Here is a 115,343-nt window from a genome sequence, read left to right as displayed (position 1 = left end):
TAACGGATATAGCGGGAATTACGGGTGAGCTAGACGATAACGTCTGGGTTGAATTCACTTCAGATGGAACCGTAGGCGTAGACTCAGTTGATTATAGGTACTCAACTGATGGTGGGGTATCTTGGGAAACAGGAACTCTTGATGGAACAACCGTGCCCCCTGATACAACTCTTGAGCTTGGAGATGTCTCTGTTGAAATGAATTCCGGGACTGTTCTGACTGCTGTAGATGACGACGGTGGTAGCCAGTTTATAGTTCGAACAGCACTTTCATACAATGGATCAGATGAAGCAATGTCCGTTGCTATCTCAGCGAGTACTGACGTTGATGTAAATACCGTAGGATATGAAGCTTTCGGAGGTGTAGACTCTGATACGGGCTCGCTCTACGGAGATCCCAATTTGTTTGAAACTATTAATGATGCAATCGCATATTTGGAAATAGGGGATAACGATGGGGTTGCAAACTGTCTTGAAAAACTCCGTGACGGGCATGAATCTATAACAACTGTTTCTGCTGACATAGGGTCAAGTGAAGAGAAAACATCCTTTATACTTAGTAGTCTGTCACTAGCACGGGAGCGGGTCGCTTCAGCCATAAGCTCTGAAGAAGACGCAAACACTGCTCAGTTATCAATTGAATTGAGTCAGGCAGAATATGTTTATCAGGCGGTTCTTGAATCCTCAGCTAAAATAATAAGTTTCAGCATAATGGACTACATATAGGAGCGCTGCATGACTATATCGTCACTCTCATCAGATGTTCTGGCATATTCTTCGACATCTACTTCAGGGTCAGTCAGTTTTCAGGGACTTGGTAACGGCACAGACTTCGAGGAAATTATCGACGTCACCATCGAAGCCGAATCATATAAAAAAGAGCAATATGAGGAAGATCTTGAATACTCCGAAAATGCAGTTGAGATTCTAACCACTCTTGATGAGGAACTTATTGCTCTTTCGGTAACTATGCAGGAAATGGACGAAGTTGAGGAGTTTTATTGCTATACTGGTACTATTTCGGGAGATGAGTTGAGTGCTATAGTCGAAGATGGAGCGGAGCCTAGTACTCACACTGTAGTTATCGAACAGCTTGCCAAAAGGGATACATGGGTTGCAGAAAATTATGATATCAGCTCTTATGATACAGAGGTTTGCTCCGCAGATTCATCAATAACTTTGGCTTATGCAGGTGAGGATATCACCTTGGATCTTTCGGCTGGAACTACAGCTGAAGAGTTGGTTTCACAGATTAATAGCAGTAGTAAATTTGATGATAAAATTGATGCATCACTTGTGTTCGACGGTAATAACTACCATTTAAGTCTTTCAGGCGCAGATACAGGGCTTGATAACATGATCGAGATAAAAGATCTCAGCGCTCTTGATTCAGTAACTGCTGCAGATTTTACCAATACTCAACAAGCTCAGAATGCATACCTAAAAATCGATGGCTATCCGTCTGGCGCGGATGAGTGGCTTGAAAGAGACTCAAATACTGTAGACGATCTCATCAATGATGTGACCCTCACTTTAACCAGCACGACGGATGAGGATGGTATAGAAGTCTCTATCAGCTATGATACGGATTCTATGATGGAAAATGTTGAAACTTTTGTGTCAGAAATAAATCAAATTCTTTATGATATTCAGAGTGTTACGGGTAGGCTTGATAGTTACGATGAGGATGACGATGATGATGATACTTCATTCAGAATGAACGATAGCACGTTGGATTTGGTTTATAATCAGATCAAATCTATATTATCATCAATAGGGCAAGGCTTTCAACGTTATGACAGTGATACCGGAACCGGGGATATGTATTCATCGCTTGCAATGGTGGGGATATCCACTGATTCGGAACAAGGGTCCGATACTTTCGGGCAACTTGTTCTCGACTATGATGAACTGGAGGAAGCCCTTACTGAATCTCCGGAAACTGTTGCAGCGCTTTTTGCTGCATCTGGCGAAGCTACTACAAGTAATTCCTCGTTAGACATAATATCAAGTATCAGCGGACTTACAAATGCTGGTGAATATGATGTTGAATATGAAGTTTCAGGCGGAGCGATTATTTCGGCAACAATTAACGGTGTCGATATGTTGATAGACGGGGATACCATGCTTGCTGGATCAGACAGTGATGCAAATGGACTGTATCTGGACGGAACAGAAACAGCGGATGGCGTTTACTCGTCAACAATTTTGATTAAGCAGGGCAAGGCTGGTGAACTCGCGGATCTTTGCTCAACGCTTACGGACGTTGAAACCGGAGCTATTCCGTTACTTTTGAGTAGTTATGAGACTTCTTGTACCAATTATGAAAATGAAATTTACGATGAAAGTGAACGGCTCGATTTGCTTGAAACAAGTCTAACCCGTAAATACGCTGCGTTAGATGAGATGCTATCATATTATGAAAATATTGAAAGTCAGCTTGAAACTTCACTTGATACTTCAGATTAAGCATATTTTAAGGCTCCTTAAATGAAAGGGTTTTCTATGCTTTTTAATGTATATTAATATGATCAAATTCTGATTATGAAAAATAGAGACCCTCTTACATTCGTGTAAGGGGGTATTTTTGTAGGTAGCAGAATAAAGGTGTTTATGGATTTGAGGCAGGAGAAGTGTTTTTTAGAATAGCTAATCCAATATTGATTATTGTATCTTTTTAAAGAAATTGACATTGTATTTCATATAACATAGCAGTTGTTCTTTGTTAAAGAGTGACCATAGTGTAATTTTAAGTAAAATTTAAATGTAAAAATAACTAGGAATTATGTATGCAAATAACAGGGATAGGAGTGTCCTTGCCCAGTAGGCGTGTTTGTAATGATGAAATTATAGATTTGATTAAATTCTATAGCAGGCAGTTAAGTAAAAAAGAGCTATCTGAAGTAACTGATGAAGCTCAAAATTTATTAAATCAAGCAGGGTCACAAACAAGAAGTTGGCGACTTGATTATGAAAATCCAGAAATTTTAATTGCCGAAGCTTTTACTAAAGCTTCGGAACAATCACATATAGCTAAAAATGAGATAGATGGAGTTATCTACGCGTCTATTCATAGACTATTTCTTGAACCAGCTTCGGCATCTTCCGTCTGTGATAGATTGGGAATTAAGCCTAAACACAGCTTTGACATTCTTGATGCCTGTATGGGGTGGTGCAGTGCAATTGAAGTAGCAAAGCAGTTTCTTTTTAATGGGATATGGAAAAACGCATTAATAATTACTTCTGAATTTCCCATAGAGAAAAACGGGGTCATAATCCCCGGATGCTTTTCAATTAAATCTCCAGATGAATTGGAAACTAAATTTGCGGGCTTAACTATGGGAGAAGGGGCAACAGCAACATTTCTTTCAGCAAGTGAAAAAGATTGGTCTTTTACCCGTTGTGAAGAACCCGGACTTTCAAGTCTCTGCACGGTACCACTAAGGAATATGAACTCCTATCAGGCTGAATTGGATAAACTTGCGTTAAATGGGCCTGACGTTTTTAGTGCAAAGGCTCTGGATATGGCAAAACGTGGATTTAGACCTGGAGTTCAAGTTTTTAAAGAATATATAGCACAACACGGTATTCCAGATGTTATTATTCCACATTCAGTGTCAACACTGGTTCCATTAAGGGCTGCACAACGATTCGGTTTAGGAGAGCGAGTATTCAATACATTTTCAGAACTCGGTAACCTGTCAACGAGTTCTGTTCCAACCTCGATCTGTGCAGCAATTCATCGCAATAGAATTACACAGAATGATCATCTCGCAGGATGGATCGCAAGTGCAGGGATGAAATTTTGTGCTATGAATATACATCTACATCCTCAATTACTCATGTCAGCAACGGACCAAGTAGAGAGACAAAAATTGGTAAAAAAACTGATAACGAATACTGAAAGTTTTGTTTAAGTATAGCGGACATAGAACAACATAGCTCAAACTTTGTCGCGGTATTTATATCATAAGTATGCACATCCCTCCTGACGCATTCCAACACTTTACAGTAACACCTATGAGGCCAAATCAGAATAGCTACCAGTGTTAATGTAAATAATGCCCCCCAAAATATGGACATTGATTTTGCATACGAAAAATATGCATGATTAAAGTCCGTTCCGGCTTCCACAGGAATAAGAAAATACAAAGAAGTGGCAATTGAGCTTGTAGCTAATAATATAATATGTTTAAGAAAACATCCCTTAAAATCATTGAATATCATCTCAAAGGAATTATTCCATTGTTCCAAATTTTTAATCTTCATTAATCTCGAAGTGTGTATAGCTAATTCATAAGTGGTAAACCCAACAGCCAAAAGGCCAAAGCAAATCAAGGTGACAGGTAAAAGAGAAAAACATCTAAAAGAAAAGAGAGTGTTTTCAAAGATGATTTTGTGAAATAAAAAGCCAAATTCTGGGATGTTTTCCAATTGTGTGTATACAATTTGATGAGAAAGGTACTCAATATTACTGCTAAAAAAAGAAATAACCACACAAAATAGAAGACAAACAAATACAGATGAAAAAGTAGCGTTACATTTAATTAAAAGCTGCTTCTCTTTTGTTACAGTGCTATAACATCTTTTAATTGATGAAATTATTATAACCGTACATGCTATAAGATGGGTAAATGAAAATGTTAAATAATTAATTACATTTCCAGATTCCCCATATTGAGAAGGGAGGTGTGACAACGTGGTTAGTCCGTTACGGTCTAAAACTATTTGTGCACCAATGGAAAAAAAAATAATAGGAGTAAGTGCCAGAAGCCAGATTGCATACCCATGCTGTATCTCTTTGAATCCAAAACCGACCAAATGCTTAATTGAATGTATATTCATATCTTCAACTATTATACATAATTCCTAGTTATCGATAAGTCACCACTAGCAAATATTCTTCCTTGGATGCTTTAAAGTAAGAATGCTACGTTGGGATGAAAGGCTCACGTGAGTATATATTTCTGTGACAGAAAGTGAGCTATGTCCTAATAATGTTTGAATATTCCTTATATCCACTCCATTTTCTAGAAGCATTGTCGCAATGGTGTGTCTAAACATATGTGGAGTAATATGTTCTGACACTCCTGCAATTGTGCAATATTTATTTATGATTCTTCGGACCGATTGGTCGGAAAGGGGATGGCAGTCTCTATTTAGAAAAAATGATGTAGAATGAGGCAAGTATTCATCATAAAGGTGAGCATACTCTCTTAAAATAGCTAATGATTTTTTTTCACAAAGTGGTATTATTCTTTCTTTCTTACCTTTTCCATGTATCTTGAGTACTTTGTTTTTCAAATCTATCTCATTAAATGTAATATTGCATAGTTCAGAGACTCTTATCCCTGTTGAAAATAAAAGTTCTATTACAGCTATGTCTCGTGTTGTTTCTCTATATCCTCTACTTTCTGATAAATACTTATTTTTTTCTAAATATGCATACTTAATAATTCTATTTAATGATGATTTGCGTATTATTTTAGGCAATTCTTTTGATCTATTTAATTTTAAGTGTATTTTTCTAAATGGAGTTGTATTTATAATATCTTCACGCTCAAGGAAAGTAAAAAGAGATTTTAGTGTTGCAATCTTTCTTTTAATGCTTCTAGGTTTATACTCTGATGAAAGATACTTAATAAAAGTACGAATAAATTCTTTATGTATACCTTGTACGTGTATATTACGGTTTGATATCCTGATTATAAATTGATCTAGGTCTTTTCTATATGCTTTTAAAGTAAGTTCAGAAAGATTTCTCTCTACTTGGCAGTGCTGCAAGAATATTTCTATAGCATAATTAAGTTCCATATATAGTATCTCCTTTTATTTTAAGTAATGTATGCGGCAAAAATAAGGAGTATACAATTCGTATATACTTAATAACTTTGAAATTTTTGAGTTATTTTAACTAGGATTTGATTCTTAGTAAGATGTTCTTTTCGTGGCTAACGTTCTGACATGCAGGCAGGGGATGATATAATTAATGCCCTCTTGCAAATTATAACTGAACACGTACGATCGTAACAAAATAACTGAAATAGCGCATGGCGCAAGGAATATGCATGAAAAGTATAATGTCAAAATGCGGCCAGACCGCAGATAATCCAACTACATTTACGCTTAAAGATCAGTCTGTTCCAGAGCCTGAAGCTCATGATATTCTTGTTCGGATATTAGCTATCGGAATGAATCCGGTGGATACAAAGGTTCGGATGGGTATGGACGGTGAAAAAGTTTTAGGCTGGGATGCATGCGGCGTTGTTGAGGGTGTTGGAGCTGATGTTGAAAATTTCTCCAAGAGGGACCGCGTGTTCTACGCAGGAGATCTTACCCGTCCCGGTACTAACAGCGAATATCATCTTGTGGATGAGCGCATTGCCGCCATCGCTCCCGCATCTCTCAGTGATGCTGACGTCGCAGCCATGCCGCTCACATCTATTACTGCATGGGAAGCTCTTTTTGAACGTTTGCAGTTTAAGCCAGACGAAGGGGCTAATAAGGGTAAAAGTGTCATGATTATCGGCGGAGCTGGCGGGGTTGGATCTATTGCAACGCAGCTTGCACACTGGGCCGGGCTCACAGTCTATTCTACAGCCTCCCGTCCAGATACAGAGACGTGGTGTAAAAGTCTCGGGGCCGATTTTGTCATCAATCACCGCAACAATATTTTGGAAGAACTTGTCGCGTCCGGCGCAAAAGATGTGGATGCAATTTTGTGCACAACCCATCTGGAAAGCCATTGGCAGGCCATGTCGGAATGTATCCGTCCTCAAGGTCGAGTCGCCTTTATTGACGATCCTGAAAATAATTTGGATATAACTTTATTCAAAAGGAAAAGCGTCTCCCTCACTTGGGAGTTCATGTATACGCGCTCAATGTTTCAGACTGACGATATGGCAGAGCAGGGCAAGCTGCTTGCCCGTGTATCCGAACTACTTGAATGTGGCACAATCAAGTCAACATGCAGTGAAACTTTGACTGGATTGACTGCGGAAAATATTCAGAAGATGCACATCCGACAGGAAACCGGAACCATGATTGGCAAACAGGTTCTGGTGTTCTAAGCAATTACGAGGCAGGTGACTCCGGTAGGGGGTCCAAAAGAATAAAGGGGTTACATCTTTATTGGATGTAACCCCTTTATTGCCCTTCCGTCCGAAAACTTAAAAAACGAACGGTTGGACTGCGTTTATTGGTGAAAATCTATAAAACGTTACATAGTTTCAATTTTTAGTGCATTTTTAGCTAACTTAATCTTTTCGAGCTTTTCCATTTCGAGCAAGCTTTGGAATACTTCGCGGACATCGTCAGCGATGTCATTTTGGAGCAGTCCTTCATAGGTGTCCAAAAGGCATTTATCGAGGTCAACGGCAACTTTAATTACCTGCTGGGCAGTCATGTCCGGGCCGATATTAGCATCGAAAAATGGACTCAGATCACATTCTTTATGAACAAACATGAACCATGTGCTCAGGATATTTTCAGCGGCACTGGACTCGTATTCATCAATAATTATAGCGATATGGTCATGGTGGCGACTCATATACTCAAGAAGGATTTTGACCCTCTCTTTTTCGACCTTGTCGGCCAGATTCTGGTAAAAATCACCTAACTTCTTATGGAAAGCTTTGGTTTGTTCAATTACATCTTTGGCAGTCTGGACATTTGTCATATCGTTTCTCCTGCTCGTTTATATTAGCGGCTTTAATTTATCATTTTTGTTCGTACTTTTTTTGTCAAAGTCGTATTTGCCGCATTTGCAGCCGCCCCCATCTTCAGTTTGGAGAGCGCCACGACAGGAACCTCGGAGGCAGTTACGTTTGAAGATAACTCCGATAGCCAATCCGATGAAGGCTACGCCGAAAATAAAGGCAGTCAGCATGATTGTTTCCATGATATATCTCCTTAGTTCAGTTTTTCGTGTTGGGGGAAATTTCCGATTGCGGTCTCTACGAATCCATCTGCGGTTTTCACTATGAAAAATGCGGATAGATTTTCTTTTCTGGCTACTTCGAAACCTTGCTCCGGTCCAAGCACCATCAACCCTGTGGCTAATGCGTCAGCGCGAGTGCAAGTATCGTCCATGACGCTTACCGATACGAGCGTATGGGTAATTGGACGCCCTGTGGTCGGGGCGAGAATGTGTGAGTAGCGTTTACCGTCCACTTCAAAATAGTTTCGGTAATCACCGGATGTGGCCATAGCCTTGTCTGTAAAGGTGATCACGGCTTGTAAAGAGCGTTCCACGCTGACCGGTTTTTCTACAGCAATACGCCAAGGCATATTGCCCGGCTTTGTTCCCTTGGCCCGGATTTCTCCACCAATTTCCACCATGAAGTTATTTACTTTTTGGCTTTCGAGCCAATTGCTTACAGCGTCAACGCAGTAACCTTTGGCTATGGCAGCCAGATCAAGAGTTATGCCCGGTTTAAGCTTTTTCAGTGCTGGCGGATCTAAACGTACTTCTACAAGGTTAGATCCTACATCACTCATAGCTTTTTTGATATCGTTATCATCAGGTACAACATCGTTCTGCTTATCAGGGCCAAATCCCCACAGATTAACCAGTGGAGCTATAGTTATGTCGAACGCCCCGTGCGTTATCCGGTTGATTTCCTTAGCCGTCTTAACGACACCGGCCAACTCTTTGGATACGGGGAACCAATCAAGATTCTGCTGAGTATTGAAACGAGACAATTCGGAATCGGGTTTGAACAGGGACATTGCAGAGTTAATATCACCTACAATCAGTTCGACGCCTTTGTTCAAGTTATCAACTGGCAAGCTGTCTGGCAGTCCGTAAATCACGATGGAATACATCGTGCCAATGGCTTTGCCCTTAAGTTGTACAGGGGTGGGGTCGCCGCTGCATCCGCCTAATATGAGCATTAGAACGAGTAACACGGCTATTTTTTTCAACGATCCTGAAAACAACTTCATACCCATCATCCTTATTGTAGTTTTTTTGGAAGTGCCCGGGACCGGAAAAGCATGACTTTTCCGGTCCGAGCATTCTCGTTGCACGTCACTTCAGCTGGATTAGCCGCCGAAGTCGTCGTACATTATGTTTTCTTTTTCAACGCCCTGAGCCATGAGCATATTCTCCACGGCGGAAGCCATCATTGGCGGTCCACACATGTAGTATTCACAGTCTTCTGGAGCCTGGTGGTCTTTGATGTAATTATCGTAAAGTACATTGTGGATAAAGCCGGTGTACCCGGTCCAATTGTCTTCTGGTAATGGATCAGACAAAGCCACATGCCAAGTGAAGTTCGGACATTCTTCAGCGAGCTTATCGAATTCTTCTACATAGAACATCTCACGCAAACTACGAGCGCCGTACCAGTAACTGATTTTGCGTGTTGCGCTGAGACGTTTAAGCTGGTCGAAGATGTGCGAACGCATTGGAGCCATTCCTGCACCACCACCGATGAAGATCATTTCCGCATCTGTCTCACGGGCAAAGAATTCGCCGTAAGGGCCGGAAATTGTGACCTTGTCACCGGGCTGCAGGCTATAGATGTACGAAGACATCTGTCCGGGAGGGGAGTCCGGCGCAAAAGGAGGCGGCGGACAAACTCGTACGTTAAGCATTATGATGCCTTCTTCTTCAGGGTAGTTGGCCATAGAGTACGCACGTACAATTGGTTCTTTGACCACTGAAGTGTAACGCCATATATCGAATTTATCCCAGTCTTCCTTGAACCTATCGCCTACTTCAAAATCCTTGTAGTGGACGGTATGAGCCGGAGCTTCTATCTGAATGTAACCACCGGCGCGGAAATCAACATTTTCGCCTTCCGGAAGTTTTATTGTGAATTCTTTAATAAATGTAGCACGCGGGGTATTGGATTGAACCGTGCACTCCCATTTCTTGATATCAAAGATTTCGGCTGGAACCTCAATCTTCATATCTTGTTTTACGTTCACCTGACAGGCTAGACGAGTACCTTCACGAGCTTCACGCTTGCTGACGAATGAAGTTTCCGTGGGCAGAATGTCTCCGCCGCCTTCGTGAACTTTACATTTACACTGACCACAAGATCCACCCCCACCGCAAGCGGAGGGAATGTATATTTCTTTGTCGGCCAATACGTTAAGGAGTTTTGCACCGGGTCTGACCTCAAGGGTCTTTTCCGGATCTCCGTTGATTTCAATGTTAACCTCTCCGCTCGGGACAAGTTTGGCCCGGGCGAGCAGAATGAACACACACAGCGTAAGAACTACGCCGGTAAACATCACTACTCCGAGTATTATTTCAACCATGGTTCTTCACTTCCCATAGTTTGATGGTTCGTAAACAAGAGGACGCAATATGCGACCTCAGCAACTACATTTGGATGCCGGAAAACGACAGGAATCCGAAAGACATAAGACCAACCACAATAAACGTGATGCCCAGTCCTTCGAGTTCAGCCGGAACGTTGGAGTATTTCATCTTTTCGCGAATACCAGCCAGAATAACAATGGCTAGTGCCCAACCTATGCCGGAACCGAAACCGAAAGTAACGGATTCAACGAAGTTGTAATCACGCTCTACCATAAAGAGGGAAGCCCCCAAAATGGCACAGTTAACTGTGATTAGCGGCAAAAAGATTCCCAAGGCGTTGTATAACGATGGGAAATACTTATCGAGAGTCATTTCCATAATTTGGACGATAGCTGCGATAACTCCGATGTAGGAGATAAGCCCAACAAAGGTCAGATCGGTATTATCGAATCCGGCCCACGCCAATGCGCCTTCACGCAGGAAGTAGTTGTAAAGCAAGTTATTGACCGGAACCGTGATTGTCATGACAACGACAACGGCTACGCCGAGTCCCATGGATGTGGCGACCTTTTTGGACACTGCCAAATAGGTACACATGCCAAGGAAGAAGGCCAGGGCCATATTTTCGATAAAAATCGATTTGATGAATATATTAATCAGATGTTCCACGGCTCACTCCTTTAGCGCTTAGCACTGTTCTTCCGCTTTTCATAAGAATTCACGGACCAAATAAGCAGTCCAATGATGAAGAAGGCGCTGGGTGGCAGAAGCATTAGGCCATTAGGCTCGTACCAGCCACCTTCGGAGGTCAGCTTGAACACACTTAATCCGAACACTTTGCCCGAGCCGAAAAACTCGCGCATAAAGGCTACGATAATAAGAATAAGCCCGTAACCTAGGCCATTACCGATACCATCGGCAAGACTAAGGCTTGGTTCATTCTTCATCGCAAAAGCTTCAGCCCGGCCCATGACGATACAGTTGGTAATAATCAACCCGACGAACACAGACAGCTGCTTACTGATCCCGTAGGCGAACGCTTTAAGAAACTGATCGACGATGATGACCAATGTAGCAATGATGGTCATCATAACGATAATGCGTATGCTTGATGGAATGTGTTTCCGGATAGCACTGATTGAGACGTTTGAAGCAGCCGTAACAAAAATAACGGCCAAGCTCATTACAAACGCTGTTTCCAGCTTGGTGGTAACGGCCAGAGCTGAACAGACCCCGAGGATCTGGACTGCAATGGGGTTGTCCTCCAGAAGCGGCTTGAACAAAACTTCTCTGAACTTACCCATTTTGATCACCCTCCTCGGTAGCTAGCTGCTTGAGGTAGAGTTCGAATCCACCTTGGCCCAGCCAGTACTGTACTAGGTTGGCGACACCGCGTGCTGTCAGCGTAGCGCCGGCCAATCCGTCTACTTTATAAGCAGCCATAGGATCAGAGGGGCTGACAGTTCCCTTGATGACGTCTAGGACAGGTTCGCCCTTATCATTATAGACCTTCTTGCCAATCCACACGCTTTTCCAGTTTGGATTGTCGACTTCTCCGCCCAATCCAGGAGTTTCAGCATGTTCGTAGAAACCGAAGTTCTTTACAGTATTGAAATCGGGAGCAAGAGCGATGAAACCATACATGGTCGACCACAACCCTTTACCATGGATCGGCAGAACAATGCGTTTGAGAACATCACCTTCTTTAAGTAGATAGACGCTGGCGTACTTGGATCTGTGTCCAATTTTGGCCTTGTCATCTTCAGATGCAATGTTGACACTGGATGCCGGATCTTTAGCAGCTTTGCGCTGATCAAAGGCGATCGCGTCTGTGTCCACATATTTACCTGTGGATAAATCAACGACCTTGGTTTCGATTTGTTTATAAAGCTCGGTGATAGATTCATCTTCATTAAAGATGCCCGCAGCTTTTAGAATATTTTCTTTGCGCGCTAAGACTTTGTTTTCTTCCTGAATGGACTTAAGGCCCACTGCAGCGGTAGACACAAGCAGCGAACAAACCAGACACAGGGAAAACGCCACAATGAATACTTTTTGGGTGGAATCGTTAGACACTGCGTACCTTCCTTCGCTTGATATTAGCCCGCATAACAAAATTATCAATTAGCGGAGCAAACACGTTACCGAAGAGAATCGCCAGCATGACACCCTCGGGGTAGGCCGGATTGACCGTACGTATCAGGATGATCATAGCCCCGATAAGTCCCCCGTAATAGAATTGTCCTTTTGGTGTCATGGCCGATGATACTGGATCAGTCGCCATGTAAACCATACCGAAGGCTAGACCACCCATAACGAGATGCCACAGAGGGCTGACGGTCATCATAGGATTGGTAGCACTTCCCACAGTATTGAACACAATCGCTACGGTAAAAGCACCGACGAGTATGGACACCATGATACGCCATGAGGCTATACCAGTTATGGTGAGAATTACCGCGCCGATAAGGCAGGCTAGAGTCGAAGTTTCACCTAGTGAACCTGGAATGGTTCCGATAAAACAATCCCACCAGGAATATTTTGCCATAACAGCAGAAATACCGCCGCCGGAGGCTAATGCGAGTGGAGTTGCTCCGGAGAAACCGTCAACTGCAACCCAAACTCCATTACCGGAGATTTGTCCCGGATAAGCAAAGAATAGGAAAGCACGAGCCAAGAGAGCCGGATTAAGAATATTCTTACCGGTACCCCCGAATATTTCCTTCCCGATCACTACTCCGAAACTTGTGGCCAGAGCCAATTGCCATAACGGAAGATGGGGAGGAACTATAAGTGGAATAAGGGATCCTGTGACCAGAAATCCTTCGTTTATTTCATGTTTACGAACAACGGCAAATAGGGTTTCCCAAAAGCCACCCACAATATTACAGACAATATAAATTGGAAAGAAGTAGAGTGAGCCTAATACTACATTTGCTCCAAAACTTTCCGGATTTGCCGCAATACCGAGAATCTTCATTATGCTCCAGCGCCATCCCGTTCCTGCATCGAGGCCAAGAGCTGCTAGCGCAGTATTGGCCTGATATCCTGTGTTCCACATAGCCATGTAGAAACAAGGAATAAGGGCAAAGACTACGGTAATCATGACCCGTTTAAGGTCGATGGCATCGCGGACGTGAGTAGCGCCGGTAGCAGTCTCGCGTGGCGAGAGTATAAAGGTGTCAACCATCTCGTAGAGTGGATAGTACTTTTTGTACTTCCCATCTCCAGTGACAGCATCGTGTATTTTATTTAGCAAAGTTCCCATAATATCTTATCCTTCCTTCTCGATAAGAGTGAGGACTTCGCGCAGCATTAGCCCGAAATCGTTCTTGCCGCAGTCCACAAAGGACATTAGGGCGAGGTCTTCCTCATCGAGTTCCAGACAACCAAGCGCCTGGGCTTCATCCGTGTCCATAACAGCCAACGCACGTACAAGATACGTAGGCAGGATATCCAGCGGCATGACCTCATCAAACGCTCCTGTCGGAAAAATCGCACGATTACTTCCGCCTAAAAGCGTATTAAGGGCAAATTTCCTGCCTTTCTTATAGAATGCTGACAAAAACACGGCTTTGGACGAAAACTTGTCATTGCCTAGTCTCATCCATCCCAAAACTTCACGCTCACCGCCTTCGGTTATTGCTGAAACTTGGTTGTGGAAGCGACCAAGAAAGGCCAAGGCTCCGTCTGCTTTAGTACCGGAAAGAACAGATCCGGAAATAACACGGATATCGCCATCCATGAGTTTTCCGGCAAGCATTTCGTTTAGGCTCGCGCCGACGCGAGTCTTGATCATACAGGGCTTTTTGATCATAGGGCCGGCTAAGGAAATGAAACGCTCTGTCGCAAGTTTTCCGGTAGTGAAAAGCTTGCCGATGGCGATGACATCCTGATAGCCTAGATGCCAAATTGTTTTTTCAGGTCCAACAGGATCAATAAAGTGAACGTGGGTTCCAACCAGACCAGCAGGGTGCGGGCCGGAAAAGGAATGAACCTTCACTTCCTGAATAAGCGGCATGGAGATGTCGTCTGCGTTGCAAACATTAACATCGCCTTCAGTCAGCCGGGTTAGAATCCGAAGCCCGTTTTGCCAAGCTTCAGAATCTTTCCATATTATGGGTGCGGGGTCTCCAGCCAGTGGATTGGTATCCATGGCCGTGACAAAAATGGAATGGGGAACAGAGTCGATAGCCGGAGTTTTGCTGAAGGGACGCGTACGAAACGCGGTCCACATTCCAGATTCTACTAAATTATCGACAACAGTACGGCGGTTAAGGTTCAGTAGATTTTCCGAATCATATATCGGAAATTCTACAGCTCCCGCTGTTTCGTCCAGTTCGATGACTACAGACTGTAAAACACGGCGTTCTCCGCGATTGATGGCAACGATTTTGCCTGCACCTGGAGCCGCGAAAACTACGCCTTCGATCTTTTTATCTTTAAAGAGTGTTTGGCCGAGCTTGACCGTATCGCCGACAGCAACGAACATACTCGGCTTCATGCCGATATAGTCGCCACCGAGCACCGCAACGGTCTGCGGGGGGCTTCCCTCGAATAAATCCAACTCAGGTTCGCCCGAGATAGGAATGTCGAGTCCTTTCTTGAGTTTTATCATAAAGAATGCACCTTATCCCTGTAAGGTTTAACTGACTATAAATTGGATGCAACAAAACAACACGCTTTGGCTTTCGTGCCGGAGCGTATCCTGAGTGGGGTGGATTGAGATTTCATCAATCTCCTGTGTGTTCCGAATTTAGGGGTTCGGATGAGTGGGATATACACAAGGAGATTTATTGCGTTGGAATTGCAAATTATCGAAAATAATATGATCCGTCAAGAGCTTGTGAAAATTTTCTCCTGAGAAGTCCTGTGGTCATCTAAATCATTCAACATAAAGTCTTTTGCTCATGATCAAAAATGTGGGCAACAGGCACAACCCGCTTAAAAGGGCGGTTAGTTCAAAAGCATCGGCCATGCTTCCATATTCTGCGGCGAATCCAGCTAGGCTCGGTCCAATAACAAAGCCCAGATTAGCTGCCCCGATAAAAACTCCCATTATACTGCCTTTAGCAGATCCTATGTCTACAGCAAGGGACATGGAGGATGGAAGAGACAGCGCCGATCCTAGCCCCATGGCAATAGACAGACAAGCGAATGTCCATAGCGGAAGGGGTTGACCAAAGCCGAACAAACACGCCGCACACAGCCCCATTCCTAGAAAGGTTAAACCTGTTCTGTCACGTATGTCGGCCCACTTGCTTGTAATGGGCATGCCTAAAATGATGACAATATTGGACAGAGCGAAGAGTACTCCTGCAAGAATGCCGCTTAATCCGAAACGTTCATTAATGAGTCGCGGCAAAAATGTTATGATAACAGCTGATCCCATTGTACGGCCAATAACCGCTAAAAGCAGGGCTATAAAGGCCATGTTTCGCCACGGCGGGCCTTCTTTTTTCGTTCTGCTTGTTGCTTCATGGGTAGGTGATACTGCTTTAGCGCGAAGAAAAAATAAGAATGTCAGGCCCATGCCTATGCTGGGACAAGTAAGAATCAAAGGCCCGATTCCTCCTTGAATATTGATGGCCAATCCTCCAACTAATGGGCTGATAACAAGGGCTGCATAAAGACATGTATTGTAAGCTCCGAATAAACGTCCTCGTTTATTCGGAGGCACACATTCTCCCAAAAGGGACATGGTCACGGGTTTAACTATGCCTGCACAAAAACCTAGAGAAATCTGAATTATTCCAAGGACTTCGGTTGAGGGGTAAATGTAATATAGAACGGGGATAATGGCGCCTGCACCTGTTGCAGCAAGAAGAAGAGGTATGGCTCCGATAAAATCTGCACCATAGCCTGCTAGAGGCGCAAGGACTAGCCGTGCAAGAAAATATCCTGAAAAAGCAAGCCCGAGCCAGGACGGGGACAGCCCGGACGACTGGGCATTGACTGATAGGGCGAACGTGAATGCGCCGACTCCGAAAGTGGAAAAAAAAGCGGCTCCAAGAACTCCTTGAACTGTTCGCCTTTGTGCCGTGGAGCATTCATTTAGGCTGTTTCGCCATAAAAAATTGAATTGTCTTCTCACGCCGAAACCTCCTGCAACCACTGTTTACCGCCCTTACGAGCCTTTCTTATAGATACTTAAGTTGGATATTGTCAGTCTTTATATATGTCTGAAATCTCATATATACAAAATGCTGTCTACATAGAGATTTTAGAATTAATGTGTGTCGTTTTGATCCAATTATCTTTCTTCGTGGGTTAAAATGTTCCAAGCCTATAAGATGCTGAAATATATGATTATTTGTAGTTGTTATAATTGTTAAGGAAGAACTTAGGGTTGTGTCATTTTAAACCTATAATATTATGCCCCATTATTATTTGCTCGCAAATCTATAGATGCTTGATATTGTTGAAAAAAATACTTGGATCGCATTTTGCTAAGAACAGGAAAGCCCGCGTTGGGTGGATTGCTGTATGTAAAGCATCGAGTGGGGATGCTCTTTTGCTTAATAACATTAATTATTGGAGTGTGTGGTTTCAATAGATTAAAAATTATTGTTTTTAATATTCCAGACTTATTTTTTGATAAGTCCGCAAGTATTTTTAAATAAATTTAGAAAATGTTTGTGTTGCTCCTTCCGTACAGAGCTTAGGACTCTTATGGCAGGATGAATTGGGATCTTTTTCAGAAAGATGCTTTTTTCGGGATATCACTATTGAAAACCGTCTATGGCATTACTTTCACGAAAATATACAGAAAGAAAAGGGTTTACACTAAATAGAGTGTAAGCCCTTTTTCTGTTGTCTTTGCACATAGCTGCAAAATAAAGATTAGCTTTTTCTCCAGTATTGTTCAATTTTTTCAAGGGGCAACCCTTTGGTTTCAGGTAGGTATTTCCAGCAAAGAACTCCTCCTGCAACTCCTGTTAAGGCGAACATCCAGAAAGTCATTGGATATCCTATAGCGTTGAGCATTGTGGGAAATCCCAGAGCGAAGACAAATGTGAACAGGCTGTTTGCTGCGTATACAATTCCCAGCGTTATACCACGTATGTTTTGGGGATATATTTCCGATACGATTACTCCGGTTACCGGCCCCAGACTTACTGCGAAGGCTCCGACAAACACACATAAACATCCTATCAACAGCCAACCAGCCCAGCTTCCGAGTAAGCCCGTCAGAGCTAAACACAGTCCGGCCAGACCTAAAGATAAGGCCATGACAGCCATTCCCCATAAAAGAAGAGACCTTCTTCCCATGCTGTCAACAACTCCCATGGAAACAGCAGTCATGATCAGATTCACTGCGCCGAGGCCGAATGTTGCCATGAATGATGCTGTATTGGATGTAAAACCCGCGCCTTTGAAGATTGAAGGAGCGTAAAAAATCATGGCGTCAAATCCGGTAAAGACACTCAAATACATTAGCAGCAAGCCCAGTAATACAGGCTTCAAAAGCCAAGGTTTTATCAAGTCTGCCCATTGCCCATTAGGTGGAGCTTCGTCTTCACCTTTTAATTTTTGCATGGCAGCTTTAGTATCTTCCACGCCCATCCTCCGCATCATTCTTGCGCAAGCTCCCACTGAGCCACGGCTAAGCAGCCATCTGGGTGATTCTGGAAGGAAAAGCATGCAACATCCATAAACTGCAGCAGGTATAGCCATCACGCCAAACATATATTTCCAACCATTGTCAGACGATTCAAAATATATCGCAGCGAGGAATGACAGCATTAATCCTAGACATAGGCAAAGTTGGTTTAGAGTCAGCAATTTTCCCCGAATCTTTGAAGGCGCAATTTCGGAAAGGTACATAGAACTAGCTACGGCAGTGACCCCCATCGTCAGACCGATCAGAAGTCTTCCGATGATGAGCTCTGTTAGAGATTCTGAGAGGGCACAGCCGAATGATCCAGCAACATACAGAGCTGCTGTGGACAGAAGCAAGTAACGACGTCCGAAGATATCCGTCGCCTTGCCTGCAATCAGTTGGCCGATCAGAAGACCGGCGCTGACCGAACTGACGAGCATTCCTTGCTCTAAGGCAGAAAGATTCCACTCAGGGGTGATAAGCACTAGAGCACCGGATATGACTCCAATGTTTAGCCCGATCAGTAACCCTCCAGTAGCCGCTACTGTGGCGATGACATAATAGATAAAGTTTTTTTTCTGTATGGGTATTGTCCGCGTGAGCAGCCGTTTCTGGATCACTTCCAGAGATGAGCTTATTGTTTCAAAATAATCCCCGCGTAAGAACAGCAACCCAAGTAGGGCCATAACAAAGAATATCCAGTACAAAGTTGAACCGTGCAGCATATTTACGGCAATAACACCTGCGGAGGTGGCAATGATTGCGAAAAGCCAATGTGCTGCTACAGGAATACTCATGGCCAGACCACGAATCTTTAAAGGATATATTTCAGAGATTATGACCCACACAAGCGGTCCCCAAGTGCAGGAAAAAATGGCAATATAAGTAAGTAAGGTGATGGCGATTAATTGATCTGTCCATGGAGCGAAAGCATTCCAGTGAGACGCTACGGCAAGAACTATTAGGCAGCAGGCCATTCCGAATAACCCTGCTTGAAGTATTCGCTTACGCGTTATCCGCTTAACGAGGAATATGGCAACAAAGGTCATGGCTAGATTGACCAGCCCTAGAGTAAGCGTAAAATTAAGTGTTGCTCCCGGAGGAAACATAGTGTTGACAGCTTTACCCGTCGGAGCAGTGAAGAGAATGGTGTTAATTCCAATGAATTGCTGAAAAAAGAAAAGACTAACACCGAGCAGCAAGGCAAATCTAACCGGAGTTGTAAAAAGCTGGCTCCATAAATCTCCCGTCGGTTCAGCTAAAGATTTATGTATCTCCTTTATGGTTGCATCAATGTTCTTATGACCAAGTATGTGGAAGGATTTACGGGCCTCTTCTTCATCCCCCTGAAGCATTAGCCAGCGCGGAGATTCGACCAGCATTAGGGAAGCCAGACTCAGAAAAAATCCCGGAACAGCACCAATGAGAAGCATCCCACGCCATCCATGTAGGACGTCTTGAAAGAATGCGGATGCTATATAGGCCGCCAGTAGGCCTGAAGTGATTCCCACCTGATAGCAGATAACATGTTGGGCGCGTTTGCCTGTTGGTGAAATTTCCGAAATATACAAAGGGGCTGCAAGTGATACCGCGCCGAGAGCTACGCCAACGAGCACTCGGCATATGACAAACATTTCTGGAGAATTGGTTAGTGCGCTGGAAAAACTACCCATAACAAACAGACCGGCTGTTGCCATGATCGTGTCACGCCGACCAATGTAATCAGCTATTTTACCAGCTAGAGCCGCACCTATCACTGCTCCGGCCAGAATCGCCACCATGACACCTAGTTCCTGTCCGGGAGAGAGGTTCCAGATCTGTTTAAGTTTTGGCATCACACCGGCGATAATGCCGGTATCAATCCCGAAAAGAAACCCTCCGATAGAGGCTATTGCCGTGGCGATGTATAACATCATTGCTCCTAGGTTCCACTATAAGTAATTACTTAGCCATTTTATTACATGAAATCTTGTGATAAACCGAGAAAATCGTGAACACCTTTTATTACCTGATCCTGTTCCGAAATGGTCATCCCGTTGAACAGGGGAAGCGCTAGCTTGCGGCTTTGCAGGTCCTCCGTTACGGGCAGATGCACATTTTTAAAAAGTGTCTGGCGTAAAGCATTATCTTGCTGGTGCGACAAGCAGGGGTAGACTATTTTGGAAGGGACACCTTGAGAGTCCAGAAAAGAAATTAAATCATTACGGGAATCTTCAGTCTTTAGCAGAATTGTGTAGAGGTGCCATCCATTATTTGGCCCAGGTTTAGGCAATGTTAGCATGGCTTTGTTTTCTAGCTTTTGAAAAGACCGATTGTAGCGCATCGCCAGAAACATTCGGCGGAAGTTAATGATGGCAAGGTAAGGTAAGCGGGCCAGAAGAACTGCTGCCTGTAAGTTATCTATGAGTGCATTAAATCCCATTGGCAGTTTTTTGTGCATCTTATGGTTCGGCGTGAAACCGTGGTAGGCAATCATTCTCGCTTTTTTAGCAAGCTCCGCATTATTTGTTATCAAGGCTCCGGCCTTGCCGCAGCCTGAAAAATTTTTGAACGTATTGAAACTGAGCGTTGCAAACTCGGCACTAGTGCCGACACCGCTAACTCCTATGGCCTGGCAAGCATCTTCAATCAAGGCCACACTATGTTTTTGTGTTATCTGTTTTAAGTCATCCATACCTGCCAGTCCTCCATAAAGGTCAACAGGCAGAATAACTCGAGTGCGGGATGTAACTAAGCTCTCCACGCTTTCGGGATCGAGATTGTGGCTCTGCTCACATACATCAGCCAGAACAGGGCGAGCACCCACTGCCAGTATCGCATTTTCTGTTGCCGCAAAGCTGTTGGCAGGAAGAATGACTTCGTCGTCTGGCTTAACATCAAGAGCCAGTAAGGCGATTGTTAGAGCGGCAGTTCCGCTGGACGTGAGGATCACATGTTGGCTGCCCAAAAAATCCTGTAGATGCGTTGTTAGTTCGTCAATCTCAGGGCCATATATGCATGTACCATTTCTAATGCATCGCGATGCTGCTTCAACACATAGATTTTTTTCTTCTTCGCTTAACATGCGCTGCACAGGCTCGAATTCGAAACAATCTGTTTTTTCACTGCCAGAAAACAGGTTGGGGACCCATACATTTGGTTCATGGCCCTTGCTGTCAGCTATAAATTCTGAAATTTTCTGGTTGGCCAGACAATCGCGAAAAACAAATGGTTCAGTTTTCGATATGGCCTCATTTTTAAATAGCCGTAGATATAAAGCGTACAAGCTTGAGCTAAGGCCATCAATAGTAATAGCAGACATTAGCGGTCCTCCTTTTTCCAACTAAAATATTCCAAAATTGCATCAGGCTTGAGGTTTTCCTGCTTACATAAATTTATAATCTTAGTCAGATCCGAGCCTCCTGCTTGAGTAGCTGCAACTCCGCTTGTAATTAAGATAGCTGGGAGTCCTGCATTTTTTGCCCCTCGGATATCTGTGGATAAGCTGTCTCCCACAACTGCGAGGGCAATTTTTTGCTTTTCTGGAAAGCAAGACAGGGCTCGTTCAAAAATCATTGGATATGGTTTTCCAAATTTATGCACGACTCCACCTAACTCTTCGTAGGCCAAAGCAAGACTTCCGGCGCACGGAGTCTGCGAGCCGTCAATATGGCTGATGCTCAGATCCGGGTTGGCGCAGTACATAGGGAGAGAGTTGCGGGCTGCACATGCCAGCTGTTCTGTATAAGAGGCGATATTTTGTTGTTCATCATTTAGACCAGTAACCAGCAAAAAATGCGCTTCGTTTAATAAGTCTACTCGTTTAAAACCGAGTCCGTCGATCAGCCCGGCCCGTATCTCAGGACCAATGTGCATATAGTTTTTACCTATATCCTCTCCATCTTTTACAGCCTCACGGGTCAAGGTTCCGGAGGTAAACAAGCTGTCATAAAGATCAGGGCTGAATCCAATATTCTGGAGTTCTTGCGCCAATACAGACTCAGTAGAAGGCGTATTGGATATAAGTGTAACAGGGCAGTTCAAGTTCCGCATGCGGCGCAGTCCGTCCACAGCTCCCGGATAGGGATTAAAACCGTCGTGCAAGACTCCCCATACATCGAGTATAAATGCCTGATAATCGTCAACCATTTCCGCAATTCCAGAATATGTTTTCATAGTTGTATTTTGCTATTTAGGTTTAAATATTCTTTGGACTTGTAATCCAGATATCCCGGGATGCGTTCAGCTATGAGTTGCCAGTTAGGGTTGGAATTTTTGTCAAATCGGTTTTGTGTGCTTGATGATTCGCTGTCCTGATGTAGGCATTCAATACCGGGAAGATAACACGGTAGTGCATTTGTTTGGGTGATCATGCGATGGGCAAAGTCTATATCTTCATATCCCCAACATCCATCGAATATCTCGTCAAACCCACCTACGGCATTTGCTGAGTCTTTGCGGTAAATCAGGTTGCAGGAATGAAAATAGGCCCAAGGGTGCTCTAAATCCTGTAACTTATCGAGGTAAGGTACCCGCCGGTCCACAATCTGAGAATAGTTGGCTTCACTCGCCACTAGCGGCAGAGCATCATAGCTTACTTTGTCAGCGAGGATGTCATTGTCGGTAATATTGTTCATATCTACGAAACGTCGCAGCCCTACAATAATGGGATTTTCATGATGGCTGTTCTGAACCCATTCCGTGAGCCTTTTCAAATAACTGGGCGTGATCACACAGTCAGAATCCAGATTCACAATCCAATCATAGCGGCTTAGACGCAGGCCCAGATTGCGCGCGCGGCTGACAGCCATGGGATGAGGGAGTTTTGGTTGGCGCAGAAGGTAGAGGTCCAGAAAATCAATATATTTAGTATATGCTTTATCGATATCTTCATCGAAAGAGTTGTTATCTACTAATATGACTTCGAAAGGCACAACACCCGTGTTCATACTGAGTCCAGCCAAAGTTTTTTTTAGTAGTTCAATGTTGTTATGGCATGGAATAACGAAAGAAAACATGAGAAGCCTCCTGAAGCATGCAGATAATTATTTGAGAAATGTGGTTTTAGCCAAATGTCGGCCCAAGCGGTGGGCAAGTGCCATCAGGGTTAATGTGAGGTGCTTTTCCGGTAAAAATGGCACAACACTACCGTCGCATATATAAAGATTCGGGTGATCATGGCAGCGTAAGTTTTCATCTACGACCCCTTGATTTGAATTCAGATCCATGCGCGCTGTTCCTGCATAGTGAATCCCTAGGCCGGCCCCTGCTTTTTCTTTGACCAGCAGGGTGGCGGATGCTTTTTTAAGAATTGTTCCAGCCAGCTCCAGCATAGCTTGCTGCATGTCCTGCTCATGTGAAGATTCATTGTAAACAACCTTAACTTGCGGGATTCCGAAGGAGTCTTTCTGGCTGGAGGGTAAGATACGATTTTCTCTTCTTCGATCGGCCGGGCCAAAAAAGGCAAGAGTCACATAGCTTCGGAACAGCTGTCGGGCCAGCCAGGGCTTAATCTTTGCGGGGCACCATTTCATCTTTGAAAGATACAGCGGTACTTCCGGTAGTTGGTGCACCAGTTGTCCTATGCAACGAAAAGATTTTCCTTCAGCTGTTTTGGGTCGCGCCAATAGCAGGAGGTGGTCTCCGAATCCCTGCAGATACCTTTTCTGTGATCCCCACAATTTCCATAGAGAGGTAGTAAGCAGGACTTTCGGGTTATCCTGTAGCCCTGTACCGAGTAGTTGTGATGAATTGGCAAGTCCCTCGGGGTGTTTTGCTGTGGCGGAATTAAATAAAATACGAGGCGTTTCCAGAGCTCCGGTGGCCAATACATAAGTTTTGGCTGAAATGGTCTCTTTTACACCTGTTTTTGTGTTTAGAATTTCCAATCCATTAACGGCGCCATTGTCAGAACAATTAAGCCGCACGGCCTTGCTGTGCAGTTTAATCTCAAAATTATCCGACTTTTGTATTTCGGGCAGCAACCGGGTGGAAAATTTATACACGGAGTTATGCGGACAGCCTGAAAGACAACTGCCTGTGTTTTTGCAGCAGTCAAGGCGATCTGGACGGGTTTCAACTGCTTTGCGATTGGCTATGGCACGCAGGTTAGGATTTTTCATGTTCCGGCAGGCATCTCTAACTAGTATATCCGGTGGGCGGAGATCCTTTGCAGGAATAAAATCACCGTCCGGCAATTCTTCTAATCCTTCGCAGGTTCCGCAAACTCGAATAAGTTTTTCAACAGCGTCGTAGTGTGGGCTGAGATCTTCGTACGAAATGGGCCAATCACGAAAATCTTCATCGGAGAAACGAACGGCCACTCCATTCCAGAGGTTGGTGAGGCCATCCATGGCAAAAATTTGAAATTGGCGAAAGCTATTCGGCATGTCGGGATACGAAGAGAGCTGTTCTCGAGTCGCGTATAGTTTATTGTGAAAAGCGAAGGCATGGGGATCAATTGGGAAGCTAGCTTCTGGGTGTATATCGAAATTTCTGTCCACAGAGTTGTCGGGCTTAGCAAAGTACCCTTCTGGCAGAGCTCCTCCCTGCTCGATTGAAATCACTCTCAATCCGCTATCTACCAGCGTCTTGACCAGAATTCCCCCACTGGCTCCAGTGCCGATCACGCAGACATCATAAGAATTATTCCCCACCGGAAATTCTCCTGTATGTTTCAGGAGTAGAGAAAAAAATATATTCCAAAAATTCGTTAATAATTTTTAAGGAAGGGCGGGTGCTTGTCTCTTGGCGAAATCCTGACGATCTACCAAGCTGTAATTCATGCAGAGTGTCGAGGGTCTGAATTATCTGGCCATGGCTTTCCGCCACTCTGATAATATCTTCCTGATAACACTCTAAACCCTTATGATATGGGCTTTCAATGATAAGTCTATGTAGAAGCGCAGCTCTAGTTTGGCGGGCTGTGGCTTCTTTTCCTAGCTTTTCACTCTGTTGCATATACATTTCTCGCTCAAATCCGTGAAAATTACTAAACATTAATTACCGGTACATAATTAGCTTAACTAATAACATGGAAGACTGTTATATGAAAAAAGAAAGAATAAACGTTAATACCCTTAATATAATATAAAGAGGTTTTCATTATTATTAATAATGGTTACTATGTTTATGATTGTCAACTAAAGACCTTATCTGATTCAAAATAGTACAGCTACATATACATAATGGAGTGGGAGAGATGCATAGCTTAGAGACAATGCCTATTTCCGTTCGGCAGAAGACCAGATATGTTCTTACAGACATAGATGACACTCTTACGGACAACGGAAGCTTAGAGGCTAAAACGTTCGCAGCGCTCGCAGCGCTACGCGATAGTGGCAGAAAAGTTGTTCCAGTCACAGGGCGTTCTGCTGGTTGGTGTGATCACATGGCCCGCATGTGGCCTGTAGAAGGTATTATCGGTGAAAACGGGGCGTTTTACTTCCGCTATGACCATGGAGAAAAGCGTATGATCCGAAGATATGTGCGCGAAAAAGGTACACGTTTAAAAGATAGGATGCGGCTAGATTCTTTGTGTCAGAAAGCTCTAGATGCCGTCCCGGGCTGTGCTTTAGCCGCAGACCAGCCATACCGTGATACTGACCTTGCTATAGATTTCCGTGAAGACGTGCCTCCACTGCCTGAAGCAGATGCTGAAAAGGTCCTTAAGATATTCACTGAGGCCGGTTTTCAAGGTAATATCAGTTCAATCCATGTTAACGTCTGGTGTGGAGATTATAGCAAACTTACAACCACACACCTGATGTTTAAAGAGATATTTGATGAAGATTTGAAATCAATTATTGATGAAGTCGTATATATTGGTGATTCTCCTAATGACGAATCTATGTTTACATATTTTCCTAATTCGATTGGGGTGGCTAATATACTGGACTTTAAAAATTTTACAAAACACCCGACATACATGACTGACAATCGGGGAGGAAAAGGTTTTGCGGAGTTTAGCAAATTACTCATTTCTTCTAATGGTAGTTAAGTTTACTGAGGGCAGATAAACTCCTGTTTAGTAGTGTATTTATGGATTAATCCTAATATCTTCAAATCGTCCCATAGCTGGAATATTTCCGCTACCATCATTCGCAATTGTCAGGGATTCAAACCCTGCTTCCGAATTTGGTGAACAAGCGGAGCTGAACGTTTTCCCGTCCAATGTCATAGATATACCAGCCTTGCTCCATGAGATGGAAATCTTATGGGGTTCGTTTTGTTTCCAGTCAGGTATTTCCTGCCCAACCACGCATGTAGGGATTCCTTTTTCCCATCTAATAAGTTGCAGAAAATCTTTTGATGTTTTCTCTAAAAACATTGATCCCATGTTCCATGCTTTCCCGTAAAAACCTAAGAGCATCCTTTGCTTATTGTCGCCAGCGGACCAATCTGGAGTGAAGGTGAAAGACGCACTTCCTTCCGCGTTTTTATTATCTATGCTTTTCGGTGTTACGGAAGTGAAGAACTGATCTTCTCCCGAGCTGAATCCTTTACCCATTTCCGTGCTGCTTCTTCTTCCTTGCAAATCAAGATCATACCAGTATGCCGGACGGCCTGAACCAGAAGTATACAATTTATGTGCATCCTCCGCGGATAGAGGTGTGTCGAATATCATCAGGTCGTCATATTCACCGAGAGCGGGGAACTGGTTCTGATGGTCTGCACCTAGGTGCAGCGTTTTGAAGTCAGATTGAAATGGAACAGGAAGGTCGGCTTTTGCGTAAATATTGCCATCAACATAAATAGAAGCGAACGCTCTGTTCCAGTCTATCGTAATATTGTGCCACTGATTTTTTGACAATTCGATAGGCTGGCCTTCCACCATACCTGTGAATCCATCTTTGAAAAAGAGGGCCCTGAGTGTCTTTTCTGGAGACATTTCCAGAAAAACAGATCCTTTGTCCCATTTAGGACCTTTTGCCATTAACAGCATGTACTTTTCATTCTCGACTTTCCATTGCGGTAGAATTCTGAACGATATAGCACCTTCTCCAATTTTTACGGGAGAATCGAATCTGTAGCGTAGCCGTGTGTCTGATCCAGATTTTATTACAGTGGAGTTGTTTTTGTTTGCAATATTAAAGCCTGACTGTTCGATAATCAGACTATCCGGTAGCCATGTTACCAACATGCTTTCTTGTTCAGAAGAAGCAAGATTTTCTACCGCATTTCCTTTTCTAAGGTAATCCTGCATCCTTCCTGCGTCATATTTGGTTACTCGGATTGACTGGAAGTGAACTAATATCGGGTTGGTTTTAATTCCTTCTTTAAAGTCTTTATGCTTCTTTATTAACCGTCTTTCTGAAAGAAAAGCAGGCACTTGTCCATCGGGGTCTGAAAAGAATTCATGGGCCTGAATGAGCCATATATTATCAAAATTTTGGGTTTCTTTTTTTAAATCTACATGACTGAAAGCAGGGATTATTTTAGGATCTCCGTCATCTCCGAAGTAATACACGAAAGGTTCATATATCCATGGAGCGCTGAGGACCAAAGCTTCACCGGGCTTTACATTTTCTTTGACGTATTGTGCAACTTCCCGCCACTGCTCTTTGTCATATGATGAGTAGTAGAGCCACAATCCATGCGTTGTGGCCGTGAGAAAAAGGCATAGGGCAGCTACTTTGAGTGCTGGTGGAGCTATACGAGTTATGACAAGTCCTACAAACAGGCAGAATCCGGGTAAGAATTGGATCGCATAACGTTCTACATAAATTGGCGAGAGAATTAGAGAAAATACGAAGGGAGTGGCAACCGCGCAGGTAAACCATAATCCTAGGAAAAGTCCGGTCATGGAATTGTTTGTCTGGTTTTGGATGGAGTCTTTTACCATACGTCGAAGTGACGGGATTATGATGGAGATCAGGCAGAGAATTAGAGCGAATGCTACTGCTGCAAGTGGTGCGGTTCCACCTGCTAGCTGTACGAATGTTCGCCATGCTGTGAATAGATCAGGGGCAGGAACCCATGATCCCGGGCCTTCCCCACCCAGCTTGGCTAAAACCTGTTTGACTAGAAAGTACAGCCACGGACTGAAAATTATGAGTGCCGCAACATTTACACTTATCCAACCGACCAGTCGTTTAATTCGCTGACCCGGGGTGATTGTAAACTTAGTTATGAAGTATAATTGATGAAATAAAATTATAAAGGCTGTGAAAGTATGGATGTAAAGCATCAGGGCGATGCTTGCAGCGTAGTATAAAAAGTTTTTGCGACTTGGATTATCTATAAAAAGAAGCAGTCCGTGGCAGGCAAGTAAAATTGCACTAAGTAGTATGGTGTAGCTGCGAGCTTCTTGCGAGAAATTTATACCCATATATGAGACTGCAAGGAAAAGAGCTCCAAGCAGTGCGGCGTTTCTACTCATGAGTTTTTCGCCGACCTTGAAAGTCAAGAAGACGGCAATAACTCCGAAGATTGCGGAGGGTAGTCGTAGAGCTGTTTCAGATATTCCGAAAAGCTCGGTCCATATGTGCATGATGAAAAGGTAGAGCGGAGGGTGAACGTCTCGAGCGCAGTATTCAATGATACCGCTGAAGGATTTTGTTGCATAAGCAACGGTCTGTCCTTCGTCTATCCAAAGACTTTCATCACCGATGGAGTAAAGCCTCAGGATCGTGGCAAGTAACATTATTGCCCATAATGCAAGGTCTATGTGTTTGGCTTTGTCATTCATGACAGCTCCTTATTTATTTGCAAGACCATTCTCGATCTGTATCATTCTTTCAGCTACGGATTCAGGTGCAATGTCTTTAGCTAGAGACTCTTTTAAAAGTTCAAGAGTTGCGCTGGCTGCTCCGTACCATCCGGGAGTAGATTGATTGACTTTGACTATTTCCGGAGCCTGTTCGCCTTGTTCATACATGGCTTGTGCCGGTTTAGGGCTCATGGCTGGAAGATTTGCTCCGTATACGGCGGCGGATTTGCGGGCAGGGAGTATGTATTTGTTTTTTAGGCGGTAGAAGTCAGAGCGTTGAGAAGTAAGGAACTTCAATAGCTGTAGTGCCTGTTCTGGGTGCTTGGTTCTATTGTTAACGGCATACCCTCTGGTCCAGATATAGTTCTGTTTACGGTCTGATTCGTTAGCAACGGGCAGAAAGTCTACAAGCACATCTTTCGGGTGAACTGGAAAGCCCACTTCAGCGCTTTGGCTTAAAAGGAACCATACATAGTTACCGTTTATAGATAATCCTGCGCGTCCTGAGCGAAATTCTCCCTCAGCAGTGGTATGGTCATATTTATCGTAGTCGGGCTGATTTTCCCTCACCAGTATAGTAAAATTTTTGTAAGCTGATGTGTGAGCTTCAAGCCTGTTTGCCGATTTTTGTCCATGTAGCTCAATTTGAAGTAGAGTGTAGTAAAATTTATAAAGGTTAAGACCTTTAGATGGGAATATAATGCCTTGAATCCCGAACTTCTCTTTTATAAATCTAGAAGTAGCGATCAGTTCATCAAGTGTGTGTGGTACTCCTGATTCAGGGAGGAGGTCCTTGCGGGCGTATAGATATTGTAATCCGACTAGAGCCGGAAGACCGTAAAGTTCATCGTCTTTGGAGTATCCGGCAATAAGTGGTTTCAGATAGTCAGAACGATCAGTGGGTGAGAGCTTGTTGAACCATGATCCGATTGGTAGAAGAAGATTGTCATGTGTAAAATCCGCAACCCAGCTACCCGGCATTTCTATTATGTCTGGTTGTTCTGCCGCAGGATCTTTCATTATTTTCATAGATTTTTCATGGATTTGCCATTCATCATATTCGGGGATAACTTTAACTTTAATTTCAGGATGGATAGACATAAAGTCATTCAATGTTCCAAGGTCTTTGCTGTTCTCGCTAAAGACGCGGTTAACGTCGCCAAAAATTGTAAGTAATGCCGGATTTTCGGGGGTAGGGGTTTTCGCGCAGGCCGCGGCTAGGCTTAAAATAGCTGCAAGGATTAGAATTTTAATGAATTTCATGGCAGTTCTCCCTATTTCCGATTTTTAATTGGCGTAGGCGTGATAGTTCCGGACATTTTTCTGTACATGGCGGCTTCAAGAATTAGAGCATTGGTCTCGAGTGTGATGGCTTTGTTTGCACCTGCTGTGTCATACTTCCCAGAATAAAAACCCTTACCTTGCTCACTAAGAGGGGATAGGTTTTCGATTAGCATGCGTGTGTAGGCCGTGTTGTATAGAGCGTCCCATCCGAAAGCCATGGCGGTCGATGACCAGAATAGATTAATAGGTTTATCGGAATACGGGCTAATACATTGCCACGTTTTTTTACCGTTTTTTGCTATTATTGCACTGGTAGCAAACCACGGAGCGCGGTCCAGCCTTCCATCGCTTACACAGGTAATTGTTTTTGTTTTATTGTAGCGAGCTTTCTGTACTTCATAGATGCGCCTTATAAGTTTATCTTGTTCGTTTCCTGTTTTTCCAAATTCCATAAGGGTTAACACAAAGGGTTTTGAAGAAAGGAGAGATTTTACAGATTTATCATATGGAACCTTTACTCCCAGCATGTTTTTGTAACCTAGAGTTTTGCGGTAATCACTTGAAGACCATGCGTTGAGGCCCCAAACTTTTAAGCTTTCAGCTGCATAAGAGCCATGACCGAACCCATTTACAACCGTTGTAATTTCCTTTCCTGCATAAACATTCATGCTGTAGATCAACCCGTTTGTGACGAGCCTCTCTGTGCGCATTCTATTAAAAATATTTTCTATGGCAGGTTTAAATTCTGGATGTAGTATTGCTGTTTTTTTGAGCCATAACAATAATCTTGCTACATCTGGGCCGACCCACCCAATGCCAGATGAAGTTGGCTTTTGATCTTCACCAATCATTCTTGCTGACTCGGCAAAATACAGCTTATTCGGCAATTCGTCGTTATACAGATCCATGGATGATAGCGTTTGAAGCATTAATCCTGCACGCTGCTTAAATTCATCACCACTTATAAGTTCTAATTCATAGGCGGCGTTAAGTGCGGCAAGTGAAGATCCAATTTCCCAGACTGTGGTAACTGAGTATAGATCCAGCCCGTTGTATAATCCTGTTGAAGATTGGTAATTTCGCTGGAAATAGCTCCATGCGAGTCTAGCTGCATCACGGTAGGTCTCATTTAATTCGGGTTTCGAGTTTGTTGAATCGTTGGCCGCCGCTATTGTCGCGGCTGCTGCGGCTGAGCTGTGATTTCTGGGCACTGCGGTCTTTTTTACAATTGGCAGATTGGTTCTGCCGGATATGTTTAGATTCGGTTGTGGACTGTTAGTCGAAGCTTGTCCCCATACTCCTTCAGAATAAGGAATAACTGTAACAGGGCCTTGTCCTGCATCACCCATGTTGTTCCATATTTGATCGGCTGTTTTTTCTCTGCGCAGTCCGGTGGAGGGTCTAATGTAGTTTTTTAGACCGAACAATTCCCACGCTGTAGCCATACGTCCTGCTTCTGGCGGAAGACTTACTGCCGGGCCAGCAAATCCGGGCGATTGTCCTGCTCCTACCGCCGCAGGTCCGGCGGCCCCGAGTCTAGCCATTTCAAGTTGTTGATCTAGGTTTTTTCGGACTTCATTCCACGACATTCCGGCTCTCGCAAAGCGAGCTGTGGCCATCCCCCAAGATTCGTAGGCTCTTGCGTTTCCGGAGTTTTCTGCTGCGCGGCTGGCCATTACGAAGACTATTCCGCTAACTTCCGGCGAGAGTCCTCTCATATTTTCAGCAAGATCTTGTAAAATCATGGCTGATGGCTCAAATTTTCCATTTTTATAGAGGGCAACCGCTTCAGCAAATGTCGGGCTGGAAACTAGCTGGCCCAGTCCGTCGAAAGCTGCCATTGCTGAAATTGCACTCATCAAGCATATAGCGAAGGTTATTGTCAGAATGCGGAAAGATTTCATGTTATGAATCCTCTCTTTCTCTGCCCGGTAAACATCTAGGATAATCACTCATTGGTAGTTCCTTGCGGATGTAAAAATCAATGAAACTTGGTTCTTTAGTAACCCTCACTAGCGGACCTGTAAGCTTATGAAGCAAAGATTCCAGAACCATGGCATTTGTTTCAAGCACAATGACCCTATTGATTCTCCAATTTTTTTCATATCGTCCTTCAAGCCATCCTCGTCCTTCCTCAAAGAAACAGCAGGCTGCCGCAGCCATGATGAAGTTTGTGTATTCTGTGTCCCACAGCGACCACATCCCGAAAATTGCACGGGTCGAAAAAACAGCCAGATCATAATTCATTTCTCCTGATCGTGAAATGGTCGGCCAGAGCTTTCCTTCTGCCGTGATGGTTCCGATGACTGCGTATGGTGGTTTATCTACGCCGTTTTCACTTCTGGCAGTCATTATGCCCTCGCGGCGATAGCGTTCTTCTTGGATTTTATAAACGCCATTAGCTATTTCCGATCTTTCAAGAGAGTCATCTCCTGTTGGGTGACCTTCCGGCATTCCAGTATCAGAGAATCCGAACTCCATACCTTCAAGTAAAAAAGGTGTGGATGTTAGATATACTGGTACTCCCGTGGAGATAGAACTCCGGGGATCATATGGCATTTTGTATCCGTAAATTTCTATATAGCGAAGTGGAGACGGCACAGAAGAGCGGACATTAAGTCCCCATAATTCATATCCTCTTGCGGCGTATGCTTCCCAGCCAAGCCTGCCTTCGTAAATAAATTCTGTTTTTCCGTTTACAGTGCGCCCGCTTCGAAGTGTGTCATCACTTGATATGGCAAGACAAAAATTCCAACGCAATACTGCGCGGTCTATACCTTCCGCAAAAAGTGGGTATTCTGATTTTAAAACTTTTAGCCATGTGAGTAACCGTCCTATGTCCAGTGCGGAAAATCCGGCTGAACCCGGTTTCATGTCAAACCCGACCATGCGTCCTGTATTGGTATTGTAAATCAGGTTGGGTAATTCTCCGGCATAAAGCTCCATGGCATTAAGCCATTCAATCAGTTTAGTTACCCGTTGGCAGAAAGATCTTTCATCCAGAATATTCATGCGATGCGCTGAAATCATGGCGGAAAGATAGGCCGCAATTTCTCCAACGGAAGTGTAAGGATAGTTTTCGGCCGCGTTTACCAGCCCGGTTCCAGTATTGTAGTTTTTTTCAAAATATGTCCACGCTACTTCCGCAAAGAGCTGTCCTCTATCGGACAGTATATTACATTGCGTCAGCACGAGTTCGTTTTCATCATAAGGAGAAGAAAACCCACATTTTATATTTTCATAAATAGCGCCGCACCCTGCCTGCATTGGAAGCAGAAAGAGCATAATTAGAAATATTGCGGCTTTACGATGAATCATGAAATCTCCATCAAGGGTCATATTTGTGTATGGTTATGTAAGGTTGATATTTCCACGGTGGCAGTGCTTTAGATGGCAGAGAGTTACTTTTAAAGAATTTATCCCAGTAACTTTTGCTATCACTATATTTCAGCAACTTTCCTTGAGTTTTGTAGAGTAATATTTCGAGGATTACACCATTTCCGTTCAGGGTAATGGCATGATTAAGTTTTCCTGTTTTTTCATAACGTCCTACGTAGAAACCTTTACCCGGTTCGTACATGGTGGAGGCAACCTCTGCCAAAAGGTCAGTATAATCAGATTTGAATAGAACCCATAATCCAAGAGCTGCTTTAGTGTTTAGGCTGGAGAGTTCCGGCATTGGGGTTCCTTCGTGGCTTAAAGTTGCCCACGGGATTCCTTGTCCGAGAATTGTGTCGTAGATAAAGTAGGGTGCCTTATCTACCGCGTCCTCAGTTTTGGCAGTAAGTATTCCAGTATTTAGAAAACGTGATTCTTGAGCTTTATATACATTCCAAGCAAATTTAGCCTGCATGGGATCGCTGTGGCGGTTCACATTGGTATTACGATCGCCGGGTAGGTCCCAGTTATGTTCAATCCCGTCAAGAACGTAATTTTCTGTCACTACAAAGTTCGGTGCATGTTCATTTTCAGGGTCCCGAGCATCGAAAGGAACTGGAACTCCGTAGATGGTTATGGTGGAGTAAGGATCAATTTTGGAAGCAGTCTTTGTGTTTGCTCCCCAAAGTCCGAATCCTCTGGCCGCATATTCTTCATATCCAAGCCGCCCTTCAGCGTAGTGGATCAGGTTGTTTGCGTCCCTTTGATAGTAACTTGCCCCGAACATAATACCTTGACGGTCCATAAGCTTGGACCAGTTCCAGCGCATAACCGATTTATCAATTTGTTCTGCATATTCAGGGTAGCGTTCTTTTAGAATTTTCAGCCACGTAAGCAGTCTGCCTAAATCTAGAGCTGACCATCCCAGTGCGCCAGGTTGATTCGACCAGTCTACCATTGCGCCGTTGTCCGCACTGTAAAATTGGTTGGGCAGGTCGCCTCTGAAAAGTTCCATGACATTCAGCCATGAAACAATTTTTCTAATGCGCGAATCAAAATCTTTGCTGTCAATAATTCCAAGCTCTTTGGCTGCAACAACTGCGGCTATATGTGCTGAAAGATCCCACATTGTGAAAGGGGAGTAGTTCGGCTGTGCTCCCGCGAGTCCGGTTTGCTGGTTAACATTGTTTTTAAAGTAATCCCATGCGGTTTCTGCCCATTTTTGCTCTCTAGGTGTGAGCGGACCTTGCCTTGGAACCTGCTTAACCGCTGGCTTGAAATCAGCTTCTGAATTTGCGGGAAACATGGCTGAAAAACCAGAAATTACAAGTGCGAGAAGCATAACCGTTGAAATTAATTTTATGAATTTTATTCTCATGGCATCGGCTCCGCTTTTGCCAAAGGTAGCAGTGGTTGAAATTCAATTTGGAATTTCGACGGTGGAAGTCCCTGTGATTCAAAGGATTCGTTTTTAAGAGTAAGCTCCCAATAGCCGGGTGTGGTTGAATCTCTATAAAGTATGCCTGAATGGACGAAAGCAAGTGCTTCCAGGATGGCGGCATTGTCATTTAATGAAATGGATTTGTTCGCTATTCCACTGTCTTCGTAATAACCAGCATACCATCCGCCGTAACTGTCAAACATATCAGGAACTGCGTTCATGAGCAGGTCGGTATATGGAGTATTGAACATGGCCCAAAGTAGGAATGTGGCTCCAGTGGAAACACACGCTTGTTCGGGGTGGCTCTTTCCTGATTTATCTATGGTGGCAAAAGGTTCCCCGAGAGCAAATACTGAATCTATTACAAAATATGGAGGGTGATCAAGATTGTGATCTGTTCGTGCTGTCAGTAGTCCTTCTACTTCGTATCGGGATTGTTGAACTTCAAAAGATGCCGATGCAAGTTGGCGGGAAGTATCATCTTCAGGCCATAGATTGTTTTCCATTTCGTAGACTGGGGATGTCCATCCCATTTCCATTCCGCCAAGCAAGCTACTGCCAGTTACAACTGCTCCAATCTGAAAGGGTTCACCTTGTGAGCGGGGGAGTCCGGCTTCTTTGATAGGACGGTTATCAAATGGAAGTAGAATTCCATTAATTGTCACCATCGAATAATGGTCAGTGCGCATAGAGGCTTTCACATTGAAACCCCATAAAGCAAAACCTTTTGCCGCATATTGTAATGGGCCTAAGCGGCCTTGCCTATAAGAATTAAGTTGCCCTGAATTATCTTTATATGCTCCGTAAAGGAGTCCCTCGGCATCAAGCAATCTTCTGAAATTCCAGCGCAGTACCGCTCTGTCTATTGCTGCGGCATGGGTAGGGTATTCGTTACGGACAATGCGCAACCAGATGAGCATGCGACCAATGTCGATTGCAGAATGTCCATCCTCACCTTGCTGTCCATTATTTTGGATCATCTGCCCGGTGCGAGCATTATAAAAAGTATTGGGAGTACCCATTGAGTTTAATTGCATGGAATTCAGCCATGTAACTAATTTGGTCATGCGAGTGTGAAAAGAGATGCTATCTATTATTTCCAGCCTTTTAGCACATGTCAGTGCTGCTAGGTATCCGGCTATATTGTGCATGGTCAGGGTGTCGCTGCCGACAGCTCCCTGAGGTAGGCCGGTTTCTGGAAATATTGTGCGCTCGAAATAAGCCCATGCTTGTTTTGCGCTGTTCATATCTTTTTCAGACAGAACCGCAGGGGATTCTTGCTCCCAAAAGCTACCTGTTGCGACGGCATGTCTGGGAGAAGGTTCCGCGGAAGCGATTTTGAATGTGAAAATATCATCACTACTTGCTGAGCGTGAATGCAGTTTACACCCGCACAGGGCAAATAATACCGTAACAAGTGCGGTTACTTGCAATAGTCTGGCAAGTTTATTCTGTTGTTTCATTTAATCCTCACCATTCCATATAGCCCGGTCCCCATGGTGGACGGGCTTTGCTTGGCTTTGATTTTGTTAGACTCGGTTTGCCTGCGAAAAAATTCCAGATGGACTCAAGATCAAGATTATATCCGAAAAATACACTTCCATCCATGAAGTCCCCTTTTTTGTTACTATCTCCCCACGGAAAACCGTTAGGAGCATAACTGCTAAAGGCAAGAATAAATCCTCCGGGAGACCAGTCGTAGTAACCGAATCCATATGTAAAATCAGGATCACCAGCTGTTGTCTGTGATGAATCTGGATAGAGGTTTCCCTGTGCCCAAAGGCTCACATTATTCCATATTGGAACTGAAACTCCTAATCCAAACCATTGTTTCCACCATCTTCCCTGTTGATATTCAGGTGTCAGGTTATATGACGCCCATCCCAAAAATCGGGCTTCATCATCAGGGTGCAGGAACCTTACAATCGATTCAGGTACTTCAAACCTGTAGGTCGTTGTTATTGTTCCCTGATTTAAATCGGTAAATTCCTCACCCACTTTCGGGGAAAGTCTGTTTCCGCCGTAGTTTGAGTATTCAATACTAAGCGTATCCGGGGCATAGTTTGCAACTCCGAAGCTGTAACTGAAATCCGGCTCATACCCTTGTTGGTAGTTAGAATCCAGATACTGGTAGAAAGTAACTCTGCCGTAATAAGGTGAGAGCCCGTTAAATCCAATGGTTTCAGTAACAGTTTGCTTTACAATATCCTTAGGAGAATCTCCGTTGCTATTTGCCTGCTCCGTGGCTGCCACGGCTGTTGTATAACCTACATTTATAGACATTTCCCTTGCCATGACTTCACCGAAAGAGTGCTTGCCGTTAAATCGCTCCGTATCTATTTTAAATGACCTTTCCATCATGTCCAGAAAGCTCCAGCCCTTATTCTTTTGACCAAGTGTTTTCATTCCCGGACTAGGAATATTCTTTATATATAGTGGTTCTTCTTCTCCATAGCAGATGGTGCTTGAGAGTAGCACCAGAAACACTGCAAGTATCCATTCTCTGCCAGAGAACATGATTATTTATTATTCCCCTTACCTTGAATCCGGAGGAATGGTCCGAATTTTCTATAGCACAGGGCTTCGAGAATGACTCCATTAGTGTTACAGGTGGTAACTGAATTTATTCTGCCGTCACTTTCATAAGTTCCGGCATAGAATCCATTTTTATCTGTGGCGAGCTGCAACGTTTTTTCAAGGAGCATTTCAGTATACTCCGTGTCATATAGACTGTTCCAACCAAATATGGCCTTGGTGCTCAGTGTCCTCCATTTGGATGATTCAAGTCCTTCGGAAGTGAGACAGGCCCAGGGTTTTCCTTCGCCAAATACTGTGTTGTAAGTAAAGAAAGGATCTTCGTTCAGAGCTGTTTCGGTAACTGCTGTCAGTATTCCTGTATTCTCCCATCTTTTTTCTTGAGCAAGGTATATGCGGTAAGAAAATTCATTTGAAAAATAGTCCCATCCGAACTCCAGTCCGTCTAAAATATAAGGTTCACTAAGAGCATATGTGTGTGCTCCAAAGCGGGCTGAGCTGCGAATATCAACAGGGACTTCCACTCCTTCAATTTCCACTAAACCAGTATGGTCTAAATAATTGTAAGCTTCACTGATATCGAATCCAAGCAATGCGAATGATTTGGACACATATTCCTCGTACCCTAAACGTCCTTCCTGATTAAGTTGCTCAATGCCGTTTTTGTATGTGACTCCGAAAAGTTGCCCATTTATAAACATACGGCTGAAATCCCAACGAGATATTATTTCTCTGACTTTTGGTGTGTATTGACTGTATTCGTACATGATCACGTTGAATGGGACGAATAGTCTACCGATGTCGATAGCACTCCAACCTGTGCCTGTATCAGATGGCTTGTTCTGGTAATCTGTCATGGAAAGGGATTTTGTGTCGTAAGCTTTGTTAGGTAGTTCATCATTATATAGAGGTATTTTAGCTAATGAATCGAGAGCCTTTGTCATACGATTATGAAAATTGTCATCACTGATAATTTCAAGCTTATGTGCTGAAATAAGTCCGAGCAGATATGAGGATGTGTCCCACAGTGTGGTGAAGTGAAACCCGGAAACTGAATCGGCTAACCCGGTTTCAGAGTTCCAGTTGTTTTCAAAGTATGTCCAAGCAGTTTTAGCCATCTTAATTTCATCTGCTGTTAAGTTGCGGCGCTCGGCAAAGGGGATGTCTGCAGTGAAAGTGATTGCCGGAACTGCTTTTCCTTCAGAACTTGTACCTGTGACAATACGCTCGGTCTGCAGGTAGCTGAGATCGGTCAGGAAAAATATGATTATGCCTGTAGTGATAAGCCCCAAAATTACGGCAATTTGACTTCGCATTTCCAGCAATTCATTCTTGAAACTCATCTTTGTCTCCAATACTTATATAAACTACTTTTTATTTCAGTTGATTGCTGTTCGAGTTCCAAGTTGCCGCACGTATTATAACCATGAGCGACGACATGTTCAGAAGCGACCAGAAGGTTGCAATTATGAACCCCAGTAGATCATACTCGTAGCCAAGGAATATTCTTCCGATGTACCAGAATATTCCTGCAAAGTTTAAAGCAATAATAAAAATTTGCGGCCGAACTAAGTCTAACCTTGCTCTGCTTTCACCTGTCTTGGGCGTCACCTTGAATTTGATGTCACTGCCTTTGAGAACTGTCCATATTGCTCTTATATTCAGTGGGAAAAATGCTACATAGTATTGTACGTTTCTAAGTGTATTTACGCCCCATGTTCCGAACATAAAGGTTATCTGGCTGATAAGCTGAAAAGACAGAATGTGAATGAAAAAATCCAGATTGAATCCGTTTACAGGCACAATGTTGGTGAAATAAAATATTGGTGGAGTGATCAGAAAAATTACCATCCAGAATGCCGCAAAATATGAAAAAGTTGATGAAAAATACATCAGTCTTTGCCCGGAAGATAATCCGGGAAGTGAGACTGGATTATCTCTACGAAGAAGGTCTAAAGTACCGCTAGAGTATTTAAAGTTTTGGGTAAGGTATGCTTCAAGATCCTGAGGGGATAGCATCTTTGAAAGTATTTCAGGGTGATGAACTGACTTCCATCGTCTGGATCGGTCGGCATGAAGAAGCATGGACGTATAAATATCCTCAGATACGTGATATTTATAAGGAGTAACTTCAGTTTCGCTCATGAAGCCTCTGATCGCGCCAAAACGCATAGCTTCGGCTAGTTCGGGATCATCTGTGTCCTTGCTGACGTGGTCCGCGTGGCGTTCTATTTCATCGGCATAACGAATAAGAGCAGCACGCTGTACAGCTTCACGTCTATGTAAAGAGCCAGCTCCGCAGCAGAATGCAGCATTGAAGTTCATACGTTTTCTGAGGATACAGTCATAAAACATGCGTGGGTCACTTCCGAATATGTCGCGGCCAATGTTTATGGGACCAATAACTTTCTCAATCATTCTTCCGAAGAAAGAGCCGACGGTTCCAATTTTTTTCCCGAGCCATTTTTCAAGAGTTATGCCTTCGGGAATATCATAAAACCATTGCGGAGTTTGAACCCATGCGACATCCGGATCTCTAAAATATCCCAGAGTACGTTCCAGAAATTTAGGGAAAGGGCGAGTGTCAGCGTCAAGAATGACAATGATATCGCCAGAAGTCTGTTCCATGGCGTTGCGCAAATTACCGGCTTTGAATCCTCGGTTATCATCACGGGTGATGTAGTTAGCCTCTTCTTCATCGGCGATTTGTCGCATTTCATCTCTTTTGCCATCGTCAAGAATATGAATACGGATATCCGCAGGGAACGGATACGTGACGGCCTTGGAATCACGGATACTATAGCGGACCAGTTCGGGGTCTTCTGTATACGTCGGCAGAAAAACATCTACTATGATTGGCCTGTCGACAGGTTGTTTATCATTTTCCGCAAGAATATCATTAACTGTTGTCGGAGGTTCTTTGGGCGTTTCGTCGCGGTAAGACCAAAGGTTGATGATGAAAAGGGTTGTGCTTAAGAATGCAAGCGTTTCTGCCAGTGCTAGCGGAATAGAAAACCAGAGAGCTTCTGTGTTGAGAGAATAAAACCAACGCCAGTGAAAGTACCAGACTCCCATAGCAATATTTATGGTAGCCAGATATTGATACAGAAATTGCCTGCTGCCCGAATAAGGAACGGGTTTGTAGGGCGTTCTGTGTTCAAATTTGGAAAAGTAGAATTCCTTCATATCTCGCTTCTTTAAAAACCTTCTATAGCGGCTTTTTCGTTTTTGAAGGATACTAAGATTTTATCAAGTCTTGTAAGTCTGAGCAGTTCAATAATTTGTTCATTGACGCAGCACAGTTTTATGTCTCCTTTTACTCCTACTAATCGTAGAGCAGAGATGATGGCTCCAAGTCCGGAACTGTCTATAAAATCAATGTGTTCTAAGTTAAGCAAAATTCTAATCTGCTCTTCTTTAATTAAGTTCAGAAGGGCAGTTTTAAAGTCCACGGCTGTGCTTGCGTCAAGGCGTGGTGTGTCCGGGGTGATAATACATATGTCTTGTTCGTTTTTTACATCAATTTTAAGCATAATTATTCTCCTTCTATGGGGCGTTCTTTTGTATAAAATTAAACTTTTCCGCGATGCAGAAAACGTATCCGCATAACGTCAATAAACATTTTGATGGAGTCTCTTATTGGATCTACTGTGGACCCTTCGGCATGGCTCCATTTTACGGGAACTTCCTTGATGCAATATCCTAATTTGCGGGCAAGAAATAGCTGTTCCACGTCAAAGCTGAAGCCGTAGAGTTTTTGCCTGTTAGCAATTTCTTTGCCTGCTTCGCTATGGAACGCTTTAAATCCGCATTGGGTGTCTTTTATGCCTCGGATGGCAAAAAGGCCGACAACAGAGTTGAAAAAGATGCTCATCAGTTCTCGGTAAAAAGGTTTTTTTTCAACTTCTGATTCTTTCATTTTGCGTGAACCTATTACTACCGCACAACCTTGTTCTAGAATTGGCAGCAGTTTATTTACCTCTTCAATAGGGGTTGAAAGATCTGCGTCTGAGAATAGAATGTATTTCCCGCATGTGCGGAGCATACCTCTTGCGACAGAAAATCCTTTTCCTACATTTTTCACGTTTTCCAAGATAGCACTGACTTTCTGGTCATTCATTTCGCTGCTATAGATGTCGACAGCCTTAACCACTTCTGTAGTCCAGTCTCTGCTTCCATCATCCACAACAATTATTTCACTTTTGTATGGTTGCTTGGAAAGAAATTCTTTTATCGTGTAAAGTGTATCTGCAATGCGTTCCTGCTCATTATAAGCTGGGATAACCACAGAAAGATAAATATCTTCTTCGTAATTATTCATTTTAACACCTCATTTCTTTGCAGTAAGGCCGACGCCGGCTGAAATGACAATAATTCCTGCCCAGCGTGATGCTGAAATTGTGTCACCGAACATCCACCACGAACCAAGAGCGACAAGCACGTAGCCAGAACTTAAGAGCGGATAAGCGTAGCTGAGGTCCAGCCTGCCAAGGACAGCAACCCATAAAACCATAGCCATCCCATAAGATGCGAGTCCGCAGAAAACCCACGGTTGAAATATTATGTGGAAAAAGGTCATCAAGTCCGGGTTTGAGAGTGGTCCTATAGCCAGCATTCCTTTTTTCATAAAAAGCTGTCCTATAACACCCAGAACAACGGATAAGATTACAAGCATGTATGATTTCATATGTTCCTTCTCAGCTTCTTGAAATAAGGATAATGCCGAAGATTATAGTAGCTATTCCTGCATAGCGATGCAGGGGGACTTCTTCGTTAAAAAGATATTTTGAAGCTATTGTGACCAGTACATAGCCAAGACTTAGCATAGGATAAGCAAGGCTTAGTTCCATGCGTGATAATACAAGCAGCCAGAGAAAGGCTCCCAGTCCGAGGCAGCCTATTCCCATAAAGATATGGATATTGGACGCTGCAGCCATAACACCTTTTCCCTCAGCCATTTCACTCTTGATGCGAATTGCACCAAGTTTTTGAAATATTTGTCCGAGTGTTGTCATCATGACTGAAACAAGAACCAGAAGATATTCCATTTGCTAATTCTCCGATTCGCTAACGGCGATGTTTTTGGTCATAGCCAGCACGTTTGTTTCGCCGGCTCGTTTATATTCAACATTGTCCATAACTTGCTTGATAAGGAAAACCCCATAGCCACCCGAAGGATGGTTTTCTAAATCTGGTTCCACCACGTTATCGAAATCAAATCCCGGACCATTGTCTTCCACTCTAATGATAAGATTCTGTCCTTTAAGTTTGAAACTTAGCTCAATTCCATCCTCTTTTGAAGCTTCTGCATGGCGAATGGCATTAGACACTGCTTCCGATACAGCAAGGTCAATTTTCTGGGCAATGTTGTCTGGCAGTGAAAGTTCTTTTTTGCATTGTTTCACCATTGCAGCGCTTATGGAAAGATTACTCAGGTCGGAGCCGAATCTTTCAGTTATGTTAAATTTTGTTTTCATGCTCCGCCTCCGGTCGAATGTTCTGGATTAGCTTTACGCAAGGTGTGGATTGTTACTTCCGGTGGGCAATTGAACCTTGCAGTAACTCCTGAACATCCTGCGCCGCGCGAAGTGTATCCTATCATTTGATTATATTCCCAGTGCCCGGCTGTCATGCTGCGTGGACATGCCGCATGTGTGATGAGCGGGACTTCTCCGGGAAGGCAAATCTGACCGCCGTGGGTATGGCCGCAAAGGTAGAGGTCCACTTCTGACTTTGCTGCTTCGGCGAATAACTCTGGTGAGTGCGAGAGTAGAATTGTGGTCGTTTTATCCGGCCTTGATTGGAGTGCTCTTTCAAGGTCATGAGATCCATAAAAATGAGGGTCATCTACGCCGGCAATAAATAGTTGTTCGCCTTCTTTTTCGATAAGAGCGTTTTCATTTAGAAGTACCTGTGCACCTGCTTTTTCCAGAGATGGAACCTGTTCAATGAAATCGTGATTTCCCAGTATTGCATAAATACCATGAGGGCAGTGTATGTTTTCCAGAAGAAGTTCCATTCCTAGCGAACAATCTTCATATGTATTGTGGGTAAGAAAGCGGTAGTCTCCGGTTAGTACGCAGAGGTCATATTTTAGGGATTTTACTAACGAGATAAGAGCTACCCCATTGTCAATAAATCCGTCTATGTGGATATCTGAGAGGTGCAGTATTTTAAATCCGTCAAAAGCGTCCGGGAGTTCTGGTAATGTTATAGCATGTTCTTCTGTTCTAAATGCAAGGCTGTTGTTCTTTCCACGCTCGGCCATGCCGGATAGTTTTAATACAGTCCCTACAAAACGAGTAAAGCTTTCTAAATTTTCAAGATGAACATGTCCGTAACCTTTTCCGTACAAGGTTGCGGAGTGGTCAATTTGCAGGATTAAGCGGCGAGAAATGGATTCCTGGCCCATCCTGACAGCTAGTTCAAGAAAAATATTTTGTGATAGAGAGCTCATTATTCTTCGCTTTTTTGTTTAAAATCGAGACAGCAGATTGTAACATCGTCCTGAGGCGGGCGGTTTTCTCCGAATTGCATCATTTTGTCATAAATACCATCAAGTATGTCACGGGAGGACATTTCTCGATATTCTTGAACTAGAGAAATGAATCTCTCCATCTCGAACATTTCGTCAGAAGGCGACTGATACTCAGATATTCCATCGGTAAAGCTGATCAGTCTGTCCCCTGGATTGAATGGAACTTCGTCTTCTTCAAATGGAATTCCTGAATTCATACCGATTACACTGCCGCCTTTTTCAAGGTACTCAAGTTCTCCATTGCTGCGAAGCAGGATCGGTGGCAAGTGGCCGGCGCTGCTGTAGCGAAGAGTTTTGCGAGCAGAGTTTACTATCCCGCAAAACATAGTGAAATGCTTATTCAGCCGCTCGATTGGAAAGTCATTATCCAGTTGCAGCAAAAGTTCAGAAGGTGGATTTATTTCTCCTGTTTCGGGGTTGGTCAGGTGGCTGGAACGTGTCAGCAGAAGAGATACGGAGACGGCGGCGAGAGCTGCAGAAACGCCATGTCCACTGATATCCAGTATGTAAAAAAAGGAATTATCTTTATCAAGGTGAATCAGGTCGAACATATCTCCACCGACATAATCACTGGGCTTGAACAGCCAGCTAAGCGATAGATCTTCTATTTCATTACGGTTATGGGGAAGAAAGCTTTCCTGAATAAAGGCAGCGGCTTTTAAATCCTCTTTTATTATCCGTTCCTTTTCCTTGTTCCCAGTGATCAGGTTGTATTGATCAAGTCCTGCACGGACTACGTTTACAATAGTTTGCTTGTCAGAAGGTTTAGTAAGGAAGCGGAATACATAACCTTGATTCAGGGCTGTTACAGCTGCTTCTAAGTCTGCGTGTCCTGTAAGTATAATACCGACAGTGTCTTTATTTAAGCTGCTTATTTTCGAAAGCAGGGTCAGCCCATTCATGTCAGGCATTTTCAAATCGGAGACGACTACTGGGTAAGGACCCTTTTCCTTGAACATAGCAAGCCCCTCTTCCGGGTGAGAAGCTGTATCAACAATGAACTCCTTGCGAAGAAGACTTCGAAAGGAGGCAAGGATATTCTTATCGTCATCTATGAAAAGGACCCTCTGTTTCATCTTTTCCTCGCTGTCGTTGACTCTCTGAGTGATTGTAATATTTGTTATATATTAAATTATGTCTGTGGGTCTATTAAATAAAAAAATAAATATAAACAGGTGTAAATCTAGCTGCTATTCGTTTTGAAATGTCTTTTGTTAATTAGAACATTAATTTGATCTGGCAGTTTATTGTTACGTGCAATATTATTCAACCGGGCAAGAATTGCTTCTCCGATTTCCTGCCCCTTTGCTATGACCAAAACTCCCGTTGAGGTGCTTAAATTTTGATTCATGATCATTCCGGGTTTAAGGTCAGAAACTGGTAGCATTTTTTTCTCATAGTGATCTTTAATTGTGGCTGAATCTTCTAAAGATTCAAGTATATCTTGATCGTACCACTCGCTGTTTTTTTTCATTTCAGAAAAGGATGCGGATGAGCTCAGCCCTCTGCCTCTAAATGTTTCAAAGTCGAGGCAGGCTTTAATTATTTTAGATTCAATAGGCATATCTGGAAATTCGTCTACACGTTTATTTTGATTGCTTATTATTTCGACAACCTGATCAAGCCTCGGAATATTAGAAAGTAATTTCACTGATATGGAGGGATGAGCTGCAAACTCTTTTTGTTCAATTTCTGTAAGTTCTTCACCAGAGTGAATTTTGTGTAAAGTTGCCTCGCTTAGGGATATGCAGCCTAATTGGGAAAGCATCGCAGCTAGTTCAAGTTGATTTGTATTACGAATACCACTGCGTTCTGCTGTTTTTACGGCCAGACTTTTGATGCGCTGACTTAGGCTGAATGTTTCTGGACTAACGACTGAAAGCACTTCTGTAAGTACTCTAATACATCCCCTTAATGTTCCGCGCAGAAGCTCTTTTTCCGAGGTAACCAGCGAATACTGTTTTGTCGCTGCATCAAGAATGCGGCGCATTTCATCGGCTTGTACCGGTTTGGTAAGAAAGCGGAATACATGCCCTCTATTTACTGCCAGAGTTGCTGCTTCAACGTCCGCATGTCCTGTCAGCATTATGCGTGTTGTGTCGGGGGTTATCTTTTGAACTCGATGTAAAAATTCAATGCCGTCCATGCCGGGCATTTTCAAATCAGAAATAATGACAGCATATTTATTCCCATTTTGTATCATTTCAAGCCCTTTTTCGGGGCCTTCGGCGATATCAACGGAGTACTGTTTTCTGAACATTGCTTTGACAGATTTGAGTAAATTTATTTCATCGTCCACAAATAGAATTCTGGCTTTTCCCATCCTCTTATCCTGTTTTTTTTGCGCGTCTTATTAGCTATGTGGTTTCTGCCAAGGGAAGGGTGATGATGAAAGTTGTTCCTTCTTCCCATTTAGATTCTACATCTATGCTGCCTCCGTGCTTGTTCACGATTATATCATGAACAATGGCGAGGCCTTGCCCGGTTCCTTCTCCTACTTTTTTGGTAGTAAAGAACGGATCAAAAATATTATCTAATATCTCAGGAGAAATACCTGTTCCGTTGTCGGATATTTTTATTTCAACGAAGCTCTCTTCTTTAGTTGTAGCAATTGTTATTTCACCCTTTTTACCGAGTGGTTCATGTTTATCGCGTATAGCGTGAGCCGCGTTGACAATCATATTGAGAAGTACTTGGTTAATATCTCCTTGAAGAGTCATAACCATTGGGATGTCACCAAGTTGAAGGTCAACTTCCGCGGCATATTTCCATTCGTTGCGAGCTACAGTCAGAGTTGTTGTTATAGCTTTGTTAATGTCAGTGAGTTGTTTTGAACTTTGTCCGGGATGAGAGAAGTTTTTCATAGCCCTGACAATGGTTGCCACTCGTTCAACTCCTTCAAGTGCTCTTGTACATGCTTCCGGTATCTCATCCATGATGAAGTCAGTATCTTCATCTTCGGCAATTTGATCCCTTTTTTTCATGATTTCGCTGAAGTCTTCGAACTTTCTGCATGACTCCATTATTTTCTCTTCGATTTCGGACAATTTCAGAAAGTCATCAAAAGCTTCCTTTATAAACTGAACTGAATCTCCAATATACTGGATTGGAGTATTAATTTCATGTGCAATACCTGCGGCCAGCCTGCCTATGGATTCAAGCTTTTGTGCTCTTGCCAGTTTGTGTTCAAGGTTTTTACGAGCGGTTATATCAAAAAGGATTAATGCTAAATGGGGTCTTTCTTTTATTGTTATTGGAAGTACATGTCGCGAAACTGGAAGGGTGGTACCGTTAGCACTGAGAACATAAGTTTCAGATAGTGATTCTCCTTCCATGGAATCAGGGCAAACTATTTCGAGAGGGCTTCCTTGAGCTTTAAAAATGAGGTCGCAATTTTTATTTAAAATTTGATTCTTTGAAAGACCGAACATGTTTTCAGCAACACCGTTAATTTCAACGATAGTTCTTTTTTCCAAATTTAAGATAATGAATGCAGCTGAAATTCCATCAAGCAGTGATCGTAGTAGTTCGCTGCTCTGCCTGATTTGCATTTCTGCACGCTTTCGTTCTGCAACTTCTTCCATCAGCTCAAGAGTCTTGTTCTCTAGATCTAGCGTACGTTCTCGAACCCTTTGCTCAAGTTTCTCATTTAAAAGAGAAAGCTCTTTTTCTTGTCGTTTCCGTTCAGAAATATCGCGAACTATGGCTGTGAACATAGTTGCGTCATCCGTAATAATTTCGGTGATTGAAAGTTCGATTGGGAACCTTGAACCGTCCTTACGTACTGCTTCTATTTCTCGTCCTGTACCAATAATACGTGGAATTCGTGTTTCGAGGTAGCGTTTTATATAGCTGTCATGGTCAGGCCTGAGTTCTGGCGGAACTAAAATACGAACATTTTTGTCAGTAAGTTCACCGGGTGCGTACCCAAATATTTTTTCTGCAGCAGGATTAACTGTTTCGATTTTGCCTGTGGAATCTGCAGTAACGATGGCATCAATTATCCCATTAAATAGTGCTGAGAGTTTTGCTTCTCTATTTTCGAGAGATTTTTGAGCTACTTTTTTTTCTGTAATGTCATTCTTTATGGCAATAAAATTTGTAACTCTACCTTTTGAATTAGTTACAGGGGTTACAGTTTGATATTCGTGGTAGAGTTCGCCATTTTTGCGACGATTAATGAGTTCTCCAGACCAAGATGAACCCGAAAGTATAGTTTTCCACATTTCTTGGTAGAAATCTTTTGATTGCATGCCGGATTTGATCAGGCTGAGAGTCTTTCCGTAAATTTTGTCAAAATCGTACCCAGTCATTCGGGTGAAGGCATTGTTTATCCAATGTACTCGGCCGTTAATATCAAGAATGACTATCGCATCAGCTGCAGCAGCAAGTGCCGCTCCTTGCAGTCTGACTTCTTCCAGTTCTTTTTCCTGCGAAGAATCTCTGACCAGCATTATGGTGCTTGGCGGAGTTTCTTTCATCTTAAGGTATTGAACTTTTACAAATAATGGAATGTCGCTAGGGCCGAAAGTAAAGTCTCCTTGTTGCGAGCTCTTGTGTAATAAAGAAAGGAACAAAGGATGAGCTTCGTTAGGTAGTTTCTGACCTCTCAGGCAAAGGTGAAAAATATCCGTCACGGATTTACCCATGATGAAAATTCGCTTGAGTCCTATAAGCTTAGCGAAGCTGTCATTGCACCATTTGGCTTTCCCATCTTCATCTGTCCATAGCAGAGCTTCGTCTATTGAACTTAATACTGCTTCAAGGCGACCAATTATCGATCGAAGTTCGATTATGAGGCTTTCTTGGCCTTCGCTCATGACAACATTACTCCTTGTTGCTGGGTTCAATCATTGCAGCGAAGGAATGCTTTTCATTAACTATTTCACTAATAATGAAATGTGTTGCTAAATCGATTGAACCATCAGCCTTTGCTATTTCTAAATCTAGACGTTGACCTAAGATTGATGCTTTACCTGTAGACAAGAAAGCGGAAAAGCCAAGCTGATGTGCGTCTCTCAGCGGTTTTGGAATGATTGCGGTGAGTGGTTTCCCTTTGAGATCATTTTCAGTCCATCCGAATTCGCGAGTAAAAGCGGTGTTGATGCTTGTGATGATTCCATTTGTGTTAGCCGCAATAACAGGCTTCTCGTTGTTTTCTAACAGTTCCTTTATCGTCATATTTTATCCCTTAATCCTTTTTTAATCAGTTTTATTAATACATTTACCGCATGCTTCCAGCCACTCTGGCAACCGTTCGCTGAAACCTTGTTTTTCTAGCAATTCTAAGTTTATCGGTGAGAAAACAAAGTTTGAGTCTGGGGATGAAAGTTCGTGTTGTAACGTATTGGCAGCGTGAACTACAAGCGCAACTGTTAGTCCTTCTCCTGATTCTTCAGGGGTATGATGATCGGATATTCCCGAGACAATATCTTCATGAAATCCCCATAACCCCAGCAAATAAGCGCCGATTGCTGCATGGTTGACTCCGAGTTTGTTACTTTCGCTTAAACTGATTGGACCTCCCATTTTTCGGACTTCTATAAGAACAGGCTTATATATGGAGTCCATATTAGTTACGAAGATAAGTTTACCTACATCATGAAGAATTCCTGCAACATAACAAGCTCCGATGAATGTTTTGTCAGTTGATTCCAGCTTTGCGATAGTCTTCGCAAAATCACCAGTCTGCAGGGAATGGGTCCATAGTTTATCAACTGAATATCCAGCGAGAGATGATAAATCAATTTCATTCAGCAGATGTACCCCAAGTACCAGTCCTTTAACAGCTTCAGTGCCTAGTAGAGTGACTGCATGGGAAGGGGAGGATATTGTGCTGTAAAATCCAAAAAAAGCAGAATTCACTACCTTGAGTATTGTGGCTGAGACTCCGGGATCTTTTTCTACAAACTTTCCTACTCGGTCTAGACTTGGATCTGCTTTTTCCAGTTCAGCACATATTTTTAAATATAGGTCTGGAATAGCGGGGAGGGAATTTAACCGGGCAACCATGGTACTTATTTCATTATTATTAAGTATATGACGCAACTTAGTTAAACGCTGTATTGTTTCAATAAGGGTTTTAGAGCGGCATGGTTTGCTAATAAATTGATGCGCGCATGTAGTCGATTTCAGGATAGTTTGAACTTCGGAATAGCCGGAAAGAATTATACGAATAGTAGCCGGTTGGAGTTTTTCGACAATTTTAAGAAAATCAATACCACTCATACCAGGCATATGGATTTCGGAAACAACTGCATCAAATGATTCCTGCTGAATCAATTTCACAGCATCCTCTCCGTTGGATGCGAATCGGCATGCCCACTCTTTTCTCCTAGAGCGCAGCATGGCTTTGATTCCGCTCAGCAGATTTTGATTGTCGTCTACAAATAAAATTTTATGTTTCATTATGTGTATTCTTAACTGTGGACAGATAATATTTAAGAGGTACTGAATATTTAGTGATTTTTAGACTAAGATATTCGATCTTTTTATACAACTTAGATTTGTAATTAAGTTCAGAGTTGCTGTAAAAAAATAATTATATATCTGTGTGGGAAAAGTAGAATGAGGTCAGAGGTATATTTGTTGCTTTTGGGAAAAAGTAACTAAATAGAAAGCTGTTTTTAAACTTCTTTTCTATTGATAACCGATGGTAAAGTACTTAGTAAATGTTCTTCCAGTTCTTAATCTGCTGAAGTTTTTATGACTGAATATATTCCAGCCGGATTTCCATTTTTACTGTAAGATCTTGAAGCTTGTTACTCAGGTCCGTTCTCGCATCTTATAGCCCTTGTTTTTCCGCGTAACTCAATGTACTTGATTCCGCATTCTTATCGTGCGCTCTGCCTGTAATCATATTTGTCTTCATATTTTTGTTGTTAATTATAATAAATACAGAATAAACGTGTTGCAAAATAATTTGGCAATGATTATTTGTAATGTATCTGTTTAAAAGAATATTTTATGCGTATATGGGCTAATATGAAATGGGAGAATTATATAAGTGAGTGCTTATGACTAAAAAAATGAACGTACTTATTGTGGAAGATGATTCCATTGATGCTCTTTTCTTTAAGCATGCGCTTACAAAAGCAGGGTATGACGTTTCGGTCGCAGATGGCCCTGCTGGTGCTTTGGACGCTTTGTCTTTAAAAAATTATGGGCTTCTACTTGTTGATTTAAAAATGGCTGAAATGGGTGGCATCGAACTGCTAGATATAGCTAAAAGATATTATCCACAGGTTGAAGTTATCATTATTACAGCCCATGCATCCGTTGATACAGCGGTTCAAGCTATGCGCAAAGGTGCTAGCTCCTATTTTGTGAAAGGTGATCCTGTAGAGAAGCTTATTGCTGATGTGGGCAAATGCGAGAAAATAAGTGGTGAAGACAATCTAGATGCTAGTGATGTTCACTCCGACATGGATTATTGTAGGTTAAAAACTCGAGGCGCTCATTTATCAAGAGTGCTTAACCTTGCAGATCACTTTGCGAAAACTCGAGAGAACCTTTTGATAGTCGGTCAGACTGGAACTGGTCGAAAGGCTCTTGCAAAGCATATTCATTCAAAACTTAAAAACCGTATGGCTCCTTTTTTTGAAATTGATATTCCTGCCCTAAGTTGTGAAGATTGCAATAATGCACATTATGGGGATGTATTGGAAGAAGCTGGTAAGGTTTATCAGAGTTGCGGAACACTTTATTTAAAAGATGTAGGTAAAGCTGATTCTGGTATGTTCGCTGAATTTCTGTGTAATATTGAAAAGAATGTTGCTTTAAATAGTTTCAATTCTCCCGGCATGGTTATTTCTTCTTCTGCCATAAACGATGTGCTGGTTTTAAAAAATAGGTTTGGTTTAGATTTATTTTTTAATTATTGGTCGCTAAGGGTTGAGCTGCCAAGTCTGGAAGATAGGCGTGAGGATATTCCTATACTAATTCCTGAAATTTGCGCTTTTATTAATGCAAAGTTGGGAACAAATGTCGAAGGTGTTGATTATAAATTAATGAAAGAGCTCTCACGTGTTGCTTATGTTGATGACTTTGCAGGTTTGGAGCAACTTTTATTCAGGCTTATTCGCAACGCAGAAAGTGGAACTCTTTCTCTCCCTCACCTTAACGAAGTGGAAACCTCTGATGTTTTGCGAGATAAACATTTTCCAGTGGGAGCGGGGGAACCTTCTTCTCTGAAGGAAGTCCGTATGCAAGCTGAAGCTGAATTTATCAAGATAATACTCAGTCGGACTGGCGGCAATAAAAAGAGTGCTGCGATTGCTCTTGGAGTCTCTTCTCGCCAGTTGTATAATATGCTTAAAAAATATGGATTGAATTGATCTGGTCTGAAAATTTTGTTGAGCATGGAGCCATGGTTATGAATATCATTGATCTAAGAACTTTATTACTAAGTTATGGTTTGATTAGTGCTGTCAGTGGTTTGGCGGTTATTTTTCTTGGCTTTAAAAGTAGAGAAAGGCTGGCCACTCTCTGGTGGGGGGGCGGTTGCATTGTCCTTGGAACTGGAAGTCTTTTAGTTGCCCTTAGGGGGTATATCCCTACCATTGTTTCAATGTTTTTTGCAAATTTTCTCGTTTTTGCGGGTACTGTATGTATTTGGGCAGGAATGCGCGTTTTTATGAAGCGTAAGCAGGTACTTGGAAGACTTTTATTATGCATTATGCTTCCTTCTACAGGTCTTTATTATTATTCAATGGTCGACCCTAGTTTATATATGCGTTGTTTTTTTGTATTTGGAGCAATGACTTTTTACGAGTTAATGATGGCTTTAGAACTTTTCCGTGGAGCCCGTTCTATTCATAAAATTTTTGGAAGTGTTTTTGCCCTGCTGGGTGGGGTCTATTTGTTTTGGCTGATTGCGCTAACTTCATATTTAAGCAGCTCAGACCTTATGAGCGAAACGGTTATGTTCCCTATTCTGTACCTTTCCTCAATTATTTTTCAAATTCTTTTTATATCTTGCTTAGTCATGCTCATGGCAGACCGTATGAATGAAACTCTTCAGGTCGCAAAGGATTCAGCTGAAACGGCAAGTAAAGCTAAGAGTGATTTCTTGGCAACCATGAGTCACGAAATTCGCACCCCGATATGTACAGTTATGGGTCTCTCTGATTTGAATCTTGATTCTGAATGCAGGGGAGGTCGAGATGAGGACTTGCAAACCATTCATTCCGCATCAAATGTTCTTTTAAGCCTCATTGATGATGTTCTAGATTATTCAAAAATTGAAGCTGGCGAAGTGCTTTTAAACAGTTCTGTTTTTTATCTTGATGAAGTTTTAGACCAGGTTATGGATATAACTGCGGGGGCAGGTATTTCCAAAGGGTTAGACATCTCTTTCGTTGTAGACTCAGATGTTCCACCCTGTTTGGTCGGAGACAGTAACAGGGTGCGCCAGATTTTGATTAATATTTTAATTAATGCTGTAAAGTTTACCCCGACAGGAATGATCTGCTTGTCCGTGAGTATGATAAAAGATGAGTTTCATGATTTTGTTTTGAAATTCAGCATCAGGGATACAGGAATAGGCATTACTGTTGAAAATCAGGAAAAGATTTTTGAATCATTCATTCAGGTTGATGGCTCCACTACACGAAATTATGGAGGAGTCGGCCTTGGTTTAGCTATATGCAGTAAGCTTGTCACTCTGATGGAAGGTGGTTTTAAGGTTAGGAGTGCTCCGGGATCAGGCAGTGAGTTTATAGTTACGTTACCATTCCGATTGGGTAGTGATGATGATTCTTCTATTAAACAGTGGGAAGGATGTGAGGCTTTGCTGTTTGTTGGACGGGAATTAGCTGCACAGCAAATGAAAAACATTTTGGAATTATTTGGATTCAAGGTCGTAGAAAAGTCAAATCTTGAAGATTTGAGAACGTATTTGAACAGTCTAGGGAGTTCTTTTCCGGAACTCGCTGTAATTGATGCAAGTGAAAATTGTGGTGTAAGTATAGACTTTGTAAAAGAACTTGAAATGTGTGGTTGTAAATCTAAGCTGATTTTTTATCCAAAACCTCTTGGAGCAACAGAGTTTATATCTGAGTCCGTCCCCGTACTTGTACAGCCTCTTACTATCCGTAAATTGTTTTTGACTGTTGCCGATGTTTTAAAGCTGGATAAGAGTCTGATACCACGGAGATTTCTTGGAATGAGAGGAGCTTTGTATGATATCCCTGTACAATTGCCGGTCCTTTTAGTTGAGGATTCCGATATTAATCGAAGTGTTCTCTCCAGAATGATTTCTTCATTGAATATAGTCGTTGAGACCGCACGTGATGGTTCTGAGGCTGTTGAAAAAGTTAGGAATGGTAATTTTTCGTTAGTTTTCATGGATATTCAGATGCCTGTTATGAGTGGGTTCGAAGCTGCAGAGATTATTTTAGAAGAGTTGGGTGACGAAGCACCTGTGATTGTCGCTCTTAGTGCTGATAAAACCACTTCAACCTTCAAGCGCGCTCAGGATATCGGTTTCGCTGATTTTTTGGGCAAGCCTGTTACTTTAAAAGTGTTGCGTAGTACTTTGAGCCGTTTCTTAGGGGTAAAAAAAGAAAATTCGACAACCATAAAGTCTGACTTTGTTGCAAGAATTCATGAATTGGGAATTGTCGGAATTAATGCAGAGGCAGCAGAAAAAGATTATTTTGGAGATATAGATTTTTATTTTCGGCAACTTACGGCCTACTCAGTTCGAGTGGAAACTTTTATTACAGAACTGAAAGGGCTGCTTGAAAATTCTGATTTTGAAAAAATTAAAGTTATATTGCATTCAGTGCGGGGAACAGCTGCATTACTTAAATTTGACAGTTTGCGTGGTAAATTTGAGGATTTAGAAGGGGTTTTGTATGGTGAGGATCATACTCAGGTTGGCTCTGTCGCCGCCGTAGTGGTTTTCTCATGTGCTGATTTTGTTAAGGCTATTGCATCTATTCAAGATTTATAAGTGTTTTCCTCTCGTGGTTTCGTTGCCAGAATAATTAATTTCCGTCCGCTTTTATCTTCTCTCATCCTCGTTTTGATGAATTCTCGTTATACAGGTCTGTTTTTTTCTTTAGAATCTAAATACCAAAAGTCTTTTGTCAGCAATAAATTTCCTATTTTTGCGGCAAGGTATTTCTTTTAGAGATAGTTGTGCACTTTATTTCTACTATTGTGCTCTATATTGTGTTGTTACGTAAAAAAGTTCCTATAATGTGTGTTTATGGTGTTTGGTGGCAACTGAAGAGAAATAAAGTGCACTTTAGTTTGTTGTGACTTAGTTTTGTATGCAAAATTTATCCAACTGTGTCTTAATTTAATCTTTTAGTATTTGTTTGTGTAGAAGTTGTGTTAAAAAAAACAGGATGAACTGGTTAGAGTCTGTTGTGTTGTTATTTTGGGCATAAGTGTTGGTAATTGTATTGACTCATCAGTCAACACGTGTTTTTTGTTTAAGCAGGTTTAAGTTAAGTTAAGTTAAGTTAAGTTGGGCTGAGTTGAATGGTTTTTTTAGTAAAAAACGTCGGGGCCGGTTTGTCTCGTCTTAAGTAGTTATAGAATTTTGGTTTGTGTTTTTTTGTCTATTTTTATTAAAAATACTTTTTTAGTGAAGGGTATATATGCGTTTTTTTTATAAGCTTGTAATGGTTTTTGTTTTTGCGGCAGCTTTATCCGTGACTGGTTCGCCTTTGTTTGGTTTTGAGGCTCTAGCGCAAAAGGTACCAGCGTCGAATGTTGGCAGTCCTTCTAGCGGCATAGTTGCCCTCTCAGAAGTTGAGTTTTTGACTGCTGTTTCTCGCGAGAATGAGTCTATTCGCAGGCAAACTTTAGAAATGCTTATTGCTAAGGAAGGCATCGAAAATGCGTGGGGATTGTTTGAACCTATGCTCGAAATGTCTTTTGCACGTGAATACGAACGCGAGCAGAATGATGCTGATCAGGCTGCAATCCGCTCTAATGAATCTATTTATCAAAGGAATGATAACGTTGGTTCTATGGGCGTTTCTAGTTTGTTGCCCACAGGGACTTCTGTTGAATTGGTGCACGAGCTTAGAGACCCCTCAACCAGTTTGCAGGATAGTGATCAGTATGGTCGTCAGAGAGAGGTTAAAGTCGGCGTTGCTGTGTCTCAGCCGTTGCTTAAAAATTTTGGAACAAATGTTAATCTTACTAAAGTTCGAATCGCGGAAAGTGAACATAAGATTGCTGAACTTCATTTGGATCGCGCTAGATTGATAGCCGTGTTTAAGGCCGGGCAAAGTTATTATGATATGTTGTTGGCTCAAACTAAACTAACTTTGGAAGCTGAAATGCTTGCTTTAGCTCGCGAAATTGCAGGTATCGTGAGTAAGCAGGTTCAGGAGGGGCGAGTTCCTACTTCTGCAATTTTCCGTTCTGAATCGAGTCTTGCGAGGCGTAAGGCTAGATACCATTTTGCAGAAAAAGCGGTCCGCCGTTCTGCATCCAATATCCGTCAAATGTTAGTAGGCACAAGCCTGGCTACAAATTCTGCCATACGAGTTTCTAATCTTCTTCCAGAACTGGACCTTGCCGGGGTTTATAGTGAAATGAGCCGAAAGGAAGTTTTGGAAAATCGCCCGGATTATCTTGCTGCTAAGTTGGAACTTGATCTCGAAGGCGAGCGTGTAGAGTATGCAGATAACCAGAATTTTTGGGATGTAAGTTTAGACGGTGAATATGGTCAGACAGGTATGGGCCGCAATTGGGATGACGCCTATGACAAGCTTGGTAGTGGCTTTGAATATTGGACTGTAGGAGCTACAATCAGTGTTCCTCTTGGTGGTGGAGTTTCCGAAGAGAGCGCGCTTGAAGCTGCGAAAAGGCGAGAAGATCAAGCCTCTTTGTCTTTAACTAACCTTAGCGGCATAATTGTCGACGAGCTTGAAACATCCCGCAAAGAAGTCGGTACAGCTTATGATGAAGCAAAAGGGTTGGCCCGTGTTGTCGATTTTCAGAGAAAAGTTCTTGAAGACGGATATAAACTTTTCAAACAGGGCCGTATTGCCCGTTCAGATCTTATTGTTCAGGAACAGGAATTTATCGAATCTGAGCTGATTATGGCAGAGAAGTTAGTTGAATTTAAAAAAGCTATACTGACACTTTGGCTCGCCGAAGGAAGACTCTGTACCGCATGTAAGATCTCAGAAGGGGCATAGCCGGATGGTTTTTGTAAATAGAGTATCACGGCTAATCTTTTTCTCTGTTCTCATATTGATTGCCGTTATTGTCAGTCCTGTTGCTTTACAAGCACAAGATACGACAACTCCAGAAATCGTAGTTCAAGGGTTCACGGAAGCATACTACGATATAGAGATAGGGTTGCCTGAAGCTGGAAGGATATCTGGTATAAAGGTTAAGGAGGGGCAGTTGGTTAAACAAGGAGATGTTCTTCTTTTTCTTGATAAGGAACTTCAAGAATTGGAAGTTTCTCAGAGTAGTTTGAAGCTTAAGTCCAGAGATGAATTGAAATTTGCTGAAAAACGCAAAGAGCTTTTGCTTCGGTTAGCTGAATCTGCTGAAAGCCTTTATAAAGATGGGGCTGCCAGCCGGGAAGACTTCGAGACTAAGCAGCTCGAATTTGCACAAGCTGCATCAGAAGCAGCAAGACTTAAAATGAGCAAGAAGCTTGAAAAAATTGAACTTGATCTGGCCCATGAAAAGCTTAGGCGTAGAATTTTACATGCTCCGGTTGCCGGAGTTGTTGCAACAATTTCTAAAGCTCCCGGTGAAAGTGTTCAGGCACAAGAGCCGCTTATCAGGCTGGTCGAAGCTGATAGAGGGCGCTTTGTAGGTAGTGCAGAAGAGTCTGTCGGAAAGTTGTTTAGCGTTGCTACGGACGCTTGTCTTTCTTTCACTGGAACTGGCATGGATGCTATTCCGGCAAAGGTGACGTTTCTTTCACCGACGATCGATACCGCTTCCGGTTTTATGGAAATCAAGGCGGAGTTTGACAATTCAGAAGCTATGGCCCGTTTGGGTGGTAGTGCAGAGCTTTTTATAATGAAAGAAGGCAACAGCGATTGCCGTAATTCTCGTTAATGCATGGATGCGTAAGAGGTAACCATGAACAAGAGATTTGATACCCCGGTTAACAATTGGTGTTTTGACAGATTAGAACAAAGGATCCTGCTTTCAGGCGAAGCTATGGTTGAGCCTGTGGATGCACAGGAGTCTTCCGAAAGCTCGGAAGAAGCCGCCGGAGAAATTGTTACTGTTGATGATCAAGCGGTTGTGGAACTTTCGGGGATTGGTGAGTATGAGCCTGAAGTTCAGGGAGTACTTGTTGATCTTTCGCCTGAAAATGTTCTGCCGGAGGTAAATGCAGCTCTTGCGGATGTCCTTCCTGATATAAGTGGACTTACGGACATCCACCTCACTCCAGATGAGATTCTTGAAGCTCCTAGTGACCTTATTATTGACGCCGATGAAATCCTTACCGGAACCGGTGAGATTAACGGAACCGTCGTTAATGAAGGAACTGTAAGCCCTGGTAATTCACCGGGACTTCAGACAGTTGATACCTACACTCAGGCTTCTGATGGAACGCTGATCATGGAAATTGGCGGACTTACCGCAGGTCCCGGCGAAGCTGGAGATATTGATAACGGCTATGACCAGATAACCGTTAACGATGCAGCCTCTTTTGATGGAACTCTTGATATACATCTCATTAACGGGTTTACCCCTACAGCCGGACAGGTCTTTGACATAGTTAATTACGGTTCTGCCACAGGTAATTTTTCCACTTATACTGGTTTGTACATCGGTGATGGACTTTATTTTAAGCCTGTTTATCAGGTAGATAAGCTTCAGCTTGTTGTTGAAGAAGTCCCTGCCGGATTGCTGCGCGACGTAGGAGAAACGTCTGAACTTGAGACTCTTGCTACTTTCGCTGCAACAGCTGCTCCCGGAGATCAGGTCGTAGTGACTGGTGGTTTTGATATTGGCGGACAGACTCTTGAAGGTGAACTAACTTTCAAGCGCAGCGCTGATGATTCCGGCTTTGATGTACTTTTTTCAGATCTGACTATTTCTGTTGGTGCTGGAGGGGCAACCGGATCTATGGTTAACGGTTCCGGTGCTCTTTATATTGCAGATTCCGGCGGCACAGCTGGGACTATGACTGGTATGCTCACTGTAAACGGCGTTGCTGATGTTTCCGCGACAGGTAATGTTACTTATGAGTTTAATACTATTTCCGGCGCAGTTAATCGCACCATAGGCTCTACTACTCTTAATATGCAGGCGGATACCGCTTCCAAGTTCAGTGGGGCGATGACTCTTTCTATCGCCGGACTTGCGAATATGTCTGGTAACTTCGTTATCCAGCAACAGGGTAGCGGGGCTGATTCCAGCTTTTATGTAGACGGTAGCAGCATTTCTTCCTCCATCGGAACCGGAGCTGACCTTGTGGATGGCTGGATGGCCATGATTATCGCAGAAGATGCCGGTGACGTGGCCAAGTATGCCTTTGTCGGCGGCGGTAACTTTTCATTTGGTGCAGGTTCAGGTTCTGCTGTCAGCGCGACTGCTTACGTAAAGGCGAACACTCTTGGAAAGTCCGTTAACGAGACTTTTGATATTTCCGGTACTGAGCGAACCATTACATTTGCTTCCGCAGATATACTTGCGGTTTCCGATTTTGATATGGAGCTTACTTCGGGTTTGAAGAGTCAGCTTGGAACAATGGCTGATTCCATCAATGCCTTGCGTGACAGCCTACTTTCTTCTGTCGATGACGATGGAAATATCATATCCGTCAGCAAGCTTGCTGAAACGATTCCAGGCACCAATATTTCCATTGAAAGTTTGCTCGATTCCTACGATATGTTCGCACTTGGTGATTATATAGATCATTATTTGAATCAGCAGGACACTCGCGTAGACTCCATTCCTCTTGGTGACTACACAGCCACTTACGGTGTGCCCACCATGACTGGCCTGTACAACTATTTGAAGACCAACTGGGTTCCTACTCTTGATAGTGTTGATCCCAGTGCACTGAACATTGATATTACTGCTTCAGGGTTTGAAGTAAGTTTTGCCAACACTTTTTCTTCTACTGAGTCGGTGACTATTGATTTAGGGGAAGAGGTCTCTACGTTAGGTTTGGTACTGGACAGTGATCTGGTTGTTGATGTTGATGTTTCAAATTCAGTTGATTTTGATTTTGCTGTCGATTGGGACATGGGCGAAGCTGACTTTACTCTCAATTCCATGGATTACACAGCTTCAGCCAGCGTGAATGATCTCGTTGTTTCCGGTAATTACGGACCTCTTGAAGTTAGCCTTGGTAAGGTTGGAACCGAAGCCACTGCGGTGATCAATCTTGCTGGTTCCATCATTACTGATGGTAGTGACAATTTTGCGCATACGACCACTACTGATACCGTGACAGTGAACCTTCCTGTTTTTGCCTCTCTTGCAGGCACGGAAATTACCGGTGCTGGAACACCGCGTATCATCATTGAAGGAACGCCGCTGACTTCAACTGACGCTTTTACTTATACCACTGAAAATTTTGATCCATTTGCTGGTTTCACCGATGTTTCTGTCGGCGACATGATTCTCATGTTTCCCAACTTTCTGACCATGCTGGATGACATCCGCAATTCGGACGGACTAGGCAAGAGTATTCCTTTTATGGAATCCTCACTTGATCAGGTCTTTAATTTTGCTGAAGGGTTTAACCAGGAGATATACTCAAAGATTGATTTCAATCGTTCTCTAGTCGTCTCGGTTGACGGTCTTTCAGGTTCACTGACTGCTGATTCTGTTGAATTTACCGTGGCAGGGCAGACTTTCAGTGACGATCTTTTACAACAGTATGTTACTTTCGAAGGTCTAGGTACACGTCAAATTCGTGGCATAGATGGCGACACTCTAACCCTGTCCAAGGGGTTTAGTGCTGATATTGCCGATGTGAATTTCAAGGTTCACATGGCTCAGGAACAGATTCAGACAGTTCAGGAATTCGTCACTGCGGTGAACAGTTCCGGAGTACTCGGCGGGCTTTCAATTGCTTATGATCTGGCAGAGCAGAAGTTCACGGTTCCGTTAGAGTTCAGCCATACTCTTGCTGATATTGAAAGCGATATCGCTTTTGATTTTGACATGGGTGATTTGGCAGGACTTGAAACTTCAGCCAAGGGTACTATCGGCGCTACCGTTGAGGGTGGATTAAATCTTTTCTTCGATCTTGATGGTCTGACTGCAACTGGAAATGACGGAGCACTGACTGACGGTTCCACCACTTTCACTTCCGCCGGAGCCAGCTTTACTGCTGCCATGGTGGGCTACTCCCTTGATATTGACGGCAATAGTTACACCGTTGCCAGCGTAACTGATGGGACAACTCTGGAGCTTACCGAAGCTGCAACTGGTGATCTCGCAGGCTCAGATTACGTATTAAGTGAAGGTTTCCAGATTGGTATTGAAGATGTAACCGTTGATGCTACCATGAACGCTGCGGCCAGTGATCCTGAAATTACTGCTAATCTAGGTTTCATTGGTATAACAGCAGGGGGAGCAGGTAGCGGATCAGCCATTCAGGCCACTTCTACAGCTAGCGGTTCCCTTGAAAAGTCCGGCGGAGATACTCGTTTCACAACTACTGAAATGCGCGGTAGCACGTTCCTTGATTCTCTGACCATGACTCTTGTGGGTAGTGGGTCTGCTTCTATCAAGTCACTGACTATTGATCCCGGCGTAGGTTCCGATTTACCGCTGGCACCTGATGCTGAAATAGCCATCTACGTGCAGGATATCGTAAGCCCCGGCACTACCGTAAAGGTGGAGCAGGACGTTACCGAATCTTTTGATCTTGCTAAGCTGGTTGCTGATGGCGGGGCCACTTCATCGGACACCATAACTGTCATTCCTGATCTGGGTGACGGGTTTGCATTTCAGGAACTCTCTTTTCTTGATATTGTTAAGGCAGTGCGCATGGGCATTGATTTTGTAGGCGATGCTTTCGGTAGCAGTGAGCTTTATACCGCTATTTTGCCCATTCTGAATTTTTCTCTCATGGAAGCGTTCAGCGTGGTTGATGACTTTGCAGCTCAGCTTGAGATTGCTGCTGAGAATCCAGCTGCTTCCATCCAGCAGGCGGAAGCTATCTTTGAAGATGCTTTCGGCCTGAACGACAACAACTCTCTAGACAAGCAGGATCAAGCTTTTTCTCTTTACCTTGACGGTGATGTGCTGAACATGCACATGGATTACGGTCAGGTCATGTCTAAGCTGGTTACTTTCAATGTTGATCTCAAGCAGCTTCAGGATCTTGCCGGGGGAGCCATTCCTGGACTTGATGGAATTGATACGCTTTCCGATCAGCTCGGCGCAGGAGCCGCGGCTAACATCCTTCTCGAAGGGATGTTTGAATTGCAGGTGGATGCCGGAATCCAGTTTGCTTCCGGTCTTGAACCTGAAATTTTCCTTTATGATTATGATGAAACACGTATTGAGCAGGTTACTTCAGCCGACCTCAGCGGTGTTCCATTTGTTGCAGATTCCAGTGAAGTTACTGCCGGAATGTATGCCAACATTCTTGCTGAGTTTCAGGCAGCCATTGACGCAGCCGAGGCTGGCGGCGAAACCGTAACCTATTTGCAGGCTGTAGTTGTTTCCGCCATTGATGGTGGTAGCGAAGCCGTATCCTTGCTCACTGATCGTCAGCGAGCTCTTTTGGCTCTTGAAGCCCAGCTTGAAACTGATTTGAGTATTGATATTGAACTGTTTGTCGGTGAACGTACTACCGCAGCTGATGCGGTTACCGCTGCAGCAACAGCGGCTTTTGTGGATATTCAGATTTCCCGTGAAAAGTCAGTTTCTGCTGACAAGGCCCGTGGAACTTACGGTCAACTCGGTTTTAGAGTTGCCGGAAATAACATGGACATGGATTTTGAAGTTGGGCCTATGACCCTTGGCGTTGAGGGCGGAACAGTTGTCATCGACGGTGATGGCGATGTGGATACCCATGATTTTGCAACTCTCACCGTACGTCTGGATCAGCTTGCACCTGATGCTCTCGGTGCAGAAGTGCCGCAGGAAATTAAGGATGCTCTGCCTGAAAATGACGGTCGTTTTTATCTCGGAACAGAGGATATTAAGTTCAACATAATCCCTGTGGTTGCAGGTGATATGGATATCAACTTGCCTTTGCGTATGGATTTTGCGGGTCTTGAATTCGATCTGCCAAGTCCCATGCACATTGAAGTTTTGCCGGACATAGATTTCGGTGATTTCCTTAACGGGCTTACCCTGCCTGATCCACCGGATCTGCCTTCCCTTAGTATTGATACTCCGGATATTATCGGATTTTTTCAGGGATTGGGCGGAAATTTTAACTTGCTGTCTATTCTCCAGAATCCCGGACTTTTCATTGACGGCATAGATTTCAGCCTAGGTGCGTTGCAGGATATTTTCCTGAATAGCTTTACTGTAGACCTGCCCATTATCGGTGATGTTCTAGGCGATTTCAGCGGATTCTTAGGTGATATCCGCATTGATCTGCTTGCTGATTTGCGAGCTGATCTTTCGATTGAAGGCGGTCTGATTCAGCTTGTGCGCATGAGCTACTTCGAAGTTTTCGGTGAGTCAGGTCTGGATATCCTTCAAGATTCTACCGGAGACGCCATTATAGATATCAATGACGTTCTGGTCGGCTGGTATGACATTGATCAGGTCAGCCTTGGCGACTGGACCACAGGCGGTGACCTGCCTGATAATGTGGATGCAGTACAGTTTGATATGCAGCTCGGTGGTTCCATTGTGGCCACTGGTGTTGACATTCCGCTGGATATCGAACTGCCGGGGTTTGAGTTTGATATTGACGGAGGTTTCGGCCTTGACGCTGACTGGTCCTTTGATTTCGGTACTGGAATCAGTGGAACTGACGGCTTTTACATGGTTGCCGATAACGGCAGCGACCCTGAATTTGAAGTTGACGTCAACGTCTTCCTTGACGGAGATCCAAGCACAACCGCTGTAGATCCTTTTGTTGGGACCGGACAGCTCGCCTTTTTTAAGGCCACTCTTACCGATAACGGTATCGGCGGCGGCAAGGCTAGCGGTCTTTACGGTGGACTCGACATAGATTTCAAGGGTGATTCCCGCGGTCGCATGACCAATAATTTTATTTCTTCCCAGCCTGCCAGCAAGGTTTTTGTTCCCGAGTTTTTTGTTGATGGCGAGCTGAATCTCGGCGTGGTGCTGGAAGTTGACGGCGTAGCAGCTATGCCTAAACTGGTGGGTGATCTGACCATTGATTGGGACTGGACACTGGCAAACGGCGCAACAGCTCCGGTTATCAATATCGAAAACCTCGGTGTTGACGTTGATTCGCTTGTGGATGATTTCTTGCTGCCCATAACTGAGCAGATTGAGGATATTCTGACTCCGATTAAGCCTATTGTAGATGGCCTTTATACACCTATTTCCGGCCTTGATGCACTTGGCGTGAATAATGTGATGGATCTCATCGATATCATCATGATTTTGGAGAACAAGCCTGCTGTTAACTGGGCTTTTGTTGAAGCAGCCCGTTTCATGTTGGAGATGCCGGATACTGTGCGCAGTTGGTCCGCAGCTGGCGGAGTCATCATTCTCGGCGACATTTTGAATCTAGGTTCCGACAATGTTACCGTAGTGCAACGTCTTGTTGATCTGCCTGAAGCTCTTGAATCCAATGTTTCAGCTCTTGAAGGTAAGGCGCAAGGCAGCGGTTCTGCCGGAGACGCAGCTAGATCAGGCTTTAAGTCTCTTGAATATGTCACCGACATCTCTAACTGGATGAATGTTCTCACCGGAGGGGATGCCACTCTTTTCACTTATGAAATGCCGCTTTTGGTTGCTGAGGCTTCTTTCCGTGTTCCTATTGCCGGGCTTAAGCTCGGACCGGCAGATTTCGGGATCATGGCTATTGGCGGATTGACCGCCACTGCTGATTTAGCTTTTGGATATGATACTGCCGGTATCAAGAAGTCTCTTCAGACCGGAGATGCTTTGGATGCCTTTGACGGGTTCTATGTTTCCGATGTTACCCTGCCAGAATTTGCCGATGGCTCTATTGTGCCGGGAACTGGTGGAGAGGAGAAGCCGGAACTGTCCTTTGATCTTGATGTCGGGATTGAGGCTGGAGTTAGTGCCGGAATCGTAAAGGCCGGACTCGTCGGTACGATTACTTTCTTTGCTGATTTTGATTTGCAGGATATTGCCCGCTCGACCCTGACTAAGGATGCTGACGGGTATGTTACCGACGTGGACTGGGAAGCTGACGGTAAGATTCGTATGTCTGAAATTCTCACCATGGTCGACTACGGCGGCCCAGAGGCTCTTTTTAATACCACTGCGGGAGCAGTCGCTTCTGCCGGAGCTTATGTAAAGGTCAAGATTCCTGTGGTAGGAACTAAGACCGTCGTCGATATTGAGCTTTTTGAGACCACTTTGTTTGAAATTTCTATCGACGCTCCTAACGTGAAGCCTGATCTTGGCCATATGGAAGGTTCCACCTTGCATCTTAATGCAGGAACTGACGCAGGACTCCGTGAATATTTTGACACCAAGGACAGCGGTGAACAGTTCTGGCTCAGCGGTGATAGTGGTACTGTTAATGTTGAGTTCGACAACTGGTATCAGACGTTTACCGGCGTAACCGATGTCGTAGTTGATATGGGCGAAGGCGATGACTTTCTAGATGCAACTCTGCTAACTGATGTTTCCATGAATGTGCGCGGCGGGGCAGGTGACGATACCATCCTAATCGGCTCTGGAGGCGGATCTGCTTTCGGTGACGCGGGTGATGATACCATCACCGTTGTGAGCGGAACAGCTACATCCACACTCGAGGGCGGAACTGGTGATGATAAGCTTACCGCACTAGGTGGTAACGATTTCCTGCGCGGCGGGGCCGGTAACGACAGGCTCTTCGGCGGGACTGGTAGTGACTCCCTTGATGGTGGCACCGGAGACGATGTTCTTGAGGGCGGTGCAGGTAATGATACCTATGTGTTCGGCGATGATTTCGGTTCCGACCGATATTCAGATAACGTCGGCGATGTAGCTCTTGATTTTTCATCCATGACTACCGGACTGGATATGTCCATCGGTAGGAACGGAGTTAGTGGCATCAATACTGATGGCGGCGAGTTCCGCCTCAGTAGCGGTAAGGTCAATTATGTGAAGCTTGGTTCCGGCAACGATGTTGTGCGGGTTAAGGACTTTACCGAATGGACTACCGATATAGTTGATACGGGTGGTAATGATAAGTATCAGGTTACCGCCGGACGTGCCGGAGCAACTCTTGCAACCGGAACGATCAACATCAAGGATAACAGCGGCGCATTTGACGAAGTCATCGTAACTCAGACTTCCCGCGAAACTCCGCTGTTCGTGAACAACGGTCCTGTCGGGTATAACGGACAGGTTGCTAATGGCCGTGAAGTTCTAAATTTTGATAGCGGTCTTGACCGTTTGACCCTTGCCGGAGACGGCGCAGACTTTAATGGTGGCGAGATTGAATCTTTCGGAGGCGGTGTTGTTTATGATACCGCTGAAGCTGATAATGTTTCCGATATCGGTACTACCGGATTCAGAGTTATCGGGCAGAACATCGACATGCGCAGTGAAATCAAGGCAGGACATGTAATCCTCGATTCCATTGACTTCATAGATGTGACGGAACGACTCACCGCCACTTCCAGCGGCTATGTGGATCTGCGCAGTTACGGTGACGGGGCTGATATTACTTTAAATGCCGATGTACTGGTTTCCGCAGGAACTGATTTTGCGGGCGATGGCAGTGGCTGGGTTCGCATGGTCAGTGCAGATGGGGCCATCATTAACGGCAACGGATCTGAGATTATTGCAGCTGCAAGTTATCTCCAACTGCGGGCGAAGGATGGAATCGGGGCAACTTCCGCACCGCTTTTGACCACAGTTATGGAGCTCACCGCACTTACTTCTGAAATCGGTTCGGGTGATATTGTCATCACTGAAACTGATGATCTGAACATTATTGTTCAGCGCACTTTAAGCGGTGACGAGAATCCCGGATTGCATGTTGATCCCGCCAACGGCGAAGATCGCTGGGAATCCAAGTTGGATTGGGATAACGCAGCTTCCGTGCAGTGGTTGAGTGATATTCAGGCTGGCCGCAGTGACTACGGTATTGAAGTCGGTAACGGCAATCTGTTGCTGACCCAGAAGTCTACTGACGGGTTGCTCACTCTCGAGTCCGGTGACATTCACACCATTTTAGAAGGCGCAAATATAACGCTGACCGTTGACGATGTTGATTTCGTTTCCGGTGAAGATATGATTATTTCTTCGGGTGATTTGACCATTCAGGCCGACTCATTGGCTTGGGATTATCTGCTAGGAACCGCTGCCGAGTCCATCGGTGGTGGCGAAACACTGAACAGCACCCACACTACTTCATTAAATATGGGATTGCGCGACTTCGCGGCTCTGGCAGACGGGTTCAATCTCGTAACCATTGGGCGTCGTAACGCAGATAACACTATGACTATCGGTGATATCTACACTCCTACGGAAGTGAAGATGACCGGAACTCCGCGCAGCGAAGATGCAATCCTGCGTGATCACACCGTGTTTCTATCAGATGAACTCGTTGTAATGGGTAATGTGCAGGGAACTGGAAATACCGTAGAACTTCACGGTTACAATGTATCTATCAACTCACAGAACTTTCATGATCCGCTTGGTACTCCTGATTCAGGTGTAACAGCTAAGGAAGTCATTGTTCAGGCTGACGAACAACTCCACGTAGGCGGCTGGTTGGTAGCAGACGATCTTGTTGATATCGATGTCACTGCCACCAGTGGCGTTAATAGACCCGCAAGCGGATTTTATGTTGCTCCTCCAAATGGCGTGACTTCCGTCTTTATGGATGTAGGCTCCCGCATTGAGTCCCTTAATGCCGACTCCACAATAGATATCGACGGCACAAAGGCTATGCAGATAGGCAGCTTCATTGAAGCCCATGGCGCAGGCTCCACCATTGATATAGATGTGGGAACTGACTTTTTGCTTAAGGAAGCGGCCACTGTTGCTGCTCGTAGTGCGGATGGCTTGATTGACATTAACGCAGGCGGAGTGCTGGCTATTAACGCCGGTTCAGCCGTTAGCGCAGGGATTCGTTACAATGATGTGGACGGCAAGCCTGTTCCTGAACTCATTGGCGCAGGAGCGGATATCGTTTTGATATCTGCCAACGAAATGCTGTTGGGCGGCTCTGTCGGAACTGCTGACGGGCTGACCGTTTCATCCGGCACAGGGGTGCACGATAACGAAGATTATGGTGATCCTGATCATATTTCTTACAGCCCCGCTTATTCTATTTACAACAAGCAGGCTTACTTTGACATGATCAAGGGAATCAGCCCGGACCATTATTTACAGGACCATAATTCCGGTTACGGCCTTATGGTTACCGGAACAATCGTTTCCCTCGGTGACAATCAGCAGGTAGTTCTTTCCTCTGCCGATGATTTTATTTTACGCGGTAATGTTTCTGCTATCGGATCGGACTCCGGCATCACCTTGCAGTCTGATACTTTCACTTATGTGGAAGGTTTTGTGACCGCAGACAAGGAACTTAAGATTCTTGGCGGTATCCAGTTAGACGGCACGGACGTGAACGGTATGGACCAGCACGGTTCAAGTCTTTACGTACATGGAACTTCCACTTTGCGTACAGCCGCTGCTGATGGCGATATCCTCGTTGACGGTTCCGCGGACGTTGATCTCTACGGTGTACTGGTCGCGGGTGGATCTGTTGGTACTAGCGGAGTTATCTGGTCCGGTGAGGGCGCAGATCTCACAGTACGCGCCGGTTCACAACTTAATGTTGATACCGGACTTCTTGCTGCCGGTAATGTCATAGTAAAGGGCGGGACTCCCGGTATTGAAGATAACGATATGGGACTGCTCGTTACCACTGCAGGAGGCATGACTGCCCGTGGTTATAACGGAGTGGGCGGTAACATCATTGTTACTGGTTCCGGCAATATGGAAATGATGGGAACTATGGTTGCTGGCGGCTCACTGGTTCAAACTTTTGATGACGAAGGCGTTCTTCTTTCTCAGCACATTGATTGGTCCGGCACCGAAGGAACTACCAACATAAATGTTGCAGGGCAGGCTTTCATCGGTGGTAATACCGTCAATAAAGATGGCGATGCCACTGTAACAGGCGGTTACATTCACTCAGCAGGTGATCTGACTATTCAGGGTGGCTCAAATGATAGCGGCACGGGCGTACGCATTCAAGGTGCATCCGAAATTGCGGTCAAGAAGGTCGATGGTCTTATCCATGTAATAGCTGATCAGGATGCCGAAATAATGGGGCTCCTTGCTGCTGGTGGTGAAATAAAGACAGTTCGTGATGCTAGCGGAGCGGTTCAGGGTCGTTACATTGAAACTTTTGGCGGAGCTTCCAGGGTTAAGATCGAAGCTGATAACCAGATTCGCGTGGGTGTAGGACTCAAGGCTGGACAGTCCATAGATCTTATTGGCGGAGTTGATCCAGTTGAGGCTGATCCGGCTGACGGTTCTACCAATCATTCCGGTAAGGGAATCGTGTTGCTTGGTTCTGCCCAGCTTGAGACATGGATGGAGAATTCCACCATCAATCTGAATGCGCCGGGTCGCATAGACGTGCTGGCTCCTGGTCATACCAACGAAATCCTTGCAGACGCGTGGCCTTACAACGCAGCAGGAACACTGCCTCATGACGTGACCCTCGACATAGTGCTCGATAAGGTCAGTCACGATATCACTGCGTCTGTGACCATCTCTGCGGCAGATACTGCGGACAATACTTCCTTAAACGATCTCATGGCCGATGTGACGGCAGCTCTTGAAGCAGCCACATGGACCGTGACCCGTTCCGATGTCCCTGAGTTTGTTGTGGGTGACACCTACGCTGACTTTGCTGACGATCCTACAACCGGAGCTCAGGTTGATCCTGACATGGAGCTAAAGCTGCGTGACGGACGCCTTAACTTCACTGGTCCTTACGGAATAACTATTGCTGATAGTTCTGTGAACGGAGATTACCTCGGACTAGACCTAGCTTCCGGCGATCTGGAATCAGGTCTTTACTACGCCATTGACGCTCGTAATACTGGCTCCGTGGTCAACCTCGGCGCGGAAGACGGACCTAATGATAAGATTTACGTAGGTGGTAAGGTTATCGCTAATAAGGCCATCAACATGTATTCCGGCACATCTGCTGACGGTGTTGATATCGATCTTGATGCCACAGGAGTTCTTGAAACCGTTAACGGTTCCATTGAGTTCAACGCAGGTGAAAATGGCGTAATCAAGGGGAACGTCATCGCTGGCGGTGTTGGCTCTGACATCATTCTTAACTCCGATACCCGCCTTGAAATCCGCGGGACTCTCGAAGCTTATGATTCTGTTGTCCTTACCGGCGGAACAACTGAGTCAACTGGTCAGGAAAGTCTCAAGATTGAAGGCACTGCCAAGATCCTCTCCACCGGAGGCGGCGGCACATTAACCCTAAATGGGGCTAATGATGTGGTCATTGACGGTGTTGTCGGCTCGGGTAGCAATGCACTTGCAGCCGTGAACATTGATTCCGAATTCGGAGATGTTACCTTAGCCAAGACTTCAGGGCGCATCACCGCTAATACTCCGCTGACTATCACGGGTAAGAATATTGATATTCAGGGCGTAATTGAATCAGTCTCTTCTAACGGAGCAGGTGCTGAAGTTTCCATTACCGCAGACAACAATCTCACCATTCAGGGTGATGTTTCTGTTGATTATGATCTGGCTCTGCACGCAGGAAACTCTGTTGAAATTTTTGATGCCGCAATCGAAGTGAATAATGCCGAGTCGACCATTAGGGTTACTTCTGATGGTAACATTACTTCTTCCAAGGTTGCTGTGGCTTCCGGTCATGATACATTGCCGGACGGTCAGCTTTATCAGCAAGGCGCAACTATTCAGGGTACTGGGTCTATCTTCTTTGACGCTGCCGACAGTCTGACCATCGGTTCAGCGATTCTAGTCGGTACATCAGATGCAGGTAGTAAGATTACCCTCGAAGGTTCCACCGTAACAGTCATGGGCTCCGTGCTTGCGGGGGCGACTGTAACAGGCGGAACCACATGGACCGGAGCTGACTCTGTTCTTGATGTTGACGCAATCGAGCGGCTCAATATCGGCGGGGATGCTATCGACTCTGACGGGTTTAACGCAGCGGCAGCCGGTAACCTCAAATCTTCCGGTAACCTGACCATTGATGTAGTCGGCGGAAGCAACGACATTTCTGTGAACCAGAATTCCCTTTCATCCATCAGCGCAAATTCCGCTGTAGGTGATCTGGAAGCTGACGCAACAGCCAGTCATGTGACCATCAATACTGATCATGGCATTTCACTCTACGGTTTCACTGAAGCTCCAGATGCGGAAGGAACCGTGACCATCAATGCTGGTGATACTGCTTTCTTTGACGGCATCACTGAGGCAGGTAAGACCATTACTGTAATTGGCGGAGACGATGATTCCGGCAAGTCCATACTTTCCCGCGACCATGTTTATAAGCGTGATATTATAACAGGATTTTTCCTCGATGCAGAAGATAAGCTTATGGATGGGCTGGGTAATCTGGTCGATGCAGACGGCGACAATGTTGATGCAAGCGGTGTGAAACTTGCCGATGGCGTTGAGCCTGTAAAGGGCGGCGATCCTATCCGCCTTTCCGGTGCCACTTTTGATGTGGGCGAGGGCGGAACTATAACTTTTGAAGGCGTAGCAGATGTTTATCTCGGCGGTCAGGTGGGTAGGCCCAAGTCCGTTGACGGAGCTGTGACTACGAATCCTGTTACTGTGACTGCAACTTCTACAATTGGAACCGTTGCCGTTACTGGACTGGTCAATGCTGTTGAAAAGGTTACCGTGCAGGGTAACTCTGCTTCCGTATTTTCTGGAGGCGTGATCCGCACCTATGCCGATTCAGGTCAAGTTGAAATTAACGTGACTGGAAACGTGCTGGTATCCGGAGATGATGGCCTTAACGGAAAGGGAATTATCTCTGCTGCTGATCGTGTTCATATCAAGGGTGACAATGTCCGTCTTGATGGTAACATCAGCGCCAGCCGTGATTCTGATTCGTGGATTGTAATTAACGGAATTACCTCTGCTATCATGGGTGGAGTTTTAAGTTCACAGGGTGATATTGATGTACGGGGCGGCATCACTGCCGACTGGACACAGGAACAGCTTTTGGCTTCCTCTGTTGATGTAGCGATTCTCGGTGATGCTCTGGTGCAGGTAGTTGGACAGGGCAGTTTAAACGCGCAGGGCGATATCAATATCATTACCGGTGGTGATTTTGAAGTTGATGCTACTGCTGCTCTCGGAGACGGGCAGAAGGCTCTGCTTACCCCCATCATTACCAACAGGGCCGTGACCGTACAGATTCCTAACGGTTACCAGAAAGTTGCAGACGGATTTATCCTAATGCCGGAAGTTAGCTGGGTAGCTACCACTTTGACAGATCAGGTCGGTACTGAAGAAGTTAAGTCCGGTATCGAATATTTCACAATGGATGTAACCCTCACTCAGGATGCCTACTACAATGGCACCACTCTGCGTGAATGGTTTGTAGAAGGTGTTGATTATCACAATGCCAGCGTAAATTGGAGCGTCACAGGTGCGATAAGCCCCGTAGCCGATTATAGTCCTTTCAACACTCTTACTGACGCACAGCAGGATGCGGTACTCAAGCATCTTGGCTACATGCGTCTATACGATTTTTCCTACTCCAATCCTGAACGTCATGTTGTTGAAAACGGTAACCCCACCAAGAACATTTGGACTCCGGCATGGAAGGATAATGATCTTGAGATAGTGCACATCGTTGTGTCTGGCTGGGAAGACAAGTATATCCGCATGCAGCAGGGCGCAGCCGCTGATGTATTACGAGTTGTGACTCAAGGCGAGGCCGTAGTTTCTGAAGTGGTCGTGGGACGCTATCAGGATCAGGCTACTGTAAAATACACTCAGGTTTCTTCGGCGCACCGTTCTTCTAGCTATGATGTGGATGAACCGTGGGGAGCCTTATATGAATCATATGACGTCACTGATTATGATGGGGTAGATGCTAGTTGGGATGTCAGCTATGTGGCTAGCACAGGTGATCGTTTTTATGAAGTCTATGACGGACGTACCGGAGCTAGTCAGGTCAATCATTATTTCGATCCACTCTGGGTCGCTGACAGTACTGATGCAACACGTCTCAGCTCTGAAACATCCAATAAGTCGGATCTGAAAGCCACTGCAACTGTCAGTTATTTTGACACAACTCTCAGCGTCGGCGGCAAGATTGTGACTAATACCCACAATGTTGATGTTGGTATTGACGAAGCAGGAGACGATTCTTATGGCGTTGATATCGATCCGAAAGGGCTTGCAATAACACATGTGAACGGGGCCGGTTTTGTCGAGCGAAAGTATACTTCGGGTACGAGTAGTAGTACCGCTGGACATGTTAAGATTAATAGTACTGCTGAATTTGAATATTTACAGGTTTGGACAGATGGCAAGTTCAGCGGCACTGAATTTCTTGATATTGGTCTTGATGTCGTTGATTGGAATGCAGTTTGGTATGACGATACAGACGTTAACGGTTCTTATGGTATTATTTGGGCCACGGGGGGGGAAAATGACGCTTATTGGACTTCTTATAGTGGTGATGACTTTAGAGTAGTAACCAATTATTCCGGAAATTCTACTGGGTGGGTCAAGGAAGCAGCGCCTGAAGCGTTTAGTAAGACCCTCACCGAGGATTTTAAGGATTACAACTACGACTGGGAATCCACATGGAATAATGTCAGCGATGATCGCCGTACATTACAGTACCAGTACGTGTCCGATACCACAGATCGTTATTCCAACCGTCCGATCTATCGTACCTATGATGACGTGACTAAGGTCGTTCAGGAAAAGTCCGTTACCATATGGCGCAACAATCCTATCTTTGAAGATGTTGTCGTCAACCGCACTGAGCGGGTTCTGGATGATGGTGGTATGGTTAACTGGGGTGAATTTGAACAGGACGCCCTTAACGCAGTAGGCAATATCAATGTTGTAACTGCTGACGATATTTCCGTGTCCGGCTTGGTGACAGGCTCCGGTGTTGATTCTACGGTTACTTTCACCGCAGGCGGTGACATTACTGTTAACGGTAAGGCTCCGGTAGGGGGCGGCATTGCAGCCGAATCGCTGATAACCTCATCCGGTGAAGTTAAGTTTGTTGCTGAAAACAACATAACCATCGGTGATGCCGGTTCCGTTATAACCACTCTGGATGAAACAGGTGTGGTTGTGGAAGCTGGCGGTGATGCCATCATGGACGGTGATATCACCACCAAGGACAGCATTGTTGTTCAAGCTGCAAATGACATTAAGCTCGGTGGACATTTAAAGGCCGCCAATTTTATCGATATCGATGCCGGATTTGAAGACGGCAGTGGCGCATTCACTGGAGACGCAGGTGGCTTACTCGAAGTTACTGCGGCTGAAGGTTTTGTGAATCTCACAGCCGGAACAGACTCCGGTGATATGAATATCACTGATACCACCATAACTGCCCTTGATCATGTAACCCTCACCGCAGAAGGCGGGGCAATCAGACAGACTGGTGGCGTTATCACTACTGCCGAGTTGACTGGACTTAGTCAGGATGGATTTGAGGCCAACACCTCAATCGATTCTTTGGCAGTGACCAATACTGTCGGCGGTGGACTGGTCATTAATAATGACAAGGCATTGATCATAACCGACTTTGATACTGCTTCCGGTTCCATTGACGTGACTACTTTCGGCGCTCTGAATGCCGGACGACTGACCACAGGCGGCATGACCGACGATGACGATATCCGCATCAAGGTCTACAACGCAGGCGTTACTTACAATACCATCGCAGTAGGCGAGGGCGGTGAAGGTGATGTAACCATCGAGGTTCAGGATTCCATTAATGTCACCGGCGATGAGTCTAGAATGATCGGTGACGTTGTGACTATTGAAGTGCCTGGTGCCATCAATATCACCACCATTGCCAACACCCTAAACCTTAGTTCCTACGAAGGCGGAGATATCACCATTAATGATATCAGCGCGGACGGCGTGAATCTAGGCAGGGTTATTGCGGGCGAAGGTGAAATCTCAGTTACTGCTCTGGGTGATGTAGGCATCAAGGATGTTCAGGTTCTCAGCGAACGGCGTGATCTGGAAATAATTTCTGGAGGACTAGTTTTCGGTATTGATAACGGAGTAAATCCCAATATCTTCACTGATCAGCTGACCATCAGCGCAGAGACTGGAATTGAAAATATTTCAACACGTATCAATGAACTGAAGTCCATATCCAGCACAGCCGGGGATATTTCTTTCATCAACACTGAGTACATAGGTGACATTGTAGCCGACCTCACCATAACAGATGTGAGGACTGGAGACGGCGATGTTTCCATCACTTCTGACGGTGTAATCCTCGGGTACACCGCTCGTGCGGAAGGTGCTGACTCCAAGCTGACCCTGCGCTCAACCGCTGACAGTGTGGTTATCCGTGATACTTTCGGTGCCGGCGGAGTCTGGGGCGGTTCAGGTGTAGAGCTTGACGCAGCCAAGAAGCTGGACCTTGAAGTAAACGTGGACGCTGAGGATGACCTCATCTTGCGTTCGGGTACTGAGTTCATTCTGCCCACTACGTCAACCTATGCAGCGGACAACATCACTTTAGAGTCCCGTGAAACCATTAAGCTTGAAAATGATCTCGTTTTCGGCGGCGGCACACTGGAACTTATCTCCAGCCGTGATGTGCTTGTAAGCGGAAATATTACTTCTTCTGACGGTTCCAATGTGGATAACCTGAAGATCACTGCACAGGCCGATAATTCACAGAAAATCTTTATTCGTGACACTACCTTCGGCTACGTTGTTTATCATGATGCCGGTGGTAATGAAGTTCTGGAAACTCCTGAGGGTAAGCTGGTACGCGCTGTTGTTGGCGGACGCTACGCGCAGACTGCCATGTACTCACCTGATACACCGGGTGCAGCAGTGGAGCTGCGGACCGTTATGACTTCCAACCTTGATGGTACAGGCTCTTATTATACAACTGGAGGAGCGTCCATTTCCGAAGCTGAAGAAGCAAGATACTCAGTGCTTGAACGCTCTTTCATCGATGTAACCTCCACCACGAATAAGGATGATCTGACTGTTCAGGTGCACATTACTCCTTCTAGTGATATTAGGGTCAGCATCGGTAGCAGTAAGGTTGATAATTTTAACTTTGAAGCTCGTGGAAATACAGGCGAGATTGATCTTGATACGAATTCTGATCTAAATCTGACTACTTCCACATTCAAGGCCACCGGAGATATTGATATCAATACCACCGGGACACTGGCCACCGGAACAAACACTATAGACGGTGTGTCCGGTAACTATGCTGAGTATATCAACCTTACTTCCGGCGGAAATATGGTTGTTGACGGCATGATTGAAGTGGCTGACGGGGTCAGAACGATCAAGCAGGTCGAGAATACTCCTATCGAAGGCCGGGTAACCTTGACCTCCGGCGGAACTATTATTTCCAATGTGGATACTGCAATTGCCGGGGGCAGCAATTTAACCACAGTATCTGTAGGTGAAACCAAGCTGGTCACAGATGTGGACAACCTCAACTCTACTATCACTGGCGTCGGTAACCTTACTATCAAGGATTCCGGAACCCTTACCGTTGAGAACGCACAGATTAGGGAGGGCAACCTCACTGTTGAATCTGGTTCTACTTTGAATGTGGAATCTATGGCTCTGACCACAGATAAGATGGGCAATGCAATTACTCTGATCAACACGAGTGGTAATGTTTATGTTGATTCTATTAACGCAGGACGTTCTTTCGGTATGGTCATGGTGGTTTCAAACGGTGATCTGCGCGAACTCAGCCCTGTAGACGCGGACATAGATCTCACTGCCAACATGCTCGCAGCTTTAACCACAAGTGAAACCACTGACCTTGAGCTTAATGTGGGCGCAGAGGTTATCGGTCGTTCCAAGGACTTTGATCTTGAAATATCCGGAGACTTTACCCTTTTCGGAACTTTCGGTGGACTTATTAATCTGGACGTTCACGGAACTTTGTATGTCGGTGATGTAAATACCATCAAAAATATTACTCTCGCTGCTGACAATGCTGTCGAAGTTCAGGGCGATGTGGTCACCACCGGAGTTGTAGGTGTGACCGGACCGGGCATCAACGTAGCTGCTGACGGATCAATTCAAGGCGGCAGCGTAAATCTTGATGCCGGAACCGGAACCATTAATATGGCCGCTGGTTCTTCCATAGAAGCTACCTCCGGAAACCTAGTTGCAGTAACTGAGACAAGCATGCTGCTGACCAACATGTCGTCGGCTGGCAATATGAATTTGACCAGTTCAAGCGGAGCTATTCTGGATGGTAATGGCGATGACGCCGCCAACCTCGTTGTCGGTGGAAACGCAATCCTTAATGCGGCAAACGGAATTGGTGTTGAGGGCGGCGATGCTCTTGAAACAGCGATTACCGGAACTTTGACCGGGACAGCCACCGCAGGCGGAATCAACCTTGCTGATATGGCAGACCTGACCATCGGGGCAGGTAATCTGATATCAACATCCGGGGCAGTAGCTCTTAAGGCTGCCGGAACCATTACCCTGACCGGGGATGTGGTTGCAGCTGATAGCACCGCAACATTGCTGGCTGGTGGAAATATTGCTCAGGGCGCAAGCTCAAATGTTCAGGCTGATTCTGGTGTAAGTGTCTCATCCTCCACCGGAGGAGTTACGCAGGCAGACGGTGCAACAATCATTTCTACAACCGGAACAGCTCAGCTGGACGCGCAGACTGACGTAAGAGTCTCCTCTGTAACTGCTGAAGGTAATGCGCTGGTAACATCGCGCACCGGAACCATTTTTGACAATACTGCAGGCGCAGGAGCAAATGTCACTTCGATTAATGGGGTTATCAACCTTAGTGCCGGAGTGGATATCGGAGAAGTTGCAAATGCTTTTGATGTAGATGGAGCTGTAACAGCCGCAGCTGGTGGCAATATCAATATCGCTGGAGTCGGCGGGTTAGGTCTTGCTGCCGGAGGCATTCAGTCAAGCGGCGGCAGCGTAACATTGTCTACTGTTGGTAACGCTGTAATCGATCAGGCCGTAACCGCAGCCGGAGCAGTTGCTATAAGCGGAGACGATGTAACCACTTCAAGTGAAGTTACTGGACAGTCTGTTTCCATAACTGCCGGCGGCATCAATTACCTGACCGGAGACGGTCTGCTTACTGCTACTGACGGAGATATCGATTTAACAGGGGCATCCATTGTTCAGACTGGAAATATGCTGGCTGATGCAGCCAATGCCATCACGGTAACTTCCACCGCTGGTGACATTGCCATGCGTATCCAGCCTGATTCTGTAACGGATCAGGGCATCGGTGGCGCGTTGATTACTGGTGATGGAACCATTACTTATGTTTCAGCTAAGGAAATGAGTGTCGGGTCGTTGATAACTGAAGGCGAAGTAAGACTTACTGCGCAGGACGGATCAATCAGTAATGGTTTCGATGAACTGCCAACCGATTTCAGCCCTGAACATTTCATCGGCGCAGGTCTCAACATTGTGGCGGAAACTATGTACGCAGACGCTACCGCAATGATAGGTAAGACCGCAGGAAGTGCCTTGAATATTGAGGTCGATAACCTTTCCGCACTTAGCGGTGAAGGTGTCAACATCTGGGCCAGGGGCGGCGCAACAATTATTGATCCCGGTGTCATTGTTGATGGGGATGGCGATATTGTTATGGTTACCAATGCTGACAGCTTCAGCTTTGACCCTGATGCTGTAACTGATCCTTTGCACGGCATTACCGGTGAAGGTGTAGTCCGTTTCAGAACAGGATTCGTTGTTCCTCCGCCACTTGTAGTTGTTCCTGATACTTCTGTAGATGTGGGAACTGGAACTGGAACTGGAATTGGAATTGATTCAGTACAGCTGGCAAATATTGCAGACAGGATTGCTGCAGATGATCTTGGAAATGATCCTTTTGGACCGGACAACGGGCCGGATGGGCTTGACCCGCTGGGAGATTTTAATGCACCAGGATCAGTGCTTGGCGATATTTTTGGAAACGGTTCTCCGCAGCTGATTCTACAGGAACTTTTTAACGTTCCTAGTCAAAACCAGTCGGGTGAATCCAATCAACCCGGCACGACTCCTTCTACCAGCAATCCTGTTGCTACCGGAGGCAGCATAGTTGGCGATGTAGCAGCTTATGGACTTGGCACCGGAGGAAGTCTTGTAGGTGATGCTTCATTTGAAGGTGTTGGAGACGGCACAGGTAATGCTAGAAGCTTGTTCGGTGGCATTGGCCGCGGAGCAGCTACCGGAGGGTTAGGTCAAATCGGAAGTCTTTTTGACGGAATGGGTGGTGATGGCGGCGCAGATTTGCTTAATCCTGAAACAGCTATTCAGTCTCTCAGGCCTGTTGATAGGCAAACAGGAGAACCGAGAAGCGGTTTAGGGATTGGCGGCTTGCCAGCACTTGAAGGCCGCAATGCCGGTGGGTTGCTGCAATTTCCTGACGACTCTCCCGGCATAGTACTGCCCGGTGAAGCTGCACCTGCATTTACCCCCGAAGGGGAGATTCTTTTACAGGGACAACAACCCGTGGGGGGAACTCCTGATGGTGTAGTTTCGCAGGTGGACCCTGTAATTCAAACTCCTTCAGGTAACGGGCAGTAAAGTCGTCTACAGTGATATAAAATATTTGCTGTTTAATATACAAAGTGTGTTTTTAAACAGTTCAGTCAAACTTTGAACTCATTATAGGAATTTAAAATGTCAAATAAAGATCAAGCTCAGGAAGTCAAGGCAGAAAATCTTCAGGGTATTGAAAATCCAGAAGAAGCAGCTACTGGTAAAATTGTATGGGATGACCGTACAATGAAAAGTGAATATGCAAACATAGCAAACGTTGCGACTACCAATGATGAAATTATGCTTCTTTTTGGTACAAGTCAGGCGTGGAACAATGCTCAGAAAGATGTTCTTGTAAGCCTTACCAATCGTATTATTATGACTCCTGCTACAGCCAAACGTTTCATGGCTGTTCTATCTAAAACTTTAGATGAGTTTGAGAAGAAAAAAGCTTAATAACTTGTTTTCTGAGAAAGCTAATTCCATACAGCCGGGCTACCGTATAACTACGGTTGCCCGGCGTTTATCGTATAAATTGAATGAATCAAACATAGGCTTCAAATGGCAAAAGTAACACAGGAATTGCGAGAGTTCGTGGACTCTCTTTCTGAACTGACTCGCTCAGGGACAGATGTAAAAACTTTCTGGTCACAGTTTGTTCGCCAGTTTGCGGCCCTTTGCAGGGCTGATAAGGCTATGTTGGTGGGGACAGTCGGAGAATGCTGGAAAGTTGCTCATTCCTGGGTTCCGCCGGAAAAAGGCTGGCCTATGACTGAGGGGCTGGCAACACTGGCAGCTACAACTTTAAGAGATAGTATTTCCACCGGACGGATCGGTAATGAAGTTGTCGTTGCCGTGCGAGTGGATGTCGGACCTCAGGAAAGTGCTCCTGTTTTATTGGCTAGTCTTCCGCCGGAAGTAGCTACATTGCCGGAGTTCTCCACTCTGCTTTTAGTTGCAGCTATCCCTTCATTTTTTCAGATTTCGCGTCAGTTTAAGCAAGCTCGCAATGATGTTGTTTTTATGGGCGAGCTCTTTCAGCTTGTTGGAGATGTTGCCGGCGATGAAAGGTTTAAGCTTGCAGCAATGCGCCTTTGTAACTCTTGTGCATCTCTTTTCAGGTGCGATCAGGTCAGTCTTGGTTGGACAAGTGGGAAACATGTTAAGGTTAAAACCATCAGTAATCTTGAATCGTTTGAAGAACATGCCAAAGCTGTATGGGAATTAGAATCTGCCATGGAGGAATGTGCATGGCAGGAGGCTGAAATAATCTGGCCTGTTCAGGGGAAGCGTAATACGGCTGTAAGATCCCATGATACATATGCCAGCGTAAGACGTGTAGGTAATATATTGTCACTTCCAATCCGCAGAAACGGGAAGGTTGTCGGGGTTATGACCTGTGAACGTGAAGGAACCTCTTTTAGTGAAGATGAAGTATGGCGTTTAAGATTGCTTTTGGAGCAGACATCGCTTTGGCTATATCGTCTTGAAGAACAAGATCAGTGGCTTGGCTCTAGAATCTGGCGCAAAGTTACCGAATCAGCTCAAAAAGCCACAGGTGCCGAAGGTACGGTTAAGAAGGTCACAATAGTTACTGCTCTGGTCGTAGCAGCATATTTATTTTTGGGAGTTTGGCCGTATTCGGTGGATGGTTCGTTCATTCTTAAAGCTGATAATTCATTGCATGTAACTGCTCCCGTGGATGGTTATATTGACTCCGCTCCTGTTGAACCTGGAGATGTGGTTAAGATCGGAGATCTTTTGGTGGAGCTGGATACACGGGAACTGTTTTTGGACCAGTCAGAAGCTGTTGCAAAATTGGCCCGGCATCGTCACGAAGGAGAGAAAGCTCGCGCATCTAAATCTCTAGCCGAAATGCGTATTGCCAGAGCGATGGAGGACGAAGTCCTTACGGAAATAGAGCGTATTTCATTTTATTTGAAACAAGCCAAAGTCTTAGCTCCTTTTGACGGAGTAGTTGCAGAAGGAGATTTGCGAACGCGCATTGGAGCTCCAGTCCGTCAGGGGGAAGTGTTGATGACTGTCGCATCTCTGGAAAGGTTGCATGTTGAAATTAGTGTTGAGGAACGCGATATTGATGAAATTAAGTTAGGTGCTCCTGCTGAAATTTCGTTTGTCGGTAGTCCCGACCAAAAATATATGGTTCAAGTCGAAAAAATAGTCCCGTTGGCCCGAGTGGAAAAGGGGGCCAATGTTTTTGTTGTTCGCGGCCGTTTAGAAGATGAACGTCTTAACTGGTGGCGTCCGGGCATGAGCGGAGTTGCTAAATTTGATGTGGGTATGCGCACTCCTTGGTGGATTTTGACTCACGAAGCTATCGATTACCTGCGTTTGCAGTTTTGGATTTAGTGCATCATGGGTAAAACATTTAGTGAAAATTGGCATAGAGTTGCGAATGTTCGAGCAGCCTTGCGAGCAACTGTAGGCGTCCGCAGGCAGCATTACCGCGGGGAAGACTGGTACGTTGTTCATGATCCATATACAGGAAATTTTTTCCGTTTGACTCCTGCATATTATGATTTTCTTACTAGGCTTGATTTTAATAAGACCATTGAAGAAGTATGGCTTAAAGCTCTTGAGGACGACCCTGAATTCGGGCCGGGACAGGAAGATGTTATTTCCTTGCTGGTGGAGCTTTCTCAAGCCAACCTTATTCATTTTGATGAAGAAGTGGATACTCAGAAACTTTTTGATCAAGGTGATGAAAAAGAGCGCAAAGCTAGACGCCAAAAATGGATGAACATTCTATTTATTCGTTTTGGTCTTTTTAACCCGGAAAAGTTGCTTACTTATCTTAGTCCGCTCTGGAATGTTCTGATCAGTCTCTTCGGAGCATTGATTTGGTTCGTGGTGGTGCTCTGCGGAATATTTGTGGCGCTCCAAAATGCGAGTGAAATAGGTTACAGCGCGTCCTCTATCCTTGCCCCGAGTAATATACTGCCCTTATATGCGGGCCTAGTTCTCCTCAAAATTTTTCATGAAACAGGGCATGCCGCCATGTGTAAAAGGTTTGGCGGAAATGTTACTTCAGTTGGCATAATGTTTCTGTTCTTTGCCCCCTTGCCATATGTGGACGCTACTTCTTCTTGGTCCATGGGTAGCAAATGGCAGCGTGTTTTAGTTAGCTCCGCAGGGATTCTAGTTGAACTCTTTATGGGGTCGATTTGCTGTATGATCTGGGCATGGTCCCCGCCGGGTATTGTGCATACCATTGCTTTCAATATGATGTTTACAGCAACGGTTTCCACTTTGCTCTTTAATGCCAATCCGCTCATGCGCTTTGATGGTTACTATATTTTAGTAGATTTGCTGGAGATGCCCAACATTTATCAACGCAGCCGGGAACACATTCTGCAACTCAGTGAAAAATATTTATTCAGTGTACGTGGTGTTCGATTCAAAAATAGGAGTTCGCAGGAAGGGTTCTGGCTGGCTTTTTACGGGGTGGCGAGTTCAATTTATAAGGTCTTTTTAGTTCTCGGTATCAGTATGTTTTTAGCGGATAATTATTTTATTATTGGTCTTTTGGTAGGGGGGGCGATGGTTATATCCAGTTTCCTCAAACCTATAATTAATTTCATCAAATATTTATTTAGAAGTCCTTCATTACGAGGTGTTCGGGGCTGGGTGTTACTTAAATCAGGAGTAGTTTTTGGTGTAGTTGCGATCTTTATTTTTCTTGTACCGTTACCGTATGACATTGTGGCCCCTGGTGTTGTTGAATCACGTGATATAAATAATGTTATAGCTGAAGTTGCCGGCGCTGTTGATGAGTTTAAAGCTGATCCGGGAGCCATAGTTTTTAAAGGGCAGGTGCTGCTAATACAGAATAATCCGACCCTTGATTTCGAAATACGCAAGGCGAAAGCGCAACTGCGTCAAATTTCAATTCTCAGACAACAGACTCTAAGCCGAATGGGATTGGATAGAGATCCGGTTCATAAACGCAGGGAGGCGCTTCTTCAATTGCTAACACAGCTTGAAACGCGCAAGAGCGGGTTAACCATTTGTGCTGATCAAGACGGGCTGTGGATTCTTCCTGATGCCGAAAAATTACAAGGGCAGTGGGTGGCAAAGGGACATGATTTCGGACGTATTGTTTCTGAAGATGAGTTTCATTTTATGGCCGTGATTTCTCAGGAAGATGCTTCGACTCTTTTTGACGGGAAAATAAAGGGGATGGAGGTTCATGTAAAGGGAGCAGGTTTGCAAAATATAGCTGCTTTCAGTTGGGATTTACAAGCTCATTACCATGAAGAACTTCCTTCAGTTGCGCTCGGTTGGCGTGGCGGTGGAGATATTCCTCTTTCTTCTGCGGATAATTCAGGGTTGCTTGCCGCTGAGCCTTTTTATTTACTCAAGACCGATTTAGATATGTTTAAGGGAGTCAGTGTTCCGGGTGGACGAACAGGAAGCGTTTGTATTGAGATGGCTCCTCGCTCTCTTGCCGTAAGGTTTGTTCTGTATTTCAGGCAGTTCATGCAGAAGAGATATCAGTTATGAGTTTACCGTTTGAAGATAGATTCAAAGTACAAGTGCCCATTCCTCGAAAGGTTCATAGGGGAATGGATGGTTTGATTCATGGGGTGAAGAGGCATCTTGCAGAGAAAGAATTCTCAGTGCCTGAACTTTTAAAACGAGCAGAACTGGTTGTTGCCAGCTCACTGGAATTACAAGATGTGCGCGCTGATGAATTGAGAAGTAGGCTTAGTCATATGCGCATTGAGTATCGAGAAAACGGCAGTGTTGGTTGCCAGATTTTAGATGATATATTAACTCTTGTTTGTGAACTAAGTTTTCGTTCTGTTGGGTTGCGTCCTTACCCCGTACAGCTTCTGGGAGCACTTGTAATACATGATGGTGGTTTAGCGGAAATGGCAACCGGTGAAGGCAAAAGTTTGGCCTCGGCTGTCGCTGCTGTTCTTATGAGCTCTGCTGGAAAACCAGTACATGTTTTGACCTCAAATGATTATCTAGCCGAGCGCGATGCTGAAGAAATGACTCCGCTTTTTATAGAGTGTGGATTGCGGGTAGGTTTTGTGACAGGAGAGACTCCGCATCCTGAACGGGCAAAGTCTTATTTGCCGGATGTTGTTTATACAACAGGAAAGGAGCTTCTTGGTGATTATCTTAGGGATCGTATTAAGGTTGGAGACAAAGCTAATGATTTGGGACGAGCTATCGTTCATACTCTTATGCCTGAACGGTCGGGAAAAGACGGATTGGCTTTGCGCGGGCTTTACGCAGTTATTATTGACGAGGCGGATAGTGTTCTCGTTGATGAGGCTGTGACCCCGCTGATATTATCAGCCCCGAGGGAAAATATTTCATTAGAGGGTGCGACCCTTGCCGCTTGGGAAGGAGCAAAGGGGCTTGAGAAAGATGTTCATTATAAAATAAACTGGCAGTACCGTGAAATTTTTTGGACTCCTCAAGGGGAGAAACAGATAAAGTTTATAGCCGCATCTCTGCCTAAAATTTGGCAAGGTAGTGAACGTAGTCGTGAACTGCTTACTCTGGCTTTACAATCTAGGGAAATGTATTTGCAAGATGAGCATTATGTTGTGCTGGATGGAAAAATAGTACTCCTTGATACCCTTACCGGAAGACTCACACCCCACAAAAATCTAGGAATAGGATTACATCAAGCCCTAGAAGCTAAAGAAGAAGTCGATATTTCTCCGCCCACAAAGACTCTTGCCAAGATGAGTTATCAAAGATTTTTCCGCCTTTTTCCAAAAATTGGAGGTATGAGCGGTACTGTCAAAGAAGCAGGTCCTGAATTTTGGAGAGTATATCATATGCCTTTTGTGCAGATCCCGACTCATAGACCTATCATTCGCAAAGAATTACCTTGGAGATTTTACCTCACTGCTGACGAAAAATTGAAAGCCATAGTTAAAGATGTTGCGAAACTTCATACTACCGGGCAGCCGATTCTTATAGGAACTAGAACTGTTCATATGAGTGAATTGCTCGCTACAATGTTTGAGGAAGCGGGTATTTGCTGTGAGGTACTAAATGCTGTCCGCCATAGCGAGGAAGCCCGAATTGTTGCTGATGGTGGCAGGCAGGGAGCCGTTACTATTGCTACAAACATGGCTGGGCGAGGAACAGATATTAAGTTGCAGGATGGAGTTGTAGAGCTTGGCGGACTTTGCGTTATTTCTGTGGAACCACAGGATAGTGCAAGGGTTGATAGACAACTTTTCGGACGTTCCGGCAGGCAGGGCGATCCTGGCTGCGTACTTATTTATGGCTCTTTAGAAGATGTCCTTTTTACTAGGATACTGCCTCGTTTCATAATTATGATTCTGAAAAAGTGCTGTTCGTCGAATAAAAAGGGCGGAACATATATTTTGCAACGCATCGTAGGTTTGCTCCAAAGTATTTCAGAGCAAAGATCCGCAGCGCAGAGGCTTGCTATTTTGCGCAATGATGACTGGTTAGAAAAAAGTCTTTCCTTGCCGGGAGCTTAAAATGAGAATAATTGGAGTAGAAATGATTTCATCAGATAAGTTATATAAATTAATGACGATAGCCCTAACTGTAATAGTGTTATCCAGTGTTGGTGCAACTTGCCCTGTATGGGCAGAGGATGATCTTCAGGCAAATCAAAAGACGGTTAGTTCAGATGTGACTGTGTCCCCGGGAAAATGGTCCGTGGGTCGTCTTCGCAATATGTCCGATAACGTGGAGTTGACCGTAGGAGTGACCACCAAAGGACCGATCTTATTCCTGATGCTTGATGAAGCTCAGATGAAAAAATTTCCAAAAATCAGTGATCCGCTAATGATGACCCGAGTTGACGGTTCACTTGCCCTCAAAACCAACATCCGCAAGGGGGGCAACCACTATTTGCTTTTCTGGAATAAATATTCATCTAAGCCTATTTCTTTGCGATTTAAGGCTCGGGTTAAGCTGTTGACTACATTATAGCTAGTTGTAGTTGTAAATAGCGTACAATAAATCCATAGCCTCAAGTCGGTATGGAGTATGATAAACTCGCAAATCAACACCCATCGGATTCTCTTCGCTCAAAAGATATATCCACATTGGAGTGGATCTTTACCACAAAAAAACGTGATTCCTTATTTGGGATTGCGATTTTTTGTGCGTTTTCGAAGCTGGAGTGAGCTCTGCGAATCTCATTTGGGGCAGTATGTATTGTTCTAATTCTCTGAAAAAGTAGATAAAACAAGTTTATCGTAAACGCACTACTTGTTAAACTGCTCTATTTTATTTCTACCTCGAGAATTGTGCTACTAGGATGAGTTAATTATCATGAGTATGGTTGTCTCTTTGGCCTATGTTAATAGTCTTATCTGGTGAAAATATATTTTGCTACACTCCTCCGTAATTTCAATCTCCCTCATATAAATTTTACTTTTGAAAATTTCACTTAAAGCCGACTATTCGGTTTATTTGTGTAAATTTATTGGCTCATAGATTAAAATTATATCTTAAAAAAAACTAATTTTAAAAGATATTTGCGCCTTATAGGTCTAATCATAATTTTCTATTGATTGCACAGTATATTTAGTATAGAAGTTTCGAGGCTCAATTGTATGATACTTCCCTAATAATAGATCTAATGACTGCACTTTTAAAAGGAACACGCACAAAATGAAAGCAAAAGATACCGCGCGAATTATATTCGTGCTTTTAGTTTTAGGTCTATTTTCAGTACTAAATATTGTTGAAGCTCATGCTGTGAAAGAAAGAGTTCTTTATTCTGGTTTTGCCTTTCTTGGAGAGCATGCAGATATAAAGAGTCAGTATAAATACAGTGATCAAATCTACAATCTTAATAATGCAGAAGGCAGACCACTTGTTGAAAAGATGCTTTCCGAAATAATGCAGAAGACTGACAGCAAAAATATTGAAATTATTACTGGTGAATTGGGACAGCTGGACAGTGGTGAAGGTTTGGCAATGGCTATTGCTTTGGATTGGGAGGATGTAGCCGTTGAAACACTTGAAGAGGGGTTGATTAAAGCTGTCTATAACTTACATGGGCAGATATTATTTTTTGATTTTATCAAAATGGAGGTTGTGGCCAGCTATCCATTTGGCGTCAGGGTTACCGATTGTACTTCTGGGATTCCTTCTGAGGAACATAAGCTCGAAATATTTAAAAAACTTTACTTGTCTGACATTGCGGGAGTTAATTTTCTTGATTCTTTATGCAGCCTTTTAACAGACGCAGAAGTTAAATCCAGTGCCTCGAATTTAACTTTTAAGGTTGAAGACGTGGTTTTAGAGGCGAAGGCCAATGAGTTTGTTGTAAAGAATTTCCCGAATGATCGAGAAGAAGCCTTTAAAATTTTTGTAGCCCAACAGTTTAGTTCTTTTTTCGCCAAGAATTTGAAGACGAGCATACTCCCTTATACGAAAGGAAAAGCCATAGGTAATAAGATGGCTGGCCGTTTTGCAAATGGTGATGTTTTCGAGCTTACGGTTCCAGATGGAGATTACCCTATCACTATAGCTATTCGAGGCTTTAAAAAGGTAAAATTAGACGAAAATGGGACAGGGGAGTCGTGGGTATATGGAAGCTATGTTCGGCTCATTGTGGAGTCTGCTCTTGGAGATGTCGTCAATAGTAAAATTAAAAACGGAGCGGTTAAAATTGTTCCTGCTGGTCAGTTAACCGTCGCGGATAGTTCTGCTTTTGTTGAAAGTTTGCTGGTTCTTTTTGATAAGACAACAAAGCAAATCGAAATATGTGATTCAGATTGGCTAAAGAAGTGTGCAGAAGGGTCATGTACGGGTGACCAATTTCAAGCTCTGAAACAAAAAATCAATAAATACTGATAAACGGGGATCAAATGAAGAAAGTCTTTTCAATAATGCTGGTGATTTGTTGCGTGCTAATGCTGTGTTCTACCGCTTTTGCTGGCACTTCAGTAACAGGAGTTGCTACTCTCAATTACGAGGGTGGAGTTTTTTCTTCAAAAATTAAAACAGAATCTAAGGATAAGGTTGCTCAGGAAGCCTTACTGAATGCATGGAAGAAGTATACTTCTTCATTTAACGCGGCAAAGTATAAAGCTTATCTTAAAATTGAAAAGGATTTTACGGATAATCTTGATCAATACATTGCCAGCCATAGCATTGTAGACGAAAGGAACGATGAAGATAATGAAAAATATACTGTAGCGGTTAAGGCTCTCATCAATGATGTTGCTGTTGACAGCAAGCTTAGCCTTTCTTCCGCCGCAGGTAGCGGGGCGTCCGGCGAAGGAAGTATGTTCTCCTTTATTTTTGTTGCTCGCGATACAGCTTCAGTTAAGTCCTATGATAAAAAGGTGACTAAAGTTGCTAAGGCGCAATCTATGTCTTCAGGTAAAGAAACTGGTTCGATGGGCGGTTCTACCATGGTTTCTGGCGAATCTAAGAAAAGCATGGCCAAAACTACAACTGGTGGAAGCTCTGAGCAAAAAGCAGACAAACTCAAATACACCATTTCAAGCTCCGCAGATATTGATGCTGCAATGAATGAAGTTTTGTCTCCTGCCGGTTTTGAAGTTGTTGAATATGGCGATATTGTAAGTGAATGTGGCGGAGTTGAACCTGATGTCATTAAAAAAGAATTTTCAATGCAGGCAGAGCTTTCCCGCAAAACTCGCAAAGCTGCCATTGCAGGAGCAAGACGTTGTGAAGTTCCTTTATTTGCAATTGGAACATTAGACGCAGGGATGGCTGATATTGATCCGACAAGCGGATTGAAAAGAGTTTATGTTTCAGTGAATGCTAAGGTGTATAATATTAATAAAAGATTGCCTAAGAAGGTCGCTTCTGTAGGTCCTGTGCAGTTTGCAGGCCTCGGACCTTCTGCCATTGTTGCAAAAAGAAATGCATTATCAAAGGCTGCGAAAGAAGCAGCTCGTTCTATTGTAGATCAATTGAATGCAAAAGGTTTGAAGTAGAGTAGCAAGGCTCGGCCAATTTCGGCTGAGCCTTTTTTTGGGGAAGAGATTCTTTTAACCATTAACGCAGGTTTTTCCTGCATCTGTTACGGAGTGACTTGATGAAACGCTTTACAATTTCTTTGTGTACTATTCTTTTGGTTCTTTCTTTTGCCGGTATGGCAAATGCCTTTGGTCTTAGCAGTATGACATCTGTCGCTACAGGCGAAGATTCTAAGCCTAAAGCGGATATTAAGGGGCTAAGCTCAGAACAGGCAACTCTTAAATCAAGACTTGTCAGTGCGTTGGTGCACATGCTCGGCGCTCAGGAAAAAGTTCTTATCGCAACTGGTGATAAAGATGCTGCCGGCGCTGTATCTAACCAGATTGGAGTTCTCAAAGCTGGTAACGTTCAGGATGAAGAGATTGATAAGTCTGTTGCGTTGACCGAAGATAATGACGAAGCTATTTCTAAAAAAGAGTCATCTATGGATGACCTTGATCAGTCTTCTAAAAAGAAGATTGCAGAAGCTTTACCTCCTTATGCTTCAGGCGTTGTTGATATGACAAAGCTCAGCAAGGACTTCACTGTGTGGCTTGACGGAGCTCAGTCTGCGGTTTCAGAAGCTTCCCCGACTAGCCTTCTTTCTATCAAAAAAGATCTTTCTTTTGGTATGAATATGGCTCCAAGAATTCCTCCTCTTACTTCTCAAACAGTTTCAACTACTCATAAACTGATAGCCTTTTGCAAAAGTAATAAACTCGAAACATCTGGCGCTGAAGATGCGATGGGTGATTTGTAGGAAGTATTGTGCATTAAGCGGACAGCCCGGACTTATAGTGGTCCGGGCTGTATAAATAAATCTGAACAGCCACGCTATCAGGAGACTTAACAAGTGAGACTACTTCTTCAACTTCTTTTTATTCCTCTGGTTACTTTTTGTCTTTCTACTAGTATTGCTTTTGCTAAATTAAATTATGTAACGGTTGAGGGGCATGGGACTGGAGTCACTCCGAAGGAAGCCGTTCAGTCGGCGCTGGTCGACGCTTTAGGTAAAGTTAATGGTATGCAAATGGCGTCTAGAGAACGCACTGCAATGTCATCTGTTAAAGTTACAGCTGAGGTGCAGGGCAAGCAGGGTGTGGCTGAACTTAATAGTGAAGAATTTCAACAGGAAATTCAGACTGCAACCAAAGGGCTAATCAAAAGTTACGAAGTCGTGTCTATCAAGCCCGACGAGTATACTGCCGGACTTCTTGCTGTTGATTTAAAGGCAACGGTTATAAAATATGCAAAGTCTAAACAGGCGAATCGCAACCGAATAGCAGTTCTTCCATTTCGAGTCGACAATGCTAATGATGTAACTCAAACAACTTTCGCCAAAAATTTATGTCAGGGGTTAGTTGGATATCTGACTCAGACAAGGCGCTTTGCCGTGCTTGACCGGGACTTTCAAGATGAAAGTAACGGGGAGTTGAATTCATTAAAGAGTGCTGATGTTCCTATGGAAGAGATGGCTCGCCTTGGAAATCGACTTGGCGCAGATTTCATAGTTGTCGGCCAGATTAATAAGGCAGTTTCAAAGCAGTGGAACAAAGAAATGAAATCTACTGGCAAAAAATTCCCTATGTCTCGCTACGGGGCAGCTCTTTCTTATCGGGTTATGGATGTAGCAACTGGGCAAATTATGTTTTCCCAGCTTTATGATGGGATTGGAACTCATCAGGGGTATGCTCCGGATATGAGCCGTATTGCTAAGAAGTATGCGGATGTTCTCGGTAAGCAGCTTGTCGAAGGCATTTTCCCCCTGCTCGTCGTTTCAGTCTCAGGTAAATCGATGTACATCGGTCAGGGCGGAGAAACTATTAAAAAAGGTCAAAAATTTACTCTCATCCAGTATGGGAAAAAAATGATGGACCCTTATACTAAGGAGTCTCTTGGCCGTGAAGAAATTCCAGTTGGCATTGTGCAGGTTACGGATGTTCAAGCAAAGTCCTCTCGTGCCAATATTTTAAAGTGCAGTGTCGATATTAATGCTCTATTTGCTCCGAATGCCTTTATTGTTCGCCTGATTAAAGGGTCTGGCGGTCAAAAAAGAGCTGCTAAAAAGGCTAAGAAAGTTGAAAAAGTAATAGAGAAATCCATGGTTGAGATGGAGAAGGAAAGTAGTGATGACTGGTAGAAGGTCGTTGTACCAATTTATTTTACTTGCAGTTATGCTTTTGTCAGCTCTTCCGACTGTTGCTATGGGACAGCCGGCTCCTTTAAAGGCTTTTGAACTGGGTGGTCTATATCAGTCTTCTTTGAAAGAGAAGGGTTCAGGTTGGTATCCACTAACTGATTATGTCGTATTTATTGCTGATCTTGAAAGAAAAGGTCGTGGCGATTCTGTACGTGATATGAGAGCCAAAAGCATGCTTAAAGCTGGCGAGTTGATGCGCTCATGGTCGGCCTCAGAATGTGGCAAAGTTCAATGTGATTTGAGTCGTTGGCCTGATCGGTCCAGAAAGATTCTCCAAGGTTATCTTGAAAAGAAAATTCAAACTCCGTCCTTCGCTCAGTTTCATGGGCACGTTGTAGAAAATGCACCTGTTAAGCAAAGGTATAGATATGCCTTTGCTGTTCCTAAAGTTGAGCTGAAACAATTTTGTAGTCAGCTTAAGCAGGTTTCCTCAGACCCCATGAGAGTTTTCAGTCAAGCTCTTGAGGGTGCTCTTAAGTATGAAAATTATCCTTTAGCAGCGACTTTGTTTTTTGATGCAGGTCTGCCTCATCTTGCCTCCCTTGCAATTCAAGAGGGGGGGGCAGAAGAGTTTTGCATGGATAATTATTCTTTTAAGCCTAGTCCCTTATCTCAAAGGAATGCATTAAAGGAACTTTTAGAAGGAAAGATGAATGTTGAGGCTAAGAATCTTCATAAACTTCCTGGTTCCTATGAAATCCTTTCAATGATGGCTGAAAGTTCTATGAATACTCAGCCAGAACGATCATTTTCTCTTCTAGGATTATCATTGCCTACGAGTGGCGATAATTACGCTGACGTTCTTGATATGATGAATAGTTTGACGGAAGGGAACTCAATGGTTCCCCCTAAATGGCAATCTAGCGGTGGTGAGACAGTTAAAATGTCGATGCTTTCTCTGGGAAATCTTCGTTTTGGGGAAGGTGTATCCGCTTTTGATGATGGCTATCTTAAGCAAGCCGTAAAGCTTTTTAGCAGTCGCGGAGATAAAAATAAAATTAAAGAACTTTTGATTCAGGCGGCAGATAAAACTCCCGCGAATCCTAAGGTTTGGGATTATCTGGGAGCCATATTAAAGGCAGATAATCAGTGGGCGCAAGCCTCTGTAGTTTATCTACAGCTTTTGCAAATACGGGTATTTGACTCTGAAGCGATGGGACATTTGGCTGAGTGTTACAGTCATATGGGTAGAACTAAGTCAGCAAGTGTTATTGCAGAGTTCATGTTTTACAGTGGCCGGGTCGGGAATAATAAAATTCTTAAAAGAATCACACAGCAAATAAGAGGGAAGCAATAATGAGAAGTAGAACCACGAAACTGGCGAAAATATTAATGGTAGCCATGGTAATGCTAATGGTAAGTTCATTTGCCTTTGCAGTAGAATACTCAGATGAAAAAGCTCAGGAACAACTAGTTGGTCAAGATGCATCACAGGATGTAAGCCTCGCTTCTGCACAGGCCGCGATGGAAAAACCACAGCCGCCAGTAGTTCCACAGCAGACTATCGATGAAGCCGTGGATAGTTATCTTTCAAACTCAGGATACGGACGTGGCTGGAATGATAGTAAGGAAACTTTTATTTCAGTTGGAGTCTCGTTTCTTGATTGCGAAGATCCTTCCTACGACACTTCGTTCATAAACAAACGTTCGCTGAAAAATATGGAAGCGATCTTAGATGCTAAGGCACAAATAATCGAATTTGTGCGAACTGACATGAGTGTTTTGGATCAAGCCAGCACCCCTGGAACAGACTTAAATGCAGAGTTCAAAGATAAAATAGATAAACTTCAAAATAGTATAGAAGCCCAAAGAAACAAGCTGGCAAAGATGCTTAAAACCGTTGATGCTACCGAAGCTGCAGCTCTTCAGGGTGCTAACTTTGGCGATAGACTTAACAGGCTTATGGATGCAGCGATTAAAAAGCTCGATGATACATACTCTAGTGAGCAGATTGATGAAAAGAAAAGAAAAAAATATGAAAAAGCAAAAGCCAGATATCAAAAAGCTTCCACTGAGTGCTCTCAGTTAGAAGCACAATTAAAAACTTTGACTGGTTCTAAAACTGAGTCTTTAAGTTCTAAAACTGAAACTTTGTCAAAAATGCCTCTTATGGGTGCAACGGTTATAGCGCAGTTTGAATCGTGGGATGAAGAGAGCGAGCAATATAGTTCTGCCGTTGTAGTTATGTGGAGTAAGAAAATGGAAGCACTGGTTAGAGCATTCATCTCCGGTGAGGTCATGAAAGTTGCTCCAGGTAAGAAGAGCCTTACTGAATATATTAATGGGGCTGATTGGTCGTGTGGATCTGGTGGACGTAGATTCCGTGACAATAATGGGGAAGTATATTTCCTAGGAATCGGTTCTGCGGCTGTTGGAAAAAGTTCTTCTAGCGAGAAGAGAGCTCGCGGAATTGCCGCTCAGGTTGCAAAGAAAGAAGTAGCAACAGCTATTTTCGCTGATGTTTCTTCTCATAAAATTGCTGAAGCAAAAATGGAGAGCTACAATGGTGGAACTGGCAAGGACACAAGTGTTGCTGCAGAAAGTTTTGCTTCAGAATTACAGCAAACCATTAAAAATAGAAACATAAGTGGTCTTCAATCTAAATATTTGCGTAAGGTTAAGCATCCTATTTCAGGGCAGTATATCTATGTTGCTATCTATGCTGTAAGTGGACAATCTGCCAGAAACGCTTTGATGATGGAAGAATCCAACTACATAAGCAGGATTATGGATGTTAAGTCGCAGCAAAAGATGAAAGGAACCAAAGCTGGACACGATTCGGCTGTAGAGAGCGCCAAAGCTGATACGAACTCTTACAATCTGGCTAAGAATCAGGCTGGAGGCAATGTCTCTTCACAGGCCAATCAGGCTAAGCCTTCTGCAAAGGCAAATTCCGGGTCTTCTGCTGGAGCTGGAGCTTCTAGCGGAGTTTATACTGGGGCTGGCCAAGATGATGCAAGCTGGTAATTGATTTATCTATTCGGCGCTTCACTGAGTGAAGCGCCGGTTTTTTGCCTGTCTTTTTTTCTACCACTTTCGAAAGCTGTAGTGGTTCATACCATTTGATCCTAATATAGCATTAGGTACAACTGCGGTGTTTTTTATGTGTATTGTCTTGTAGTGCTCTTATCTCTCTTAATAACCCTCCAAAGTTATGAAAATTATTTTCCTCTATATTTGTAAGAACTTTCAATAATGTTTCTTCGGCATTTCTGTAGAATGCTCTGTCCAGCTTGTCATGATGAATTTCCGCTCCGGAGTTATCCAGAATAGTTTCAGCGCGTTCGTCAGGATTCCAACTTATATCGCGTCCTTTCCATTCTGGAATGCCTTCAATTTGGCTCGCATTGAATACGTTTGCGTAGCGCAAAATAGGTCGTGCAAGAGGAACTTCCTGCATGCTTACTTTGCCATTCTCATCGCGCACCGGCTTACCTTGCTCATCTTTGATCACTTCTGGGCGATTCAATTGCCAGAATGCTACTGTTTCAGATTTAGCTTTTTTTACCTGACACTCTTGTGATGATGCTTGTTTGTAGGTCATGAATCTGGGATCGTTAAGCCCCTCCTTGCCGAGCATTACCTGATTGCCTCCCCTGTAAACTGTCCCAGAAACAGGATTGAATGCCGGTTGATATTCACCCGCCTTTCATGGACGGTGCCAAGGGGCAGTTCTTTTTTTTAGATCCTCAATCATCGTTTCAGCAAAACGCTGATGGTATGGTGTTTTAGATTTAGCCATAATATCACCTGCCCTCGTTTTGCTCTTCTGCCAGATCAAACGAACCGTCCTCAGCATCTTCAACGGAGAGAGCTTTTTCTTCAAACACTCCCATGTATTCGGCAACGTCAGGATCAACTTACAATTGCCGCGCTGGAATTTTCGGTTGCGTTATGTAGATTTTCCGAGCCTCCTGAGCTAGATATTCGTCGTTTTCGGGCATAGTCCTATCCTCCAAATTAAAGGTTAAAACGAGAATGCCCTTTTGCATTTCTTTCGCGTCAATCAATCCGAAATATCTACTGTCAAAACTACTTTCGGTGTGTGTGGACAGGACAAGGGCTTTGCCTTGAGGAATAAGATTCGAAGTGAGCAATGAAGGAAGATTTCTGCCATGATTGTCATGGTTTTTTAGGACGCTTGAGGAGAGAAGAAATCCGTTGATGTTAATCCCTTCAAGCGTAACTTCAACTTTATCTCCTGTTGTTCCGGCACTATTTTTCAATAGTGGCCGTGTGTCGTAATGACCAAGATATTTACGATCAAGCGAAATTTTAAAATATGGATTGTCTTCACGGAGGCTAAAAGTAACCAGATCGCCTTTGGTCGGCTTGCCGGGAATAATCTGGTAAATGCCATGGGGCATGGAATCGGTGAAATTGACGCGTTAGCCCGCAAAGTGGATTACGTAGATGATGGCTGTTAGATGGCAACAGAATGAAATCAGGATGATATTTTTCATGCGGAGACTCCCTGAACATTCTTGGTCCAGTAAGTCCTGCGCAGGACCAGATTTTAAATTAGCCTGATGAGTGGCCGTAAGGGGGTTGATTTTTTATGAGGTGGGACAAAATTCGCTTAAAGTGGGACAAAACATGCTTTTACAGAAGGATATCCCATAAAAAAAGGGTCCACAAACAATCGTGAGATTGTTCGTAAACCCTTGATTTAACCGTGGTACCCAGAACGAGACTTGAACTCGTACAAGCCGAAGCTCGAGGGATTTTAAGCCCGTCGGAATAATAACTGCCAATTGTGACTTAACGTTCCTAACCGCTTTGAATCCAAAAGATTCATAGTGTAATATCCTGTCCTCACGGTCACTAGCGTTTATTAGTGTACCTATAAAAAGTGGGACAGGAGTGGGACAGAAATGAGCACCAAGAGTTTTGAAGCAACTAAGTATACCGGAGTTAGATTTCGCAGTCATAAAACACGCAGGCATGGAGTTCATCCCGATAAGTATTTTGTGATCAGGTACAAGGTCAATGGCAAGCTGCGTGAAGAAGGACTCGGATGGGCTTCCCAAGGCTGGTCTCCAGCAAAAGCTCATAAGATCAGATCCGAAGTAACTGCGAATATCAAGCTCGGTGTCGGTCCGCAGTCTCTCGGAGAATTCAGAGAGATCAAAGCCGAAGAGCAGAGAGTGAAAATTGTTGCAAGTAAGGCTCGGAAACCTTTCTCCGAAGCGGGGGAGGCATACATTGAAGAGTACGCCAGAAACAATAAGAAGAGTTGGAAGCATGACCGCACCCGCTTCAAACTTCACCTCGTGCCGGTCATTGGAAAAATTAGTCTTGATGATCTGACCTTCCAGCATATTGAACTTCTCAAGAGTTCTGTCACAGGGAAGGGGCTTGCTAAGGCAACGGTTGTGCAGTGTCTCGCTCTTACGAGGCAGATTTGTAATTACTCTATTCAAAGCGGATGGTTGAACGGAGCTAATCCGGTTAAGGGAGTTAAGTTTCCCAGAATCAATAATCAGAGGCTCCGCTACTGTGCTCTTGACGAGGAAACTGCTTTTTTCGAGATGGCTGTTCAAAGGCGATACCTTGATTGCCACGATATCTGCTTGCTCAGTCTTTATACCGGCATGCGGATGGGAGAAATTTTTGCTCTTACTCGGCAGGACATCGATCTTGTTGAGAACAGAATCATTATTAAAGGCGAATCCGGTGCTGACGATGGACCCAAGTCTGGAAGAAGCCGAGTTGCCTACATCACTGAAAAGATAAGGCCGGTGTTGGCAACGAGAATTCCTGATCTGCTCAGTATGGAGTCCTTGCTGTTCCCCGGTCCTTCCGGTGATATGCGGAAAGAGATCGGAGAAAACTTTGCAACTCTGATGAAGCATCTCGGATGGAATAAAGGCGTTACTGATCGCCGGTTGCGTTTTTGTGCTCATTGTTTTCGTCATACTTTTGCTTCCCGTCTTGTCGCCAAGGGTGTTCCTCTTCCTGTTGTTCAAAAAATGATGGGCCATGCTACTATTCAGACCACTATGCGCTACACTCATACTCATGATGATCAGTGCCGGAATGCCGCTCAACTGCTGGTTTAAACCAGCGGGTTAGATTCCTCTATGAACCAGTCAACAAACGGTTCGCGGGTGTAGAAAACTTTACGATTACGTTTAAATCGTCCTTCTAAAGGGCCGGTACCCTGACAATCCATCTTGCGCATTGTTTGGGCCTTGATGAGTCCACCTGTATATTTTTCTACGCCCTGTCTGCATAGAATCGGGGGGAGGGTGCTTAGAAGGTGTTCTTTCAATTCGTCTTTTGTCATGTTGCTGCTCCATTAAAAGCCTAGTTTCTGTTGCTGCACACTAAGCGCGAGGATTATGCTCAGCAGTTCCATCTAATCCGCATAGAAGTTCTTGAATTGCTGTTAAAGCTTCTTGACCCTCTTTGCGGATTCTTTTTTTATCATTACTACTCAGCTTACCCTCTTCAATTGCCTGCCCGTAGACAGCTATGAGTTCGCCGAATTCTTTAACGGCTTTAACAAGACTTGTGTTGGAGCAGTTCTCTTCAGGTACTCTTATGAAAAGTCCGCCCATACTTGCGGCAAGGTGGTGCATCGGAGCATCTGAACGGCAAGCCTTCATCAATGGTTCAAGAAGGTCTGCTCCAAGCTTGTGGCTAGTATTCTCAGAGTTCAATTCATTCATAAGAACATGATATTTTTTGCTAACCATCTCCGCTACAGCACGAGCTCCGATATCTGAATCAAGAACCATTTTCCGAACTATATCTATGAAGCTCATGTGATTACTCCTGAAATTTACGCCGCTATTAACGTGACCATGAACCAAAGAGAACGTATTCTACATCCGGCTGTTTTCTATTTATTTAGTTTTAGGCTTAGGTCCGGTTTTTTCTCTGCTACGGATAGGAATAAGATCTGCTGGCATTTCGTATTCATCGCGGAGGATATCAATATATTTTTGGGGACATTCTCCACCACGAATAATCGATGATACCCGCGCAGGGGTTAGATCAAATCTTTTTGCAAGCTTCACATTTGTAAGCCCAATATTTTCCATCCATGCACGTCTCAAGAAGTGAGTTGGAATAGTTTCAGTAGTAAAGGATGCTTGCGCTGAGTCGCCAGTTTGGTTAATCATCAATGTAACCTCAATCAGTTGAAGGTTTTTTTAATATATGCGTGTGTTGATTTAAGAGATAATGTAAAAAGTTTGCCATAGTCAACAACTTTTTACAAAAAACTGGTGACATTTTACATGAAAAGTATTGTTCAACGATTTTTGGCGGTTAAAGAGGCTCTTGATATTAGCAAAGCTGATTTTTGCCGTGGAGCTGAAATATCTACAACCAGCTTAGATAACTATATTAATGGGAAAGGAGCTCCGAAGGCTCTTTTCTTGGCTAATATTTGTAATAAATTTGGTGTGGACGGAACATGGATTCTTACCGGAGACGGGGAGATGTTTCGTAAAGATGAGGTTGGTGATCCTGTAGTCCTTCGGATGCGTGAAGCAGAAAGGCTGATAAAAGAGCATGGAGAAGTTGGGCTAGAGATTGTTCGCCTTACTTTAGGAACATCTGACGAGACTTCCAAGAGTGATCCGGGTGTCTGTGATGAAAAAATTGCATCTGGATATTAAGAAGATCTGATTGGCCTACATGGTGTAAAGGCATGTGGGTCAATTTTTTTTGACTAAAAATAGTATGATTTTGGTTATTGCATTTTAATTTTAATCTTTAAAATATTCACATAAATACGCTTAGCTCTAGTTAAGGATATGCATAATATAATGAAGAAATATTTAGCAGTTTTACTCTCACTTTTCTTTCTTGTTGGATGGGGTGATGTGTCTTTAGACACATCGTCTGAAAAAGAATTCAAATCCTCCGCTGGTGCTCTCATAAAAGATATGAGTGTTGCGGATAAAGATGCTCTCCGGAAGTCCTTTGCAACCATTGTTTCTAATGGTGAGATCAAACGCTTAGGCTCAGATGTACGTCTCCCAGAAGTTTATGCGCTTGGACAGCAGCAGGAAGCATGGGGCGACATTTTGTTTATGAAAAGGCTCAAGGAGCTTGATGGATTCACCGTCGAGCAGATTAATGACCGCGCTGCTGTGATCGTGAAAGAACAACATGATTATGAACGTCTACGCGAACTGGAAAGGCTCCGAAAAAAGCTGAAACAATATTCTACTGAACTTGAAGAACTTAAAAAATGCAATGCCGCCCGAGAGCAGGCAAAAGCAGTCATCCCTAAATTGAAAATAGAAAAGACATATGTCTTAAATGAACTCATGAGTGTTACTGGCAAACCGATGGGGAAAATTGAATCAGCCGATGTTAAAGTTTCTATCCACAACAATAGTGGAAAAGACATTCAGTCCATCAAGCTTAAATTTCAACTAAAATCTGGAGACAGGCAGGCGCAAGACGATGAGGTATTCAAACTTACTACTCCTATCAAAGCTGGGCAGAGCGATTCTCTCGAATACAATGTTGGGACACATTTTTCGTCGTTGAAGCTTTTACCGAATCAGGTCGAAGTTTTGGTTGTTCCGATCAAAGTGGAGACTGTGGAGTCTGCGCGATATGTGAATAAGCATTTTTATAAGACTGAGAGTGAGTATTTAGGGGTGATTCGGGGTGTTGAGGGGCGGATTGGGGCGTTGGAAGGGGAGATAGTTGGAGGTTTGTATGAAAAGTAATGCATTATATTACCCATATATAAATGTTCCGGATGCTAAATGGCTTTATAAGGTCTTGTTATATTGGGATAAAGTTATGTCAATTGTTCCAATGGAATATTACTATCACCCTGATATGTATACTCCTTTTATGTTGCAATTAGTTCGAAACGAATTGGTAGTACCAGTAACCCCTGCAGGTAAAATATCAAGTAGGGAGTTTGATAAGTTTTTCCATTATGCTAAGCGCACAGTCAGAAAGAAAGGGAGTAAATTCTTTGAAGGAAAAAGATTTACTGCTCAGGTGCATATGGAAAAATTAGGTGATTTGGGTGAGCGACTAGTAGAAATTGGAGTTGCAAAAAGTGATAACTATCCATGGTATGAAATGCCTCGCGGATTAGCTAATCATTTCATGAGTTTTATAGCCTTAAACTTGTCTCGTGATGAAGATATTATGGCTGACCCGGTTACTTATAATGGCTATCCTATTCAGAGATTAAGACAAAATTTTATGAAAACTCAAGTTAGGAATGAGCTTCTCGACTTTTTGTTACCTGTTCCTGATGAGCATATTAGCATCGATGATGTATTGTTTTTTAAAATGCAGCATGGAGATCTATTAACTCAGTTTAGAATATTTGTGGAACGAGAGGTGGATAAAATTTGTAGTATTTCAGATATTGAATGTGAGTATGAAGAGATAATTGACCAATCTAAATCAATTTTTGCGATCAAGTCTGCTGAAATTGAGGATGCTTTGCGCAGTAGGTGGAAAAAAATTGCATTTCAATATGTTATCCCACTCTTTTCTGTAGGTGTTACGTGTTCTTTGGATAATCCATCGCCGTTTATAGCTGCGGCAGGGACGATTGCACCAATGTTTGCAAGTAATTGTAAAGAGGTGAGTAAAGAACCTATGGCTTACTCTGTTTTTGCTAAAAGAACATTTTAATGTGCATGCTAATGGGGTGTTGCTATGCAGTTTGTATAGTTGCTAAAGTTTGCTGTTTAGATCAGATAAATTTATAAGCGCAGACTTTGTTTGATGAGCGTTTTTACGGTGTAGCTCCACTTGGATGATTTTGTCTAAAGTTTGTTATAGTTGTCTATATAATTAATTTTTGCAAATTTTCAAAGGCCATTCTAAAAAATGCTGCAGTTTAGACTGCAAACAGTCTAAAAGAGTCATTATGTACACTGTTGATACAGCGAGTCAGCTAACCCAGACTTCCATGCATCGCAACAAATTGGATCTTTCCCAAATAACAATCCTTCTTCAGTTAATGCGTTCGCCCTACACCCTAGAGAACATTTTTCTAAGTGAGCACATTTCTCGCATTCAGGATTACTTATAAACAAATCTTTAACTTTGATGCTAACTATTTTCCTCATAAAAGGATGTTCCCAGGCGTATTTAAAGGAATCAGTCAGCACATTAAGCATGTCGCCTTGCAGTCGACTTCCTGTAAATCCTGTGCATGGTAGTAAAGTCCCATCAGGCAGGAGATAAGGGGTGAATCTCAAGGCATTGCATGAATAAATGTCGTATTTTGTCGACAGTTCATTCCTCTTGTATCTCATGCTAGCCTCACTGTTAAAGAAAGGACCCAATTTAAGATTAAATGGTTTATTGTCTAATAACCACAACTCAAAGATATAGTTATATATATCCCTAGCTTCTTTAAAAGATATATGATTTGTATATTTAAGCCAATTTCCTGTGTTTTGTGGGACAGAAACTCTCCAAGTTTTGATTCCAATGTTTTTTAAAAATGAATACGTTTTCTCAATACTTCTTTTATTAAAGTTCGTTAAGCATGAAGAAATAATTACACTATATTCATGCCTCTTAAGTAGTACAATTTTTTCAACAACTAAATCCTCTGCATCTAAGCTCCTTCGCATCTCATTATGAAATCCAAAACCATCAAAACTTATCTGAAAATCAGTATTTAAGTTAATCTCTTTAAAGTAATGCAGATCGTGCTCGCCCACTAATAATCCATTTGTCATTATTAGTGGGATTCTAAAGTTAGCATTTAGCAAGAAGCTAATAATTTTATGGAGATCTTTTCTTAGAAATGGTTCTCCCCCTGTCAGGGAAACGGAATTTATATTAGACTCTTTAAGTTGAGAAATAATATTTAGGATTTCTTTTGTATTAAGCTCAATTTTTCTAAATTTATGCCCTAGGTAACAGTGTTTACAATTAAGGTTGCATCTTCCTGTTATAGACCACAAAAGTCCATGAACTCGAAAGGTAGATGCTATTTTATATCTTTGATAGTCTAATATGTTTGCATCAGAACTACAATATCTCGCAATGTTGTTATTGATAAATTGTTTAAGTATGCTGATGTGTTGTCCGTGAAATGCGAAAGAGTTAAAGTTAGTTTTGCCATTGCATGCACTAGCAACATGATATTCTTTGGGATTTAATTGCAATACCATCCCATCTTTAATGTTAACTAATGCATGGGGAAGATCTGTCCAACCTCTTAGTGTCCAGTTTTTTTTAAGAATTGCTTTTTGTGTATTCATAATAATATTAGCTCCACCGCATAAACTTTGTATACGATGGAGCAGTTGAATTATTTCAAAACACCAGCGATCGCTTTACACTCAAATCCTGATATGATGCAGTGTTTAGCTTGTACACTTGATTGGTCCCCAGATAGGGATTTATTTGCAACAGCTTTCTTTTTATCTTTCCATACGGAGTCACAGTCTTCTGTCGTGAAAGAGTATTTATACTCCGCCCCTATCGAAACAATTTTTTCAAAGACTTTTTGCTTTTCATCGTTATTCTCAGGTTCTTTGATTGACGTAAGCCTTTCGCCAAGTTTTTCGTTTTGTTGCGCAAGCTCAATAAATTCAATTAATTTTTTTCCAGACATTTCCCCTCCTTTTTAGGATTCATACATCCCAAGCTTAACAGGTTTGATTAATAATATTTAATTACACTCACAACCATTGTTAAAGGCAGCAACAAATAATCCGAAAATTAAACTTAGTTTCTGTTTTTTATATTATCGCGAAATAAAAGAATTAGTTTCATAAAAAATGTAAATAAATATAATAGTATTCGTAGATTCTATTGAGAGTAACTGATTTTTAAAATAATTCAAGTGTTTTTTATTAACTGGTTTGTATTGCGGTTTTTCTGCAGAAGAAGTTGAAGCGCCCTATAGACCCGGATATAGGGCGATAGGTTAAGGTTAGCTCATGCAGGAGAACCACTCATGATTAATCGAAAGTATTCAGAATAATTTAGGAAGTCTGCAGTTAAATTGGTCACTGATCTAGGATATTCTTTTAATGAAGCGGCTGATCAACTTGGTTACAGTTCGTGGTTAATCCGGTAATGGTTCAAAAAATATGGCAAACCGCTACTCAGAAAGTTTGAAGTGGATTATTGCTACCGCCCTTGCCATTCCCAACCTATTTAGTTAATCCTTAAATCAATCTTTTGATTAATGATTTAACAGCCTCCCGCTGGTTTTAAATCAGCGGGATTTTTTTGGTTTTTCAGCTTTGAGCTGGAGCCGTATATATAAGGATAGATGAAATATAATGGTAGCAATGAAAGCTAACGACCCACTTGGTATAGAGAACGATTTATGGGCGGCCGCTGACGCAATGCGTGGCGGTATGGATGCCTCCGAATATAAGCATGTAGCTCTTGGGCTGATTTTTTTAAAATATATTTCTGATGCGTTTGAAGCGAAACATGCCGAGCTTCTTGCCGATGAATACAGCGATGCGGAAGATTCGGAAGAATATCTTGCTGAGAATATTTTCTGGGTACCTAAAGAGGCTCGCTGGGAGAATCTTAAAAACAACGCGAAACAACCCACCATTGGTAAGCTCATTGATGATGCAATGATCGCCATTGAAAAATCGAACGATCCGCTTAAAGGTGTTCTGTCCAAGGACTATGCGCGTCCTTCGCTCAATAAACAGGTTCTTGGTAAACTTATTGATCTGTTCAGTGGAATCGGTATGGGCGATGCTAAATCGAAATCCAAAGATGTTCTGGGCCGGGTATATGAATACTTTTTAGGCCGTTTTGCCAGTGCGGAAGGGCGGGCAGGTGGTGAATTCTACACCCCTCGTTCCGTAGTAAATCTTTTGGTAAATATGATTGAACCGTTTAAAGGGCGTATCTATGACCCTTGTTGTGGTTCCGGTGGGATGTTTGTTCAGTCCGAAAAGTTCGTGCAGGAGCATGGTGGGCGACTTGGTGATGTTGCCATTTACGGGCAGGAAATGAACCATACCACATGGCGACTGGCTAAAATGAATATGGCTGTGCGCGGTATTGATGCTGATATCAAATGGAATGCCGAAGGTACATTTTACACCGATGCACACAACTCATTAAAATTTGATTTTACCCTTGCGAATCCTCCTTTCAACGTAAGTGATTGGGGCGGAGATACGCTTTCCGATGATGTGCGTTGGAAATGGGGAACACCTCCGGCTGGTAACGCAAACTATGCGTGGCTTTCGCATATTCTGCATCACTTGAAACCGACCGGAACAGCAGGCGTTGTTCTGGCTAACGGTTCCATGTCCACCAATCAGAAAGCTGAAAAAACAATCCGTAAAAATTTAGTGGATAATGACCTTGTGGACTGCATGGTAGCCATGCCCGGTCAGCTTTTTTATTCCACCCAGATTCCTGTCTGTCTTTGGTTTATGACCCGCAGTAAAAAGGCCAATGGCTTTCGCGGTCGTGAAGGAGAGATCCTATTCATAGATGCCCGCAAAATGGGTTTTCTTGTGGATCGTGTGCGTCGTGAGCTTACCGAAGAGGACATTAAGAAAATATCCGATACCTACCACGCATGGAGAGGTGAGGAAACAGCCGGAAAGTACGAAGACATTGCCGGATTCTGTAAGGCCGCCAAGCTTGAAGATGTTGCGGCTAACGACTATGTGCTCACTCCCGGTCGTTATGTTGGAGCTGAAGAAATAGAAGATGACGGCATCCCCTTTGAAGAAAAAATGGCTGAATTGACCGAGACTCTCTTTGCTCAGATGGAAGAGGGGCGGAAGCTTGATGTTGCTATTCGGGAGAATTTGAAGGGGTTGGGATATGGGGAGTGATTGGCGAAAAATAACAGTATCTGAGTTAATTGATGCTAAGGAAGCCGATCTTCAAACAGGGCCATTTGGAACTGTTCTCAAAGCTGAAGAGTATAGTTCTACTGGAGTACCGTTAATTTCAGTCCGCGAAATACGCAATGGTTTTTTCGAGCTAACTGACGCTACTCCTAAAATAGATGAAAAGACTATTGCGCGTTTACCCAAGTACGTTTTGCAACAAGGTGATATTGTATTTGGACGTAAGGGAGGCGTTGAGCGCAATGCTCTTGTTAATGAATCCCAAAAGGGGTGGTTTCTTGGGTCTGATGGAATACGCCTTCGGCTGTCTCCAATTAATGATTCTCGATTCATTAGTTATCAGGTAAGGCATCCTCAGACACGTCTTTGGCTTATTCAGCATGCGGCAGGAAGTACAATGCTGTCTTTAAATCAAAAAATATTAGGCAGGCTTCCTCTCGTTCTTCCCCCTCTTTCTGTGCAAAAAGCCATAGCCCACATCCTCGGAACCCTGGATGACAAAATAGACCTCAACCGCCGTATGAATGAAACGCTTGAAGCAATGGCTCAGGCTCTTTTTAAATCGTGGTTTATTGATTTTGATGGCTGTACTGAATTTGAGGAGAGCGAGCTTGGGCTGATTCCTAAGGGATGGCGGGTTGGTGAGCTTGGAAGTATTTCCGATATTTTGAATGGATTTGCTTTTAAAAGTAAAGATTACACAGAAACGGGCACATTTGTTCTTCGAACTAAAAACTTTTCCAATATGGGACATGTGACGTATTTAAAAGATGATGTTTATCTTCCAGAAATTTTTTTTACAACACATGAAAAATATCTGTGTAAGGACTTTGATTTTTTTCTTGTGATGGTTGGTGCCAGTGTAGGAAAAACTTCTACATTGTATTCCAATTGTCTCCCCGCTTTTCGTAATCAAAACATGTGGTGTTTTCGACCAAAAAGAAATTTTGAAGGGCGGTTTTATCTTAATAATACGGTTAAACATATAGTTAAATTGAATTTGCAAATTGCATCAGGGAGTGCTCGTAGTTTTTTTAGAAAGGGTGATTTTAAAAAGTTTTCTATATTGATTCCTGCAGATAGCGTTATTCAAGCGTTTGAAAATGAAGCAGGCGCAATATCTCAAAAAATATCAATGATCTATCAAGAAATTGACTCTTTGGCTAATCTTCGCGACACCCTCCTCCCAAAACTAATCTCTGGTGAAATTAGGGTTGGGGATGCTGAGAAGATGGTGGAGGAAGTTTTATGAGTTCCCTCAAACCTGTTGAAAAGAGACTCTTTGAAGAAATATTTGAAATGGATTCGGGGTACGTACTTGATTTTTCCAATGCCAGTTTTGCGGATTTTTTTATGAGCACACTCCTGATAGATATTTATGCCCAGAAATACGCTTTTATTGGCGAGTCTAAAGCTAAAAGACTGAAGGGATTCTGGGAGATTGAACCTGACACTACTGTTGCTAAGTGCCTTGAAGAATTGTTGGAATACTGCAACTTGTCGGCTTCATTGAATAGAAAAGTTATTCCTGAGGATCTATCAAAAAAAGCAATGGAAATAATAGGACGGTTGTCGGGACGGAAACCGCAAAAAGTTTCGACCGAAGATGAGTTCTTGAACCGGGAATATAAAAACATTTCATTGGGCCATATTGATTTGGAAGGTCCCCTTGTTCCTATCCTCCAAGCTAGATTGATTGAAGCTGGACATTGTCTGGAAAAAGCACCCCTTGCGACAATTTTTTTATGCGGTAGCATTTTGGAGGGAGTTCTTCTCGGAGTCGCCAATAAGAACCCCAAAGCGTTTAATCAGGCTCGCAGTACGCCAAGAAAAGACGAGAAGCCAAAACAGTTTCACGATTGGAGCCTTGCCCAATTCATTGATGTCGCTCATGAGTTAGGTTTTTTGGGTGAAGATATCAAAAAGTTTGGTCATAGCCTGCGTGACTTCAGAAATTATATCCATCCGTATTCGCAAATGCACTCTGGTTTTTCCCCAGATATTCACACCGCAAAAATCTGTTTGCAGGTGCTAAAAGCTGCTCTTGTAAGGCTTGGGGCAAGCGACAATTAATTGAAAATGGAGCCACCAGTGACTAAAACAAACGAAGACACCATAGAACAACTAGGCCTAGAACTCTTCTCCGACCTCGGCTACCAAACCCTGAACGGACAAGACATAGCCCCTGACAGTTCCAGTTCAGAGCGTTTAAACTACGGGGAAGTTTTCCTACTCGACCGCTTGAGAGCTGCGCTTACCCGCATAAATCCACATCTGGATTCAGAAGCCGTTGATGATGTTCTTCGTAAGCTTGAGCAAGTGGTGACTCCCTCACTGGAAGAAGAAAACCGCCGTTTGCATCAGATGATGGTTGATGGTGTGGACGTTGAAGTCACTAGAGAAGATGGAACCCTTGGCGGTGATAAGGCGTGGATTATAGATTTTGATAATCCTGATAATAATGACTGGCTGGCCGTGAATCAATTTACGGTTATTGAAAATTCGCATAACCGCCGCCCTGATATAGTTGTTTTCCTGAATGGTCTTCCTGTCGGAGTCCTTGAACTCAAAAATCCAGGTTCTGAAAATGCCACTCTTACAGGGGCATTTAATCAATTGCAGACTTATAAATTACAAATTTCTTCCTTATTCAGAACCAATGTTGTTCTCATTACCTCAGACGGGCTAAAAGCTCAGATAGGTTCTCTTACTGCTGGTCTGGAAAGGTTTATGCCTTGGCGTACGGTTGATGGACGCGAAATTATCAGAAAGGGCATGCCTGAGTTTCCTACTATGATTGAAGGTGTTTTTGATAAGAGCCGTTTTTTGACTTATCTTCGGGGCTTTGTTGTTTTCGAAAATGATGGAATGAAGCTTATTAAAAAGATAGCTGGCTATCATCAATTTCATGCAGTGCTTCATGCTGTAGAATGCACAGTGAATGCTTCCAGCCCTGCCGGAGATAAACGTATTGGTGTTGTCTGGCATACTCAAGGTTCTGGTAAAAGTTTACTCATGGTCTTTTATGCCGGACGCATTATTCTTCGCCCTGAGATGGCAAACCCGACTCTTGTCGTTGTTACCGATAGAAACGATCTTGATGATCAGCTTTACACTACCTTTTCAGGTTGTACCGATCTTATTCGCCAGAATCCTGTTAAGGCCGAGAGCCGCGAGCATTTGAAAGAGCTTCTTTCTGTTGCCTCTGGCGGCGTGATTTTCACTACTATTCAAAAATTTTCACCGGATAAGGGCGAAAAATACCCTGCACTGACCGACCGCCGCAATGTGGTTGTCATTGCTGACGAGGCGCACCGCAGCCAGTATGGATTTAATGCAAAGGTGTCAGCGGATACCGGGGAAATTTCATACGGCTTTGCAAAACATTTGCGTGATGCCTTGCCTAGCGCTTCTTTTATCGGTTTTACCGGAACTCCTATTGAGGCTACGGACGTTAACACTCCGGCTGTTTTCGGAAACTATATTGATATTTATGACATTCAGCGCGGCGTGGAAGATGAGGCTACAGTTCCTATCTATTACGAAAGCAGACTTGCCAGAATTGAACTTGATGAAGATGAACGACCTAAGGTTGATTCTGACGTAGACGAAGTTCTGGAAGGTTGCGAGAGTGCAGATTGCGAACGGCAAAAGGCTAAATGGTCACGCGTTGAGGCTTTGGTCGGAGCAGAAAAACGGCTCAAACTTGTTGCTCAGGATCTTGTAGATCACTTTGAAAAGCGTGTTGATGCTTTGCAGGGCAAGGGAATGATTGTCTGCATGAGTCGCCGCATCTGTGTAGATTTCTATAAAGAAATTGTTGCACTTCGTCCTGATTGGCATAGCGAAGATGATGATAAGGGTGTTCTCAAAGTTGTAATGTCCGGCTCGGCTTCAGATCCGCAGGATTGGCAACAGCATGTAGGTTCTAAAGCTCGGCGGGAACAGCTTGCAAGAAGAGCTAAAGATCCGAAGGATGAACTTAAACTCGTTATTGTCCGTGATATGTGGCTTACGGGTTTTGATGCTCCATGCATGCACACAATGTATGTGGACAAGCCTATGAAAGGGCATGGACTTATGCAGGCCATAGCCAGAGTTAATAGGGTTTTTAAAGATAAACCCGGTGGGCTTATTGTCGATTATATTGGGCTCGCTCAAAATTTAAAATCAGCTCTCACTCAATATTCAGACGGTGATCGGGAACAGACAGGGATTGATGAAGAAGAAGCCGTGGCTATTATGCTTGAAAAGTATGAAGTCGTTCGGGATATGTTTCATGGTCTTGATTATGCGAAGGCTGTTTCAGGTACTCCAAAAGAGCGTTTATACGCAATTGCGGAAGCAATGGAATGGGTGCTTGAAATGCAGCGTAAAGCCGCTGAGAAAGAGAGTGATGAAGACGCTAAAAAGAAGGCATGGAAAATCTATGCGGACGCAGTGCTGGCATTATCCAGAGCCTTTGCCCTTGCTTCTGCCAGTGATGAAGCCGCTCAAATTCGTGATGAAGTAGGATTCTTTCAGACTGTTCGGGCAGCCCTTGCTAAATCAACAGCTTCAACTCCCGGCGGTAAAACCAAACAGGAAATAGATTTCGCAGTTCAGCAAATTGTTAGCCGCGCAGTACAGTCTACCGAAATTGTGGACATCCTCGCGGCCGCAGGTATTGAATCTCCAGATCTATCCATTTTGTCAGATGAATTTTTGGCTGACTTAAAAGGAATGAAACACAAGAATCTAGCCTTTGAAGCTTTACGAAAACTTTTGAATGGGCAAATCAAATCCCAGTCCAGAAGTAACGTTGTAATGCAAAAGGCTTTTTCAGATCGTTTAAAGGATGCCATCAATCGGTATCATATAAATTCCATCACTGCTGCTCAGCTGCTTGAGGAACTTATCAAGCTGGCAAAAGAGATTCGCGAAGCTAAAAAGCGTGGCGAAGAGCAGGGGCTTTCAACGGATGAAGTCGCTTTTTATGATGCTCTGGCAGAAAATGGCAGTGCTCGGGAAATAATGGGCGACAAGCAATTGCTGGTTATTGCTCATGAGCTGTTGAAGAAAGTTAAAAGCAGTGTCGGAGTAGATTGGACACATAGCGATAATGCCCGCGCGCGAGTTCGTGTTCTGGTTAAGAAAATTCTTCGTAAATATGGATATCCACCGGACATGCAGGCTGATGCGGTTAAAACAGTTCTTCGGCAGGCAGAAGTTCTTTCGGCTCATTGGGCAGCAGGGAATTAAAATCAGGAGCCTTTATGCTTTGGACATCAAATAAGAAATATCAACCGCTCCCTTTTTCAAAAGAGAAAGATCTGGAAAAGGCGATTCGGATAGTTGAAGCAGATCTTTTTGGCACTGACCGGATTTATCTAGATCCTAAAAAGAAGATTGGCGCGGCAGGTAAGACTAATAATATACCGGATGGCTATCTGATTGATCTGTCCAGTACGCGCAAGCCAATTCTATATGTAGTTGAGAACGAACTTTCGCAGCACAATTATCTAAAACATATTGCCGTTCAAATTCTGGAATTCTCCCTTTCCTTTGAGTCTTCACCTCATACTGTGAAGGCTATAGTTAAGGACGCTCTTTCAAAAGATAAAGACAAATGGGATAAGTGCGAGAGCTTTGCCCAGAAGAACGGATTTGATAATGTAGATTTTCTTCTGGAATCTATGATTTTCGGAAAAGACAAGTTTCGTGCGCTAGTCATAATTGATGAATGCGTTGAAGAGCTCGAAACTGTTCTGGTTAGCCGTTTCAAGTTTCCTGTCGAGATTTTAACCCTAGAGCAATACGCAGACGGAAAAGACACCGCTTATCGTTTTAATCCATTCCTAGCGGATGTTTCAGCAGATCTTTCCGATGCAGGGCAGGGCCGCCTTGATCTTTCCGAGATAGATACCATTGTTGTTCCTGCACGAGAGGAAGGATTCCAGGAAGTATTCCTTGGTGAAAACAAATGGTACTCAATACGCATCCATTCCAGCATGATTTCGCAGATCAAATACCTAGCAGTCTATCAAGTCGCTCCGATTTCAGCCATCACACACATTGCCCCCGTTGAACGAATCGAGCCGTGGAAAGACAGCGGCAAATACGCTGTTATCTTTTCCGACAGTGCAACTAAACTCGAAACACCGATTTCGTTAGTAAGCAAGGGCAGAGTCAAGGCTCCGCAGAGTCTGCGTTATACCTCGAAGGCAAGGCTTGATGGGGCTGTTACTTTGGATCAGGTGTTTTAGAAATGATTTTTAGCTTGAATGATCGTCTTTTTGAATCGGAAAAAGAACGAAATTTATATGCAAAATTTTTTGCTGGATATTTCTTGAATGAGCTTGTTGCTGGATACGAAGAAAGGGTTACAAGTTTATGTAACCAATTATCGAAATCTATTAAGGAAAGTATTAAATTAACAAATCCGCACATCAGTTTTGATAACCATGCTTATCTGTTGAGCAAGAATACAGATAAAGGCGAATTTGCAGATGTTTTGCTGCAAGACTCTTATCGAAAAATATTTGTATCAATTGAAGTAAAATATCTAAGTAACTGGAGTGTTGAAAATGATTTAGTAAAAAATCTAGATAGACTTGATAAGATTAAAGAAGATCATCCAAATTACAAGTTTTATTTCTTTCTTTTAGTCAGCAAAACTAAGTGGGAAGCTGTTATGAAAATGAGGAATAGTGTTGCTAGTAACTACAAAAAGTATTTAGCAGAATATTCTGATAAGGTTGGTATTCTTTTTTGGGAAGATTTAGTTGCCCTTTGTGCAAATCAAGAGGTCGTAAGATATATGACCGAGCGATTAGAATTTGTTAATGCTCCGCGAGAAAATAGAATGTTTTTGAAATAAGATATTCTAAGTTTTGCATGGAAAAATTACTGTCGAAGTCCTCTTCCGTTCTGCCGTTTTTAACTCTCTGGCTGGTCGTTTTCGCGGCTACAGTAATATATCCGTTTAGATTGTTGTACACTTCAGAAAAATATTAATCCCCGCTCATCGCATTTTTTATAATCACACATATTCCCTTTCCCTTTTTTTATCGTCACATTGAGTCCTGCGATAGTTGTTGCTTTGTCAATTGCTGTGATCTGGTGATTTTAATGCTAGGTGGTGCAGAATTTCATGCAAAGACTTGTGACAAATAATTTCAATTTCAAAAAATCATAGAATTCTTCGCATAAGCATTATTGGTTTTTATTTTGAAATGAATATTTGCGATAAGTAAAACATTTCTTTTCATTACAATGTGCCTCACATTAGCCCGGCTAACGAGATTCAACGAGACTTTTCACGACTTTCCAAGACTCAACAAGAATTAGCGAGACTTAACGAGAATCTACAAGAATCTACAAGAACTAACAGGAATAATTAAATAAATTGCAAAATTCTCGGTAAATCGCTTATACTCTTGCGGAGTCCGAAGGCAGGACAGGTAAGGTAGGCCCACTTTTTCAAAGTGGACGACCTTACGCCCTGCCCAGCCTTGCGGCTGAGGTGGACTTATTCGCCTGCGGCTCAACGTAAGAAGCTAAGACAGTCCAGTAAGGAGATGGAATTCGTGCCGAGTAATAAGAAGGTCATAAAAGCATATGTCTCTGAAGAAGAGCACATGAAAGTCAGTGCCACTGCAAAGCAGTGCAGTCTGTCCATTTCTGCTTTTGCGAAAGCTGTTTGTCTTGGGCACGAAATTAAGAGCCGTGAGGATCAGCAGGCACGCCGGGAGTTGTTAAAAATTAATGCTGATCTTGCTCGACTTGGTGGCCTTCTTAAAATGTGGATTCTTGATGACGACAAACACCGGCTTGATGTTGAAAAGTTGCTTGAAGAGTTGAGGCTGCGTCAGAAAGAATTATGTGAAAAGGTTTGGTCGTTATGATCAGTCGAAGAATTTCCTGCAAGCCTCAAAATGATAACTACGGGCGACTGGCCAATTATATTACTGATGCCAAGAACAAAGGTGAGAAGACTCTTTATTCTTGGAATGATGGATGCTGGGCCGGGGATAATTATCAACTGGCGGTTCAAGAAGTATTGGATACTCAGGATCTGAACCAGCGCACGAAGAAGGAAAAGACTTACCACCTGATAGTTTCTTTCAGACCGGAAGATGAAGCTCTGTTGACGCCAGAGAAGTGTAAGCAGATGGAAAAGGAATTTGCCAAGGTTTTAGGATTTGAAGACCATCAGCGTCATTGTGGCGTTCATAAGAATACTAACAATATTCATATGCATATTGCTTATAATATGATTCATCCTGAAACTCTCACTAGGCATGAACCCTACCGGGACTACTTTAAGCGTGATCGGCTACACCGTGAGCTGGAACAGAAGTTTGGTTTGAAGTTTGATAATGGTCGGCAAAAGGATCTGGAACCGAAGCGCAGTAACGATAGGGCTGATACTTATGAGGCACATTCCGGACAGCAGTCTTTTGATTCTTATGTGAAAGAGCGTAAGGACTTTATTTTCAAGTCACTGGATAGCGCACAGAATTGGCAGGATTTCCATAACTCGCTGGCGCAGATAGGCGTTGAGGTTAAAGCTAGAGGGAATGGCTGTATCATCAAAGACAAGCATTCCAAAACTGCCGTTAAAGCTAGTAGATTGGATCGAAATTTTACCAAGGGAAAGCTTGAAGCCAAGCTCGGTCAATATCAAAAGCCTATTGCCGCTGTGCAGAGCATAGATGAGAAGGAAAGGTATGTGTCGCGTCCGCTTCATAAAAAGCGGGGAGAGCTTTACTCTCAGTATCGTGAGGCCATAGATGGCAGGAAGAAGGCTTATGAGGATATCAAAGTTGAGCAGGATGAACGATGGAATAAAGCCACAGCATTATGGGGAAGCAAGATCAAGGAAATTAAGTGTGAACGTAAACTTAGCTCTAAAGACCGGAGCAGATTGCTTGCCGTAGCAGCAGGCAAGAAAACTGAAAATCTTGAAGCAATAAAGGCGGATGTTGCAAGTCGAAGGGCAGGTCTTAGAAAGCTGACACCGTTCAATCGTTGGAATGACTTTTTGAAATGGAAGGCTGAAAATGGAGATGAAGTTGCTTTGCAGGTCTTACGTTCTAGGAAGGAATCTATTGAAAACAAGCCGCAGGCTGAGTTTGTGAAAACAGATCCTTCAACACCAAACTGGAAGCTGAAACAAAGTCAAATTCGTGTGGATTCTAGCCTGGCCTGGAAGGACAAGCGCAAGCTGTTATCTATTGCTAAAATGCTTCAGCTACAAGCCGAGGAAAAGAAGAAATACTTCGTTGCTCAAAGGTTTCAGCGCAAAGATAAAGATAGTGATCTAAAATTGGGTAAACCTGCGATGAAGAACATAAGCTGGCGTGTGGATTCATCCGGCAATGTTCTCTATACGTTGAAAAGCGGTGGCATGGTTAAAGATAACGGTGATAGTATTTTCTTCAGTATGAATGACCCGAAGGCCGGAATAGTCGCAGAGAAGCTTGCTAAGCATATGTTTGGGCCTAATGTTTTGATGGAAGGGAATGAGGTTTGCCGTAAGAGAGTTAAGCTCACAAAGACGACAGGAATAGGGCGTGGGCGATAGATAAGTTGCTTTGATATGGTTTCTTTTATTTATTTGTTGTTATTTAAAAAGGGTTTGACGTTGTATTTTGTATAATATAATTCATAGTATTCTTGTTTGATTAAGAAGATACTGATTTTTTAAGTAACTGTAACTCATGGATAACTAGAAATTATGGATTGCAAATCATGTTTCGATAGGGTTGGAGTTAGGCAGCGCCTTCAACGCTTTTTAACGGAAGATTCAAAGACCCCT

General features: G+C 43.6%; 77 protein-coding genes and 1 pseudogene (1 of these 78 only partly in view). 33 read left to right on the top strand and 45 right to left on the bottom strand.

What is annotated here, in order from left to right; all coding sequences use genetic code 11:
• From flgL to BR06_RS0116485, 3 genes are all read left to right on the top strand, one after another.
• Nucleotides 1–725, top strand: partial view of a flagellar hook-associated protein FlgL gene (gene flgL, locus BR06_RS0116495; RefSeq protein ID WP_031485043.1) — the 3' portion only. The gene continues 478 nt to the left of window position 1, outside the view; the window shows 725 of its 1,203 coding nt (coding positions 479–1,203); its start codon lies off the left edge, out of view; its stop codon occupies nucleotides 723–725.
• A 9-nt stretch (nucleotides 726–734) separates the two neighbouring features.
• Nucleotides 735–2,468 (top strand): flagellar filament capping protein FliD, encoded by a 1,734-nt coding sequence (gene fliD, locus BR06_RS0116490; RefSeq protein ID WP_031485041.1) that lies wholly within the window; start codon nucleotides 735–737, stop codon nucleotides 2,466–2,468.
• Nucleotides 2,469–2,815: 347 nt separating this feature from the next.
• Nucleotides 2,816–3,916, top strand: a complete 1,101-nt coding sequence (locus BR06_RS0116485; RefSeq protein WP_031485039.1) for a 3-oxoacyl-[acyl-carrier-protein] synthase III C-terminal domain-containing protein — start codon at nucleotides 2,816–2,818, stop codon at nucleotides 3,914–3,916.
• Here BR06_RS0116485 and BR06_RS20180 read toward each other — a convergent pair.
• Together BR06_RS20180 and BR06_RS0116480 are read right to left on the bottom strand one after the other, a co-directional pair.
• Nucleotides 3,840–4,844 (bottom strand): hypothetical protein, encoded by a 1,005-nt coding sequence (locus BR06_RS20180; protein WP_084154218.1) that lies wholly within the window; start codon nucleotides 4,842–4,844, stop codon nucleotides 3,840–3,842. The genes BR06_RS0116485 and BR06_RS20180 overlap by 77 nt on opposite strands.
• Nucleotides 4,845–4,889: 45 nt before the next feature.
• Nucleotides 4,890–5,813 carry a tyrosine-type recombinase/integrase gene (locus tag BR06_RS0116480; RefSeq protein ID WP_031485037.1) on the bottom strand — a complete coding sequence of 308 codons (924 nt, stop codon included), beginning with the start codon at nucleotides 5,811–5,813 and terminating at the stop codon, nucleotides 4,890–4,892.
• A 254-nt stretch (nucleotides 5,814–6,067) separates the two neighbouring features.
• On the opposite strand from BR06_RS0116480, the gene BR06_RS0116475 reads away from it, so the two are divergent.
• Nucleotides 6,068–7,069, top strand: a complete 1,002-nt coding sequence (locus tag BR06_RS0116475; RefSeq protein ID WP_031485035.1) for a zinc-binding alcohol dehydrogenase family protein — start codon at nucleotides 6,068–6,070, stop codon at nucleotides 7,067–7,069.
• Between the two features lie 149 nt (nucleotides 7,070–7,218).
• On the opposite strand, the gene BR06_RS19900 is transcribed toward BR06_RS0116475, so the two are convergent.
• The 16 genes from BR06_RS19900 to BR06_RS0116395 form a co-directional block, all read right to left on the bottom strand.
• Nucleotides 7,219–7,677: a ferritin family protein gene (locus BR06_RS19900; protein WP_051677151.1), complete on the bottom strand. Its 459-nt coding sequence runs from the start codon at nucleotides 7,675–7,677 to the stop codon at nucleotides 7,219–7,221.
• 18 nt (nucleotides 7,678–7,695) lie between these two features.
• Nucleotides 7,696–7,899: a hypothetical protein gene (locus BR06_RS0116465; protein ID WP_031485031.1), complete on the bottom strand. Its 204-nt coding sequence runs from the start codon at nucleotides 7,897–7,899 to the stop codon at nucleotides 7,696–7,698.
• Between the two features lie 11 nt (nucleotides 7,900–7,910).
• Nucleotides 7,911–8,945, bottom strand: a complete 1,035-nt coding sequence (locus BR06_RS0116460; protein WP_051677150.1) for an FAD:protein FMN transferase — start codon at nucleotides 8,943–8,945, stop codon at nucleotides 7,911–7,913.
• 99 nt (nucleotides 8,946–9,044) lie between these two features.
• A complete protein-coding gene (nqrF, locus tag BR06_RS0116455) occupies nucleotides 9,045–10,271 on the bottom strand; it encodes an NADH:ubiquinone reductase (Na(+)-transporting) subunit F (protein ID WP_031485027.1) in 1,227 nt (408 codons plus the stop codon).
• A gap of 64 nt (nucleotides 10,272–10,335) precedes the next feature.
• Nucleotides 10,336–10,944, bottom strand: a complete 609-nt coding sequence (nqrE, locus tag BR06_RS0116450) for an NADH:ubiquinone reductase (Na(+)-transporting) subunit E (protein WP_031485025.1) — start codon at nucleotides 10,942–10,944, stop codon at nucleotides 10,336–10,338.
• 11 nt (nucleotides 10,945–10,955) lie between these two features.
• On the bottom strand, nucleotides 10,956–11,579 hold the full coding sequence (locus BR06_RS0116445) for an NADH:ubiquinone reductase (Na(+)-transporting) subunit D (RefSeq protein ID WP_031485024.1): 624 nt from the start codon (nucleotides 11,577–11,579) through the stop codon (nucleotides 10,956–10,958).
• Complete coding sequence (locus tag BR06_RS0116440) at nucleotides 11,572–12,351, bottom strand: Na(+)-translocating NADH-quinone reductase subunit C (protein WP_084154217.1); 780 nt, start codon at nucleotides 12,349–12,351, stop codon at nucleotides 11,572–11,574. The genes BR06_RS0116445 and BR06_RS0116440 overlap by 8 nt, the downstream gene beginning before the upstream one ends.
• Nucleotides 12,344–13,543, bottom strand: coding sequence for an NADH:ubiquinone reductase (Na(+)-transporting) subunit B (locus BR06_RS0116435; RefSeq protein ID WP_031485020.1), 1,200 nt, complete (start codon nucleotides 13,541–13,543; stop codon nucleotides 12,344–12,346). Before BR06_RS0116435 ends, BR06_RS0116440 begins: the two co-directional genes overlap by 8 nt.
• 6 nt (nucleotides 13,544–13,549) lie before the next feature.
• Nucleotides 13,550–14,893: a Na(+)-translocating NADH-quinone reductase subunit A gene (locus BR06_RS0116430; protein ID WP_031485018.1), complete on the bottom strand. Its 1,344-nt coding sequence runs from the start codon at nucleotides 14,891–14,893 to the stop codon at nucleotides 13,550–13,552.
• A gap of 267 nt (nucleotides 14,894–15,160) precedes the next feature.
• Nucleotides 15,161–16,369 (bottom strand): MFS transporter, encoded by a 1,209-nt coding sequence (locus BR06_RS0116425; RefSeq protein WP_031485016.1) that lies wholly within the window; start codon nucleotides 16,367–16,369, stop codon nucleotides 15,161–15,163.
• A 749-nt stretch (nucleotides 16,370–17,118) separates the two neighbouring features.
• Nucleotides 17,119–19,794: a sugar porter family MFS transporter gene (locus BR06_RS0116420; protein ID WP_084154213.1), complete on the bottom strand. Its 2,676-nt coding sequence runs from the start codon at nucleotides 19,792–19,794 to the stop codon at nucleotides 17,119–17,121.
• A gap of 41 nt (nucleotides 19,795–19,835) precedes the next feature.
• A complete protein-coding gene (locus BR06_RS0116415) occupies nucleotides 19,836–21,179 on the bottom strand; it encodes a DegT/DnrJ/EryC1/StrS family aminotransferase (protein WP_031485012.1) in 1,344 nt (447 codons plus the stop codon).
• Nucleotides 21,179–22,033: a TIGR01459 family HAD-type hydrolase gene (locus BR06_RS0116410; RefSeq protein ID WP_051677148.1), complete on the bottom strand. Its 855-nt coding sequence runs from the start codon at nucleotides 22,031–22,033 to the stop codon at nucleotides 21,179–21,181. The genes BR06_RS0116415 and BR06_RS0116410 overlap by 1 nt, the downstream gene beginning before the upstream one ends.
• The gene (locus BR06_RS0116405; protein ID WP_031485009.1) at nucleotides 22,030–22,875 is read right to left on the bottom strand and encodes a glycosyltransferase family 2 protein; all 846 of its coding nucleotides are present in this window, start codon (nucleotides 22,873–22,875) and stop codon (nucleotides 22,030–22,032) included. Before BR06_RS0116405 ends, BR06_RS0116410 begins: the two co-directional genes overlap by 4 nt.
• A gap of 27 nt (nucleotides 22,876–22,902) precedes the next feature.
• Entirely contained in the window at nucleotides 22,903–24,513 is a 1,611-nt protein-coding gene (locus BR06_RS0116400) for a GMC oxidoreductase (RefSeq protein ID WP_031485007.1), read from the bottom strand.
• Nucleotides 24,503–24,817 (bottom strand): hypothetical protein, encoded by a 315-nt coding sequence (locus BR06_RS0116395; RefSeq protein ID WP_156952724.1) that lies wholly within the window; start codon nucleotides 24,815–24,817, stop codon nucleotides 24,503–24,505. The genes BR06_RS0116400 and BR06_RS0116395 overlap by 11 nt, the downstream gene beginning before the upstream one ends.
• Before the next feature lie 241 nt (nucleotides 24,818–25,058).
• Here BR06_RS0116395 and BR06_RS0116390 point away from each other — a divergent pair, with 241 nt between their 5' ends.
• Nucleotides 25,059–25,856 (top strand): HAD family hydrolase, encoded by a 798-nt coding sequence (locus tag BR06_RS0116390; protein WP_031485002.1) that lies wholly within the window; start codon nucleotides 25,059–25,061, stop codon nucleotides 25,854–25,856.
• Nucleotides 25,857–25,895: 39 nt separating this feature from the next.
• On the opposite strand, the gene BR06_RS0116385 is transcribed toward BR06_RS0116390, so the two are convergent.
• The 20 genes from BR06_RS0116385 to BR06_RS0116290 form a co-directional block, all read right to left on the bottom strand.
• Nucleotides 25,896–28,547: a glycosyltransferase family 39 protein gene (locus BR06_RS0116385; protein ID WP_031485000.1), complete on the bottom strand. Its 2,652-nt coding sequence runs from the start codon at nucleotides 28,545–28,547 to the stop codon at nucleotides 25,896–25,898.
• A 9-nt stretch (nucleotides 28,548–28,556) separates the two neighbouring features.
• Nucleotides 28,557–29,831 (bottom strand): ABC transporter substrate-binding protein, encoded by a 1,275-nt coding sequence (locus BR06_RS0116380; RefSeq protein ID WP_031484998.1) that lies wholly within the window; start codon nucleotides 29,829–29,831, stop codon nucleotides 28,557–28,559.
• An 11-nt stretch (nucleotides 29,832–29,842) separates the two neighbouring features.
• A complete protein-coding gene (locus BR06_RS0116375; RefSeq protein ID WP_031484995.1) occupies nucleotides 29,843–31,756 on the bottom strand; it encodes a DUF3131 domain-containing protein in 1,914 nt (637 codons plus the stop codon).
• A gap of 1 nt (nucleotide 31,757) precedes the next feature.
• Nucleotides 31,758–33,170 carry a DUF3131 domain-containing protein gene (locus BR06_RS0116370; RefSeq protein WP_051677147.1) on the bottom strand — a complete coding sequence of 471 codons (1,413 nt, stop codon included), beginning with the start codon at nucleotides 33,168–33,170 and terminating at the stop codon, nucleotides 31,758–31,760.
• Between the two features lie 10 nt (nucleotides 33,171–33,180).
• Complete coding sequence (locus BR06_RS0116365) at nucleotides 33,181–34,608, bottom strand: DUF3131 domain-containing protein (RefSeq protein ID WP_051677146.1); 1,428 nt, start codon at nucleotides 34,606–34,608, stop codon at nucleotides 33,181–33,183.
• Nucleotides 34,605–36,134 (bottom strand): DUF3131 domain-containing protein, encoded by a 1,530-nt coding sequence (locus tag BR06_RS0116360; protein ID WP_031484990.1) that lies wholly within the window; start codon nucleotides 36,132–36,134, stop codon nucleotides 34,605–34,607. The genes BR06_RS0116365 and BR06_RS0116360 overlap by 4 nt, the downstream gene beginning before the upstream one ends.
• A gap of 7 nt (nucleotides 36,135–36,141) precedes the next feature.
• The gene (locus tag BR06_RS0116355) at nucleotides 36,142–37,188 is read right to left on the bottom strand and encodes a hypothetical protein (protein ID WP_031484988.1); all 1,047 of its coding nucleotides are present in this window, start codon (nucleotides 37,186–37,188) and stop codon (nucleotides 36,142–36,144) included.
• 2 nt (nucleotides 37,189–37,190) lie between these two features.
• Complete coding sequence (locus BR06_RS0116350; protein ID WP_031484986.1) at nucleotides 37,191–38,549, bottom strand: DUF3131 domain-containing protein; 1,359 nt, start codon at nucleotides 38,547–38,549, stop codon at nucleotides 37,191–37,193.
• 31 nt (nucleotides 38,550–38,580) lie between these two features.
• Nucleotides 38,581–40,392: a glycosyltransferase family 2 protein gene (locus BR06_RS0116345; protein ID WP_031484984.1), complete on the bottom strand. Its 1,812-nt coding sequence runs from the start codon at nucleotides 40,390–40,392 to the stop codon at nucleotides 38,581–38,583.
• Nucleotides 40,393–40,403: 11 nt separating this feature from the next.
• Entirely contained in the window at nucleotides 40,404–40,739 is a 336-nt protein-coding gene (locus tag BR06_RS0116340) for an STAS domain-containing protein (RefSeq protein WP_034603090.1), read from the bottom strand.
• A gap of 38 nt (nucleotides 40,740–40,777) precedes the next feature.
• Nucleotides 40,778–41,527 carry a dolichyl-phosphate beta-glucosyltransferase gene (locus tag BR06_RS0116335; protein ID WP_031484980.1) on the bottom strand — a complete coding sequence of 250 codons (750 nt, stop codon included), beginning with the start codon at nucleotides 41,525–41,527 and terminating at the stop codon, nucleotides 40,778–40,780.
• Nucleotides 41,528–41,536: 9 nt separating this feature from the next.
• Entirely contained in the window at nucleotides 41,537–41,893 is a 357-nt protein-coding gene (locus tag BR06_RS0116330; protein ID WP_031484978.1) for a DMT family transporter, read from the bottom strand.
• A gap of 10 nt (nucleotides 41,894–41,903) precedes the next feature.
• Nucleotides 41,904–42,254, bottom strand: a complete 351-nt coding sequence (locus tag BR06_RS0116325) for an EamA family transporter (protein ID WP_031484976.1) — start codon at nucleotides 42,252–42,254, stop codon at nucleotides 41,904–41,906.
• A 3-nt stretch (nucleotides 42,255–42,257) separates the two neighbouring features.
• Complete coding sequence (locus BR06_RS0116320; RefSeq protein ID WP_051677145.1) at nucleotides 42,258–42,683, bottom strand: ATP-binding protein; 426 nt, start codon at nucleotides 42,681–42,683, stop codon at nucleotides 42,258–42,260.
• Entirely contained in the window at nucleotides 42,680–43,663 is a 984-nt protein-coding gene (locus tag BR06_RS0116315; RefSeq protein ID WP_034603089.1) for a metallophosphoesterase, read from the bottom strand. Before BR06_RS0116315 ends, BR06_RS0116320 begins: the two co-directional genes overlap by 4 nt.
• The gene (locus tag BR06_RS0116310; RefSeq protein ID WP_031484970.1) at nucleotides 43,663–44,820 is read right to left on the bottom strand and encodes a PP2C family protein-serine/threonine phosphatase; all 1,158 of its coding nucleotides are present in this window, start codon (nucleotides 44,818–44,820) and stop codon (nucleotides 43,663–43,665) included. Before BR06_RS0116310 ends, BR06_RS0116315 begins: the two co-directional genes overlap by 1 nt.
• Before the next feature lie 107 nt (nucleotides 44,821–44,927).
• Nucleotides 44,928–46,067 carry an HD domain-containing phosphohydrolase gene (locus BR06_RS0116305; protein WP_034603088.1) on the bottom strand — a complete coding sequence of 380 codons (1,140 nt, stop codon included), beginning with the start codon at nucleotides 46,065–46,067 and terminating at the stop codon, nucleotides 44,928–44,930.
• 34 nt (nucleotides 46,068–46,101) lie between these two features.
• Nucleotides 46,102–48,564: a PAS domain-containing sensor histidine kinase gene (locus BR06_RS19895; protein WP_051677144.1), complete on the bottom strand. Its 2,463-nt coding sequence runs from the start codon at nucleotides 48,562–48,564 to the stop codon at nucleotides 46,102–46,104.
• Nucleotides 48,565–48,571: 7 nt separating this feature from the next.
• On the bottom strand, nucleotides 48,572–48,925 hold the full coding sequence (locus tag BR06_RS19395; protein ID WP_034603087.1) for a PAS domain S-box protein: 354 nt from the start codon (nucleotides 48,923–48,925) through the stop codon (nucleotides 48,572–48,574).
• Between the two features lie 21 nt (nucleotides 48,926–48,946).
• Nucleotides 48,947–50,152: a response regulator gene (locus BR06_RS0116290; protein WP_031484963.1), complete on the bottom strand. Its 1,206-nt coding sequence runs from the start codon at nucleotides 50,150–50,152 to the stop codon at nucleotides 48,947–48,949.
• Between the two features lie 608 nt (nucleotides 50,153–50,760).
• Here BR06_RS0116290 and BR06_RS0116285 point away from each other — a divergent pair.
• The 16 genes from BR06_RS0116285 to BR06_RS0116210 all read left to right on the top strand — a co-directional run bounded on the left by BR06_RS0116285 (nucleotide 50,761) and on the right by BR06_RS0116210 (nucleotide 94,697).
• Complete coding sequence (locus tag BR06_RS0116285; protein ID WP_031484961.1) at nucleotides 50,761–52,080, top strand: sigma-54-dependent transcriptional regulator; 1,320 nt, start codon at nucleotides 50,761–50,763, stop codon at nucleotides 52,078–52,080.
• Between the two features lie 38 nt (nucleotides 52,081–52,118).
• A complete protein-coding gene (locus BR06_RS0116280; RefSeq protein ID WP_169738256.1) occupies nucleotides 52,119–54,701 on the top strand; it encodes an ATP-binding protein in 2,583 nt (860 codons plus the stop codon).
• 655 nt (nucleotides 54,702–55,356) lie between these two features.
• Nucleotides 55,357–56,913, top strand: a complete 1,557-nt coding sequence (locus BR06_RS0116275; RefSeq protein WP_031484957.1) for a TolC family protein — start codon at nucleotides 55,357–55,359, stop codon at nucleotides 56,911–56,913.
• Between the two features lie 4 nt (nucleotides 56,914–56,917).
• On the top strand, nucleotides 56,918–57,796 hold the full coding sequence (locus BR06_RS0116270) for an efflux RND transporter periplasmic adaptor subunit (RefSeq protein WP_031484955.1): 879 nt from the start codon (nucleotides 56,918–56,920) through the stop codon (nucleotides 57,794–57,796).
• 24 nt (nucleotides 57,797–57,820) lie between these two features.
• Complete coding sequence (locus BR06_RS0116265) at nucleotides 57,821–79,600, top strand: calcium-binding protein (protein ID WP_031484953.1); 21,780 nt, start codon at nucleotides 57,821–57,823, stop codon at nucleotides 79,598–79,600.
• A gap of 96 nt (nucleotides 79,601–79,696) precedes the next feature.
• Nucleotides 79,697–80,011, top strand: coding sequence for a DUF3467 domain-containing protein (locus tag BR06_RS0116260; protein WP_051677143.1), 315 nt, complete (start codon nucleotides 79,697–79,699; stop codon nucleotides 80,009–80,011).
• A 105-nt stretch (nucleotides 80,012–80,116) separates the two neighbouring features.
• Nucleotides 80,117–81,925 (top strand): efflux RND transporter periplasmic adaptor subunit, encoded by a 1,809-nt coding sequence (locus BR06_RS0116255; protein ID WP_084154209.1) that lies wholly within the window; start codon nucleotides 80,117–80,119, stop codon nucleotides 81,923–81,925.
• A gap of 6 nt (nucleotides 81,926–81,931) precedes the next feature.
• Entirely contained in the window at nucleotides 81,932–84,079 is a 2,148-nt protein-coding gene (locus BR06_RS0116250) for a hypothetical protein (RefSeq protein ID WP_031484947.1), read from the top strand.
• Nucleotides 84,076–86,055, top strand: a complete 1,980-nt coding sequence (locus tag BR06_RS0116245) for a preprotein translocase subunit SecA (protein ID WP_051677142.1) — start codon at nucleotides 84,076–84,078, stop codon at nucleotides 86,053–86,055. Before BR06_RS0116250 ends, BR06_RS0116245 begins: the two co-directional genes overlap by 4 nt.
• Nucleotide 86,056: 1 nt before the next feature.
• On the top strand, nucleotides 86,057–86,515 hold the full coding sequence (locus BR06_RS0116240) for a hypothetical protein (RefSeq protein WP_031484944.1): 459 nt from the start codon (nucleotides 86,057–86,059) through the stop codon (nucleotides 86,513–86,515).
• A 687-nt stretch (nucleotides 86,516–87,202) separates the two neighbouring features.
• Complete coding sequence (locus tag BR06_RS0116235) at nucleotides 87,203–88,393, top strand: hypothetical protein (RefSeq protein WP_031484942.1); 1,191 nt, start codon at nucleotides 87,203–87,205, stop codon at nucleotides 88,391–88,393.
• 14 nt (nucleotides 88,394–88,407) lie between these two features.
• Nucleotides 88,408–89,508 carry a hypothetical protein gene (locus BR06_RS0116230; RefSeq protein ID WP_031484940.1) on the top strand — a complete coding sequence of 367 codons (1,101 nt, stop codon included), beginning with the start codon at nucleotides 88,408–88,410 and terminating at the stop codon, nucleotides 89,506–89,508.
• Between the two features lie 101 nt (nucleotides 89,509–89,609).
• On the top strand, nucleotides 89,610–90,290 hold the full coding sequence (locus BR06_RS0116225; RefSeq protein ID WP_031484938.1) for a hypothetical protein: 681 nt from the start codon (nucleotides 89,610–89,612) through the stop codon (nucleotides 90,288–90,290).
• Between the two features lie 93 nt (nucleotides 90,291–90,383).
• Complete coding sequence (locus BR06_RS0116220; protein ID WP_031484936.1) at nucleotides 90,384–91,670, top strand: CsgG/HfaB family protein; 1,287 nt, start codon at nucleotides 90,384–90,386, stop codon at nucleotides 91,668–91,670.
• The gene (locus BR06_RS0116215; protein ID WP_031484934.1) at nucleotides 91,660–93,027 is read left to right on the top strand and encodes a tetratricopeptide repeat protein; all 1,368 of its coding nucleotides are present in this window, start codon (nucleotides 91,660–91,662) and stop codon (nucleotides 93,025–93,027) included. The genes BR06_RS0116220 and BR06_RS0116215 overlap by 11 nt, the downstream gene beginning before the upstream one ends.
• On the top strand, nucleotides 93,027–94,697 hold the full coding sequence (locus tag BR06_RS0116210) for a hypothetical protein (RefSeq protein WP_031484932.1): 1,671 nt from the start codon (nucleotides 93,027–93,029) through the stop codon (nucleotides 94,695–94,697). The genes BR06_RS0116215 and BR06_RS0116210 overlap by 1 nt, the downstream gene beginning before the upstream one ends.
• 112 nt (nucleotides 94,698–94,809) lie before the next feature.
• Here BR06_RS0116210 and BR06_RS0116205 read toward each other — a convergent pair.
• Nucleotides 94,810–95,343 (bottom strand): annotated as a pseudogene (locus BR06_RS0116205) (ArdC-like ssDNA-binding domain-containing protein); the annotation flags it as partial.
• A gap of 247 nt (nucleotides 95,344–95,590) precedes the next feature.
• Nucleotides 95,591–96,097: a S26 family signal peptidase gene (locus BR06_RS19390; RefSeq protein WP_235727748.1), complete on the bottom strand. Its 507-nt coding sequence runs from the start codon at nucleotides 96,095–96,097 to the stop codon at nucleotides 95,591–95,593.
• A gap of 507 nt (nucleotides 96,098–96,604) precedes the next feature.
• Here BR06_RS19390 and BR06_RS0116185 point away from each other — a divergent pair.
• A complete protein-coding gene (locus BR06_RS0116185) occupies nucleotides 96,605–97,792 on the top strand; it encodes a tyrosine-type recombinase/integrase (RefSeq protein ID WP_031484928.1) in 1,188 nt (395 codons plus the stop codon).
• On the opposite strand, the gene BR06_RS0116180 is transcribed toward BR06_RS0116185, so the two are convergent.
• The 3 genes from BR06_RS0116180 to BR06_RS0116170 form a co-directional block, all read right to left on the bottom strand.
• Nucleotides 97,789–98,019 (bottom strand): hypothetical protein, encoded by a 231-nt coding sequence (locus BR06_RS0116180; protein ID WP_031484926.1) that lies wholly within the window; start codon nucleotides 98,017–98,019, stop codon nucleotides 97,789–97,791. The two genes, BR06_RS0116185 and BR06_RS0116180, sit on opposite strands and share 4 nt — an antisense overlap.
• 40 nt (nucleotides 98,020–98,059) lie before the next feature.
• On the bottom strand, nucleotides 98,060–98,500 hold the full coding sequence (locus BR06_RS0116175; RefSeq protein WP_031484923.1) for a phage regulatory CII family protein: 441 nt from the start codon (nucleotides 98,498–98,500) through the stop codon (nucleotides 98,060–98,062).
• Between the two features lie 81 nt (nucleotides 98,501–98,581).
• Nucleotides 98,582–98,860: a helix-turn-helix domain-containing protein gene (locus BR06_RS0116170; RefSeq protein ID WP_031484922.1), complete on the bottom strand. Its 279-nt coding sequence runs from the start codon at nucleotides 98,858–98,860 to the stop codon at nucleotides 98,582–98,584.
• 117 nt (nucleotides 98,861–98,977) lie between these two features.
• Between BR06_RS0116170 and BR06_RS0116165 the strand changes: the two genes are divergently transcribed.
• The 3 genes from BR06_RS0116165 to BR06_RS0116155 all read left to right on the top strand — a co-directional run bounded on the left by BR06_RS0116165 (nucleotide 98,978) and on the right by BR06_RS0116155 (nucleotide 101,363).
• On the top strand, nucleotides 98,978–99,361 hold the full coding sequence (locus BR06_RS0116165; RefSeq protein WP_031484920.1) for a helix-turn-helix domain-containing protein: 384 nt from the start codon (nucleotides 98,978–98,980) through the stop codon (nucleotides 99,359–99,361).
• 150 nt (nucleotides 99,362–99,511) lie between these two features.
• Nucleotides 99,512–100,429 (top strand): hypothetical protein, encoded by a 918-nt coding sequence (locus BR06_RS0116160; RefSeq protein WP_031484918.1) that lies wholly within the window; start codon nucleotides 99,512–99,514, stop codon nucleotides 100,427–100,429.
• Nucleotides 100,419–101,363: a hypothetical protein gene (locus BR06_RS0116155; protein WP_031484916.1), complete on the top strand. Its 945-nt coding sequence runs from the start codon at nucleotides 100,419–100,421 to the stop codon at nucleotides 101,361–101,363. Before BR06_RS0116160 ends, BR06_RS0116155 begins: the two co-directional genes overlap by 11 nt.
• Before the next feature lie 236 nt (nucleotides 101,364–101,599).
• Here BR06_RS0116155 and BR06_RS0116150 read toward each other — a convergent pair whose 3' ends face one another.
• Both BR06_RS0116150 and BR06_RS0116145 read right to left on the bottom strand, forming a co-directional pair.
• The gene (locus tag BR06_RS0116150) at nucleotides 101,600–102,952 is read right to left on the bottom strand and encodes a radical SAM/SPASM domain-containing protein (protein ID WP_031484914.1); all 1,353 of its coding nucleotides are present in this window, start codon (nucleotides 102,950–102,952) and stop codon (nucleotides 101,600–101,602) included.
• 50 nt (nucleotides 102,953–103,002) lie between these two features.
• Nucleotides 103,003–103,308 (bottom strand): Nif11 family protein, encoded by a 306-nt coding sequence (locus BR06_RS0116145; RefSeq protein WP_031484912.1) that lies wholly within the window; start codon nucleotides 103,306–103,308, stop codon nucleotides 103,003–103,005.
• Between the two features lie 676 nt (nucleotides 103,309–103,984).
• Between BR06_RS0116145 and BR06_RS0116140 the strand changes: the two genes are divergently transcribed.
• The 8 genes from BR06_RS0116140 to traI all read left to right on the top strand — a co-directional run bounded on the left by BR06_RS0116140 (nucleotide 103,985) and on the right by traI (nucleotide 115,109).
• Nucleotides 103,985–105,523: a class I SAM-dependent DNA methyltransferase gene (locus tag BR06_RS0116140; protein WP_031484910.1), complete on the top strand. Its 1,539-nt coding sequence runs from the start codon at nucleotides 103,985–103,987 to the stop codon at nucleotides 105,521–105,523.
• Nucleotides 105,513–106,793, top strand: coding sequence for a restriction endonuclease subunit S (locus BR06_RS19890; RefSeq protein WP_051677141.1), 1,281 nt, complete (start codon nucleotides 105,513–105,515; stop codon nucleotides 106,791–106,793). Before BR06_RS0116140 ends, BR06_RS19890 begins: the two co-directional genes overlap by 11 nt.
• Entirely contained in the window at nucleotides 106,790–107,614 is an 825-nt protein-coding gene (locus BR06_RS0116130) for a hypothetical protein (RefSeq protein ID WP_031484906.1), read from the top strand. Before BR06_RS19890 ends, BR06_RS0116130 begins: the two co-directional genes overlap by 4 nt.
• 18 nt (nucleotides 107,615–107,632) lie before the next feature.
• A complete protein-coding gene (locus BR06_RS0116125) occupies nucleotides 107,633–110,782 on the top strand; it encodes a type I restriction endonuclease subunit R (RefSeq protein ID WP_235727747.1) in 3,150 nt (1,049 codons plus the stop codon).
• A 14-nt stretch (nucleotides 110,783–110,796) separates the two neighbouring features.
• A complete protein-coding gene (locus BR06_RS19385) occupies nucleotides 110,797–111,786 on the top strand; it encodes a hypothetical protein (protein WP_034603085.1) in 990 nt (329 codons plus the stop codon).
• A gap of 2 nt (nucleotides 111,787–111,788) precedes the next feature.
• Nucleotides 111,789–112,400 carry a hypothetical protein gene (locus tag BR06_RS0116115; RefSeq protein ID WP_031484900.1) on the top strand — a complete coding sequence of 204 codons (612 nt, stop codon included), beginning with the start codon at nucleotides 111,789–111,791 and terminating at the stop codon, nucleotides 112,398–112,400.
• 700 nt (nucleotides 112,401–113,100) lie between these two features.
• On the top strand, nucleotides 113,101–113,427 hold the full coding sequence (locus tag BR06_RS0116110; protein WP_034603084.1) for a plasmid mobilization protein: 327 nt from the start codon (nucleotides 113,101–113,103) through the stop codon (nucleotides 113,425–113,427).
• Nucleotides 113,424–115,109 (top strand): TraI/MobA(P) family conjugative relaxase, encoded by a 1,686-nt coding sequence (gene traI / locus BR06_RS20780; protein WP_235727746.1) that lies wholly within the window; start codon nucleotides 113,424–113,426, stop codon nucleotides 115,107–115,109. Before BR06_RS0116110 ends, traI begins: the two co-directional genes overlap by 4 nt.
• The last annotated feature ends 234 nt before the right edge of the window (nucleotides 115,110–115,343 follow it).

Origin of the sequence: Maridesulfovibrio frigidus DSM 17176, assembly GCF_000711735.1 — a bacterium.
Lineage (GTDB): Bacteria > Desulfobacterota > Desulfovibrionia > Desulfovibrionales > Desulfovibrionaceae > Maridesulfovibrio > Maridesulfovibrio frigidus.
This window is presented reverse-complemented; position numbering and strand designations above follow the sequence as displayed.

Bases quoted from the DNA above. Each gene is read 5' to 3' on its own strand.
- fliD (WP_031485041.1), top strand. From the start codon at position 735: ATGACTATATCGTCACTCTCATCAGATGTTCTGGCATATTCTTCGACA.
- BR06_RS20180 (WP_084154218.1), bottom strand. From the start codon at position 4,844: ATGAATATACATTCAATTAAGCATTTGGTCGGTTTTGGATTCAAAGAG.
- BR06_RS0116480 (WP_031485037.1), bottom strand. From the start codon at position 5,813: ATGGAACTTAATTATGCTATAGAAATATTCTTGCAGCACTGCCAAGTA.
- BR06_RS0116475 (WP_031485035.1), top strand. From the start codon at position 6,068: ATGAAAAGTATAATGTCAAAATGCGGCCAGACCGCAGATAATCCAACT.
- BR06_RS19900 (WP_051677151.1), bottom strand. From the start codon at position 7,677: ATGACAAATGTCCAGACTGCCAAAGATGTAATTGAACAAACCAAAGCT.
- BR06_RS0116465 (WP_031485031.1), bottom strand. From the start codon at position 7,899: ATGGAAACAATCATGCTGACTGCCTTTATTTTCGGCGTAGCCTTCATC.
- BR06_RS0116460 (WP_051677150.1), bottom strand. From the start codon at position 8,945: ATGAAGTTGTTTTCAGGATCGTTGAAAAAAATAGCCGTGTTACTCGTT.
- nqrF (WP_031485027.1), bottom strand. From the start codon at position 10,271: ATGGTTGAAATAATACTCGGAGTAGTGATGTTTACCGGCGTAGTTCTT.
- BR06_RS0116445 (WP_031485024.1), bottom strand. From the start codon at position 11,579: ATGGGTAAGTTCAGAGAAGTTTTGTTCAAGCCGCTTCTGGAGGACAAC.
- BR06_RS0116435 (WP_031485020.1), bottom strand. From the start codon at position 13,543: ATGGGAACTTTGCTAAATAAAATACACGATGCTGTCACTGGAGATGGG.
- BR06_RS0116430 (WP_031485018.1), bottom strand. From the start codon at position 14,893: ATGATAAAACTCAAGAAAGGACTCGACATTCCTATCTCGGGCGAACCT.
- BR06_RS0116420 (WP_084154213.1), bottom strand. From the start codon at position 19,794: ATGATGTTATACATCGCCACGGCAATAGCCTCTATCGGAGGGTTTCTT.
- BR06_RS0116415 (WP_031485012.1), bottom strand. From the start codon at position 21,179: ATGTCTGCTATTACTATTGATGGCCTTAGCTCAAGCTTGTACGCTTTA.
- BR06_RS0116410 (WP_051677148.1), bottom strand. From the start codon at position 22,033: ATGAAAACATATTCTGGAATTGCGGAAATGGTTGACGATTATCAGGCA.
- BR06_RS0116405 (WP_031485009.1), bottom strand. From the start codon at position 22,875: ATGTTTTCTTTCGTTATTCCATGCCATAACAACATTGAACTACTAAAA.
- BR06_RS0116395 (WP_156952724.1), bottom strand. From the start codon at position 24,817: ATGCAACAGAGTGAAAAGCTAGGAAAAGAAGCCACAGCCCGCCAAACT.
- BR06_RS0116390 (WP_031485002.1), top strand. From the start codon at position 25,059: ATGCATAGCTTAGAGACAATGCCTATTTCCGTTCGGCAGAAGACCAGA.
- BR06_RS0116385 (WP_031485000.1), bottom strand. From the start codon at position 28,547: ATGAATGACAAAGCCAAACACATAGACCTTGCATTATGGGCAATAATG.
- BR06_RS0116380 (WP_031484998.1), bottom strand. From the start codon at position 29,831: ATGAAATTCATTAAAATTCTAATCCTTGCAGCTATTTTAAGCCTAGCC.
- BR06_RS0116375 (WP_031484995.1), bottom strand. From the start codon at position 31,756: ATGAAATCTTTCCGCATTCTGACAATAACCTTCGCTATATGCTTGATG.
- BR06_RS0116370 (WP_051677147.1), bottom strand. From the start codon at position 33,170: ATGATTCATCGTAAAGCCGCAATATTTCTAATTATGCTCTTTCTGCTT.
- BR06_RS0116365 (WP_051677146.1), bottom strand. From the start codon at position 34,608: ATGAGAATAAAATTCATAAAATTAATTTCAACGGTTATGCTTCTCGCA.
- BR06_RS0116360 (WP_031484990.1), bottom strand. From the start codon at position 36,134: ATGAAACAACAGAATAAACTTGCCAGACTATTGCAAGTAACCGCACTT.
- BR06_RS0116355 (WP_031484988.1), bottom strand. From the start codon at position 37,188: ATGTTCTCTGGCAGAGAATGGATACTTGCAGTGTTTCTGGTGCTACTC.
- BR06_RS0116350 (WP_031484986.1), bottom strand. From the start codon at position 38,549: ATGAGTTTCAAGAATGAATTGCTGGAAATGCGAAGTCAAATTGCCGTA.
- BR06_RS0116345 (WP_031484984.1), bottom strand. From the start codon at position 40,392: ATGAAGGAATTCTACTTTTCCAAATTTGAACACAGAACGCCCTACAAA.
- BR06_RS0116340 (WP_034603090.1), bottom strand. From the start codon at position 40,739: ATGCTTAAAATTGATGTAAAAAACGAACAAGACATATGTATTATCACC.
- BR06_RS0116335 (WP_031484980.1), bottom strand. From the start codon at position 41,527: ATGAATAATTACGAAGAAGATATTTATCTTTCTGTGGTTATCCCAGCT.
- BR06_RS0116330 (WP_031484978.1), bottom strand. From the start codon at position 41,893: ATGAAATCATACATGCTTGTAATCTTATCCGTTGTTCTGGGTGTTATA.
- BR06_RS0116325 (WP_031484976.1), bottom strand. From the start codon at position 42,254: ATGGAATATCTTCTGGTTCTTGTTTCAGTCATGATGACAACACTCGGA.
- BR06_RS0116320 (WP_051677145.1), bottom strand. From the start codon at position 42,683: ATGAAAACAAAATTTAACATAACTGAAAGATTCGGCTCCGACCTGAGT.
- BR06_RS0116315 (WP_034603089.1), bottom strand. From the start codon at position 43,663: ATGAGCTCTCTATCACAAAATATTTTTCTTGAACTAGCTGTCAGGATG.
- BR06_RS0116310 (WP_031484970.1), bottom strand. From the start codon at position 44,820: ATGAAACAGAGGGTCCTTTTCATAGATGACGATAAGAATATCCTTGCC.
- BR06_RS0116305 (WP_034603088.1), bottom strand. From the start codon at position 46,067: ATGGGAAAAGCCAGAATTCTATTTGTGGACGATGAAATAAATTTACTC.
- BR06_RS19895 (WP_051677144.1), bottom strand. From the start codon at position 48,564: ATGAGCGAAGGCCAAGAAAGCCTCATAATCGAACTTCGATCGATAATT.
- BR06_RS19395 (WP_034603087.1), bottom strand. From the start codon at position 48,925: ATGACGATAAAGGAACTGTTAGAAAACAACGAGAAGCCTGTTATTGCG.
- BR06_RS0116290 (WP_031484963.1), bottom strand. From the start codon at position 50,152: ATGAAACATAAAATTTTATTTGTAGACGACAATCAAAATCTGCTGAGC.
- BR06_RS0116285 (WP_031484961.1), top strand. From the start codon at position 50,761: ATGACTAAAAAAATGAACGTACTTATTGTGGAAGATGATTCCATTGAT.
- BR06_RS0116280 (WP_169738256.1), top strand. From the start codon at position 52,119: ATGAATATCATTGATCTAAGAACTTTATTACTAAGTTATGGTTTGATT.
- BR06_RS0116275 (WP_031484957.1), top strand. From the start codon at position 55,357: ATGCGTTTTTTTTATAAGCTTGTAATGGTTTTTGTTTTTGCGGCAGCT.
- BR06_RS0116270 (WP_031484955.1), top strand. From the start codon at position 56,918: ATGGTTTTTGTAAATAGAGTATCACGGCTAATCTTTTTCTCTGTTCTC.
- BR06_RS0116265 (WP_031484953.1), top strand. From the start codon at position 57,821: ATGAACAAGAGATTTGATACCCCGGTTAACAATTGGTGTTTTGACAGA.
- BR06_RS0116260 (WP_051677143.1), top strand. From the start codon at position 79,697: ATGTCAAATAAAGATCAAGCTCAGGAAGTCAAGGCAGAAAATCTTCAG.
- BR06_RS0116255 (WP_084154209.1), top strand. From the start codon at position 80,117: ATGGCAAAAGTAACACAGGAATTGCGAGAGTTCGTGGACTCTCTTTCT.
- BR06_RS0116250 (WP_031484947.1), top strand. From the start codon at position 81,932: ATGGGTAAAACATTTAGTGAAAATTGGCATAGAGTTGCGAATGTTCGA.
- BR06_RS0116245 (WP_051677142.1), top strand. From the start codon at position 84,076: ATGAGTTTACCGTTTGAAGATAGATTCAAAGTACAAGTGCCCATTCCT.
- BR06_RS0116240 (WP_031484944.1), top strand. From the start codon at position 86,057: ATGAGAATAATTGGAGTAGAAATGATTTCATCAGATAAGTTATATAAA.
- BR06_RS0116235 (WP_031484942.1), top strand. From the start codon at position 87,203: ATGAAAGCAAAAGATACCGCGCGAATTATATTCGTGCTTTTAGTTTTA.
- BR06_RS0116230 (WP_031484940.1), top strand. From the start codon at position 88,408: ATGAAGAAAGTCTTTTCAATAATGCTGGTGATTTGTTGCGTGCTAATG.
- BR06_RS0116225 (WP_031484938.1), top strand. From the start codon at position 89,610: ATGAAACGCTTTACAATTTCTTTGTGTACTATTCTTTTGGTTCTTTCT.
- BR06_RS0116215 (WP_031484934.1), top strand. From the start codon at position 91,660: ATGACTGGTAGAAGGTCGTTGTACCAATTTATTTTACTTGCAGTTATG.
- BR06_RS0116210 (WP_031484932.1), top strand. From the start codon at position 93,027: ATGAGAAGTAGAACCACGAAACTGGCGAAAATATTAATGGTAGCCATG.
- BR06_RS19390 (WP_235727748.1), bottom strand. From the start codon at position 96,097: ATGCCCCATGGCATTTACCAGATTATTCCCGGCAAGCCGACCAAAGGC.
- BR06_RS0116185 (WP_031484928.1), top strand. From the start codon at position 96,605: ATGAGCACCAAGAGTTTTGAAGCAACTAAGTATACCGGAGTTAGATTT.
- BR06_RS0116180 (WP_031484926.1), bottom strand. From the start codon at position 98,019: ATGACAAAAGACGAATTGAAAGAACACCTTCTAAGCACCCTCCCCCCG.
- BR06_RS0116175 (WP_031484923.1), bottom strand. From the start codon at position 98,500: ATGAGCTTCATAGATATAGTTCGGAAAATGGTTCTTGATTCAGATATC.
- BR06_RS0116170 (WP_031484922.1), bottom strand. From the start codon at position 98,860: ATGATTAACCAAACTGGCGACTCAGCGCAAGCATCCTTTACTACTGAA.
- BR06_RS0116165 (WP_031484920.1), top strand. From the start codon at position 98,978: ATGAAAAGTATTGTTCAACGATTTTTGGCGGTTAAAGAGGCTCTTGAT.
- BR06_RS0116160 (WP_031484918.1), top strand. From the start codon at position 99,512: ATGAAGAAATATTTAGCAGTTTTACTCTCACTTTTCTTTCTTGTTGGA.
- BR06_RS0116155 (WP_031484916.1), top strand. From the start codon at position 100,419: ATGAAAAGTAATGCATTATATTACCCATATATAAATGTTCCGGATGCT.
- BR06_RS0116150 (WP_031484914.1), bottom strand. From the start codon at position 102,952: ATGAATACACAAAAAGCAATTCTTAAAAAAAACTGGACACTAAGAGGT.
- BR06_RS0116145 (WP_031484912.1), bottom strand. From the start codon at position 103,308: ATGTCTGGAAAAAAATTAATTGAATTTATTGAGCTTGCGCAACAAAAC.
- BR06_RS0116140 (WP_031484910.1), top strand. From the start codon at position 103,985: ATGGTAGCAATGAAAGCTAACGACCCACTTGGTATAGAGAACGATTTA.
- BR06_RS19890 (WP_051677141.1), top strand. From the start codon at position 105,513: ATGGGGAGTGATTGGCGAAAAATAACAGTATCTGAGTTAATTGATGCT.
- BR06_RS0116130 (WP_031484906.1), top strand. From the start codon at position 106,790: ATGAGTTCCCTCAAACCTGTTGAAAAGAGACTCTTTGAAGAAATATTT.
- BR06_RS19385 (WP_034603085.1), top strand. From the start codon at position 110,797: ATGCTTTGGACATCAAATAAGAAATATCAACCGCTCCCTTTTTCAAAA.
- BR06_RS0116115 (WP_031484900.1), top strand. From the start codon at position 111,789: ATGATTTTTAGCTTGAATGATCGTCTTTTTGAATCGGAAAAAGAACGA.
- BR06_RS0116110 (WP_034603084.1), top strand. From the start codon at position 113,101: ATGGAATTCGTGCCGAGTAATAAGAAGGTCATAAAAGCATATGTCTCT.
- traI (WP_235727746.1), top strand. From the start codon at position 113,424: ATGATCAGTCGAAGAATTTCCTGCAAGCCTCAAAATGATAACTACGGG.